Genomic DNA, 115,343 nt, shown 5'->3' with positions numbered 1-115,343 from the left:
GGCTTGTCCTTGAACGATAAGAGTGAAAGGCACGCAAAATGTTTGCATTCAACCTTTCCTCATGGAAAGGTTTTTTTGTCTATTTGGCAAACACACGTGCTGTTTGAATCGCTTTACTAATCTTCTAAAGAATTTCGGTTGGGTTTTTTCGGTAGTATTTCATAAAAACCTGATGTTTATTTCATACTATTAGGGATGAGTTCCGTATCAAAATGGAGGTTATTTGGAAAGGGTGTTAACCTTTGAAAAAAGCAGCCTCATTATTTCATTATTATAGGAGGAATTCAGATGTCACTAAAACGCCATTTGTTCACTTCTGAATCAGTAACTGAAGGTCATCCTGATAAGATTTGCGACCAGATTTCTGATTCTATTTTAGACGCTATTCTAGCAAAGGATGCAAATGCCCGCGTAGCTGCTGAAACATCAGTAACGACCGGCTTAGTTCTAGTTGCCGGCGAAATCACTACCTCTACATATGTAGATATCCCAAAAATTGTTCGTGAGACGATCAAAGAAATTGGCTACGTTCGTGCGAAATATGGCTTTGATTCGGAAACATGTGCGGTGTTAACCTCTATTGATGAACAGTCTCCTGACATTGCCATGGGTGTCAATCAAGCACTTGAAGCTCGTGAAGGTCAAATGTCTGATAAAGAAATTGAAGCAATTGGTGCAGGTGACCAAGGCTTAATGTTCGGCTTCGCCTGTAACGAAACGAAAGAGCTGATGCCTCTTCCAATATCTTTAGCCCATAAGCTTGCCCGCCGGTTAACAGAGGTTCGTAAAGAGGATATCCTTCCATACCTTCGTCCGGACGGAAAAACACAAGTAACGGTCGAATACGATGAGAACAACAAACCGGTTCGGATTGATACAATTGTTATTTCCACCCAGCACCATCCGGAAATTGGACTAGAGCAAATCCAGCGCAATGTTAAGGAACATGTCATTAATCCGGTTGTACCAAAAGAATTAATTGATGAAAATACAAAATATTTTATAAACCCAACCGGCCGCTTTGTAATCGGCGGACCGCAGGGGGATGCAGGACTGACTGGCCGCAAAATTATCGTGGATACTTACGGAGGCTATGCCCGTCACGGCGGCGGCGCTTTTTCCGGTAAGGACCCGACAAAGGTTGACCGTTCAGCCGCTTATGCTGCACGTTATGTTGCAAAAAATATTGTCGCAGCAGATTTAGCTGAAAAATGTGAAGTCCAGCTTGCCTATGCGATTGGTGTAGCAAGACCGGTATCGATTTCCATCGATACTTTTGGCACAGGCAAAGTCAGCGAAGCGGTATTGGTTGACTTAGTAAGTAAAAACTTCGACCTGCGCCCTGCAGGAATCATTAAAATGCTGGATTTACGCCGCCCCATCTATAAGCAAACAGCAGCTTACGGACATTTTGGCCGTACGGATGTTGATCTTCCTTGGGAACGCACTGATAAGGCAGATGCATTACGTGAGCAGGCGGAAGGAAAATAATATGGAGTGGGAGTTGCATTAAGGTGTAACTCCCATTTTTCATTAAACGTCTATTTTCTTGTTCAGTGTTTTAAAAATTGGAATAAAATGTTTAAGTAGGACTATTGAAGTAAAAAATGAGGATACATGATTTTCCTTTTGTTCACAGTGCCATTTTTGAAAAAAAAGTGGTAGTATTAGAGAGTATGTTTTTACAAAAGGATATTTTGAAATAGAGTAGGTGAGGTACATAATGTGCGGTTTTATCGGTTGTGTACATGACAAAACGCAAAATTATCGTGACGAAGAAAAGCAGCTTTTTAAAAATATGAACGATATTATAACCCATCGTGGACCAGATGATGATGGTTATTATTATGATGATCATATTCAATTTGGTTTCCGCCGGTTAAGTATCATTGATATTGAATCCGGGCACCAGCCGCTAACGTATGAAAACGAAAGATACTGGATTATTTTTAACGGTGAAATTTATAACTATGTCGAGCTTCGTGAAGAGTTGCTCAAAGAAGGACTAACTTTTTCCACAAGCTCTGATACAGAGGTTATCATTGCCCTCTACAGCCATCTAAAAGAAAAAGCAGTTGAACGCTTGCGCGGGATGTTTGCTTTTGTTATCTGGGATAAGCAGGAACAAACACTTTATGGGGCACGAGATCCGTTTGGAATTAAACCATTCTTTTATATGGAGGATGGTGACAGAACCTTCTTTGCTTCTGAGAAAAAGAGCATTTTGCTGGCTCTTAAAAATGATGTGCTGGATTATGATTCCTTGCAGCATTATTTAACCTATCAGTTTGTTCCAGAACCTGATACCCTATCTGAAGGAATTAAAAAGCTTGAACCAGGCCATTATTTTACAAAAAAAATCGGCTCGAAGATGGAAATGAACCGCTACTGGAAGGCACATTTTCACCCAGTACTAAAATCGGAAGATGATTTCGTAAAGGAAATCCGTGATATTCTGTTTGATTCGGTTGAAAAGCATATGCGCAGTGATGTTCCGGTTGGTTCCTTCTTATCAGGTGGGATTGACTCTTCCATCATTGCCTCGATTGCAAAGCAATTCCATCCGGCTATTAAAACGTTTTCCGTCGGATTTGAGCACAATGGCTTCAGTGAAATTGATGTCGCCAAGGAAACAGCTGAAAAGCTTGGCGTAGAAAACATCAGTTATATCATTACGCCTGAGGAATATATGAAAGAAGTTCCGAAAATTATTTGGCATATGGATGACCCGCTTGCCGACCCAGCCTGTGTTCCATTATATTTTGTCGCCCGTGAAGCGAGAAAGCATGTTACGGTTGTTCTTTCAGGCGAAGGCGCTGATGAATTGTTTGGCGGCTATAATATTTACCGCGAGCCTGGCGATTTGGAGATTTTTAATAAAATTCCTAGAGTCGGAAAGGTACTTCTAAAAGGAATTGCCGATATGCTTCCGGAAGGGATGAAAGGAAAGAGCTTTATTGAACGCGGGGTGACACCGATGGAGCAGCGCTACATTGGTAATGCCAAGATGTTCGACGAAGCGGAAAAACGTGAGCTTTTGAGTGTCTATCGTGAAGGCTTGAACTATACCGATATCACCAAGCCTCTTTATGAGGAATCAAGAGGTTATGATCCGGTTGACAGGATGCAATATATCGATATCCATACTTGGATGCGCGGCGATATTTTACTAAAGGCTGATAAAATGACGATGGCTCATTCATTGGAACTGCGCGTGCCGTTCTTAGATAAGGCAGTATTTGAAGTAGCCTCGAAAATCCCAACTAGCTTGAAAACAGCTAACGGCACTACTAAGTACGTTTTGCGGAAGGCCGCCGAAGGGGTCGTTCCTGATCATGTTCTAAACCGGAAGAAGCTTGGCTTCCCTGTTCCTATCCGCCACTGGCTAAAGGCTGAGATGAATGATTGGGCAAAAAATATCATTCGTGAAAGCCAGACAGACCATTTAATCAATAAGACGTACCTGTTAAAGCTTCTTGATGACCATTGTCAGGATAAAGCTGACAACAGTCGAAAGATTTGGACTGTTCTTATGTTTATGGTTTGGCATCAGGTGTATGTTGAAGGAGTATACTCCTTTCAAAGCGAGTATAAAAAAGATATAGTATTAGCGAGCAGATAAATGGAAAAGTAAAGGCACCCATCGTTAAGATTGGGTGCCTTTTTGGCTAATAGGAAAGTATAAATTTTTTCAAATTTATACTTTCCTAACGCATAAATTCAACTACGCCTCTGTCTTCGTCCTATCGGACTTGCCAATCGGCGAGTTATCATTTACAGGGATTTATAAAATTGCCCTTTTTCTGCATATTCTCTTGTGATTCTTTCCATTTCCTTAATATCTTCAGGAGTGATTTCTCTAATAACTTTAGCTGGTCTTCCAAATGCTAATGTATTAGGAGGGATTTTTTTGCCTTGCGGAACAAGACTGCCAGCACCAATAAAGGCACCTTCGCCAATTTCCGCCTGGTCCAAAATAATCGATCCCATTCCAATAAGTGCTCCTTTTCGGATGATGCAGCTATGTAATATGACTTGATGGCCAACGGTCACTTCATCCTCTAAAATAAGTGGGTTATTTGGGCTTTGATGCAGGACGGAATTGTCCTGGATGTTTACTTTGTTACCGATTCTTGTCGGCGCTACATCGCCTCTAATAACGGAATTAAACCAGACGCTGGATTCATCGCCGATTTCAACATCTCCTGTAATGGTTACATAATCTGCAATATAGGCAGTGTCGGAAATAACAGGGTATTTATCTTTAAAAGGGTAAATCATCATGCTCGCTCCTTTTTGAATGATAATTCTATTTTAACGAATCAAGCCAAGGAATGACAAAAAATATCGCAATTAAAAAATTCATTTAGATTCTTATTAGTCTTTCCTATATGGTAAAATACAAAAAATGATAACGTTTTAGGGGGATCAGTTATGTGGAAGTGGGAAGCAGAAGGGGAAGCGAAGGCTGTTATTGTCATGGTTCACGGCGCCATGGAGCACCATCGCCGATACGGATGGCTGATTGAGATGTGGCGCACGTCCGGCTTTCATGTCATTATGGCCGACCTTCCCGGGCAGGGAATGACAACGCGATCGCGCCGCGGACATATCGATTCCTTTGATGAATACATATTTGAAGTAAAAGATTGGGTTCAAGCAGCCTATCGATATGAATTGCCTGTTTTTTTGCTGGGCCATAGTATGGGCGGGTTGATTACTATTCGACTCCTTCAAGAAGAAAGAGTAAACATTGCTGGCGTGATTTTGTCCTCTCCATGTTTAGGCTTAATCAAGCCGCCATCCAAATTGTTAAACTTTCTTTCCTATGCCTTAAATGTGGTTTTTCCGTCCTTTAGAATGAATTCAGGGCTGACAGTACAAATGGCAACGAGGAATGAGGATGTCAGGGAAGCTGATTCGAATGATACTCTTTACGTGACAAAGGTTTCGGTAAGATGGTATCGTGAACTTGCGGATGCCATCAAACAAGCTTTCCTTAACCTCGGAAAAACACGTGATGTCCCTATGCTGGTAATGCAGGGCGGGGATGACAAAATCGTAAACAAGGCTCATGTTAAGGATTGGTTTAATCGTGTTCCACTGTCTGAAAAGAGATTTAAGGAATGGCCAAAATGCTACCACGAAATTTTTAATGAACCCGAACGGGAAGAAGTATTTGAATATGCTAAGGATTTTGTTTACAGCCAGTTAAAAGCCATCGGTTATATCGTTTAGAATGGGGGGACTTTTTCCATGAAGCCAATCACCCTTATGTCTAGGGTTTATCGCAAAATCATTCCGACTGTCCATCAAGAATTGGCGTATTGGAAAAATCGCGCCGAAAAAATTCCTAATCCGGAACTCAGGAAGCAGGCACTTGCCAGCATCGAGCATAAGACATTTCATTGTGAAGGCGGTGCCATAATGGCTTTGACCGCAAATGAGCACTATAAAAAGGCGGTCAAGTTTATCGTCGCCTACCAAACAATTAGCGATTACTTGGACAATCTTTGTGACCGGAGCACATCACTTGATCCAAATGATTTTGCGGCTCTTCATGAATCGATGTCGGATGCCCTTGTATTACATGCGGATCGGAAAAACTATTACCGTCTTCGCGAGGACCAGGATGACGGCGGTTATTTAAATGATTTGTCAGAGACATGCCGCAGTGTTTTAAGGGAATTGAAACATTATGAATTTATAAAAGAATATCTGCTTGAACTTTGCGAATACTATTGTGATTTGCAAATTCACAAGCATGTAAAAAAGGAAGAACGGGTGCCCAGGCTTGAAAATTGGTTTCAACGCCATCAAAACCACTTGCCGAAAATGGAATGGTACGAGTTCTCAGCCTGCTCGGGTTCGACATTAGGAATATTTTGTCTAGTGTCTTACGCGATGCGGGATGATTTTACAGCCAGCGATGCTGAAAATATCCGTAATGGCTATTTCCCTTACATACAAGGCCTGCATATTCTTTTGGATTATTTTATTGACCAAGAGGAGGATATGGCAGGAGGCGACCTAAATTTCTGCTTTTATTACGAAAACCAGGAAACCCTGTTTAATCGCTTAAAGCATTTTGTCGTGGAAGCGGACAGGCATACCGAGTTTCTTCCTCACAAAGGATTTCATCAGCTTATTAATCGCGGCTTGCTTGGCATCTATTTATCCGACTCGAAGGTCCGTAAGCAGAGGGATGTCAGGAAGCTTGCCAAAAAAGTCATCAAAGCAGGCGGCTGGATTAGCTATTTCTTTTATTTTAATGGACTAATGTACCGTTCTTTGCAAAAAGCGATGCCATCATTTGTGACTCGGCTGCTTTTGAAAATGTAATAATAAAAAACCAGGCACCCGCCTGGTTTTTGCTATTTTTTTTCAATCGCCACAATAAATGGCGGATTGTTTTTTTGATTGATGAATTGATATTGCAGGACATGTGCTAAATTTTGGTCCAGGCTGCGGCAGAATTCCAAAAGGGCATCGCGCTCAATCGCGCCTCCTTCATGACCATGGTATATAACAAGAACGATAATTCCTTCAGGAGCCATCAGTTCAAGCAATTGTTCAATCGCGGTGACGGTTGTCTCAGGCCGAGTGACAATCGTTTTGTCGCTGCCTGGCAAGTAGCCGAGGTTAAAAATAGCACCAGTAATCTTACTGTGATACGCTGCTGGTATAAGCTCGGCGGATTTTTCATGACCGGCGTGAAAAAGAGTGGCCCGTTCTAACAGCCCTTGCTGTTTTAATCGTTGTTGAGCAGCCTGCACTGCTTGTACCTGAACATCAAAACCAAAAACATGGCCGCTTTCTCCAACCAGGTCAGCGAGAAATACAGTATCATGCCCATTCCCTAATGTGGCATCCACAACTATATCACCTTGGCTAACTGCTTTTTGAAGTAGTTTTCTGGCATACGGAAGAATTCTTTCCATTTTCATCGGTCAACAAACCCCTCTTGAAAAAACTTACCTTGCCAGCTTTCCCTTCTTTTTAATTCTGCATCAATACTGTTTAAGACTTCCCACTTATTAACGCTCCACATCGGTCCAACCATTAAATCAATCGGTCCGTCACCGGTAATTCGGTGAACAATCATTTTCGACGGTAAAATTTCCAATTGGTCGCATACTAAGTTTACATAGTCTTCCTTTGATAAAAACTCGAGCATTCCTTTTTCGTATTGCTTTACCATTGGCGTTCCTTTTAACAGATGCAGAAGGTGGATTTTAATGCCCTCCACATCCAACTTTGCGACCTCTCGCGCAGTTTCCATCATCATGTCATAGGTTTCAAGCGGGAGTCCGTTAATAATATGGGTGCAAATTCTAATACCATGCTTTCTTAATTTGGCCACACCATTGACATAACACTGAAAATCATGGGCCCGATTGATGAGCCCACCGGTTCGTTCATGAACAGTCTGCAAGCCAAGCTCAACCCACAAATAAGTTCTTTCATTTAGTTCGGCCAAGTATTCCACAACATCATCTGGAAGACAGTCAGGCCGTGTTGCAATCGACAAACCTACTACTCCTTCCTGCTTAAGAACCGTTTCGTATTTTTCACGAAGAACCTCGACAGGAGCATGGGTGTTGGTGAATGCTTGGAAGTAGGCCATATATTTGCCGTCTTTCCATTTCGTGTGCATTTTTGTTTTTATATCGTTGAATTGTTTCTCCAAGCTTTCGATCCGGTTTCCGGCAAAATCGCCTGATCCTGCGGCGCTGCAAAACGTACAGCCGCCGTGAGCAACGGTACCGTCACGATTCGGGCAGTCAAAGCCACCGTCTAAGGCTACTTTAAACACCTTGTGACCAAATTGCTGGCGCAGGTGGTAATTCCATGTATGGTAACGCTTATCATCAGTTGCATATGGAAAAGGTTTCGTCTGAAACATTCAGGAAAAACTCCTTTATAATTAATTGCATAAATTCAATTTTATCATGAAGGAATTCCTTATCCAACAGTATTTATCACTGCCAGGATTTATCAATTCAATCGTGTAATAGGAAAAAGAATGAGGAACAAAATAAGAAATGAAGCTGTGCGCTTCAATTGAATGATTTTAGGTCGGGCCATATCAAGAAGGGGGTTCTTACATGGCTACTCGCGAATCAATGGAAAACTTAACGCAGCAGGTGGAGGATTGTCTTCGCTGCGCCGAGGAGCAGTATAAGCAAAGCAGTCTTCAGGAGCATTACAATGATAATGATTATACGACGGCGCTGCAAAATCTTGAGCAGACGTATCAGGATATCTGTACGATGGCTCATAGCGCTAATGGGCAACAGCGGGAACAGCTGCACAGAATGAGACTGCAGGTTCAGCAGCTGCAAAATAGTTTGATTTTACAAGGGACCCGAGGAGGAGAACAGTTTTGAAAAAACGTTCAAAACAGCAAAACCCTGAACAAAAAACGCGAAACGGAATTAACAATCAGGACATTGAGTTTGGACAAGATGCAGACATCATTAAACAAGCTAAAAAGAAGTATGAACAAACTGGCGGTCAGCCTGTAAAATCGAAATTCCACCAGGAAAATAATTAATCTTCATAAATTTGTCAAAATCTCTCAACGTATTGTTGAGAGGTTTTTTTCTGGAAAAATAAAAAAACATTATTGTAAAATCAATTTTACCCTAGAAACATCATGAGAATAGAGAGAATTTATGTTCACATTTTAGAAATAACTCTATATTTCAGTGTGATTTCCGTCACGGATGAAGCCAGCTCACAAATGGTTTAAATAGGGTAGGAAAACAAATCTTCCATGTAATACCTCCATTCCCAGTTAGGCAAATCTTTTAGTCTAGCCTCTTATTTCAGTTGTTTTGTGAATCAATTCACATTTTATCCATTATTAAGGAGTTCAAGTTAATGAAAAAAATTATGCTAATCATTGGGATACTTTTCATTATTGTAAGCCCCTCCACTTGCTATGCCGAAGAGGAGCAAAATATTTTTAGTTTAGAGGAATTAACCATTCAGGTCATGCCGGAGTTTGCGTTCCATCCAAATGACAAGGAGAAAGACCATCCACCGTTGTTAATTGGCTATCATGGAACAATGGTTAACGATTCTGACCAGGCTCAAATTGGACAAATTGAAATTCCTCTTCCTATGAATGAAAAAGGCTTCCGAATCGGATATGTTGCAGATTACTCAGCAGATTTAAAGCAGGTGTATGAAATGGAATACAGGATTAACCGTGAAAGAGGAACCATTTCCTGGACAACAAGCCAGGAAATTGGTCCGCATGAACGCTATAAGTTTGTGATTGAATTTTATACCAATAGTTTAAATGTAAATAATGATAAGAAATTTTTATCCTATCGCTTTAAAAGCTTTGTTGATATTGGGCTGGTGAATGTGAATTTTACAAAACCATCTAAAGCAAAAAAGATGAAACTGACCCCAGCGCCAAAGGAACAGAGTCATGCTGATGGAGAAGAAAAATTTGCTTATCACTTTCAGGATGTGAAGGCTGGAGATGAAAAAAGCTTTAACCTACAATATGAACGTAGCGAAACGAAATCGGTCATGGAATTATCGAAAACCGACGGAAGGATGGAAGAAAAGACTTCTAATAATCTTGCGCTAGGGGCATTCGGCGGTATCAGCCTGTTGTCGGCAGCAGCATTGACCGTTCTCATTCGAAAAAGAAATAAGGTTTCCTAATTAAGTGATTAAGGTACTACGTACTTTAATTTATAAAAAAAGAGAGAAAAAAGGGAGTATGGGAGGTGAAGAAAATGTTTAAAAAGCTTTTAAAAATCGACAAACGGTTTTTAATCGTATTGGCTCTCCTTGTGGGTGTTTTCTTGTCCTTTTCTACGGTGAAAACAATGGCCTACTTGGATTCCCCGGGTTTTTGCCAAAACTGTCATACCATGAAATCGCAGTATGCCTCATTCATGGACTCTACGCACGCTGAATTACAGTGTAACGATTGTCATTTGCCTCATGAAAGTGAAACTGGAAAGTTATTTTTTAAAGCGCGCGCGGGAATGACGCATATTTACTTCAACACGCTGGGAACAGAGGATATTCCGGATGTCATTCATGCGACAGATCGTACAAAAAATATCATGAATGAAAACTGCATCTCCTGCCATCAGAGTACACTGACCAATGTCTCGCATGATGCGAAAGACAGCTGTATTTCATGCCACAAAACCGTACCGCATGGCAAAGGCTTTAAAGATGACCATTTTAATAAGCCGCCAAAATCAGGAGAGCTATTAGAAAATAAGGGAGGATTCTAAGAAATGAACAGGTTGAGATATGGGGCATATCTTCTCGTCCTTGCGTTTGTACTGATTGTCACCGGATGCAGCAAAGATTCCGGCGAAAAAACGGCAAATGCCGCTGGACAGAAAACAACAGGCCTTTCAGAAAATGAAATAAGCAATGAAGCGTTCAAGGACTTATTTCCGCTACAATACAACAGCTATATGAAAAATAAGAAAATGGAAGATACCAAATACAATGGCTCTATCAAACGGAGCAAATATGATCCGGATAAAGAACCGTTACTTCCGATCCTTTTCAACGGTTACGGATTCGCGACCGAATACAACGAAGACCGCGGTCACGTCTATGCGTTAGAGGATATTCGCAATGTTAAACGTATTACCGATAAATCAGTAGGTTCTTGTTATACCTGTAAATCAACCGCCGTACCGGGGATGATTAAAGAAATGGGCGACAGCTATTGGGGCGCTAATTTTAACCAGGTTATCTGGCCTAAAGGGGAAGCGATGGGGCACTCGCCAATCGGCTGCTCCGACTGTCATGACCCAAAAACGATGGATTTACGCGTCACCCGTCCAAGCTTCTATAAAGCTTTAAATGCACAAGGAATTGATACGTCGAAGCCAACGAAAAATGAAATGCGCAGCTATGTGTGCGGCCAGTGTCACGTAGAGTACCATTTTGCAGCCAGCAACAGTGAAGTTATTTTCCCTTGGAACAACGGCTTTAAGCCGGAAGATATGTATGAATACTATAACACGATTGCTAAACAAAATGGCTTTGAAAAAGATTGGGTTAGCAGCATTTCCGGTACGCCGATGCTAAAAGCCCAGCACCCTGAATTTGAAACTAATGCATCGGGTCCACATGGCAAAGCCAGTGTATCCTGTGCCGACTGCCATATGCCATATGAACGTGTCGATGGAAAAAGAAAGATTTCGTCCCACTGGTGGACATCACCGCTTAAAACCATGCAGACTTCCTGCGGCCAATGCCATGGTGACCGTGATCTGGATAAGCTAAAAGACCGCGTCTATGAAATTCAGGAAGCTAACGTTAGTGCTCTACACGAAGCACAGGATATTTCTACAACTGCCCATTATTATATAAATAAGATGATTACATCAAATGTGGGCCAAGAAAAAATTAAGGAAGCGCAAGAATATGTTCGTAAAGGTCAATGGTACTGGGATATCATCGCCGCGGAAAACTCGTCAGGCTTCCACAATCCGCAAGGCTCAATGGATTCATTGCGCATTTCTGTTGAAGCGTCCAATAAAGCGATTCGCGTTGCCACCGAAGAGCTTATCAAAAAGGGTGTCAATTTGGATGAGGTAAATGCAGAAATTGAAAAAGTGAAAAAGGCTGTCGCTGATGAGAAGGTAAATGAGAAGAAGAAGGATCAAGCTGTAAACAGCTACTTCCCGGCGCAGGCACCTGTAGTACCGGCAACGCCAAAAAAATAGACCCTTTCCGTTATCAGGTTTTCTATTCGTCCGGCCAAGAAGGAATAGGAACCTATTGGAAAGAGCCTGAATGAGGAGATTAATCTATTGAAAACACTGTTTCTTTTATAGGGACAGTGTTTTCCTATATGTATATAGTGACAAACTTGTGACACTGTGTCAATTTTTTAATAATCGCTTTCCATGCGAAAAATGGTAATCAAAAAGGATTGCGCTTCTACTAAAAAAGGGCTAAAATACCAAGGATATCGAAATATTTTTTATCAAAGGAGCGTTTTTCATGCCACGTGCCTTATGGCTTTTAATCATTGGGATGGCAGTGAATGTAATAGGCTCTTCTTTTTTATGGCCTTTAAATACGATTTATATTCACGATTATCTAGGTAAGTCCCTTTCGGTTGCCGGAATCGTCCTAATGTTAAATGCAGGAGCCACCGTAATCGGAAATCTGTTTGGCGGAAATTTATATGATAAACTAGGCGGTTATAAATCGATTCTGCTGGGAATTGGAATTTCACTTCTAGCCTTGGTGGGATTAACCATCTGGCATAGCTGGCCGTCCTACGTTGTCTTTTTAACTATTGTTGGTTTTGGAACAGGTATTATTTTTCCTTCGATGTATGCCATGGCAGGATCGGTTTGGCGAGAAGGCGGCCGGAAATCCTTTAATGCCCTCTATGTTGCACAAAACCTCGGGGTCGCTGTTGGTACTGCTTTAGGCGGCATTGTTGCCGACTATTCCTTCCAGCTAATCTTCCTAGCTAATACCATCATGTATGTGATCTTTTTATTTATCGCTGTTTTCGGATATAAAGGAATTGCGATTGACTCAGCTAAGCGTGAAACAAACACCAAAACTGCTCCAACCATAAAAAGCAAAGCTAACCTGCAAGCTTTACTTATTATTAGTACGGGATATTTACTATGCTGGGTTGCGTATGTCCAGTGGACCACAACAATTGCTTCCTATACGCAGGAAATCAACATCTCCCTCACACAATATAGCTTGTTATGGACGATAAATGGGGCATTAATCGTATTAGGGCAGCCTGTTTTAAATGGTATTTTAAAACATCTTAGTGCTTCCCTTAAGGTGCAAATTCTAATCGGAATTGCCATCTTTATCATTTCATTTATCGTTGCTGGAAATGCGGGGGCTTTTACTGGCTTCCTAGCCGCAATGATTATTTTAACAATTGGGGAAATGTTCGTTTGGCCGGCGGTGCCAACCTTAGCCTTCGCCCTTGCTCCTAAGGGCCGCGAAGGATTTTATCAAGGAATTGTTAACAGTACAGCAACCGGCGGAAGAATGATTGGACCGCTCCTTGGCGGCGTCATTGTTGATTTGTACAGCATGTCTGCTTTATTCACAATCTTAATCGGATTATTTTTCATTGCAATTATCACAACCGTAGTATATGACCGTCATTTGAAATCACAAGAGCAGGTGACTGCAAAAGCGTTATAAATACTTTCTGCAACCAAAACCACAGCTGACTGACTGTGGTTTTGATGTTTAAAATCAAGTATCCCTGTCAACCATGAAAATAGGCTCAAGTTTACTTGCATACTGTTAGAAAATTTAATACAATTACGTTATATTTATATTTTAATAACAGTGAGTAGGAGTAGTAGTGATTTAAGTCCCGTATTTAGAGAGTTGACGGCTGGTGCAAGTCAACCGGGAGGGTCATGAACTCGCCTAGGAGTTGCAGGCATGAATGAAAAGTAATGTTTGCCGTTTTCCGCGTTAAGGATTAATGAAGCGAGTGCATTGCACTAATGTGGGTGGTACCGCGGGAAGATACATACAGTCCTCTCGTCCCTGTTGGGGATGAGAGGTTTTTTATTTTTTAAGGAGGATTACAGATATGAGTTTCGATCATCAACAAATCGAAAAGAAGTGGCAAAAGAAATGGGAAGAAGAAAAAACATTTAAAACAAGCGAAGATCCGGGCAAACGGAAATTCTACGCTTTAGATATGTTCCCATATCCGTCAGGGGCCGGACTGCATGTGGGGCATCCGGAAGGTTATACTGCAACGGATATCCTTTCACGGATGAAACGGATGCAGGGCTATAATGTCCTTCACCCAATGGGCTGGGATGCATTCGGGTTGCCTGCTGAACAATACGCTCTAGATACAGGCAATGACCCTGCTGAATTTACTGCGAAAAACATTGACACATTTCGCAGACAAATTAAATCTCTTGGTTTTTCTTATGACTGGGATCGCGAAGTCAATACGACTGACCCTGAGTACTACAAATGGACACAATGGATTTTCTTGAAGCTATGGGAAAAAGGTCTCGCCTATGTTGATGAAGTACCGGTCAACTGGTGTCCAGCGCTTGGAACTGTTTTAGCCAACGAAGAAGTCATTGATGGAAAAAGTGAACGCGGAGGCCATCCGGTTGAACGCCGTCCAATGAGACAGTGGATTTTAAAAATTACAGCTTATGCCGATCGTCTACTCGAAGATCTAGAAGAACTGGACTGGCCGGAAAGCTTGAAGGAAATGCAGCGGAACTGGATTGGCCGTTCCGAGGGTGCGGAAGTCACTTTCCAAATCGATGGACACAATGAAACCTTCACGGTATTTACGACCCGCCCTGATACACTATTTGGTGCCACTTATGCTGTGCTTGCTCCAGAGCATGCTTTGGTGGATAAAATTACAACTGCTGAGCAGCGGGAGGCCGTTGAGGCTTATTTAGATAAAGTAAAATCAAAGAGTGACCTCGAGCGTACTGACCTTGCAAAGGAAAAAACAGGGGTATTCACGGGCGCCTACGCCATCAATCCTACTAACGGCGAGAAAATGCCAATCTGGATTGCCGACTATGTATTAGTCAGTTATGGTACTGGAGCAATTATGGCCGTTCCTGCACACGATGAGCGCGACTATGAATTTGCGAGAAAATTTGAACTGCCGATTAAGGAAGTTGTTGCCGGCGGCGATGTAGAGAAAGAAGCCTATACCGGCGATGGCGAACACGTCAATTCCGATTTCTTAAATGGTCTAAACAAGGTAGATGCGATTAAAAAAATGATTTCCTGGCTTGAGGAAAAGGGTATTGGTACGAAGAAGGTAACCTTCCGTCTCCGCGACTGGCTGTTTAGCCGCCAGCGTTATTGGGGTGAACCGATTCCAATTATTCAATGGGAAGACGGCACCATGACAGCCGTACCTGAAGAAGAGCTTCCATTAATGCTGCCAAAAACAACCGAAATCAGACCGTCCGGGACAGGTGAATCACCGCTAGCCAATATTAAGGATTGGGTAAATGTGGTTGACCCTGTTACAGGCAAAAAGGGCCGCCGTGAAACCAACACGATGCCGCAGTGGGCTGGCAGCTGCTGGTACTTCTTGCGCTATATTGATCCGAACAATAAGGAAGCATTAGCTTCACCGGAAAAATTAAAGCAATGGCTTCCAGTTGATATTTATGTTGGCGGTGCCGAGCATGCCGTACTTCATTTGCTATATTCACGTTTCTGGCATAAATTCTTGTATGATATCGGCGTTGTGTCAACCAAGGAACCATTCCAAAAGCTGTTTAACCAAGGAATGATTCTTGGTGAAAACAATGAGAAAATGAGTAAATCAAAAGGCAACGTCGTCAATCCGGATGACATCGTCAATACCCACGGTGCAGATACGCTGCGCCTATACGAAATGTTTATGGGACCGCTTGATGCTTCAATCGCTTGGTCCACAAACGGCTTAGATGGATCCCGCCGCTTCCTCGACCGTATCTGGCGTTTGCTGGTGGAGGAAAACGGTGAATTGAATCCAAAAATTCAGCCGAACGAAGAAGCTTCCAATCTGGAAAAAGCCTACCATCAAACCGTAAAGAAAGTAACTGAGGATTACGAAGGAATGCGCTTCAACACTGCCATTTCTCAGATGATGGTATTCATTAATGAAGCTTATAAAGCAACTGTTCTTCCAAAGCATTTTATCGAAGGCTTTGTTAAGCTTCTTTCACCAGTGGCACCGCATATTGCTGAGGAACTTTGGGAAAAACTAGGGCATAATGATACAATTTCCTATGAAGCTTGGCCTGCATATGATGAAGCAAAGCTAGTGGATAACGAAGTTGAAATCGTGATTCAGGTCAACGGCAAAGTAAAAGCGAAGCTATTAGTTCCGACTGATGCAAGTAAAGAAGCACTTGAAGGAATTGCAATGGATGATGACCGGGTTAAGGAACAAATCGAAGGGAAAACTGTTCGCAAAGTGATTACTGTTCCAGGAAAACTTGTAAACATTGTCGCTAACTAATATTATAGGAGGCTGTCCTTGGGGCAGCCTCTTTTGAAGGGGATGGATAAAATGGAAGAAATCAAAACAATCACTACTGAGGAATTGAAAAAGAAGCTTGAAGCAGGAGAAAAGCCTGAAATGGTGGATGTCAGGGAAGACCACGAGGTTGCTATGGGCATGATTCCAGGTGCCAAGCATATCAAAATGGGCGATATCCCGATACATCTCGATTATTTTGATAAAGACAAAGAATATATATTTATCTGCCGTTCCAGCGGCCGCAGCGGTAATGTCTGCCATTATCTGCAGGAGCAAGGATATAAGGTTCGCAACATGGTCGGCGGCATGCTTGAGTGGACGGGTGAAACAGAATAACCGATTCCAATTTTGACAGGTTTACTTGTGAGGTGCAAAACGGTAAATCACAACCCTAACCACATAGCAAATCACATAATTTTTCACAACACAAATCACAGTATATTGCACAGTCCATAAGGCTTTGAGATGAAAATATCTCTAAGCCTTATTTTTATTTATCTGACAAAAGCAACCGTAAGTTGTACAAGTTCATTAGACAGAGTTTGATAAATAAGAGGAGAAATTTCCCTTAATTAGCAAATAAGATTAAGAATAACTTAAATAGGCGTAGAAATTTCCCCTATTGACTCAAAAAACCTCAGTATTGGGGATTTTGCTTTGTTTAAGCGGAAAAACTTCCCTTATTTACGCCGGAATGAGCCCTATTCTCCATTTAGCGGAAAAATCTTCGCTTATTATTATCACTAGTTACTCAATTAAGGATAAGACTTCTTATGTTTCAAAAAAATCACCTCTAAAGTAAACTCGTTATTCCAATTTGGAATCGGTTTTTTTATAAGTGTGAAGCATCAAGTTCCTTTTTCCCCTTTAATAGCAAAATCCCAAAAAACATAAATGGAAGAAGGTTTACTGCTGCTACAATAATTCCTTGAAAATCTGTACCCATCATGAGTCCATGCATGGTTGTAAAAATATATAAAATCGGGTTTAAAGCATGTACTTTTCGGAAAGCCTGATAGCCGATTGCTTTCCGGGCCTTTGATGTTACTATGGTTAAAATCAAGAAGTAGAGGGCAAGTATGCCTAGTGCCATTGGGATTGGCTGATAGTCTGTTTGAAATGGAATCAGCACTTCGAACCACTGAAATGACATATACTGATCAATAAGTGTAATGACGACATGTCCTAAAGTAAGGATAAAAGCCCAGTTGGACAACAACTCATGCCAGATTAAAGGTATAGCAATTTTTTGCTTCCGTTTTTTCTGTACTTGTGTGTAAAGACCAATCATGACAGATAAGTAAAGCAATACATAGGCAATAGTTCCTGTCGTACGTATTAGGTACCACTCAAACATTTCCAGACAAACTTCCTCCTTTCCAGATGCCGCAATTTTGATTGATTAAAACGGCTCCAAGTCCTTTTTCCAAAACCTTTCCCGGTCCGTCCTTTTCCCCAATTAAAAGGATGATTTTAGCCCAAACATCCGCTTCTATAGCAGTCGGGGCAGTGATAGTGGCGGAAATAATGGAACTTTCGGATGAATGACCTGTTCTTGTATCAATTAAATGGTGCTTTAATTCTCCATTTACAAACCACTTTCGCTTTGCGGAAGTAGAAGTGGCGATGGCCCCTTCTTGAACCTGAACAGATGAAATCATATTGGATAGATTCATTGGATGTTCAATCCCGATGTTCAGCGGGCGGGGCAGTGTTCCAAAAATTCGCATGTCGCCGCCAACATTGATGAATCCATAGCCATATTTTTCGAGTATTTCAGCGGCACGGTCAATCACCCACCCCTTCGCAATGCCGCCCAGGTCGATTCTCGTGTAAAGCGTAACCGCCTGCCGGCCCCGGTTTAACTTAAATGGCTGGGATGTTACCTTGATAGCATCTAGAGGCAGGTCCATATTTTGACCTCTGACAAATTCAATAGATTGATTATATCCATTTGTTTCAAGAGCAGATAAAATTCCGGGATTGAAGATTCCATTTGACTCCCAGAAAAATTTATCCGCTTTCGTTAAAATCGAAAACATTTCAGATGAGACAATGGCCTCCTTTTCAATTTGCCTGTTTAAAAGGGACAACTCACTGTCACTTCTAAAGCGGCTGCAGGTTTTTTCAATTAATTCAAATAGCTGATAGATTAAGCTCAAATCATGGTTAGAAAGCTCATAGCTAATGGCAATTTTAACGGTAGTACTCATCGAGTTAAATTGATAGTTAAACATCAGGTGCCACCTGTCGTCGTGTCAAAGCCGCCATGATGCCCAAATCCAGAGTCGCTATTTGATGAAAATTGATTTTGCCCGTTGTCATCTTGAGAGAACCCGCTGCTGGAGTCAAAGGAGCCATTATCTCCATTTGTTTGTCCGGAATAATCCCCGCCAAAACGGTCATGGCCATGCCGGAATCCAAAGCTTCCTTGCCTATCTTGGGATTGGGAGCCAAAGCTGTCCTCTCCCTGCCCAGATTGGGTTCCAAATTGCTGTGGCTGGTTTCCAGACCCATCCTGCTGCAGCAAGGCAGCCCCCTGATTCGCGGTAAATAGATTGCTGCCGTTTGAAAATCCTAGATATGACATCATTCCTGCTACTAATGCTAAACTCCCAAAGCTAACTCCCCAGGAGATCTTTTGTTTTTTATCCAAGTGAATCTCTCCTTTCTGAACTAACAACCTACAAAAAGAAGTGTATAGGCTTAACCTTAACTTCATCTTAATTTTTAGCGGAAGTTAATTTTTAAAATTTTGAAAAAATGGTCATAATGATAGAAAAAAAGAAAGGGAGAGCCCAATGATTCAGGTAAAGCTGTTTGACCGTGAGCATGAGAAGGATTTGGAGAAAGAAATGAATAGCTTTTTAAGAGGTTTGGATGATAAGAGTCTCTTGGATATTAAATATAATGTTGCGGCATTTCAGGAAGATGAGGAGGAAGATCAGATTTATTGTTTTTCGGCGATGATTATTTACCGGGCCTGATATAAAGAATCAGGCCCATTGTTTTTTGGCAGAGAGGGCAGCGTTGGTCCCTGCAAGTCTACCGGTCACAAGTGCAGAGGTAATATTATATCCACCTGTATATCCGTGGATATCAAGGATTTCTCCGCAAAAATATAAACCATCCATAAGTTTCGATCCCATTGTTTTTGGGTCTATTTCTTTGACAGAGACCCCCCCGCCGGTGACAAATGCCTTTTCGATTGAGAGCGTTCCATTCACTTTAAATTCGAACTGCTTGCAGTTCTTAGCGAAACTGCGGATTTTTTCGTGAGCAATCGTTCCGCCCTGTGCCGAAGTATCAATCTCGTTTTGTTCTAGCAGAAATAACAGGTACCGTTCAGGCAATAATCCTTTAAACGTATTTTTGATGCTTTTTTTCGGTTCGGCTTTTACAAGCTTCATCATCTCTTGAAAAATCTCTTCCTCGTTGCGGTCAGGGAGAGCATCAAGACTCATTGTTACCTGTGTTAAATTCCACTTTTTCATCGCCTTGACAATAAACTGGCTGCAGCGCAGAACGGCTGGCCCGCTGATTCCGAAATGGGTAAAAATCATGTCCATACGGTGGGAAATCAAGGGTTTCCCTTTTGGGTTCAATACACTTAATTCAATATCCCGGAGTGACAAACCTTGGAGGGTTTTATTTTTAATAAAAGACTCAGCGGAAGTTACTGGCACTTCGGTAGGGAATAAATCTGTAATATTATGGCCAGCTTTCTCGGCCCAGGCATAGCCATCCCCGGTTGACCCTGTATGCGGAACGGATTTGCCCCCGACTGCAATTACAACCGATTTCGCGGCAATCGTTTGTCCGTCCCTTAACAGGACTCCTGCGGTTTGTCCATTTTCATATAAGACCTCGGCGACAGCGCAATTTTTAAAAATTTTGACCTGTAATTTTTCTAATTGAGATAACAGTGCATCGACGACTGATTGGGCTTTGTCTGTTACCGGAAACATCCGCCCATGGTCTTCTTCCTTTAAGGTAATTCCCAACCCTTCAAAGAAACGAATGATATCTTCATTATTAAATATCGAAAAAGCACTATATAAAAACTTGCCGTTTCCGGGAATATGCTTAATAATTTCTTCAACAGGCAGGCGGTTTGTGACATTGCAGCGGCCGCCTCCGGAAATGGCCAGCTTTCGGCCAAGCTTGTCTCCTTTATCAATTAACAGCACCTTAGCGCCTTTTTCCCCTGCGGCGATGGCTGCCATTAGTCCGGATGGCCCGCCGCCTATGACTATACAATCAAATTCCATATATACACCAACTTAAAATATATTCACTTCATTATAAGCATAACATAAGGAAAATAAACGACTTTTCACAAATTTGCTTTGGTTGTGAGTAGCATCGAGGGAGAAGAAGTTGTAAACTATCAATAGTGTGCAAAAAAAGTCGAATTTTTTTCTAAACGAATGCGCACGTATTTCTGCAAGCAGGAAGGGATTCTATGCAATCTAAGCTATTAAGAGGAACCTTTATATTAACGGTTGGAACGATTCTTTCAAAAATTCTCGGACTTATTTATGTTATTCCATTCTTTCAAATAGTTGGCCGGGAAGGGACAGTTCTTTACCAATTTTCGTATGTCCCATATACCATTTTTATCAGTATTGCAACGGCCGGAGTTCCGCTGGCTGTTTCTAAATTTATTTCCAAATATAATGCACTCGAAGAGTATGCGGTTGGCAGGAAGCTGTTTAAATCCGGCTTAGTGATCATGCTGGCAACTGGTTTTGCCGCCTTCTTGGTAATGTATATTGCTGCACCCGTTTTAGCGGAAATGAGTATAGGTGATGAAAAAGCAAACATAGGAAATGTTACCACTGTCATGCGAGCAGTCAGCTTTGCCTTAATAGTGGTTCCATTTATGAGTCTCATTAGAGGCTATTTTCAGGGCCATCAATCAATGGGGCCTTCGGCTCTTTCTCAGGTAATCGAACAAATCGTCAGGATTACCTTTACGCTTTTGGGAGCCTATATCGTCCTTCAAGTTTTTCATGGAAAAATGGTTACCGCCGTCAGTGTTGCAACCTTTGCCGCCTTTACCGGGGCTATCGGGGGCTTGCTCGTTTTATTTTGGTATTGGTATAAACGAAAGCCACATTTGGACGAACTTCTAACCCATGACAAAGGCACAATAGAGATATCACTAAAGGAAATTTACAAGGAAATCTTTATTTCTGCTTTCCCGTTTGTGCTGGTTGGAATTGCTAATCCATTGTTTCAAGCAATTGATCAATTTACCTTTACGAAGGCCATGGCTGCCATCGGAAAGGCAAAAGTGGCGGAAGATTATTTTTCTATTTTAAATTTTGAATCGCATAAAATCGTCATTATCCCTGTTTCGTTGGCTATAGGCTTTTCTTTAGCGCTTGTCCCAAGCATCACAAAGGCGTTTGTGGAGGGGAATCGAAAAAGTTTAAATCATCAGTTGAACCAAACCTTTCAAGTGCTTTTGTTTTTGACGTTGCCGGCAGCAATCGGGCTTTCTTTGCTGGCTGAGCCTGTCTATACGGCGTTTTATGAACATAATTTATTGGGTGCGGGAGTTTTAAGCACATATGCTCCTGTTGCGATATTGTTTTCGCTTTACTCTGTAACAGCCGCAATCCTGCAGGGAATCAATGAACAGCGCTTTACGATATTGAGTTTGCTTGTCGGCTTATTAATCAAATTAACCTTAAATATACCCCTGATTGAGCTGATGGAAATAAAAGGGGCGGTGTTGGCAACGACACTTGGCTACACAGCCTCCATAATTATTAATATCATTATCATTAAGAAATTTGCCAAATATCCGTTCCGGCTGGTTTGGCGGAGAAGCTTATTGATTGCCATTTTTGCCGGACTGATGTGGGTTGGCACCGAGGTTGTTTATCGATTTTTATTGTTATTTTTATCACCGGAATCAAAGCTTCAATCTGTGGCCATCATTTTAATAAGTGCAGGGGTTGGCGCTGGTATTTATTTTTACCTTGGAGTAAAATCAGGTCTGGCCCGCCGCTTATTTGGAAATAGAGTAGACCGTTTACTATCCAAATTAAAATTATTTGGAAGGAGAAAAGCTGTTGAGAATTGATAAAATGCTTGCCAACCTTGGCTTTGGCAGCCGTAAGGAAGTCAAACAGCTTCTGAAAAATGGTGCTGTTAAAGTAGATGATGTTGTCATCAAGGATGCCAAGCAGCATGTGGATCCAAATACACAAACCGTGACATTAAACGGGGAAGTGATTGAATACAAAGAGTTTATCTATTTGATGATGAACAAGCCTCCAGGAGTAATTTCTGCAACAGAGGATAACGTAGATGAAACCGTCATTGATTTACTGGAGATGGAGGATCAGGTGTATGAACCATTTCCTGTTGGCCGCCTCGACAAGGATACAGAGGGCTTGCTGTTGATTACGAATGATGGTCAATTGGCGCATCGACTTCTATCACCGAAAAAGCATGTTCCGAAAACCTATTTTGCTGTTATTGATCGTGAAGTAACTGAGGACGATGTGAAAGCCTTCGCAAAAGGTGTTGTCCTAGATGATGGCTATTTGACCAAGCCTGGTGAGCTGAAAATCATAAAATCCGGTATCCGCTCAGATATCGAGCTGACAATTACCGAAGGGAAATTTCATCAAGTGAAAAGAATGTTCGAAGCTGTGGGCAAAAGAGTCGTCTATTTACAGCGGATATCGATGGGACCATTGCAGCTGGATGAAACGCTCGAACTCGGAGAATATCGGGAATTGTCAGATGAAGAACTAGAGTTATTAAAAAATTATCAAATAACATGAAAAAAGCAGCCTGAAATTCAGGCTGCTTTTTTGATGCAAGGGGACGGTTCTTATGCTTCAAAATATGTGATTATGCACCTAAAAAGGCTTTTAACATCCAGTTATGTTTCTCAAGTTTGCCTTTCAGTCCCAAGAACATGTCGCTGGTTACTTCGTCATTGTTTTGTTCAGCTGTTTCCATTCCAGCTTGTAATTCAGCGATGATTTGTGTGAAATCCTTTACAATGGACTGGACCATTTCCTCAGCCTTCAAAGTATCTGTAGCTTCCTTGATTGTTGCGATTTCCAAATATTCCTTCAAGGTTGAGACTGGGCTGCCGCCGATTGTAAGTAATTGCTCAGCAAATTCATCAATGGTTGCTGCGGCTTCGTCATATAATTCCTCAAATTTAGCATGTAATGTAAAGAAGTGAGGTCCCTTTACATACCAGTGAAAACGGTGAAGCTTTGTATATAATACATTCCAGTTTGCAATTTGTTGGTTAAGAACCTTTTCTAGTGTCATTTAGCATTCCTCCTATTTTTCTATCTGTTTAAATTATAACATATATAATATTATAATCAATACTAAATAATAATAATTATAAATAAAGGTTTTTACTCAAAAAAATCATAGCCCCCGACGTTTTTAATCCATACCTTTGCGTTTTTACCATCAGGGTCTGAAATCCATAAGTCTCTTGTTGTCATGGCTATATCCTGATATCGCAGCCAAGTTATTTTACCGGCTGCAGGAAGATATATTGGATCGTAATCTCCATAGTCCTTTGGCGGAAAGGTAATTTGTTTCTGTAATGAATCACCGATTTTTATAAAAAATAACGATGGGTCAGGCCGCTGTTTTGGGTTATTTGACCATTCACTTTCTTTTACCCTTGAGACATAAAGAGAATGGTCATCCTTCCAAGAGAAGCCTAATTCTGCAAAATGGGCTGGTGTCAGGCTGGTGGTTTGAAAGGCAGGCAGGTCCGTGACCTTCATATCTTTGTTCTTAAAGCCGGAGACAATTCTCCCGCCTCCCGCGATATATCCAATCCGATTTTGCTGAAACGCCCATTTGGGTGCCCCCACTTCCCAAATAATTTCGTCTAAAACTTCAAACGTTTGCCCATCAGACGAAATAACACAAACCAAATTGCTGTCCATTGACCAAGAGGCAGTAGGGCTGACCATAAAGGAAATCCATTTTCCATCAGGAGAAAATTTAAAATCGGTCGCATCAATTGCTAACAAGCCAACGTTCCCTTTTTTCAATTCACTGGGAATGGTATAAAACTTGTTCACATTCTTAGTGAGGCTAGTGATTTTGTCTAAATTCCTTTCAAGCCCAATCTTGTAGAGAATAGGATTGGTCCATCCATCAGGCCTTAGGGAAGCCCCCGAGCTTGTGATGAAAGACCGTCCATCCGGAAACCAATTGTAGTCTCCCACACCAAGGGCAATATTATAAAAAGATTCAAGATTTGAGACATTTAAGACACCGCCGCTTTTAAATGCAACAAGGTTTTCCACTGGGGACCATTTCGGATTAGTTCCATCTAGAGTTATTCTCTTATGTTTTTTCGTTTCTAGATTGTATACCCAAACCTCCGTCTGGAATTCTACATTGGGACTAAGCTTCTCTTTAGGTTCGACTTGATATACAATCCATTTGCCATCATGGGACCATTGAGGCGGATATGGATATTTTGCCGGCTCTTTTGTAATTCTTTCTTCCTTTCCATCTATCTTTGTCCAGAGGAACCCATCCCTTACAAAGGCAACCATCACCTTGTTGCTTCTTGGCTCTGCTCTCGTAAGGTTCGGCATTATTATTAGGAATATCAATACTATCAAAAACCTTTTTTTCATTTCTTCACCTCATTGTCAATCCTTCAATTATTTTCCTCCGAAATTTGAAAAAAATTAAGGTTTTCTTCAAAAAAATAAAACAGTGGCAACACTTTGCACCTGTTTCCAAATGATAATTCCCATAAAAATGACGATTAATGGGTAAATTAATATTATTTATAAGCGAAAAAGGTCTTTAGGGGGAAGTGAAATGAAACTAACACATCAACAACGCATCGAATTACACGGCTTTAATAATTTGACGAAATCACTAAGTTTTAATATGTATGATATTTGTTATACGAGAACAAGAGAAGAGAGGGAAGCATATTTAAAATATATCGATGAGCAATACAGTGCCGAGCGGTTAACTAGGATATTAAAGGATGTAGCAGACATTATAGGAGCACATGTATTAAACATAGCGAGTCAGGATTTCGAGCCTGCGGGAGCAAGTGTCACGATCTTAGTATCGGAAGGCCCGGTTGAAAATGCGCCGTCTGAAATCTTTGAGGAATCACCTGGTCCGTTGATGGAATCTGTAGTCTTCCAATTAGATAAAAGTCATATTACCGTTCATACATACCCTGAATATCATCCTGACGAGGGAATCAGCACATTTCGAGCCGACATAGATGTTTCTACATGCGGGGAGATTTCGCCTCTTAAGGCGCTCCATTATTTAATCCGTTCCTTTGAAACGGACGTGATGACAATTGATTACCGTGTTCGAGGCTTTACGCGTGATAAGGATGGATATAAGCTGTTCATTGATCATGAAATTAGCTCCATCCAAAACTATATTCCTGAGGACGTCGGCGAAATGTTTGATATGATTGATGTGAATGTCTATCAAGAGAACATTTTTCACACCAAATGTAAGCTGAGGGAATTTGACCTTAATCATTATTTATTTGGCTATACAAAAGATAGATTGTCACCTGATGAGGTTATAGAAATTACGGAGCGAATTAAGTTTGAAATGGACGAGATTTTTTATGGAAAAAATATTATCTAAAAAAGCTCAGGTTCTCCTGAGCTTTACTCATTTAATAAATGATGCAGCATCCTATTTTTATCTTCAAAAAACTGCTTCGTGATACGGAAATGGTTTGTATCCTCCAGCCGGCTTTCACTAATGCCATCTTCAGTGAACTCGAAAATTTTAGCATCAGGGTATGCCATGATAATTGGTGAATGGGTCGCAATAATAAACTGGGAGTGTTCATTCACCAAATCATGAATCCTTGTCAGCATTGACATTTGCCTCAGGGGTGATAGAGCTGCCTCCGGCTCGTCCAAAATATAGATTCCATTGCCGCGAAAACGATGAAGGAACGTGGCAAAAAAAGCCTCACCATGAGACTGTTCATGCAGAGAAATACCCCCGAAAGAGTCAATCACCCGTCCGCCAAGGATTTCACGATCCATCTCTTCAATATTAGAAGCCACATTATAAAAGCTTTCCGCTCTTAGGAAAAAACCATCACTGGGTTTTTCGGTGCCTTTAATAACTTTAAGATATTCTCCAAGTTCTGAATGGGAGTCATAGGTGGAAAAATTAAAATTGAAGGAACCGCCTTCCGGGTTAAAGCCAAGTGTGACCGCAACGGCCTCTAATAATGTGGATTTACCCATGCCGTTTTCCCCGACAAGAAAAGTAACCTTTGGATGAAAAAATAGTTCATGCCAATTTTTCATGCACGACAGATTAAAAGGGTACCGATTGGAAGAGGGTAATTCCTCTCTCATTAATCGAACGCTTCTGAGATATTGACTACCAATTAAACTCATATTTATAACCTCAAAATGACTTTTTCTCATTTTACCATTTTCGTACCAGGAATGTGCGAATAATTTAAAGGCCTATCCCATAGATTGTCAGGGGAGGGGATGTCAATGCAATTTTACTACGGACAGCAAATGCCGTTAAGAATTTTAGACGAGGCGGAATTTTGGAAGCATCAGGAGGAAGAACATACCGTTGTTATCCGCGAGTTGGTGAAGGGGCTCGAGCCGGAGTTTGTGGATGCGTTGAAAAAATGGGAGGCAGCATTAGCTGAAACTCATCAGCAGGTTGTCCGCTACATTGAAACAGTCATTCGTTCCGGTGCCAATGTGACCAATGAATTGCACCAGCATGTCATCCAGCTGATATCGTACTGCCTGCAGGAGAGCCTGTCCTTTATCAGGCTGTGTGAACAAATCAAAAACGAAAGTGCCGCCGTCAGCGGCAATCCTACCGCGAAGGTGGTCTTAGTTCATATTATCAGAGAATCGGAATACTTTACCGGAATTGCCCAGGCTTTGCTCTATAATACACAAACCACAACTTAATCATATAAAGAAAAAGGCAGCCCCCAAAAATGTCGTCATTCAACGACCTTTTGGGGCTGCCTTTTAAAAGGGACTTGATGGATTTATGCTAAGTTTTGTGCCTCTTTTTTGTGTAAAAAATGAAAGGATAACCAATACTCCAACAGTAATTACACAAACACTTGATCCAATTAAATTGTTAGGGTTAAGCAAAAACATAATAAAAATGGTACTTAGAGAAATAACAGCGAAAATGGTAGTGTACGGGAACCATTTTACAAGAAATCTCGGTTTTTCGTTATAATATGGGCGGAGTTTTAATTGCGCAAGGCAAATACTAATCCAAATTAACATGATTGTAAATCCGGGGATGGTCATTAGATAACTGATGACCTGGCTGGGTGTTAAATAGGCAAGATAAACCCCCGCTGCAATAAAAACACTTGTAATGGAGATCCCTGCAATAGGAATTCCGTTTGCAGATGTCTTGGCTAACCCTTTCGGTGCTACACCACTTTGAGCCATTGAAAACAGTGTCCTTGAAGTTGCATAAATGCCAGAATTGGCAGCAGACAAAACAGCTGTTAACAATACAAAATTCATGATGTGGGCCGCACCCGGCAGTCCGGCGCTGCTGAATACCTGAACGAAGGGGCTATCCTCGCCAGTTACCTTATTCCAAGGCATAATTCCACAAATAATAAGGATTGGAAAAATGTAAAAAATGATTACACGGAAAATGGCACCTTTAATAATTTGCGGCAGAACACGTTCACTGTCCTTCGTTTCTGTAACAGCAACTCCAATTAGCTCTGCGCCTCCATATGAAAACATAACAACCAAAAAGGCGCTCATGATCCCGCCAATACCATTAGGGAAAAATCCACCGTTTCCTGTATAATTTGATACCGGGTCATGTACGGTGCTTGGAATAAATCCAAATATAAGTAACGCTCCTAAGATAATAAAAGCCACTAAGGCAAGGATTTTGATTCCGGCAAACCAAAATTCAAGTTCACCATAATATTTTACTTGAAAAAGATTGATCCCAACTATTACCGCTGCGCATATAAAACTTAGTAGCCATAGCGGGGCAGTCGGAAACCAAAATTGCAAGAAGCTTCCTGCTGCCAGCAATTCAACGATGGTCACAAGAATCCAGTTAATCCAATAAAGCCAGCCGACAATAAATGAAAAGCGGAATCCAAAGGCTTTATGGACAAGATGCTGGACATTGTGATTGGGGTTTGCCAGCGCCATTTCCCCCAAAGCCGCCATAACGATAAATAATAGCATCCCGCCTATTAAATAGGTGATCACAACACTCGGACCGGCAATATGCAAAGTATCAGAGCTTCCTTTAAAAATACCCGTTCCAATCATTCCTGCTAATGCCATAAACTGTACATGCCTCGGCAGCAGCCCTTTTTTTAAATCCTGTTGACTTTTTTTTAACATAATCAGACCCACTTTTTCTTTTTTACTTAAACGCTTTTAAGTGCTAAAGTATTTTATACTAATATACCATTTTTTCTTCGTTTGTCAAAGAAAATATTATACTAGGAATATTAATGTGCAACGATTCTAAGCCGATTATGTTCATTTACTCTAATATCCCATGAGGAATGTGAAAGATGAAATTTTTTATTAATAGATTTCTGGTTTTTTCTCATCCACCTGACGGCAAATTGGTTTGCGTCTTTTTCAACCCATTGTTGGCTGTAGGGTCCTGAATTTAATGAATATGAGTGAAACTGCTGTTTGTTAAGGGAAAACTGCTGATGGTGACGGATTTCATGAAATAAACAATAGGCGCCATGGAGTTTGACTAAATGCTTATCTTTATAAGGTAAATTAAAAAGGTAAAGGAATATTATATTATGTTTAAAGTTAAAGGTTGAAAAAACACAGTTTTGAATAATAGATTTTAATAGACTGTAGCGTTCAAACAGGCTGGCGTGAGCACCTATTAATGAAACTACAGATTGGCAATCCTCGAAAAGATAAATATCAGGAAGAGGTTCTAAATTATTTGGCAATAGATTAAGAAGGAATTTCATATCTCCATCAGTCAGAATAGAAGAGTCGCTATAAATAGTCATGATAAATTCCGCCTTTTAGAGTGTTTACCTATTTATAATATTCTGCCAAAAAGGGTGATTACCTTGTTAAACAAAACAAAACAAAACAAAACAGCACAGGTAATTTTTCCCTGTACTGTTTTTATGTTCAAATGAAATTTTAGTTGATAATTTAAGATGACATCTTCACTTTCTTTTCTGTTGTTGTCCATTTTCCGCGGCTTGGGCTGATTACCAAGTCATTGTAGGCTAAGACATTTAAATCTCGTTGTATGGTGCGAGGAGTGATACCAAATTCCTCTACAAGTTCCTGCGTTGTTACAGTGCCGTTATTGCGGATAAACATGTAGATACATTTGATGCGGTTTAACATCCGGTTAGTTGAAGGTTTCAAAGAACCACTCCCTATCCTTTTTTCAAACCTATGGCTTAATCCCTCTACCGACAGCCTCTTTGAAGAAGATTCTTCAACATATGTAGTTTTCTTTTCCGCGCAGACATCTCCTTTTTTGGAATCATTGAAGTGGTACTTAGATGTCATACATCTAACCATATTGTACCCATAATTTCAGAAAATTTCTACCACAATAGTAAAGTTTACGTAAAAATGCTTACAAGGTTTCAAATTTTTGAGATTTTCTGCCTCCTTTTTTAGCTAATAGGAAAGCATAAATTTTTCAAATTAATACTTTCCTAACGCATAAATTCAACTACGCCTCTGACTTCGTCCTATTGGACTCGTCAATCGACGAGTTTTCATTTATTTTCATACTATAAGTTATGGGGCTACATGTTAGGATTATGATAATTTTTTGAATTTTTTGTAAAAACATCTCAATTATAACTCAAGGAAAAAAGACGAATAGGCTGTCCAGAACTTCGTTTTTCACGAAAATATTGGTAAGATATTTTCAGGAAGATTTTCTTAGGAGTGAAAACACTAGTAAAATAGTATAAAAAGGAGTATTGGACATGACTTATGCAATTTTAAATGGTACGCTGATAGACCGGTCAGAAGCTATGGTCGACATTGAAGACCGCGGCTATCAATTTGGTGATGGAGTATATGAGGTCATTCGCGTCTATAACGGAAAAATGTTTACCATTAAGGAGCATTTGGATCGCTTTGTAAAAAGTTCAGAAAGTATTGGCATAACGCTACCATACTCTATAGAACAATTATCAGAAATGCTGGAGGAATTGGTTGGAAAGAATAAGCTGCATACCGGCATAGTTTATATGCAGGTTACTAGGGGTGTTGCGCCTCGTAATCATTCTTTTCCGGCAAAAGAAGTGGTACCGGCCCTGACTGCCTATACGAAGGAGCTTCCAAGGCCGGCTGAGAATTTGAAAAATGGTGTGAAAACGATACTTACAGAGGATATCCGCTGGCTTCGCTGTGACATAAAAAGCTTAAATTTGCTCGGCAGTATCCTTGCCAAACAACAGGCCGCTGAGAAGGGCTGCTTTGAAGCAATCCTGCATCGCGGACAGGATGTGACTGAAGGAAGCTCTACTAATATTTTTATTGTGAAAAATGGCGTGGTCATCACGCATCAATCGGATAACTTGATTTTAAAAGGGATTACCAAGGACGTTGTTTTGCAGGTCTGTGCTGCCAACAATATCCCGGTTGAGGAACGGACATTTACGCTGGATGAATTGGCTGCTGCTGATGAAGTGTTCTTATCAAGTACAACAGGTGAGGTTATGCCAATCATTGAAGTTGGGGGCAAAAAGGTTGGAAACGGGGTTCCCGGCCCGTTAACAAGCAGATTACAGGATTTATTTACTCAAGAAATTGAAAAACAATGCGGATCGTTATAAGGGAAAAGACGTGGATTAGGGTCCACGTCTTTTTAAATCAGAGAAAAATGGGCTTTCGAGAGTAAATTTTATTTATCCGAGAGTAAACCGGGCGTATCCGAGAGTAAATCAGGATTATGCGAGAGTAAACCGGGCGTATCCGAGAGTAAACCAGGCTTATCCGAGAGTAATCCGAGCTTATCCGAGAGTAAATCAAACTTATCCGAGAGTAAACCAAACTTATCCGAGAGTAAACCAGGTAGTCCAATCATGAGGCCCTATGGATTAAAACTGAAACAAATCACTCGATAAATACCGTTCTCCTGTATCACAGGCGATGCAGATAACGATTTCATCAGGAGATAAACGCTTGGCAACCTGTAACGCGGCAAAGCAGGCTCCGCCTGATGACGGGCCGACGAGTATTCCTTCCTCCGTCGCTAATCTCCGCGCAATATCGTAGGCATCTTCATCGCTAATTTGATGAATTTCATCATAAACATCTTGGTTCAGAATTTCCGGAATAAATCCCGGGCTTGTTCCGACAAGCTTGTGCTTTCCGGGTTTGCCCCCTGATAAAACAGGCGATCCCTTTGGTTCGACGACGTGGACGGTTATATTCGCAAAATGCTCCTTTAACACTTCACCAGTCCCGGTAATCGTACCACCTGTTCCCGCTGTTGCAACAAACGCTCCAAGCGGCTTGCCAATTTCTTTAACAGCCTCGATAATCTCCAAAGCCGTGGAAGTCCGATGTGCATTGGGATTTGCTTCATTTTCAAACTGCATTGGAATAAAACTGTTTGGTATTTCAGCGGCAAGTTCCTGCGCCTTCCTAATGGCACCTGGCATTTTTTCATCTCCTGGGGTAAGCACAACCTCAGCCCCGTAAGCTTTTAAGATATTAATGCGTTCCTGGGTCATTGTATCAGGCATGATAATAATGGCTTTATATCCGCGTGCCGCTGCATTCATGGCCAGCCCGATTCCTGTGTTGCCGCTTGTCGGCTCAATGATTGTTGCGCCGGGAGTTAACTTTCCTGCCTTCTCTGCTTCTGCAATCATATTAAAAGCAGCTCGGTCCTTTACACTTTTACTTGGATTAAAATACTCCAGCTTCAAATAAACTGAGGCCCCGTCTCTAGGAACAATCCGATTGAGTTTGACTAAAGGTGTTTCTCCAATTAAATTTGCAATATTACTGACAACTTTCACTATAGGGACCATCCTTTCCTTTACTTCTATTTTCTATAATAAATAAAAATAATTTTAATGTAAAAAATATCGGATAATCTTTGTTGCAAAATAGATATAATGAGAAGAAAAAATACTAAAATGGGAATAAAGGAATGAAAAAAGCCGGTGGAACATCAAACTCATTTTTTCTATGCTATAAGAATTCCTGAAGGAACGAAAGGAATTCTGAAAAATCATATCGAACAATTAAGGACAGCGCTTCCTTTCCAGCGCTGGGTGCACCATCTGGACCTGCACATCACATTGGCGTTCCTTGGGTCTGCTCCAGCCGAAAAGCTTGAAGCTTCCGTAAACAATGTCAAATCAGCCATAAAATCTGAACAAGCATTTACACTTAAAATTAATGATCTGGGGATATTCGGTGCGAAGGATTCCCCGAGAGTGTTTTGGGCGGACACAGAAGAAAGCCCCGAGCTGCAAGCCCTTCGAAAAAAGATATTCCAAGCATGTGAGGAAGCAGGATTTGAGCTCGAAAAAAGGCCGTTTCGCCCACATATTACAATGGCCAGAAAATGGCGTGGAGACGCTCCCTTCCAAAAGGAGCAGCTTACAATTTGGAAAGAGCTTCAGCCCGAATCGCTCCCTTTTCTAGCTGGGGAAGTGGTGTTATATCAAACACATCTTAACCAAACACCGAAATATGAAGCCATTAAACTTTTTCCTTTACAAACATAAAAAAGGTTGGTTATATGAAAGAATTATACTTTGTGATAAATCCTAAAGCCGGCAATGGCCATTGTTATAAAATTTGGAGAAAAATTGAGCTGAAGTTGAAGTCAGAGGAAATTTCTTATTTGGCTTTTTTTACGGAGTATTCTGGACATGCTAGAAAACTGGCTGCGCAAATTGCGGCCCAGAATAACCATTCTAAAATCGTCGTTGCCGTCGGAGGTGACGGGACACTTCATGAAGTGGTGAATGGAATCATTAACCATCCAACTATTACGTTAGGATTTATACCGGGTGGATCGGGAAATGATTTTTCAAGAGGATTTCAAATTCCAGCGGACCCAGCTGCCGCCCTAAAAGTGATGCTTCGTCTGATGAAAAGTGATGCTCCATTGATGGATGCCGGGAAAATTACGATGCAGGACAAGTCCGATCAATATTTTATTAATAATATGGGAGCCGGATTTGATGCATTGATAGCATATCAGGTCAATCATTCGCGGGTAAAATCCCTGCTAAACAAATTCTCTTTGGGCCGTCTGGTTTATGTTTACTTTCTTCTGAAAGAACTATTTTGTTATAAAACTTCTACAATTGATTTATCAATTGACGGTAAAGAGCATAAATTTAAACAAACATGGTTTGTGACTGTCTCCAACCAACCTTACTATGGGGGCGGAATGAAAATTGCACCTGCAGCTGAAGCACAGGATGGTTTACTTGATATTACAGTGGTTCATGAGTTATCAAGATTGAAGCTTTTAATTGTTTTTATCAGTGTTTTTTGGGGGAAGCATATTTATTTCAAAGAGGTAAAATCATTTCAAGGAAGAGCAATAACAATCCGTTCAGATGTGAAACTCTATGTTCATGGAGACGGGGAGCATGTTGGACATATTCCATTAAAGGCAGAGATTATTCCAAAAGCGTTACAAGTGTTAACGCGAATGCGCTATAAGGACGAAGTTGATTTGAAAGAGAGGGACTCGAATGGAATCCACTAAAAGGATCTTTCAGGCCTATTTGGATGAAATGACCATTATTACGATACTTCTTCCCCTTTCCTACCACAATGGCCAGTCATCTTCATTTTCTTTAATCTGCGGTGCGGAAAAGAGTCCTTTGAACATCATCGATAAAATTCCTATAGAAAATTATCTGAAATACATTTGCCGGTTAGCTGATGAGATTTGTTTTGGCAAAGAATATGTGATTGCTGATGACCATGGCGGCAGGACGGATCTTCAAATAGGGGCAGTTATTAGGACAGAAGCTTTTGATAATAAGTTTTTTTATGAAGGAAATGACTTGGGAGTTACGTATCAACGTGATAGGGCCCAAATTAAATTATGGGCTCCGACTGCCACGCAAGTGAAATTAAAATTGCGCCACCCCGCCACCCAGTATGCGGAAATCATAAAAATGAAGCTTGGGGATCGAGGCGTATGGTGTTTAGATATTAATCGCGACTTGGAATTGTATCAATATAGCTTCCTGGTACAGGTTAACAAAACATGGCGGGAAGCAGTGGATCCGTATGCCAAGGCGGTATCAGCCAATGGGGAGCATGGAGTTATTGTTAGTTTAGAGAAAACAGCACGGCCAAAGGTAGTACAGCCGCCGATGACCAGTCCAGTAGAGGCAATCATTTATGAAGCCCATATCCGCGACTTTACGATTCATCCGGAAAGCGGTGTGAAAAATAAAGGACTATATCTTGGTGCTAGTGAACTAAATACCAAAGGGGTGGATGGAGAACCCACAGGCCTATCCTATGTAAAGGATTTGGGCATTACCCATCTTGAACTCCTTCCTTTCCACGATTTCGCAGGAGTCGATGAATGGAATTCAGACAAAGAGTATAACTGGGGTTATAACCCGCTCCATTTTAATGCTCCGGAAGGCAGCTATTCCACCAATCCCTCTGACCCGTATTCCCGGATATCCGAATTAAAAGATCTAATTGACCAAATTCACCGAGTCGGCCTCAGGGTCATTATGGATGTTGTTTATAATCATGTCTATATCCGTGAAGAATCCTCTTTTGAAAAAATTGTTCCCGGTTACTACTTCCGGCATAACGAAATAGGCCTTCCTGCCAATGGAACAGGCGTGGGAAATGACATTGCCTCAGAGAGGAAAATGGTCCGAAAATTTATTGTTGACTCCATCCGCTACTGGCTGGAGGAATATCATGTTGACGGTTTCCGCTTTGATTTAATGGGAATCCTGGATATTGAAACAATGAACGCGGTCAGAAAGGTATGTGATAGCCTAGAAAAGGGTATTATCATCCTCGGTGAGGGCTGGAACTTAAATACACCGCTTCCTTTTCAGAAAAAGGCAATTATCGCCAATCAGGCAAAGCTGCCCGATATTGCCCAGTTTAATGACCAGTTTCGCGATACCATCAAAGGGAGTACCTTTAATATATTGGATAAAGGATATGCTTTAGGGAATAAGCAATATCTCGAGGCGGCCTTTGAAATGATTACTGGAAGTATTGGGTTTAGGGCCAAAGGGGCAGGAATCTTTAATGAACCAGTCCAATCCATCAATTATGTGGAATGCCATGATAATCATACCCTATGGGATAAGCTGCAATCTTGTCTGCCGGATGTCGATGATGCCGTAAGAATGAGGTATCATCGTCTTGCTACAGGGATCGTTCTTCTCGCGCAGGGAATTCCTTTCCTTCACAGCGGGCAGGAATTTTTTCGAACAAAACAAGGTGAAGGTAACAGCTACCGATCTCCAGATCCCATAAACCAACTGGATTGGAATCGCAAAAGTCAATTTAAAGAAAATGGAGATTATATAAAAGGGCTTATTCAAATCAGAAAAGAATACCCTTGTTTCCGGTTAAGAACCGCAGCAGAAATTCGCAATCAAGTAAGCAGGTTGCCACTTCCATCGCCAATTTTGGGATGCTCTTTTCAACAGGGAGATTCTGTTGTTATTCTAATCACTAATCCTTCGTTAACTTCTCATAAGGTTAATATTCCAAACGGAGAATGGAGCGCTTTAGTCGACAGAGATTCTGCCTGTGTTAATGCAAAAAAAGTCTTTCGAGGTGCAGAAATTCAGGTAGAACCTATATCGTTAAATGTTTTAGTGAAAAAATAGTTTCCCAGGATTACTTGACGAAAAATAGCAATAGGAGATAAAATTTATTAAGATGGCTATTGTATGCTATTATTCAATAGCTTTTTTTTATTAATAAAACAATTCGTAAAACCTTCGCACGTCTTGGTTTTACTTCTGATTTAGATGAGGGCCCCATCCTCAAGAACGGCATAAGTTGAAGGTGAACAGTTTTGGAACATATATTAGGACAAGAGTGGGAAATTATTCCTGCCGGCGGGGCCACCGGAGAGGCCTTTTATGCGAGGCATGAAGACCAACGGCTTTTTTTGAAGCGAAATTCGTCTCCATTCCTTGCAGTACTTTCGGCAGAGGGAATTGTCCCAAAGCTTGTTTGGACAAAACGATTGGAAAATGGAGATGTCATTACAGCCCAGCAATGGCTTGAAGGCAGGGAACTGAAATCGACGGAAATGAATCAAGAGGTTGTGGCGAAACTTCTAAAGAAAATTCATCGTTCTGAGCCCATGCTTGGAATGCTGAGCAGACTGGAAAAATCACCATTGCAGCCTGAAACAATCTTTCAATCGGTGGTCTCGGGACTGGATGAAGAGCTATTTATCCTTCCGGAAGTTAAAGAAACACTAAGCTTTTTAAAAAAAGAAGCGAAGAACGTTTATTGTGAGGAAAAGGTCGTTTGCCACGGTGACGTCAATCATAATAACTGGCTTTGGACTGATGACAATCAGTTGTACCTCATTGATTGGGATGGGGCGATGATTGCGGACCCTGCCATTGACTTAGGAATGCTCCTTTATTGGTACATTCCTGAAGAAAATTGGCAGGATTGGCTGAAAATGTACGGGGAAAACTTAACCGACGATTTGAAACTTAGAATGCAATGGTATGTGGCATTGCAGACCCTATCTTCGATCCAATTTTATAAAAATAAACATCGTATGGATGAGATGAATAAGTGGATTCAATTCTTAAGGGATATACTTTAAGAAAATTGCCCAATATCATCTACCCATTGTGACAGGTTTTCTTGATGGGCTGTAATATGCCCGTCTAAATCTGCGGTTTGCGCTCCCGCCTGGCTGTAATGGTAAACTTCCTGTAAGATAGATTTGACATTTTGATCAACCTGATTGTTTACCATCAAGGATTTGATTAATCGTTCCAATTGTTCACATTCGGCAACGGACCCGCAGCAATCTGTCTGATGATTGCTTAATATATCTTTAAGCAAGGTTACTTGGTCATGATGACTTAATGGCATAAAAAGCACACCCTTTCAAGTGGGAATGAAAAAAGAATTCACAGTTAGGTTGTGAATTCTTTTTTTATTTATTCACACCAGCATCACGGTTTTACTTGCAAGACAAAAATGAGCATGCTATGTATTAAACGATAATATTTTTTAGGAGTGGCAAATAAATGAGACTCAGAAATAAACCTTGGGCAAAGGATAAAATAGAGGAGTATCCGCAATATGCAGTCCCAAATCCGGAATTAAACAAAGGAAAATGGGATGAAGTGTTTGGAAATAACAACCCGCTTCATATAGAAGTTGGCACTGGCAAAGGGCGGTTCATAACTGAAATGGCCAAAGCCCATCCGGACATTAATTATATGGGAATTGAGCTATATGACAGCGTCATTGTGGCGGCTTTGGATCGCTTGATTGAAGCGGAATTGCCTAATGTAAAGCTTCTTAATGTCAATGCCGCAGAATTAGAAAAATACTTCGCCAAGAATGATGTGGATCGGGTTTATTTGAATTTCTCCGACCCATGGCCAAAGACCCGTCATGAAAAAAGAAGATTAACCTACAAGGATTTTCTTAAATCCTATGAGAATATCCTCGTCGATGGTGGAGAGATTCATTTCAAAACGGATAATCAAGGTCTGTTTGAGTATTCCTTAATGAGTTTTTCTGAATATGGTTTGTTATTAAAGTTCCTTAGCCTTGACCTTCACAAAAGTGATTTTGAAGGAAATATCATGACCGAGTATGAACAGAAATTTTCCGAAAAGGGCAATCGGATTTACCGTTGTGAAGTGAAATATACTAACGATTCCAAGGGGCAGTCTTAAAAAGACTGTCCTCTTTTACGCTAATAGGAAAGAATAAATTTTTTCAAATTTATACTTTCCTAACGCATAAATTCAACTACGCCTCTGTCTTCGTCCTAACGGACTCGCCAATCGGCGAGTTTTCATTTATTTTCATACAATTCCGGTAATGGTAAACTATAGAAAAGGGAAGGAGAGGAAACATGCAATCATTAAAAATTGGTACTGTTACTTTGACTTGGGTTTCAGGCGGGGTTACGAATTTGGATGGGGGGGCCATGTTTGGTGTGGTCCCAAAACCGTTATGGTCAAGAAAATACCCGGCGAATGAGAATAACCAAATTGAATTGCCAACAGATCCAATCTTAATTCAATTTGATGGAAAAAATCTGCTGGTGGAGTCGGGGCTTGGCAGCGGCAAGTTGACTGAAAAGCAATTAAGGAACTTTGGCGTCACAAAGGAATCCGAACTTGATGCCTCTTTAGAAAAAATAGGCCTAACTCCGAAAGACATCGATTATGTGTTAATGACCCATCTTCACTTTGATCATGCTGGCGGATTGACTAAACTTGTGAACGGGGAGTACGTATCAACATTCCCGAATGCCCAGATTATTGCATCGAAGATAGAATGGGATGAAATGAGACAACCCAATATTCGTTCAAAAAATACATACTGGAAGGAAAATTGGGAGGCGGTGCAAACGCAGGTTGTTACCTTTGAGGAGACGTGGAGCTTTGGCCCGATTCAAATGTTTCACACCGGAGGGCACAGCAATGGGCATTCGATCCTTATAATTGAGGATGGAGGCGAAACAGCCATTCACATGGCTGACTTAATGGCTACCCACGCCCATCAAAATGCTCTATGGGTAATGGCCTATGATGACTATCCAATGGACTCCATCCGGGCGAAGGAAAAATGGCTTCCATATGCACTCGAGAAAAATGCCTGGTTTACCTTTTACCATGATGCCTTTTACCGGGCTGTTAAGTGGGGACCTGATCATAAAATAGCGGAAAGCATTAAAAGGGAAGTTTAAAGCCTAATGAAAAATAGCCGTATCATTATGATGCGGCTATTTTTCATTAAGACACCAAGTTCTCAGATAGCTTGCGGATATCCAAAATCGTTCCGGTTAAGGCATCGGCAATAAATTCATATTGTTCATTGTTTCCATCATTATTTTTTGAAATACCGCCCTTATAGACCTGATATTGCACCTGATGCTGTTCATAAGGCTCCACTTTCATATGTATCCACGACCCATTGATTGGTCCGTTTTGTTTAAATTGTGCTTTTACATGCTCTAATACCTTTTCCGGTGAAACTTTTGTTTTTTGTGAAATAATCTGTTTCGCCGCATATCCCCCAACGATACCTACCGATACTCCGATTAAAAAAGACTTCCAGTTCACTACAAAGCCCCCTTTTCTTCAAAAAAATGCCAGAATTTTTTCTCCTTTCAGTATATCGCATTTTAAAATAAGAAGATAATAATACCTATAGAAAATGAAATATTGGAAAGCTGTTTATAACTTCTGTAAAATAAAAATGATACATAGTATGAGATAAAAAGACTAAAGGAGTTTTCTACATATGAATGAACAAACCTTGAAGCTTTTTCAAACCTTAACCGAGCTGCCTGGAGCGCCAGGCAATGAACATTTAGTCCGCAAATTTATGAAAGAACAGCTTTCGCAATATGCCGATGAAATAGTTCAGGATAAGCTTGGCAGTGTTTTCGGCGTGAAAAGAGGGAATGAAGCCGGCCCGACAATAATGGTAGCAGGGCATATGGATGAAGTTGGTTTTATGGTTACGGCAATCACCGAGAATGGAATGATCCGTTTCCAGACGCTTGGCGGTTGGTGGAGCCAGGTACTTCTTGCCCAGCGCGTCCAAGTCATGACAAAAAACGGCCCGGTCATCGGTGTTGTAGGATCCATCCCGCCGCATCTGTTGGATGAATCAAAGAAAAACAAACCGATGGAAATTAAGAATATGCTGATTGATATTGGGGCGGATAACCGTGAAGACGCTGAAAGAATCGGCATTAAGCCAGGTCAGGCTATCCTGCCGATTTGCCCGTTCACTCCAATGGCAAATGAAAAGAAAATTTTAGCGAAGGCATGGGACAACCGCTATGGCTGCGGTTTGGCGATTGAACTGCTTCAGGAGCTAAAAGATGAAACATTGCCTAATATTCTTTATTCGGGGGCAACGGTTCAAGAGGAAGTAGGCCTGCGCGGTGCTCAGACTGCCTCTAACATGATTAAGCCGGATCTCTTCTTTGCGCTTGATGCCAGCCCGGCCAATGATATGACTGGCGATAAAAATGAATTTGGTCAATTGGGCAAGGGAACATTATTGCGTATCCTTGATAAGTCAATGGTAACACACCGCGGGATGAGGGAATTTGTTCTCGATATGGCCGAGACGCACAAGATTCCGTATCAATACTTTGTTTCACAAGGTGGAACAGATGCCGGCCGTGTTCACCTGTCAAATGAAGGGGTACCAAGCGCTGTTATCGGAATTTGCTCCCGTTACATCCATACCCACGCCTCCATCGTTCATGTCGATGATTACGCAGCGGCTAAGGAATTATTGGTTAAGCTAGTAAAGGCATGTGACAAAACAACTGTGGAAACAATTAAATCAAACAGCTAATTTAGCGGGGGCGTGATGTCACATCATGCCTCCTTTGCTGTATTTCTAAAAAGGAGAAACGAGCATGAAAATTATTATTGGATCAAAAAATCCTACCAAAATTACGGCGGTCAAAAATAGCTTCCAACACCTGGAGGCAGAATTTATATCCTTAGACGTACAATCAGGGGTTAGCGAGCAGCCCTTCTCAGACGAAGAAACAATAAAAGGGGCGATCAACAGGGCAAAAGGCGCGCTTGAACAAGGAAATGGAGATATCGGCATCGGACTTGAGGGAGGCGTCCATGAAACTAGTCACGGACTGTTGCTTTGCAATTGGGGAGCGCTTGCCACCCTCGATATGGAGCCGATTGTAGCTGGCGGCGCAAGATTTTTACTGCCTGAGGAAGTGGCGGTAAGATTAAGGGCTGGTGAAGAGCTTGGCCCGGTTATGGAGGATTACGCGAAAAAGAAAAACGTCAGCAAGCAGGAAGGTGCTGTCGGGGTCTTTACGAATGGAATGGTCAATCGGGCCGAGATGTTTACGCATGTTATGAAGCTTTTAGTAGGGCAATTTACCTATCAGCAAAAATTAAAAGTAAAATAAGGTATATTTTTCGACACTATTTTTCGACAAAGTCTTGTCATTTGAATATTCTGGCAGTTATTATGGAGATAGAATATTGTTTTTATAAGGGGGAGAGCAGTCTGAGACTCTTTAAAATCATAACGATCTTCATAATATCGCTGGGATTATTAACTGCATGTGGAAATGCATCATATAAAAAGGAAAGTAAAGCAACTATTAAAATTGTGAATACAACGTTTCATGAGAAGGCAAAAAAGCCTTCGAAAAAAAGTGAAAAAATTCATTTTTACCTTCCGTTCGGATATGAAATTGATGACAGCACACCGAATAATATCATTTTAAAAAATGGCTCGAAAACTTATATTTTGTTTGTGAATCCCCAAGAAGGCCCTTCAAGTGAAGTGGTGTATAAAACGACAGTTGAACAGTATAAAAAACTGGATACAAATGAGAAATTCACAGACGATAAAATGTTCGGTTATTTGACCATTAAAAAGTTAAAAGATGATATGAATGAAATGACCGTTGGTGTAGGCGGCGCGAAAATAACCACTCAGGTAAAGACTTCAAGCCTTGAAGAAGAAGCGAAAGCAATGACGCAAATAGTCCATTCGGTTACATACAAATAAAAAAACGAAGGTAATCCCTTCGTTTTTTGTTTGGCATGGTTGGTTAAGATAATAGGGGATGTCCGATTGCATATTATTGGACTGACAAGCGGATGGATTGTTATGATTGAAAAAACATTCTTTCAATACGGGGGTCGTTAATAATGAAACATTTAGAATCCATGGAGCAATTTGAGCAATTGCGTGACCAGGGAAAAACGATTTTTATGTTCTCAGCTAATTGGTGCGGGGACTGCCGGTTTATTGAACCAGTCTTGCCAGAGATTGAGTCCAAATTCACGGAATATACCTTTATCCATGTAGACCGTGATCAATATATAGATTTATGCCAGCAGCTCGATGTTTTCGGGATCCCAAGTTTTATTGCCTTTGAAAACGGTAAAGAACTGGGCCGCTTTGTTAGTAAAGACCGTAAAACACAAGAGGAAATCGAAAAATTTATTACTGGTCTAAAATAAATCAGCACAAGGCTCCATCTCCTTTTGGAGAAGGAGCCTTTTTATCTAAAAAAGAAAACTACTCCTTTTAATATCGGAGGGATATATATGAAAATGGACAGTAAAAAGATGAGGCGAGAACTAGAATCGCGTTTAGATAATGAAGATAGAGTAGTAACCTATGATCGTGATAAAGATCAGCTGCGTATTGAAAGTAAACGAACTGGAAAAGGGATTACGGTTGCTCTAGCCGGGATTGTGGCTAAATGGCACGATGAGAAGGATAAAGCGATTGACGAGGTTGTTTATTATGTGGAAGAAGGGCTTCGGGCCATGGAGGAAACCGTCCAGTTAACCGACCATGAGAAAAAAATCTTCCCGGTTATCCGCTCGACCTCTTTTCCGAAGGAAGCCGAAGAAGGGGTTCCTTTCCTGACTGACGACCATACTGCGGAAACAAAAATCTATTATGCCTATGATATGGGGAAAACCTACCGATTAATTGATTCCCGCATTATGCAAAAAGAAGGATGGGATCCATCACGGATTAAGGAAATTGCCTTATTTAACGCAAGATCGCTTTCCACATCTGTAAAGGAGGATCAGGTCGCTGGAAATATTTTTTATTTCCTTAACACCAATGATGGCTATGATGCAAGCCGGATTTTAAACAAGGGATTCCTGATTGATATGGAAAAACGGATTACCGGGACAATGGTAGTGGCCGTTCCCCATCAGGATGTCTTAATTATCGCGGATATCCGCAATGACAGAGGCTATGATGTGATGGCACAAATGGCGATGAGCTTTTTCGCAAGCGGCAGAGTTCCTATTACCGCCCTATCGTTCTTATACGAAAACGGAGAATTAGAGCCGATTTTTATTTTAGGAAAAAATAAATAAAAGGGTAGGATCACTTGATGAAGGTGATCCTGTTTTTCTGTGTCTCAAGAACGAAATTTCATATATTTTGGCTGTTTCTAAAGAATAGTGTCGAAAAAATAAAAAATGCTGATAAAATAGAGTGACAAGAAGTGAAATAGAAAGAGTGATAGTTTTGAGCTGGATCCAAAACTTTTTTCAAAAATTAAAAAAAGATGAGGAAGGGGAATTTGACAAGCACCCCTTACATAATGATAAATCGGAAGTTCCTACATTTGCTTTTCAAAGTGAAAGCACTAAGGATTTGGATGCAAGAGTTTCTTATCAATATCCAAAAAACAAATTAAAGGCACCCTTACCTTTGGAATCAATAAAACCCCTAGAAGGAAAGCGGCGGAAAAAGAAAATCGGAAGAGAGACAGAGAATCTCCCACAATCGGTTAAAGAACGGCAAAAAGTAATTCAAAAAGAACCAATTAAGGCGAAAATTGAACCGTTAAAAAAAGCCCGGGGGCCGTTTCAACCAACCGAAATTCCTTCCCCAGTATTTGGGTTCAATCGCCCGAGAAAAACAGACTCGGTAGTTGAACATGAATTAAGTCATATTTTCGAGGAAGAAAAATTAAGCCAGTCCGCTCCGCTACTGACGGAAGAAAATCCCACAATGACAATATCAAATTTTGTCCATAAGAGTTTGGAGACAGAAACTGAAATTAAAGAGAATGTGGCCCTTGATGAAATCACTCCAATGGACAATACATACTCCGAAGAGACAGATAACAGCTCTGTTCTGATTGAAGGTGTTCAAGAACCTGAAGGCAAGGTTGGTGAACTGCTACTTCGTATCGAGGAATCCACGATACCACTAGGTGTTGAAGATAACCAGAGCGATGAATCCAAACCACCACTTCGTATTGAAGATAACCAAAACGAGGAATCCGAATTACCACTTCGTATCGAAGAGGACCAATTCGAGGAATCTGAACCTCCTAAGCCTAAGCGTTCTCATCTTCCTTTCAACGTCATGATGTTAAAGCAGGATCGGGAAAAATGGGAAGTAAAGAAAAGAAGACTCGACGAAGAACGGCAAAAGCAGGCTTTAATTGCCGCTTCTCAACAAGAGCAAGTCGTGGAAAACAACAGCCTGCTTAAAGTGAAAGAGGAACCGCAAAAGCAGGAATCAATTAATACACAGCAAAAAGAAATAATCGTTGAAACCAATAGCCGTCATGAAGAGCAAAAAGACCACCATATCCAAGAGATTGCCGCAGCAGGCGAATATCAATTCCCAATGGCGGATTTGCTCCATCCCCCGGTTTCCGAAATCATCGATACAAAATGGATGCTTTATCAAGAGGAATTGCTAAACCAAACCTTGCAAAACTTTAATGTTGGCGCAAATGTGGTAAATGTAACGCAAGGTCCGTCTGTTACCCGTTTTGAAGTACAGCCTGAACCTGGTGTCAAAGTGAACAAGATTACCAATCTAAGTGATGATATCAAATTAAGCCTTGCTGCCAGGGATATCCGGATCGAAGCACCAATTCCGGGGAAACACACGATTGGAATTGAAGTGCCGAACCAACAATCAAGGCCGGTGAGAATCAGCGAAATTATCGGCAGCGGCGTTTTCAATGATACAGCATCCCCGTTAACGGTGGTGCTTGGCCTCGATATTGCCGGCAAGCCGATTGTGACAGATTTAAAGAAAATGCCCCACGGTCTGATTGCCGGGGCAACAGGATCCGGAAAAAGTGTCTGCATTAATTCGATTTTAGTTAGCTTATTATATAAAGCCAGACCTGAAGATGTTAAGCTCATGCTAATTGACCCGAAAATGGTGGAGCTTGCACCATATAACCGGATTCCTCACCTGGTCAGCCCGGTTATTACCGATGTTAAGGCAGCAACCGCTGCGTTAAAATGGGCAGTCGATGAAATGGAACGCCGCTATGAGCTATTTGCCCATACCGGCGTCCGCGATATCAGCCGCTTTAATGAACTGGCTATGGAGCATAAAAGATATTCCGACAAGCTCCCATATATCGTCATTATTATTGATGAGCTGGCTGATTTAATGATGATGTCACCGGCTGATGTAGAGGAAGCCATTTGCCGGATAGCCCAAAAGGCAAGAGCGTGCGGTATCCATTTAATTATCGCAACGCAACGGCCGTCTGTGGATGTCATCACTGGTTTAATAAAAGCAAACGTCCCGACAAGGATTGCCTTTTCGGTCTCATCCCAAGTCGATTCGCGTACCATCATTGATATCAGCGGTGCCGAAAAATTGCTTGGCCGCGGCGATATGCTCTTTTTGGAAAATGGCTCATCAAAGCCGGTCCGCTTGCAGGGCACATTTGTAACCGATGAAGAAATTGATGTGGTTGTCGCCCATGTTAGAGAACAGCGCGAGCCGGAATATTTATTTGTGCAGGAAGAACTTTTAAAAAAGGCCCAAATAACGGAGGAGGAGGACGAGTTGTTTTATGATGCCTGTGAATTTATCATCGAACAAGGAGCAGCCTCAACTTCCAGCCTGCAGCGCCGCTTTAAAATTGGCTATAACCGGGCTGCACGCTTAATGGATATGCTCGAGCAGCAGGGTTATATTTCAGGTGCAAACGGAAGCAAGCCGCGGGAAGTGTTAATCAACGAAGCGGATTTGGAATCTATCCAGGATGCAAGTCTAAATATGTAAATATAGACAAATAATAAATAAAACTCAGCGATTGGCGAGTCCGATAGGACGATTCATGTGTTGTAGTTGAACTTATGCGTTCAAATTTACAACAGTAAATTCTGATTAGCGAATAGTACCATTGGAGCAATTCGGGTTCGAAAATAGTTTTTACGGATAAACAGTGATATAATATTGAAATATGTTCAGGAAAAGCAGGTGTCCAATTCTCCCTGCTTTTTCAGATTAGCAAATACAGACAGATGTCATATACTGTTTTACAGATAGACGTTGGTTGGAGGTTCTTCTATGACAATTTACCATTTTGTCGGTATAAAGGGGTCTGGTATGAGCGCACTTGCACAAGTGCTCCATGATATGAAATTTCAGGTCCAAGGCTCCGATGTCGAAAAGCGCTTTTTTACTCAACTGGCCCTTGAACAATCGGGGATTAAAATACTCCCGTTCCAGAAAGAAAATATCGAGCCAGGGATGACAATCATTGCCGGGAACGCATTTCCTGATACGCATGAGGAAATTCAAGAGGCCATGAAACTAGGGCTTCCTATTATACGTTACCATCGTTTTTTAGGCGACTTTATGCAAAATTTCACCAGCATAGCCATCACAGGTGCCCATGGCAAAACATCCACCACGGGTCTGCTTTCGCATGTAATCGCAGGCGCGAAGCCTACTTCCTTTTTAATTGGTGACGGTACCGGTAAAGGAGAAGAAGGTGCGGAGTATTTTGTTTTTGAGGCATGTGAGTATAGACGACATTTTCTTTCCTACTTCCCTGATTATGCCATAATGACCAATATTGACTTTGATCATCCTGATTATTTTGCCAATATCGATGATGTTTTTTCGGCTTTTCAGGAGTTGGCCTTCCAAGTGAAAAAAGGGATATTTGCTTATGGTGATGATGAGCAGCTTCAAAAAATTCAGGCTAAGGTTCCTGTCTTGTTTTATGGATTTGCGGAGGAAAATGATTATCAGGCCGCAAATATTGTGAAAACGACAGAAGGAACAAGCTTTGATGTATTTATTCGCAATACGTATTATGACACCTTTTCCATTCCAACATTCGGTGACCATAGTGTTCTAAATGCTCTAGCTGTCATTGGCGTTTGCCATTATGAAGATATTAATGTGGAAGTAGTGAAAGAACTTTTAACGACCTTCCAAGGGGTTAAGCGAAGATTTACGGAAAAAAGGATGGGCAGCCAAATTTTAATTGACGATTATGCCCACCATCCGACTGAAATCAAAGCAACCATCGATGCAGCCATGCAAAAATATCCTGATCGTGAAATTGTTGCCGTGTTCCAGCCGCATACCTTTACAAGGACGCAGGCCTTTTTAGAAGATTTTGCTGAGAGCCTAAGGCTGGCGGATAAAACTTATTTGTGTGAAATTTTTGGGTCAGCTCGTGAAAAACAAGGAAAGCTTTCTATTCACGACCTTGAGGAAAAAATCCCTGGTGCTGAAATTCTCACTGAAGAGACCACATATTTATTAGGGAACCATGATAATAGTGTCATCCTCTTTATGGGGGCTGGAGACATTCAGAAATTCCAGGAATCTTATGAAAAACAAATTGCTAAATAAGAAAAGGATTCCGCCAAGTGCGGCATCCTTTTTTCATATCAATAATATAAGGAATTTTTTTTAACAAATTGCAGGAAAACAAGACAAATCACTGGAAGTAGTATAAGATATGAACGAGGTTTAAACCATAGTTTGAACGGTAATACATAATTAATAGGATATATCGGAGGTTTTATGATGATCTTGATTTTATACATAAGCGTAGCCTTGATTGCAGTAGCTTTTTTAGTGCTGGTTTTCTATTTATCAGCGACACTTAAATCCCTGAAAATTACCCTTACGAGTGTTTCGGACACTTTAAAGGGACTGGAAAAACAAGTTGAAGGTGTCACAAGTGAAACAACACAGCTCTTACAAAAAACAAATGCCCTTGCCGAAGATTTACAAGATAAATCAGTGCGCTTAAATAGTGTCGTTGATTCTGTTAAAGAGGTTGGAACCTCAGTCAGGAAATTTAATGGAACCTTAAAGAATATTACGAATACGATTGATGAGCAAGTCGAAGAGAGCAAGGAAAAAGTTTCGCAAATTATTCAGTGGAGCAATGTATTTTTTGAATTAAAAGACATGTGGCAGGCTCGTAAGGAAGCCAAAAATGAAGAAACCATTTATGAAAGGCAAAAGGAACGTTCACATTAAAAAAGAGGAGTGAAGGGATTATGACAAAAAGAGAGTATGAATCACGTGAAACCAATCAAGTTCGAAGCGACGAATCTGGCAGCAGCAGTTTTCTGCTGGGCGTTATCGTTGGCGGTCTGGCGGGTGCTGCAGCGGCGCTGCTCTTAGGTACAAAAAAAGGCCAGGAATTTCGCCATACACTTTCTGACCAAACGGGATCTCTTCTCGATAAATCTTCACCGCTAAGGGAAAATGTAAAGTCCAAAACTATCTCACTTACCCAGGGGCTTGCCCAGCAATCCTCTAATCTAATGAATAAAGTGAAAGGGAAAACAGATACCACTTTTGAGCAGCATGAGGATTCCGAAACCACCTATATTTCGATTCAAGGTTCAAACGAAAAAACGGCATCAACAAAAGCTTCAGCAAATAGCGATGAAATTCGAAAAAAATTAGAGGAAGCTCAAAAAGCACTAGAGGAAGAAGAAAGCAAGGTTAGGATTTAAAAGGAATATAAGTCATACAGTTTGTGAAACATTACGGTGAAGTGTTAAAATTACTTCACCGTTTATTATTATCTGGAGGTAAAATTATGCTGAAAAAAATTGATTCAATTGAAGAGTTTACGGAATTACTAAATAACGAAAATTCATTTTATCTATTAAAGCACAGCTTAACTTGCCCAATCAGCCAAGCAGCCTACAAAGAATACGAGAAATTTTCGAATGAACATGAAAATATCCCAACTTACTACTTGGCAGTTCAAGATTCCCGCCCATTATCAAACGAAATCGCTGAACAATTTCAAATTAAGCACGAATCTCCACAAGCCATTCTTTTTGCTGATGGGAAACCATCGTGGAATGCTTCACACTGGAAAATAACGAATCGTTCTTTGGCACAAGCTATTCCCGTTCAGGAATAAAAAATAGTTCCATATCGCCATATAACAGTCACCTTTTTTCAAAAAACACATATATTACTTTAATATATATCAAAAAATACTTTAATACTTAAAAGCTTAAAAGCGTTTAATCGTTAAAGAAAAAAGTGATGACAAAGAAATTTATTTCGGCTATAATAACCCTAATTATAAAAAAGTTTATAATTTTTAAAAATCTTTGATTGTGAGGCAGTAAACTTAATCCTATTTAAAAAAGATAACTTTACTTAGGAATAAATGCCGACAAAAGAAAGGACGGGGACGAAAAGATGGGCAATAATGAATTGGATCAGTTAAGAGACCGTGTAGATGAGTTAAACTTGGAATTGTTGAGGTTAATAAATGAAAGAGCTCGACTCGTCCAAGAGATCGGGCAGGTAAAAGGAAGTCAAGGCGTTTTCCGCTTCGATCCAGTCCGCGAAAGAATGATGCTCGATAAAATTAAAGAGAATAATGATGGTCCATTTGAAAATTCAACAATTGATCACCTGTTTAAGGAAATTTTCAAAGCGGGGCTTGACCTCCAAAAGGACGACCATAAGAAAGCTTTGTTAGTTTCTAGAAAGAAACAGCCAGAAAATACAATCGTAGACTTAAAAGGCGAAAAAATTGGCGATGGCAAGCAGCATTTTGTCTTCGGTCCATGTGCAGTTGAATCCTATGAGCAGGTGGCAACTGTGGCTAAATCTATGAAGGAAAAAGGCTTAAAGCTTTTGCGCGGTGGTGCTTACAAGCCAAGAACGTCTCCATATGATTTCCAAGGATTAGGTGTAGAAGGACTGAAAATATTAAAACGTGTTGCAAATGAATTTGATATGGCCGTCATTAGTGAAATTGTCAGTCCTGCCGATATTGAAATGGCTATTGATTACATCGATGTTATCCAAATTGGTGCACGTAATATGCAAAACTTCGAATTATTAAAGGCTGCTGGTGCAGTAAATAAACCTGTTCTATTAAAGAGAGGGTTAGCTGCAACCATCGAGGAATTCATCAATGCTGCCGAATATATCATGGCGCAAGGAAATGGACAAATTATCCTTTGCGAGCGTGGAATTCGGACCTACGAGAAGGCAACTAGAAATACCTTAGATATTTCCGCTGTTCCTATCTTAAAGCAAGAAACACATTTACCGGTTATGGTAGATGTTACTCACTCAACTGGAAGAAGAGATTTACTGCTTCCATGCGCGAAGGCTGCAATTGCAATTGGGGCAGACGGCGTTATGGCTGAAGTACACCCAGACCCTGCTGTAGCACTTTCTGATGCACAGCAGCAAATGAACCTTGAGCAATTTGATCACTTCTACAATGAACTCCTTGCATCCAACTTTGTAAGAGTATAATGAACAAGAACCTTCTGCTATGATAGCAGGAGGTTTTTTCCTGCTTTTAAAAAAATATTGACAATATAATTGCGGCTTTTTTCTTCTTGTCGTATCATAAGTACATACTTAAAGATTGTTTACTTTATCACATAAGCAATAATGACTAGATTTTAGCTAAATGCTATAAAATAAAGAAAACAATGAACGTTTTAGGAGAGTGTTACAAGTGAATAATATTACAATTTATGACGTAGCTCGTGAAGCGAATGTTTCCATGGCCACAGTATCCCGCGTTGTTAACGGGAATCCTAATGTAAAGCCGGTTACCCGGAAAAAGGTCCAAGAGGTAATCGAAAGATTAGGATACCGTCCAAATGCGGTTGCCAGAGGATTGGCAAGTAAAAAAACAACTACAGTAGGAGTTATCATCCCTGATATCTCCAATATCTTCTTTGCAGAGCTTGCACGCGGGATTGAAGATATTGCCACCATGTATAAGTACAATATTATCTTAAGTAATTCAGATCAAAACAAAGAAAAGGAACTACATTTATTTAACACAATGTTAGGTAAACAGGTAGACGGGATTGTTTTCATGGGAGGACATATTACTCCTGAGCATGTCGATGAGTTTGAAAGGTCTCCAGTTCCAGTTGTGCTAGCGGGATCTATCGAAGAATCTGAAAAGATTCCTTCTGTTAACATTGATTATGAACAGGCTGCCTACGATTCTGTAAAGGAGTTTATCGGTAGAGGGCATAAACATATTGCTTTTGTTATTGGACCGCTTTATGAACCGGATATCACCGTTAAAAAGCTAAATGGCTATAAGAGAGCCTTAGAAGATGCAAATATTCCTTTTAATGAAGAGCTAATTATTGAAGGAGATTATACGTACGATTCCGGAATTGAAGCATTTGAAAAAATGCTGGAACTATCTGAGAAACCAACGGCCATTTTGGTTGGTGCGGATGAAATGGCACTTGGTGTCGTCCATGGTGCTGAGGATAAGGGCTACAGTATTCCAGAGGATTTTGAGGTTATTACTTCTGACAATACGAGACTGTCGCTGATGGTCCGTCCGCAGCTTACGACGATTGTTCAACCTCTTTATGATATTGGGGCTGTTGCAATGCGCTTGTTAACCAAATTAATGAACAAAGAAAAAGTAAGTGAACAAAAAGTGGTTCTTCCACATCGAATTGAACATCGTCAATCAACAAGGGAATAATAAAAAAGGGCGGCTAATTAGTCGCCTTTTTTATTTTGTCTAAATCCTGCTAACGGGCCTGTTGATTTCCTCTCCGGGCACTCGCTTTCCGCGGGGAGGTCCTGGAGCCTCCTCGGCGCTGAAAGCGCCTGCGGGGTCTCCAGTGACCTCTATATCCCGCAGGACACTGAAAATCTTCTCCCTTGAATCGGCCCACGCACGAAGGAAATGCGATAGCATTTTCGAGGAGTCGAGTGCCCTCTGCTCCAATCAACTGGGAGTCAAATATCCTAAAGTATTGCAACACACATTTTCTCCACCTGGTAAGTGTGCTGCTTTATGAGGACATTTCCATCCAGGAAGTGTCCGAACCTGCGCAACCTTCGGACAAAATCGCTTGAAAAAGAGGCGGAAGTGTCCGAACCAGTGCAGCCTTCGGACAAAACCGCTTGAAAAAGGGGCGGAAGTGTCCGAACCTACGCAACCTTCGGACAAAATCGCCTGAAAAAGAGGAGGAAGTGTCTGAACCTCGCGGAAATCGAAGTGCCTAGGGCGCAAATCAACAAACATGTTAAAAAGGCTTTAAATTAATATTTTTATATAAAAATTAACGTGGTGAATCGACAAAGGTAATGAGGTAAAATAAAAGGCTATCGAAAGGTTTTCGATAGCCTGAGGTGCTAAATAGCCGCCTTTTCTTATTATCTTGATTCACTTTTTTGATGATTACGAATTGGATATAGTGCTTTTTCAAGTGTGATTAAGTTCTTTTCTGTTATTTCTGCTTTTCTTGGGATTGGAGGATAAATATCCTCTGGATCATCCCACTCCCTTGGCAGTGTCACCGGGGACTCCTTTTGCCACTGCTCTATCCAGTCTTCAGGCAAACTGCCAAAACAATTGGGATTTTCCGTCATCTCCATCCAAATAAATGCCCAAGCCCTTGGGACAACACGCCAAATGTCATATCCGCCGCCGCCTACGGCAATCCATTTGCCGCCGCAATATTGATGCGCAATTTCATGGGCAAGCTTTGGGATTTCCCGATATATTTTCATCGTTGCCGACAAATGGGTTAATGGGTCATAATAATGCGAGTCTGCTCCGTTTTGCGTCAAGATCACATCAGGCTTAAAAAACTCGGCCACATCTCTGATTGCATTTTTATAGGCATGCAGCCACGAATCATCTTCTGTAAAGGCATCAACAGGGATGTTGAATGAATAGCCGTATCCCGCTCCCTGGCCTCTTTCGTTAATATTGCCTGTACCCGGAAATAGATACCGGCCAGTCTCATGAATTGATAGTGTACAGACATTCGGGTCATCGTAAAAGGACCATTGAACTCCGTCACCATGATGGGCGTCTGTATCAACGTATAAAACGCGGGCATTATATTTTTGCTGGATATATTTAATCGCAACAGAACTATCATTGTAAATGCAAAATCCGGAGGCTTTCCCCCGAAATCCGTGATGCAGACCGCCGCCAAGGTGCAGGGCATGAAGTGTTTTTCCAGTCATTACCTCATCGACAGCCGTTAAGGTCCCCCCCACCATCAAAGAACTAGCCTCATGCATATTAGCGAAAATAGGGGTATCTTCAGTACCTAAACCATAGTTTTCAGCCATTTCTTTCGGAAGAAGCCCCTGGCCGGCCTTTTTTACTGCTTCTACGTAACTTGGGTCATGGATTAAGGTTAACTCCTCTTCAGTCGCCATTCGTGGCTTAACAATCTGATTGGGGTCTAAGGCATTTATTCTATTTAATAAATCTACTGTGAGTTTAAGCCGGAATTGATTGAAAGGATGATGGCTGTTGAATCGATAATTCAGAAGGTCTTCTGAGTAAATAAAGGAACAGCGATCATTCATATAGACATCCCCGGCAAATTTGGCCATAACACCTGGTGGCCAGCTTCTTTAAGGTCTTGAATCAATCCGGTAGGGTTCATTAATTGAACTCTGATTACAAGTATTTTATATTGCTCATCCTGTTTATCTGGGTAAACCAGTACACTTAAGATGTTTGCCTTCCGTTTTCGGATAATTTCTGCGATTTCACTGAGAATTCCGGAGATATTCGGCACTTTTATTTCTATTTGCGAGCCAGGCTGATGAACACCTGTTAATTCAATCATTGTTCTTAATAAATCGGTTTCTGTCACAATTCCCACTAATTTTCGATTATTGATGACCGGAAGGCAGCTTATTTTATGTTCATAGAAAAGAGCGGCGATCTCTTCAACAAAATCCAGGGGATGGCTTGTGATGACGTTTTTCTCCATTATCGTATCTAGGGGTTTTTTCAAAATTTCCGGGTGTTCATTTGCATGAAAAATGGACGGTGTAGCCTCTCTTATTTTAGCAACGGTAACAAGACCAACCAGGTGCCCGTCTTTATCAATGATTGGGATGTGGCGAATTTTCCTTAATTCCATTAATGCCATGGCGTCTGCAATGGTATCAGTGGGAGAGAGGGCAGCTACATCCGATTGCATAATTTCTTCCACGATCATAGGATTTCCCCCAATTCTCTATAGTTCAATCATGTTTAGTACATAAATCGATTCATAAAACGAAGACGATCGAAACGCTGAATGGATTCATTATCGATTCGTTTGCCCATTTTGGCCATCAAACAGTTGGCTGGGTGGGAGCAGATTTCCGGGTCATCAGTCGCATACCATTCCAAACCGCCGGCATTCATCATTTTCTCCATGATTTTTCGATATTCCCAAACATTGAGTTTGGTTCCTTTTAAATCCCAATGCCAATAATACTCGGTGGTGATAATAATATAGTCTTCCATGGCATCATCCATCATCGAAACAATCAGGAGGTTTTTACCGACAGCACAGCCTCTAAATTGAGGGATCACCTCGATAGCGCCCAATTCTATTAAATTATCCATCTTTCCTTCCGACCAGCGTTCGAGAGGGTCCGGGTATAAATAGGTAACATAACCGACGATTGTATTTTGATGCCGCGCAATAATAATTCTTCCTTCCGGTAAATCGGCGATCCCGATTAATGCCTCGTGCTGCTGGGCAGGGGGGCGAAACGCAACAAGGTCTTCATGAAAATCATAGCCTGCTAATTTTTCTGCAGTGACAGGGCCTTCAATAATTAATTTGCCTTGAGGAGTTTTTAATTCCTTAGCATTATAGGTTTTTTTGTGCTCCATTTGGTCACCCCTGGAAAAAATCTAGGTACTTCAATTCTATTATACATGAAATTTATATCTTTAAAGATTTTTCACTAAATTTTCGAAAAATTAAACACTAGGTTTATATTTTTTTAAAAAAATGTTTTTTTAAAATTGTGAATAGTTATTATTTGTACTATAATTATCTCAAATACTTCAGAGGGGGAGATAGGAATGAGAGTGGAAGCGCTGCCAGTAGTCCAAGGGGATTTCAATTTGCGAAACTATGAAGAAACATATAAGAATTTTGACTGGAAAGATACAGAAAAGGAATTCTCTTGGAGTGAGACAGGCCTTGTTAATATGGCTTACGAGGCGATTGACCGCCACGCGGGTACGTATAGAAAAAATAAGGTGGCATTATATTATCGTGATGCTTCGAGAAATGAAAAATATACTTTTAAGGAAATGAAGGAGCTTTCCAATAAAGCCGGGAATGTGCTGAAAAATTACGGCGATGTCGAAAAAGGCGACCGTGTCTTTATTTTCATGCCGCGTTCTCCAGAACTTTATTTTACTGTTTTAGGAGCAATTAAGCTTGGTGCGATCGTTGGCCCATTGTTTGAAGCCTTCATGGAAGGGGCTGTCAGGGATCGTCTACAAGACAGTGAAGCAAAAGTATTAGTAACTACACCAGAATTGTTAAGCCGTGTACCTGTCCAGGATTTACCGGCATTAAAGCATATTTTCCTCGTTGGAAAAAATGTGGAGGAACAAGGTAATTGCATTAACTTTTTAGAAAAATTTGAGACTGCCAGCAAAGAGCTGAAGATTGAATGGGTTGAGCGGACAGATGGATTAATCCTCCATTACACATCTGGATCCACTGGTAAGCCAAAGGGCGTACTGCATGTGCATAATGCGATGATTCAGCATTATCAAACAGCTAAATGGGTTCTTGATTTAAAAGAGGATGATGTTTACTGGTGTACAGCAGACCCAGGCTGGGTGACAGGAACTTCATACGGTATCTTTGGCCCATGGCTGACTGGTACTTCGAATGTTATTGTCGGCGGACGTTTCAGCCCAGAATCCTGGTATCAAATGATTGAAGACTTCGGTGTTACGGTTTGGTACAGTGCTCCAACAGCATTCCGGATGCTGATGGGAGCGGGGGACGAGCTGGTTAAGAAATTTAATTTAAGCAGTCTTCGCCATGTCTTGAGTGTTGGTGAGCCATTAAACCCAGAAGTGGTAAAATGGGGTGCCAAGGTATTCAATAAGAGAATTCATGATAACTGGTGGATGACAGAAACTGGTGCCCAGTTAATCAGTAACTATCCTTGCATGGAAATCAAGCCTGGTTCGATGGGGAAGCCAATCCCTGGCGTTGAGGCGGCGATTGTTGATAATCAAGGTAACGAGCTTCCGCCATACAGAATGGGGAACCTTGCAATTAAAAAAGGCTGGCCTTCGATGATGCATACGATCTGGAACAATCCTGAGAAATACGAGTCGTATTTCATGCCAGGTGACTGGTATGTCTCTGGAGACTCTGCGTACATGGATGAGGATGGCTACTTCTGGTTCCAAGGCCGCGTCGATGACGTCATCATGACATCTGGAGAGCGTGTAGGTCCATTTGAAGTGGAAAGCAAGCTTGTTGAACACCCAGCAGTTGCTGAAGCAGGGGTTATCGGAAAACCGGATCCTGTGCGCGGGGAAATTATTAAAGCCTTCATCGCGTTAAGGGATGGTTATGTGGCAACTGAAGAGCTTAAAGAGGAAATTAGACAGTTCGTCAAAAAAGGTCTGGCAGCACATGCCGCACCTCGTGAAATTGATTTCCGTGACAAGCTGCCAAAAACACGAAGCGGCAAGATCATGAGACGTGTTTTGAAAGCATGGGAGTTAAATTTGCCGACTGGTGATTTATCGACGATGGAAGACTAATTTTTAAAGATATAAAGATAGAGGCTGAATCCAATTGATGACTGGAGCAGCCTCTTTTTTTGTTGGTATTAAATCCTTCTTTTGGATTCGCTGATAAATGGTAAAAATTCGCTGATATATGCTAATTCCGTTTGCGTTCGGCCCAGCCAATTCCCTTTCGATAGCCGAATCCCAAGATTAGATAAATTACCAAAACAATTACTCCCGTGACCAATCTTTCCCGCATGCTTCCATCTGCCAAAAGAACAGGACCAAGGCCAAAAAACGTAACCAAGCCAATGAGAAGGATAAAAACAGCGTGTACTAAAATTCTCACTACTTTCACCTCCAAATTTCCTTTTTATATATTGACGTTGAAAAGAAAAAAGCTGTTACAAATAAAAAGGACTTTGGGTTGCAGTCCCAAAGCCCCTTTATACCAATTAATATTTAATTAACGTATATTTCTTTTTCCCTCTTCGGACAATCGTAAACTGGCCTTCAATTTTGTCAGTTTCCTGAAGAGTATAAGAGGTATCAGTTACCTTTTCTCCATTAATGGCAATGGCACCATTTGAAATATCTTCACGAGCCTGGCGCTTGGAAGGAGAGATCTTTGCCGCTACTAATAGCTCAACCAAATTATTTTCCTCTTCATTTTGAAGCGCGTAAGACGGTACATCTTTAAAGCCCTGCTTGATTTCGGCAGCCGATAAACTGCGAACGTCTCCACTAAATAGTGCTTCGGAAATCTTGATGGCCTGCTTTAGTGCATCCTCTCCGTGAATCAGACGTGTCATCTCTTCCGCCAGTGCCTTTTGGCCTTTACGGAGATGCGGCTCTTCTTGGACACAGACTTCCAATTGTTCAATTTCCTCACGAGAAAGGTAGGTAAACAGCTTCAAGTATTTCACCACATCGGCATCGGCTGTGTTAATCCAGAACTGGTAGAACTCGTAAGGAGTGGTTTTTTCCGGGTCGAGCCAGATAGCGCCGCCTTCTGATTTTCCAAACTTGGTACCGTCGGATTTGGTTACAAGCGGAATTGTCAGCCCAAAGGCTTTCGTCTCTTCGTTATGCATTTTCCGAATTAACTCAAGACCTGAGGTAATGTTCCCCCACTGGTCACTGCCGCCAACCTGTAATTTGCAGTTATAATGATCATATAAATGGTTGAAATCCATCGCCTGTAAAATCGTGTAGGTGAACTCGGTAAACGAGATCCCTGTTTCAAGCCTAGAGGCAATCGTATCCTTTGCCAGCAGGTAGTTGACACCGATATGCTTGCCGATATCACGCAGGAAGGCAATGACACTCATGGGCTCGGTCCAGTCGTAGTTGTTGACCATAACTGCGCCATTTTCTCCTTCAAACTCAAAAATGGCCGTTAATTGCTTTTTAATGCCTTCAACGTTTTTCTGAACCGCTTCGATTGTTTGCAGCTTTCGTTCTTCGCTTTTACCGCTCGGGTCGCCAATCAGCCCAGTTGCGCCTCCGACCAATACAAGCGGACGATGTCCATGCTGCTGGAATCTTCTTAGTGTTAAAAACGGCACCAAATGGCCGATATGAAGACTGTCAGCGGTTGGGTCTGTCCCGCAATAGAGGGAAATTTTTTCGTTATCTAAAAGATTTTGCAACCCTTCTTCATCTGTTTGCTGATAAATAATGCCCCGCCATTTCAAATCCTCTAATAAGTTCATTACTCAAAACCTCCAATAAAAAATAAAAACGCCCCTGCAATTATGCAGGGACGTAAAATATACGCGGTACCACCCAGCTTGAGGAAATTCCTCCAACTTGAAAAAGTAACGGTTTAAACCGTTCTCCGCTACTGTTTCTTCACAGAGAAAGCTCCAGGATGTAATTCACTCTTCTATATGTGGCAGCTTTCACCGGCCGCTGCCTCTCTATTTACAGGGATAGAAGAACTACAATTGATTCCCTTCAAAGCCTTAAATTATAAAAAAATGCTTATTGATTTTTTAACATATATTAAAGATAAAGTCAAACGGTAAAATGGAAATTTCAGAAAAATGTAGAAGCTTGTCAAATTTTATACCACCGATATGCTATAATGGATGTGATTTTATTAGAGGTGATGCTATGAAAGAAAAGTGGCAAATATGGAAGGAAAAAGCTGATTCCCTCCTTAATTTTATTACTCATAAAAAAACCGTCAAAGGTGCCAGGATTACGTATCAGGTTTTCTGGAACCTGTTTCTGCTTTTATTAACGGTTGTAATCCTTGGAGGGGCTTTTGCAACAGGTGTTGGCGCCGGTTATTTTGCCTCGCTCGTCAAGGATGAACCCGTGCGTTCATACGAAGGTATGAAAAAAGATATTTACAACTATACGGAAACATCGGACTTATATTTTGCTGATAATGTTTATCTTGGAAAACTACGGTCGGATCTGGTCCGTGATGAGGTCAAATTGAATCAGGTCTCCGATAACGTAATCAATGCTGTAATCGCTACGGAGGACGAATATTTTTACGAGCACAAAGGGGTCGTCCCAAAGGCCGTTTTTCGAGCCCTTTTTCAGGAAGTGACCAATTCTCCTATCCAATCGGGCGGAAGCACGCTAACACAGCAATTAATTAAAAACCAAATTCTAACCAATGAGGTTTCCTTCCAAAGAAAAGCAAATGAAATTTTGCTGGCCCTTCGTTTGGAGAAGTTTTTCGATAAAAAGGAAATTCTTGAAGCGTACTTAAATGTGGCGACTCTTGGCAGAAATTCATCAGGGCAGAACATTGCCGGTGTCCAGGCCGCAGCAAAAGGGATCTTTGGAAAAAATGCTAGTGAGCTTACACTGCCGGAGGCTGCTTTTATTGCCGGACTGCCGCAAAGTCCGTTTGGTTATACCCCATTTACCCGAGAAGGCACAGTGAAGAATAATCTGGAGCCGGGCATAACAAGAATGAAAACAGTTTTAAAAAGAATGTACGATGGCGGATACATTAATGAAAAGCAATACGCAGAAGCATCCGCCTATGACATCACAAAGGATTTTACTCCGTCAGTACCAAATCCGCTTGATAACTATCCTTGGTTGACATTTGAAATTGAGAAACGGGCCATTGATGTTCTGACAACGGGGTTGGCTAAGAAAGATGGCCATACCGAAAAAGATTTAAAACAAGATGAAAACCTTTATTACAAGTATAAGACGATGGCTAGCCATGACCTGCGGCAAAATGGCTATCAAATTCATACAACTATTAACAAAGATATATATGATGCCATGCAGGTGGTAAAAGATAACTACAAATATTACGGACCAGATAAACCGGAGGAAAAAGAAGACCCGGAAACCGGTGAAAAGAAAACCGTAATGGAACCTGTTGAGGTCGGTGCAGAACTGATTGAAAATAGTACCGGCAAAATAATCAGCTTTGTTGGCGGCAGAGATTATAATAAACAGCAGCTCAATCACGCTACCAGTGCAGTCCGCCAGAACGGTTCGACGATGAAGCCGCTGCTCGTTTACGGGCCGGCTATTGAACTCGGAAAAGCGGCGCCGGGAACCCCGCTTCCGGATGTCGAACTGAGACTAGATAAAAGCAAAAGTACACCATGGCCTCATAACTATGACAAAAGATATAGCGGGCTAGTATCAGCACGGTATGCTTTGGCCAAATCCTATAACGTGCCGGCAGTAAAGCTATACTCTGAAATCGTGGACCAGCGTCCAGCACAGTATCTGGAAAAGATGGGCTTTACCTCGCTAACAAAAGGGGACTACACGAACCTGGCTACCTCTATCGGGTCCTTGGATAACGGCGTGACTGTTGAAGAAAATACAAATGCCTTTAGTACCTTTGCCAATGGCGGGAAATTTATCGATGCTTACCTGATTGATAAAATTGTCGACAAGGACGGTAAAATTATCTATCAGCATGAAGTAAAACCTGTTGATGTCTTTAAACCTCAGACTGCATTCTTGACCATTGATATGATGCGGGATGTAATAAATATGGGTACAGCAGCAGGTGTAAAGAGCAAACTGAATTTCAGTGCTGATTGGGCAGGAAAAACCGGTACTGGTAACAATTATTTTGATTCGTGGTTTGTTGCCTTCAACCCGAATGTAACACTTGGAATTTGGACTGGATATGATACGCAGAAATCTTTAAAAACCAGCGGAATGTCTTACAGTCAGCGGACCAATAATCTTTGGGCTGAACTGATGAATGCGGCTTATAAAATTAAACCGGATTTAGTTGCTCCAAAAGAAAGCTTTCAAATGCCTGAAGGGATTGTTAAAACGTCGTATTGTGCCGTTTCCGGCCTGCTTCCGTCAGCGGCGTGTTCAAAGGCAGGTTTGGTTGAAAGTGATTATTTCAATGCCAAAGATGTTCCTACGAAAGTCGATGATAGTTTAATCGAAGGAAATTATGTAACGATCGGAGATAGTAAATATCTGGCTCTTGATTCCACACCAAAAGAGTTTACCCAGTATGGAACAATCTTAAACCCAGACTTTATCAACAGAATAGTAGGCAATGACTTTAAAAATATCAGCCAGCTTATTCCAAACAGGGGCAGATGGGACAATGTGCTTGTCTCAAGTGCTAAAATGGCCGATAACGGCAAGAAACCGGACGGTGTCACCTTGACCGCATCCGGCAATACCCTCACATGGAGCGCACCGGCAGACAATGATATCGTCGGCTATCGTGTCTATCAGGGTGGATTTTTTGGAGCGAAGATCGCAAGCATCAATAGCGGTTCCTCACTATCCTATAATGTTGGAAACGGAAGCTTCTATGTAACGGCAGTTGATATTGCAGGAAATGAATCCGCACCTTCAAATGTAGTGGAAGTAGGAGTTTTAACTCAACAATAACATTTAATGGGGGTCTCAAAATTAGATTTTGGGACTCCTGTTTTTTATTTCCAAATGCATTTTCAAAAAACATAAAAAAAGCCCCAGAATTGAAATTCTGGGGCTTTACAAATGCTAAATACAAATTAACGAGAGTAGAACTCGACGATAAGAGTTTCGTTAATTTCAGCAGGTAATTCAGAACGCTCTGGTAAGCGAGTGAAAGTACCTTCTAATTTGTCAGCATCGAAAGTTAAAAAATCAGGAACGAAGTTAGTTGCTTCGATTGCTTCTTTGATTACATCAAGGTTGCGAGATTTTTCGCGAACGCTGATTGTTTGACCAGCAGCTAAGCGGTATGATGGGATATCAACGCGTGCGCCATCAACTAAGATGTGGCCATGGTTAACTAATTGACGAGCCGCACGGCGAGTGCGTGCAAGACCTAAACGATAAACTACGTTATCAAGACGAGACTCAAGAAGAACCATGAAGTTTTCGCCATGAACGCCGCCTAATTTGCCAGCTCTGTCGAATAGGTTGCGGAATTGACGCTCATTAACACCGTACATATGACGAAGCTTTTGCTTCTCTTGTAACTGCAATCCATATTCAGAAAGCTTTTTGCGTTGGTTTGGACCATGTTGTCCAGGAGCGTAAGGACGCTTTTCTAATTCTTTACCTGTGCCGCTTAGAGAGATTCCAAGACGACGGGATAATTTCCAGCTTGGGCCGGTATATCGAGCCATGAATGACTCCTCCTTTAAGTTTTTATTTTGGTAAAATAAAAACCGTAACGAAACATCGATAACAGCCATTTTATTTTCATGCACCATCGCCCTAGCAGCTAAGGGTTACGCGATGCACCTTCGCAAGAAGCTCTCGCGAGGAACAAAATGGAACAGCTAAAATCGTTTCATAGGCTGCAATATTTTACACAAAGAGTATTATATAATTTTTATTCGTGGTAAGTCAAGCTAATTTTTATTATAACACTGAAGTCATTCAGATAAGGTGATTTTAACAGACCAATCTTATTATACATAAAGCTATTCAAATTTTTGAAAGGTCATCCAAAAGTAAAGGATATATATTATCCTGGTGACCCGGAACATCCTGATTATTCCATAATGAAAAAGCAGATGAAACAAGCTGGCGGGCTGCTTTCCTTTTCACTTCATGGGACAAAGGAAACAGCGCAGCATTTTATGAATCAATTGGAACTAATTAAAATTGCGGTAAGTTTGGGAGACACGGAAACATTGATCCAGCATCCGGCGACAATGACTCACGCGGTCGTACCAGAAGAAGAACGGCTAAAAATGGGGATTGACAATACATTACTTCGGCTTTCCGTCGGTCTTGAAGCTTGGGAGGACTTAAAAGAGGATTTGGAACAAGCGCTTGATAAAATATAAAACTCGCCGTATGGCGAGTTTTCTTTATACGTGTTCGATTAGGATGGAGACGAATTCCTCAAGCTTTTCTTGGTCCAACTCATCAAAACGGTTTTTTTCCGGCGAATCAATATCTAGGACACCTATAACCTGATCACCTTTTACAAGTGGAATGACAATCTCTGACTGAGATGCAGCATCACAGGCGATATGGCCCGGGAATTGATGCACGTCTGCGACCCGAAGCGTTTCTGCTTTCTGGACTGCTGTCCCGCATACACCTTTTCCAACCGGAATACGGACGCAGGCAGGCAGGCCTTGAAATGGTCCAAGCACTAGCTCCCCGTCCTCCATCAAATAAAAGCCGACCCAATTAATCCGGTCTAAAAATTGGTTCAACAAGGAGGAAGCATTGCTCAAATTGGCAATTTGATTTTTTTCATCGTGGATGAGGGCATGCAATTGCTTCTTTACTAATTCATAATTTTCTTCACGAGTCCCTTTGTACATTTCGACGTTAAACATCCTTTTTCCCCCTGCTTTTTAAAGTTTTATAGTCTATTTTAGCAGATTGAAAAGAAAAAGAGCAGACTTTGTCGATTTTTTCATAGAGGAATCCTTATCTAGAAAAAGAACAATTATATTAGGGGATTTTGTGTTCGAAAGGGGGAAAAGGGATGAAGAAAAGTTCAAAGGATTCGGTCGTTGCAGCTGCTATTTTGTTGTTCAATTCCAAAGGCTACTCAGGTACGTCGATAAGGGATATCGCTGATGCCGCGAAAGTAAATACGGCCACCATTGCTTACTACTTTGGCAACAAAGAGGGGCTATTGGAATATTGTTTTACCTATTTTTTTGAACAGTACATCAATAAAATGGAAGCGGCTTTTGCCACCATTGAAAAAGGGGCAGCAATTTGTCTGAAGCGCGTGGTAGCGGACTTGCTCCATTATCAATGGGAAAACATTCAGCTTGCTAGCTTTGTGTACAGGGAAATGTCAATTGATTCGCAAATGGTAAGAGAAATCATGGCCACCTATTCCTTGAAGGAAAAGTACTATTTTCAAAAGATATTTGAAAGAGGCTTTGAGTGGAATGAATTTCGGCCGCATTCGATTCCTTATTTAATTATCCAGTTAAAGGGTCTTTTAATGATGCCGTTTATGAATACTCATTACATGAGAGAAGTGCTGTATGTTTTCCCAAATGAAAAGTTTTTCGAGCAAAAATATTTAAAGGACCTCTATCAATGGATTGACAAAACTCTTTGTTCCGATGTTCAAATAAAAAAAGAAGCGATTATAAAGTAGAGTTCAGGATTTGAATCAAAGCCCTCAGCTGAAAAGCTCCCTCAAAATGATCTAAAAAAAGGTAAAGCACTGGCTGTCATGATGAATTTATACAGCTGAGTGCTTTTTTTGATTTTCTTTTACAAAAAAATTGAAATTACTAGTCAAAAATTGTCGTATACATGGTATCATTAAGGCATCGAATTTAATCATTAACGGATTTTTTAAATAGATGAGAATGACAGCTGTTCGGAACAGGAGGCTTGCAAGTGAAATATATAATAGGGTTATTCATCCTTATCCTTGCGATATTTGTATTAGGATATCTAATAAAGAAAAAGCATTTTAAAGAAATGGACCATCTCGAGGCCTGGAAAATTGATTTGTTTAATAGACCAATCCCTGATGAAATGGCTAAAGTAAAACAGCTTAATATGACCGGACAAACAGAGGAGCTTTTTGAGCGCTGGCGGAATGAATGGGACGATATTGTGACTGTCAAGCTGCCGGATTTGGAAGAAATGCTGTTTGATGCAGAAGAATACATAGACCGCTATAGATTCAAAAAAGCAAAAGAGGCCCAAAGCAAAATCACGGAAAAATTACAAGAAACTGAAAATCAAGTTAATAAAATTATCGAAGAGCTTCATGAACTGGTCGGCAGTGAGGAAAAGAACCGTGTAGAAATTGAGGAATTAAAGGAACTGTATCGAGAGACAAAGAAAACCTTGCTCGCGCATCGCCATAGCTTTGGCAATTCCGAGAAGCATCTGGAAGCGGCGCTTACTGAGGTCATGGGGAAATTTCATGAATTCGATGAAAAAACTGAGCAAGGAAATTACTTGGAGGCACGTGAAGTCGTACTATTCATTCACGATAAACTAACTGGTATAAAGAATAATATGGATTTAATTCCGCAACTTTTAATTGAATGTCAGTCGCTGATTCCAAACCAGTTGGCCGAGGTAAGGTCTGGTTTACGGGAAATGATGGAACAGGGGTACTATTTAGAACATGTCCATGTGGAAACAGAAATAGAGCGTCTCGAGGAAAAAATCAGAGAAAATTTAGCTTTAGTTGAAAAAAGCGAAGTTGATCAGGCTCAGGATGGAAATAAAGAAATAAAACAGCGGGTCGATATTCTTTTGGACCTTTTAGAAAAAGAGGTACATGCCAAGCATTTTGTAAAGAAAAATGAACAGACTGCCAGCAGTCTGCTTGCTGAGGCGGAAGAAGTGAATAAATATCTCGCATCGGAAGTCCTTCATGTACAGGCTACCTACCAATTGGCTGATCAGGATTTGGAAACACTGAACAATTTGGAAAGAGAGCTTGAGGCTGTTTATAAACGCTATGAAATATTATCAGAGAAAATAAAGCAAAACCAAACAGCTCAGTCCATCATGGGTGAAGAGTTAAATGAAATAAAGGAACACTTAGACCTCATACGTGAGGAGCAGCAAACCTTTGCCTTTAAACTTCAAGCCCTTAGGAAGGACGAACTGGAAGCAAGAGACAAAGTCCAAGAATTGGCGAAAAAGGTTGGAGAAACCTTCCGCCTTGTTCAAAAACAAAATGTTCCAGGACTGCCTGAAGAATATCGGTATTTATTGGAGGATACGAACGAGAGCATCCAAAATGTCAGATACCAGCTCGAGGAAAAGCCACTTAATATAGCGGCACTAAATCAGTATTTAGAGATTGCTGTTCTATCAGTTGATAAATTGGTAAATACTACTTTGGAATTGATAGAAAATGTTACGCTTGCTGAGAAGGCAATCCAATACGGGAATCGATACCGGAGTCAGTATCCTTCTGTTGCAAATGGATTAAGGAATGCAGAAGAGGCTTTTCGCCGTTATGATTATCAAGAGGCGTTAGAGCAGGCTGCTGCTACGATCGAGGGGATCGACCCGGACGCATTAAAAAAAATAAAGACACCTGTAACCATTGATTAGGAAAAACCGATTGTCATATCGGTTTTTTTTCTTTGGCTAATAAGAAAGTATAAATTCAACTACGCTTCTGTCTACATCCTATCGGACTCGCCAATCAGCAATTTTTTATTTGCTTTTTCAAGATAATAATTTATGGTAAGATTTATTTCGGCAGAGGTGTTAAAGGAAGGTTGTAAACCATGATTTATTTTGATAATAGTGCAACAACTAAACCATATAAGGAAGTATTGAACTCATTTCTAACTGTTTCGAGTGAATATTTTGGGAATCCCTCTTCATTGCACGGTTTCGGGGGACAGGCAGAAAAGCTTCTTTCCCAGGCAAGAGAACAAACAGCCAAGCTCATTGGGGTTAAAACGAATGAATTATATTTTACCTCGGGTGGTACAGAGAGCAATAACCTTGCCATTAAAGGGGCAGCTTTAGGTAACCGAAACAGGGGGCGCCACCTGATTACATCAAGTGTGGAGCATCCATCTGTTCTAACTGTAATGGAGCAGCTTGAGCAGGAAGGCTTTGAAATAACCCGCCTCCCTGTTGATAAAGATGGGCGTGTATCTGCCGACGATGTAAAAAGCTCGATAAGAAAAGATACTATTTTGGTGTCTATCATGAAGGTCAATAATGAGGTTGGTACAATTCAGCCCATTAAGGAAATAGGGGACATGTTAAAAAGCTATCCATCCGTTATATTCCACGTTGATGCGGTTCAGGGAATTGGCAAGGTTCCTATAAACATATATGAAAGCAGGATAGATTTATTATCCATATCGGCTCATAAAATCCATGGATTAAAGGGGACAGGTGCCCTTTTTATTCGGGAAGGAGTCAGGATAGCACCGCTTTTTTTAGGAGGAAATCAGGAACGGAAAATCCGTAGTGGTACGGAAAATGTCGCCGGTGCAGTTGCAATGGCCAAAGCACTCAGGATGACACTGGATAAAAGTGCTGAAGCAATGGAGAGCATGGTTAAGCTTAAAAACCTGTTAAGAGATAAGTTAAATGAAATGGAACAGATTCAAATCAATACTCCGATAGAAAACTCAGCACCGCATATTTTAAATTTTTCTTTAAAAGGGATCAAATCAGAAGTGTTCATTCATGCACTTGAGCAGAAAAACATTTTTGTATCGACCACGAGTGCATGCTCTTCAAAAAAGAAGGCCCCTAGCAATACTTTGCTTCAAATGGGAGTGCCTGAAGACCTTGCTGAAAGTGCAATAAGAATCAGCCTTTCCTTTGACAATACAGAAGAAGAAGCAAGGAAGGCGATCTTAGCGATAGAGGAAACAGTAAAACATTTAGGAAGGGTAATGAATAAATGAATTATGACCGTATATTAATCCGCTACGGGGAAATATCTACAAAGGGAAGAAATCGCAATAAGTTTGTTGATAAACTTAGAAAAAGTGTGAGAATTGCCCTTACCCCGTTTCCAAATATCAAAATTGAAGCTAGCCGCGATCGGATGTATGTCCTATTAAATGGAGAAAACGGGATAGAAATCATCAAAAAATTAAAGAATATATTTGGGATTCAGTCCTTCAGCCCGGCCATAAAGGTCGAGAGGGAAATGGAGTCCATTAAAGAAGTGTCTTTAACATTAGTAAAGTCTCTCTATAAAGAGGGGAAAACTTTTAAGGTAACAGCCAAAAGATCAGATAAAACCTTTGATCTGAATACAGATGAAATTAATAATGCTATAGGCGGCCATTTATTAACAAACATACCCGGGATTAAGGTGGATGTTCGAAATCCCGATATTAATTTACGGGTAGAGGTACGTAAAGAGGCCGTTTATTTGTCCTGCGAAACGATAAAAGGAGCGGGTGGACTTCCTTCAGAATCAAGCGGTAAAGCCATGTTGATGCTTTCCGGAGGAATTGACAGCCCGGTAGCGGGATATATGGCAATGAAGCGTGGCCTGGAAATTGAAGCAGTTCATTTTTTCAGTCCGCCGTTTACTAGTGAACGTGCGAAAGAAAAAGTTATTGACCTTTCAAAGAAACTGGCCGAGATGGCAGGCGGCTCATTAAAGCTTCATATTGTGCCATTTACCGATGTTCAGCAGGCCATCCGCGAACAGGTACCTGAAAATTATACGATGACTTCAACAAGAAGAATGATGCTCCGCATTACGGATGAAATCCGCATAAAACAAGAGGGGTTGGCCATTGTTACCGGCGAAAGCCTTGGCCAGGTTGCCAGCCAAACACTTGAGAGCATGTATGCGATTAATGAAGTGACAAATACACCGATTTTACGTCCCTTGATTTCAATGGACAAAACGGATATTATAAAAATCGCGAGTGAAATTGATACACTTGAAATTTCCAATCGGCCGTATGAAGATTGCTGCACTATTTTTGTGCCAGCATCACCGAAAACAAAGCCAAAAAGAGAAAAAGTGAATCAATACGAAAGTTATTTCGATTTTGACCCATTAATTCAAGAGGCTGTACAGGAAGTTGAAACGCTTTTAATAAAACCTGACAGTGAACCTCATTCGGAATTCAGTGAATTATTTTAAACGTATTTAAGTATATTTTGTGAACATTTACCAATTCTAATTTTGCATGAAGCGTTAGTGTTCTACACATTCTATACTCACAAGGAGGTGAGTATAGATGGCTAACAACAACTCTAACCAATTGGTAGTAAACGGTGCTCAACAAGCTCTTGATGCAATGAAATATGAAATTGCTCAAGAATTTGGCGTAAACCTTGGTGCAGACACTACTTCACGCGCTAACGGATCTGTTGGTGGTGAAATCACAAAACGTCTAGTTCAAATGGCTGAATCACAATTAGGCGGCGGATTTGCTCGTTAATTAAAAAAGAATATGATGGCTACAGAGAGCGGGATTTTTTCTCGCTCTCTCTTTTTATTTTTCAGAAAAGGGCGTATAATTAGGACTAGGTAATAACATCAAATATAATACATTGTTACCAAGTGGAGGGGATATTAATGAAGCGGGAAGATTTAATTGCACCTGAAAAATACAATCTTGTTGCCGAGGTTGAGCAGTTTGCGAAGGACCCACACAAATTAGCCCTTAAATGGGAAAATGAATCAGGTGAAACAAAAGAAATTACATATGAAAATTTAATGAAGCAAGTAAATCAAGCCTGCAATGTCTTTGCCCAGAATGGGTTACAAAAAGGCGATGTAGTTCTTGTCATAGTCCCGCGGCTGATTGAGGCATACGTTGTCTATCTGGCTGCATTAAAAGCAGGTATGGTTGTAATCCCAAGCTCGGAAATGCTAAGGGAGAAGGACCTTCAGTACCGTATTACCCATGGTGATGTAAAAGCACTCATTAGCTATTATCCATATGTCGACCAATTTAAAGACATTGCAGAAGTACAAAAACTAGTCAAGTTCACAATCGGGGCCGACGTGGAAGGGTGGAAACGATTGGATGCTGAAATGAAAGAAGCATCAGATGAATTTCTTCTTGCGGAAACCAACCGTGATGACATGGCTTTCTTATCCTATACCTCTGGTACTACAGGCAACCCTAAAGGGGTTGTTCACACGCATGGATGGGCTTTTGCACACTTACGGACAGCAGCAGCCAAGTGGCTTTGCATTGAAGAAAGCGATACGGTTTGGGCGACTGCCGGCCCTGGGTGGCAAAAGTGGATTTGGAGTCCCTTCCTGTCGGTATTAGGGTCAGGGGCAACAGGATTCGTTTACAACGGCAAATTTGAGCCGCAAAAATATTTAAGCCTTCTTCAGAAATATGACGTCAATGTATTATGCTGTACACCAACCGAATATCGTTTAATGGCGAAGGTCGATAATTTAGCTGACTATCAGCTTCCAAATCTTCATAGTGCTGTATCAGCTGGCGAACCGCTAAATCGTGAGGTTATTGATACATTCCGTAAATATTTCCATTTGGATGTTCGAGATGGCTATGGTCAAACAGAAAATACATTGCTTGTTGGAGTTACAAAAGGTATGGAGTTGAAACCAGGTTCCATGGGCAAACCAACGCCTGGCAATCGCGTTGAAATCATTAATGAAGAAGGTCAAGTTTGCGGCGTTGGTGAAGTAGGCGATATTGCTGTACACGTCGAAACCCCTGCCCTGTTTAAAAACTACTATAAAGATCCTGAAAGAACAGCCATGCAATTCCGTGGTGATTATTATGTCACCGGAGATAAAGCGAAAATGGATGAAGACGGCTATTTCTGGTTTGAAGGACGAGGCGATGATATCATTATCAGCTCCGGCTATACGATTGGACCATTCGAAGTGGAGGATGCCCTTGTTAAGCACCCGTTTGTCAAAGAATGTGCGGTCGTGGCAAGTCCAGATGAAGTCCGTGGAAATATCGTTAAAGCCTTTGTTGTTCTAACAGAGAATGTGAACCAAGCTGATCCTGAATTGACAAAAACCCTTCAGGAGCATGTCAAAACGCTGACAGCGCCATATAAGTATCCAAGAAAAATAGAGTATATCCCAGAACTACCAAAGACCACTTCTGGAAAAATACGAAGAATCGAGCTGCGTCAAAAGGAATTGGAATCAGCCAAAAATCTATAAAATGGTTTCTTAAAGGCACACGGTAAACCGCGTGCCTTTAAGAATAGAATGAAAAATTTGTCAGGCAGAAAAATCCCTAATCATTGCTGTTTCAAGTTATAATAAGGAGTATTTCGAGAATAGAAAGAATTGGGGATGCGGAATTAATGAATAAGAATGAAACGCAGCAAGGGGTTATTTATGCCGCTGTTTCCTATTTGCTTTGGGGATTGCTGCCAATATATTGGAAACTTTTAGGGGATGTGCAAGCGGAAGAAATCCTTGCCAGCCGTGTTGTTTGGTCGTTTGTTTTAATGCTTTTAATACTTATTTTCACGAGGAAAATGGGACTATTTACAGAGACTTTAAGAGGCTTCGCGAAAAATAAAAAACAAATGTACGCATTAATATTGGCGTCCTTGTTAATTAGTGTAAACTGGTTTACTTACATTTGGGCGGTCAATAATGGCCATATGATTGAAACAAGCCTTGGATATTATATAAATCCACTGGTCAGTATTTTATTGGGAATGATTGTCCTGAAAGAAAAGCTATCATTTTATCAATATATATCCTTTGGGCTGGCAGCCATTGGCGTATTAATCATCAGCATTTCCCATGGCACATTCCCGTGGGTTGCCATTGTTTTGGCGCTGACGTTTGGATTATACGGGCTTGTAAAAAAGCTTGTTAACGTTGAATCATCCGTCGGATTGACTTTAGAGACACTAGTGGTTACACCGCTTGCAGTTATTTATATAGGATATTTGTTTATCAACGGGTCCATGGCGTTTTTGCATAAAGGAATTGGCACGGATTTGCTCTTAATAGGGGCAGGTGTCGCAACAGCAGTACCTCTTTTATATTTTGCAAAGGGAGCGCAAAAAATTCCATTATCATTACTTGGCTTTTTGCAATATATTGCACCGACACTCACCTTACTTTTAGGGATTTTTGTATATAATGAACATTTTTCAAAAGTGCAATTGCTATCCTTCATCTTCATTTGGTCAGCATTAACCATCTACTCCCTATCCAAAACAAAGCTACTACCGGGAAAACAGTTCAAATGGAGAAAAGAAAAAAGAGCAATATAGAAAATGAGAGCGCCTGACTTTTTAGTCAGCCGCTCTTTTTTTTACAAGAAAGTTCTCTTTACCTTTTCAAAGAAGGAGTTGTCCTTTAATTTTAGCGTTTTTAATTTTTTATCACTTAACTGAATTTTGATTTTATCAACATGGCGAATGCTAAGTGCTTCATTATCCATTCCCATGGTCGGGTAATCATTTTCCTCTGAAACAACTTTAAGTGTAAGCGCCCTTTCTCCGCTCAAAATAAACGATGCGCCAAGTGTCCGGTAATTGTTGTTGTTAATTGAAGCAACCTCGCTTACCTGCATGCAGGAGAGAAGCGGATCAACGACCGCACCCCGCACTGACTTATTATAGGCAGTGCTTCCCGTTGGTGTCGCCACAATCAGTCCATCCCCACGGAAGGTTTCGAAATGCACATCATCCACAAAAACATCAATGACAAGAGTTTTAATAATGGACGAGCGGATGCTGAATTCGTTGAGACACGTAAAAGTTCCTTTCCCATCTACAGAAACGTCGATAAGCGGGTAGCGGCGGACCTCCAACTGTTCTTTCAGCATGGCATTAATCATATTTGAGGTTTCGCCAATACGAAAATCACAGTACATATTTAAATTGTTTTTTGTGGATATCCCCATATATAGGCAATCTTCCCGAAAACCGGTTTTTCTGACGGCCTGAAGAAAAGCCCCGTCATCCCCGATACTAGCAATGATATTTGCTTTACGATAATCATCGACAATCGTAAAACCATAGCGTTCAGTGGCTTCAAAAAGAGGGGCGGCTTTAATGAGGGTATCGTTATCGTGTTTATAATCATAATAAATCATTTGCCTTTCTGGCATATATTAGACCTCCTGGAAAAAATTAAACTATTATAGTCCTGTTAAAATCCAAATTTTGATAAAATAATAGTAATCTCAAATTAGTTTAGCATTTTTTTGAAACAATATGAGAACAGCTAGGGAAATTTAACAGAATCGTTAAAAAGGGGGATATTTATGAGTGGTAAACGCTGGGCCGCACTTGGAATTGCTGCGGCATTATTTATTTTTTCAATTCTAATTAACTTTTTATCAGCATTTGCTTTTAAAGGTATCAAAACAGATTTTAGTGAATTGATGGCCGCAGGGGAAGAACCCTTTACGGAAGAAGTTGTGGATGATGGAAGCGAATTAAAAAAGATAGTCATCCTCGATGTAGATGGGGTCATTCAGGACACAGGAGAAACGGGCTCGCTCTTGCAAAGCTCTGGCTATAATCATCAGGGCTTTATGAAAAAACTGAACCATATTAAAGAGGATGATTCCGTCAAGGGGGTCATTATCAGGGTTAACTCTCCAGGTGGCGGGGTCGTTGAAAGTGCGGAAATTCACGATAAGCTAAAGGAAATTCAGAAAGAAACGAAAAAGCCGGTATATATTTCAATGGGCTCCATGGCCGCTTCAGGAGGCTATTATATTTCAACCGCTGCTAAGAAGATCTATGCGAGTCCTGAGACTTTGACAGGGAGCCTTGGGGTAATCATGGAAGGAATCAATTATAAGGGGCTGGCAGATAAATACGGCGTTGATTTTGTCACGATAAAGAGCGGTAAGTATAAGGATATTATGAGTCCGACAAGAGAAATGACCGAGGAAGAGCGGCAAATCCTACAAAAGATGATTGATAACTCTTATGACGGATTTGTTAAAGTCATTTCAGATGGCAGGGGGATGACGATCGACCAGGTTAAACAGATTGCTGATGGCCGTGTTTACGACGGACATCAGGCGAAGGAATTGAAGCTGATTGATGGGTTTGGATACCTAGATGATGTTATTTCGGATATGAAGAAAAATGAAAAGCTAAAAGGTGCAAAAGTAGTCCGTTATACGGATGACCTTGGCTTTGCCTCCATGTTTCAATTTCAAGCTCAAAAATGGCTAGGCAACAGTGCGGAAATGGCCGGTTTGATGAAAATCCTTTCCAAACCAAATTCACCGCGTCTTATGTATCTATATGCGGAATAGGGGGAAAGCAGATGGACACGAATGAAGTAAGGCCTGTTCGATACGCAGGTTTTTGGATGCGCTTTTGGGCATTTCTGCTCGATTTGATCGTTGTAGGCAGTATAGAGCGAATATTAATTAATCCTCTTTTCCGCTTATTGGATATATCTTTATCTGAATTTAATATGTTTTCACCTGTTTCTATATCATCAGCCGTAATCTTTTACTTATATTTTGTATTGATGACCAAGTTTTTTAACCAAACGCTCGGAAAAATGGTATTTGGACTGAAAGTCATAAACCTTGATCAGGAAAGGCTTACATGGGGGACAGTTTTGTTTAGGGAATGGATTGGCCGCTTTATTTCTGCCACTATCGTTATCGGCTATATAATTGTCGCCTTTTTACCTAAAAAACAAGGTTTGCACGACCTTTTTACTGATACGACCGTTATTCATACTGAATCATAATGCAGCCTGCCGATTCATTTCGGCAGGTTTATTTTTTTTTCTATGGGAAATAATAGCAGGTTGAAAGGTTGTGAAAACGTTGATCTGGCTGTTGGCATCCCTGATAATTCTTTTGCTCTTATTTATTCTCATCCTTTTCACTAAACTGACGATTCTGCTGACTTATTTCCATCACAATGATAATGATGACTTAAAGGTAGAGTTTAGAATCTGGTTTGGGCTTATTAGGTATAAGAAAAGCATCCCATTAATCAAGGTAGATGAAGATTCCCCGAGCATTGTTGTTAAAAGCAGCGCAGAAACAGGAAAGGCCGAAAGTTCCAAACCGAATGTGACCCAGATTACAAATAAAGACGTGAAGTCCTACTGGAAACGTACCCAGGATCTCTTAAAAAAAGTAAAGGGACTCCAAATTATCATCAGGAAATTTTTACGAAAAATAAGTATTAAAGAATTTGAATGGCAGACTATGATTGGTATAGGTGATGCAGCACAAACAGCTATTTTGACAGGAGCTCTTTGGACTTTGAAAGGATCGGTTATCGGGGTTATCAGTCAATATTTAAAACTAAAAACAACGCCAAAATTAAGCATAACTCCCCAGTTTCAAGGAAGCGTAGTCCAAACTTATTTTCAATGTATTTTTCAGTTTCGAATCGGGTATGCTATTTTGGCAGGATTAAAACTGATTAAATTTTGGAAGGGGGGAAAACCGCCTTTCAAAAACAAATCTAATTTTTCAAATGATAGAACCAATTCAATTTGAAAGAGGAGGAGACTGCTATGTCTGATCATCCAATTCAAGGTTTAATGACGACAGCGATGGAAAGCTTAAAGGAAATGATTGATGTAAACACCATCATCGGAGATCCTGTTGAAACTCCGGATGGAAGTGTCATCCTGACTGTTTCCAGGGTAGGCTTTGGTTTTGCAGCGGGAGGCAGCGAGTTCAAAATGGATACATCACAAGGCCAAGGACAAGGCGGTCAAGGGGGCCAAAGCCAGGGCGGGATAAAGCTTCCATTTGGCGGCGGTAGTGGTGCCGGTGTATCGATTACCCCAATTGCCTTTTTAATTGTCAATTCACAAGGGGTTAAGATGCTTCATTTAGATGAAAGCACACACTTATATGAAAAAATCCTAGAGCTTGCCCCTCAGGCAGTTGACAAGATTCAGCAGATGTTCGCGAAAAAAGATGAAGCAAAACAGCAGAGCAGCCCGCAATATCAAAACAACCAGGCAAAACATGATTTTGATATATAAGTTGAAAGGTTAATCTTCCAAACCACTTTAGGAAGGTTAACTTTTTTCATGATGGAGGCTCCAAAAATGTGTTCTTTCTAAAAGTCTTAATAATTGCAAAAATAGTATTGAAAGGATATATTTACTCTGTACATATTCCAAGTGAGCAGGTTTTAGTGCCTGATTTACTTGAACTGACAAAGGAGGATGTAAAGATGGCAAATGTTACATTTAAGGGAAATCCGGTTACTCTATTAGGCAATGAGGTAAAAGTAGGAGACAAAGCTCCTAATTTCACAGTACTTGCCAATGACTTATCAGAAGTTACTTTAGACAACACCAAGGGGCAGGTTCGTTTAATTACTTCCGTTCCATCATTGGATACTGGGGTTTGTGATGCAGAAACACGCCGCTTTAACGAAGAAGCAAACAGTTTAGGTAATGTTAAAATTTTAACTGTAAGCGTGGACCTTCCATTTGCTCAAAAACGCTGGTGTGCAGCAGCTGGCATCGAAAATGTCCAAACCTTATCTGACCACCGTGACCTTTCTTTTGGAGAAGCTTACGGAGTAGCAATCGAAGGCTTAAGATTATTAACTCGTGCTGTATTTGTGGTAGATTCAAGCGATACAGTAACGTATGTTGAGTATGTAAGCGAAGCTACGAATCATCCAAATTACGAAGCGGCTCTTGAAGCAGCAAAAAGCGCTAAGTAATAATTAAATGAAGGCCTCCGCGGCAGCGGGGCCTTTTATCGTGAGGTGTAATATGAATATTTCTTCAACTGAAAAATTGTTTACAATGTTTAATGAAACAGCTTTAGTCTTACAGGAAGAATTGGATTGTTCTTTTTTGGAAGCTTTAGCGGAGACCGGCGAGAATCTTTTCCAAGCGTCTATCCTTCAGGAAGAACTAAGTGAATTAACGCTAAAAAGATTGAAAAAGCAATATGAAGAGATAGATTTGGAGAAATACTTAAATGAGGATATTCGTAAGGCATTTCAGCTGGTTATTTTAAAAGGCATGAAAGAAAATGTTCAGCCCAACCATCAAATGACTCCTGATTCCGTTGGGATGCTCATTGCGTATTTGGTTGAGCGTTTTATTAAAAAACCATCCTTCCGTTTGCTTGACCCTGCAGTTGGTACCGGGAATTTATTAATGACGATACTAAACCATGTTCATAAAGAAATTGCGGCTGTTGGGGTAGAGATTGATGATCTTTTAATAAAGCTTGCTTATGTAAATGCAAATTTACAAGAAAATCCGGTCCAGTTCTTTAATCAGGATAGCCTTGAACCATTATTTATTGAATCAGTTGATGCAGTAGTGGCGGATTTGCCGATTGGATTTTATCCAAATGATATTCGAGCAGCAGATTACCAGCTACAAGCGAAAGAGGGTCATTCCTATTCGCATCATTTGTTTATTGAGCAAAGCGTCCGCCATACGAAACCGGGGGGCTATTTATTCTTCCTGATCCCTAATGGTCTTTTTGAGAGCCCCCAAGCTGGACAACTCCATGAGTATTTAAAGGAAGAGGTAATCATTCAAGGGCTTATGCAGCTGCCGAACAGCATGTTCCGTGATAAAAATTCCGCGAAAAGCATTTTGATTGTGCAGAAAAAAGGCGAGGAGATAAAGCCGCCAAAACAGGCGTTGCTTGTCAACCTTCCAAGTCTATCCAATCGGCAGGAAATGGATAAAATTTTAGTGAACATCGAAAGATGGTTCCAGGAAAACAAAGGGTGACGTTAAAAGTCACCTTTTTTTATTTTAAGAAAAATGAGAATATAATTATTATTTTCCGAAAACGCTGCCACTTGAAATTGACCTTGAAATGTATGTTCTTCAGTGTTTAAATGTGAAATTGAGGGAGATAAACAAGAACGGTTTGCACAAAATAAAAGGGGTATATGTATATAGATCGGTTTAAAAAAGGAGCGTTTAGCAAATGGCAAAAATAATCGCAATAAATGCAGGTAGTTCCTCTTTAAAATTTCAATTATTTGAAATGCCGGAAGAGGAAGTCATTACAAAAGGGTTAATTGAAAGAATCGGATTGAATGATTCCATTTTCAATATCACTGCTAATGGTGAAAAAATTCAAGAGACACTTGATATCCCGAATCATGAAGTAGCAGTTAAAATGCTGTTAGATAAACTGACATCACTTGGTATTATCCAATCCTTAAACGAAATCGAGGGAATTGGCCACCGCGTCGTCCATGGTGGAGAAGAATTTAACGATTCTGTTATCATTACAGACGAGGTATTAAATAAAATAGAAGCATTATCGGAACTCGCTCCATTACACAATCCGGCGAATGTTACCGGAATTAAGGCATTCAAACAGGCGCTTCCAAATGTTCCCGCAGTGGCGGTGTTTGATACCGCATTTCACCAAACCATGCCTGCGAGCTCTTACCTTTATAGTCTGCCATATGAATATTACAAAAAATATGGCATCCGTAAGTATGGGTTCCATGGAACCAGCCATAAATATGTTTCACAACGGGCTGCTGAATTATTGGGCCGTCCGATTGAACAACTGCGGTTAATTTCCTGCCACTTGGGAAATGGGGCAAGTATTACAGCTATTCAAGGAGGTAAGTCGATTGATACCTCCATGGGCTTTACACCGCTTGCCGGTGTTACGATGGGGACCCGCTCAGGAAATATTGACCCTGCTCTTATTCCGTATATCATGGAGAAAACAGGGAAAACAGCTGAAGAAGTATTGGATGTATTAAATAAAAAGAGTGGAATGCTGGCCGTGTCCGGTTTTTCGAGTGACCTCCGCGATATAGAAATCGAGGCAAAGCAAGGAAATGAACGGGCGAAGCTTGCGTTGAACGTGTTTTCAAATCGAATTCATAAATACCTAGGCTCCTATGCAGCCCGTATGTACGGTGTCGATGCGATTATTTTTACAGCGGGTATCGGAGAAAATAGCGATGTAATTCGTGAAAATGTTTTAAAAGGTCTGGAGTTTATGGGAGTTTACTGGGACCCTGCACTTAACAAGGTTAGAGGCAAAGAGGCGTTTATCAACTATCCGCATTCACCGGTTAAAGTATTGGTCATCCCAACTAACGAAGAAGTTATGATAGCTAGGGACGTGCAGCGTTTAGCAGCATCTCATTAATTCATAAAAAGGCAAAGGCTAAAATAATGCGGCTTTTGCCTTTTTATCATTGAATTTTAATATGATATACTGAATAAAAAAGGCTTTCAAAGGGTGGGATGGAAGCATGCCATTAACAGACCAGGAAAGAAAAAAATTAGCCGAAATCCGGCAATGGGAAAAAAACTTATTAAGCTATGAAGCAAACGACTTTCAACTAACCTATGAAAAATATTTGGAACGGTCCTTCTCTATGATACCAGAGAATCTTCAAAGGCAGTTTTTTTCAGGTCTAGACAGCTGGCTGTTTCATTTGCACGGAATTATCCAAGGCTCACAGCTTCAAATGGATGCAAAGGATAGAATCATCACCTCCGCGAGAATTTTTAACAAGGACACCGAAAAAATAGAAGACCTAAGGCAATTGGATTTCAATCAATTGCAATACATAGCTGAACAGCAAATTGCCAAACACCGGCTATATTCGTTTATCCAGGGTGGTTTGGCAGGCACCGGCGGGAAACTTTTGCTCGGGACGGATATTCCAGCCATTGCAGTAATTAATTTAAGAGTTGTTCAATTAATTGCCATGTCCTATGGTTTTGAAGTCAACACTCCCTATGAATTGATGACTTCTTTAAAGGTATTTCATACAGCGACGCTGCCACCAAGAATGAAAAAAGATGGCTGGGCCACTTTAATGGCTGAATTGGAGCAGAATGAAAATCCTTATTTTTATGAGGGAACAGAAGAGATAACAGATATCACTTGGCTTGAGCAGCCACTTCAGCAGCTGTTTAAAGCCGTGATCATTACATTATTCAGAAAAAAACTTGTTCAAGGGGTTCCGCTAATCAGTATGGCAATTGGAGCAGGCGCCAATTATCAACTGACGAGGAAGGTGACGGAACTGGCACAGAAATATTATCAGCTTCGTTATTTAAAAGAAAAAGAGGAGTTTGGCGAATGAGTATTCAAGAACATAGAAAATCGGCCCAGATTCAAGTGAATTGTAAAGTGATTACAGTTAGTGATACACGTGACAAAGAGACGGATAAAAGCGGCAGATTGATGATTGATTTGCTTGAAGAAGCAGGCCACAAGGTTGTTGACTACTGTATTGTAAAGGATGAGGCTCTGCCCATTCAGGAGGAAATACTGAAAGGCTGTGAGCGTGAGGATATTGATGTGATCCTGACAAATGGCGGAACAGGTATTGCCAAACGGGATGTAACAATTGAAACGGTTCAAAGTCTGCTTGAAAAGGAAATGACTGGATTCGGTGAAATCTTTCGCATCCTGAGCTATCAAGAGGATATTGGTTCTGCGGCCATACTTTCAAGGGCAGTTGCAGGCGTTATTAAAAATAAAGCTGTTTTCTCAACACCAGGCTCCACTGGCGCTGTAAAACTTGCTATGAACAAACTAATCTTGCCCGAAATCGGCCATGTCGTAAAAGAAATAAAAAAAGATTTATAGGATGATAAGGGGCCATTACCCAGCACTGCTTTAATACTACGTAGCAGTGAGGTTATGGCCCTTATCTTTTTATTGGTGAACTTTTCCTGAAACTCTTTGGTCTGCCCGGTACCAGAGCCATAAATCATTGATGATGGAAGCCAATTCGGAAATTTCTGTGTTTAATTGACAAGAGCGGGGGAAGTCATTTTCATCTGAAAGCTGTGCTTGTTTATGATTGATTTCATGTTCCAGGTCCGCAATTCGGTCGGGAATCGAGCCTCGTATCCGTTCCCAATGATAGAGAATAGCTTCTTGATTTGCTTTGCTGTACTGATTCCAATCCGCTCGTAAATCAGGTATATAAATGCCAAGACGTGAGTCGAATGTAAAGTCCTCTTTCATAGAAGCCTCCAAAAATCAATTATAGGTTGATTTCATTTTACTACACATCTATGGTGCATTCACGCAAAAAAGTTCAAAATAAAGCACGAAGCCTATCTAGCTTCGTGCAGTATGTCTTTATTCTATATCTTTTGAGGTACGGACGATGAGAACATCACATGGCGCGTAGCGGGTAATATGTTCTGAAACGCTGCCAATAAAGAATCTTTCCACCATATTCATTCCGGTTGCACCGCAAATAATTAAATCTACATTATGCTTCTTAGCCAAATCCCTCGGAATTCTTACTTTAGGAGAACCGAAATCAATTTCATACTGAACATTAGAGAGACCGGCATCCTCTGCCTGCTTTTGGTAGTTTTCAAGCATATCCTTGGCTAGTTTCTCTGCTCTTTCTCCAACAACCGTGTCATAGGCTTCAATTAAGGCAAATGATCTAGTATCAATGACATGAACTAATAGAAGGCTGGAATTGTTCCTTTTTGCGACTTCAATCCCCTTTTTAAAAGCCCAATCTGCTTCCTTCGATCCATCTATCGCGACTAAAATATGTTGATATTTAAGTCCCATGATTATCATCTCCTCACCTTGATTATACAATATTTAACAACGAATAACTGTTGCAATTTTTCGAACAATAATGAAGTAACTAACATAAAAAGGGGTGGGGTAAATGACTAAATTTGATCCGAATAAGCAATATTCATTTGAGTTTGATGAAAATGGGGCAATTGAGGTAAGTGAACAAATTATGAATTCTTATAACAGCGGTTTTATTGGCGAAGGAACGGCAATAGCGACAAATGGAGATTTTTCAGCAGTTGAGGAATAGGAAAATGGGGGAGGGGGCTGTTCAATGAACAGCCCTTATTATTTGTGCATTAGTCTATGAAATTCTTCCGTAAAGGGCATTTACCCAAGAATTTCCCTCCGCGTACGCATATTCTTTAGTGAATCATGAGAAACAAATTTAAAAATGGGGAGAGAAGCAACTTGTATCACGTCATGAATATTATGCCCAGTCATACCATAGTAGATATAAACCATCATATAACAGACCCAAGTGACCCGAGAATTCACCATGGGTTTGGGCACGGAGGATTTCATCATGGTGGCTATGGCCATTACGGCGTTTTGGCGGCCCGTTCTTAACAGGGTTAGCCGCAGGAGCCTTGTTATCCCCGTATGGATACGGTTATGGATACCCATACTATGGATATCCGTCTGGCTATTACTATTAAAATATGAATGCCTTGCCGAATAGGGCAGGGAATCTTAACAAATAGATTTGGAGGTATGGAAAATGCGAATTGGAGTACCTAAAGAAGTGAAAAACAATGAAAATCGTGTGGCCATGACTCCAGCAGGAGTAAGCAATTTGGTAAACTACGGCCATGAGGTTTACATTGAAAAAGGAGCCGGAATGGGGTCTGGATTCATCGATGATGATTATTTGGCGGCTGGGGCTAAATTAACTGAATCTGCAGACAAAGCTTGGTCAATGGACATGGTTATGAAGGTGAAAGAACCAATTCCAAGTGAATATAAATATTTTCGGGAAGGTCTGATCCTATTTACATATTTGCATCTAGCGCCTGAACCCGAATTAACAAAGGCTTTAATCGAAAACAAAGTGGTTGGTATCGCGTATGAAACGGTCCAGCTTCCAAACGGAAGCCTTCCATTGTTAACACCAATGAGTGAGGTTGCAGGAAGAATGGCGGCCCAAGTTGGTGCGCAATTTTTGGAAAAGGTATATGGAGGCAAGGGAATCCTCCTCTCAGGTGTGCCTGGTGTGCAAAGAGGAACGGTGACAATTATTGGCGGAGGTGTCGCGGGGACAAATGCGGCCAAAATGGCAATTGGTTTGGGAGCAAAAGTGACAATCATTGATTTGAATCCAGACCGCCTTCGCCAATTAGATGATATTTTTGGCTCAGAAGTCACAACGTTAATGTCAAACCCTTATAATATTGCTGAAGCAGTAAAGGAATCGGATTTAGTAATTGGGGCGGTATTAATACCCGGTGCGAGAGCCCCGAGGCTGGTAACGGAAGAAATGATTAAGACAATGAAACCTGGGAGTGTTGTGGTGGACATCGCGATCGATCAAGGCGGGATTTTTGAAACAACCGACAAAATCACCACCCACGATAACCCGACCTATATTAAACATGGTGTTGTCCATTATGCTGTTGCCAACATGCCGGGAGCTGTTCCAAGAACTTCGACCATTGCTTTAACAAATGTAACCGTTCCTTATGCCGTTCAGATTGCCAATAAAGGCTACCGGCAGGCCTGTTTAGAAAATGAAGCATTATTAAAAGGTATCAATACACTAGACGGCTATGTAACCTATAAGGCGGTTGCGGAGGCTCAAGGACTGGAATACAGAGAAGCAAAAGGCTTACTTGGTCAGTAAGGAACAGGAAAAAAGGGAGGCCGCCAAAGCGGTTCTCCCTTTTGTATTAAAAAAATAAAACCAGCTTCATATGAAAGCTGGTGAGAAAGACCCAAATTAAGAAGCCGCATTTGCCGTACCTCATATAAGAAAGTTTTAAACCACCACTCCTCAAAGTGGGTGTTTTCAGAAGCTTTTCTGCGTGTCCTCCACGTCATATAGACAGAGGCTTGTCATTCCAGCTTCGATGTTTAAACTCCCTATAACAGCTTAAAGGTTAAAACTTTATTATTGTTACGTACAACGCAGCCTGTATTTGTATGTTACATCAAATCAATCTATAGTTCAATGTTAAAAAAATCCAAACAGGTTACTTTATTATTTGTAACTCTTTCGGGAATTTTGTTAATGCTCTCGCTCCATCGGCTGTAATATACACATCATCTTCAATGCGTACGCCTGCAACACCAGGAACGTAGATGCCCGGTTCAATAGTGTATACCATCCCTTCTTGAAGAACAAGCTGGTTTGTTTCCTTTATGGAAGGATATTCATGGATGCTAATTCCCAGTCCATGGCCAAGCCGATGTGGAAAATATTCTCCATAGCCTGCATCCCCGATGATTCTTCTGGCAGTCAAATCAACTTCCGCTGCTGTTACACCTGGCTTGCTTGCCTCTAATGCGGCTAACTGGGCTTTTAATACCGTATCATAGATTTCCTTTTGCTTATCGTTAATATCCCCGTAAGCAACTGTTCTTGTAATATCAGAACAATAGCGGTCGACGATTACACCCAAATCAAATAAGATGAAATCGCCTTTTTTAATTCTGGTCATGCCTGGATTGCCGTGTGGAGAGGCGGCGTTTGCACCAGTTAACACCATAGTTGAAAACGACATTTCTGTTACGCCTTTTTGCTTTAGTGCGTATTCAAGGGCGTTAAGAACATCAAGCTCGGTTTTCCCTTCTTTAATTTCACTGGCGCCAAACTGAACAGCGTAATCTGCAAGGGCGCACGCCTCTTCAATTGATTTTAATTCTTCTGCATCCTTAATCATGCGGAGAAGTCTTAATTTTTCTTCAGCAGAAATGAACGCTGCATTTGGGAATAATTCCGTAAGCTGTTCATAGCGTTCCACATTCATGTGTTCTTTTTCGATTGCAGCTTTTCCAACAGTAATTCCGCGCTTCTTAATCGCATTTACAATCATATCCCATGGATTGACAATGTCGTTAAAGCCAATGATTTCATGTTGCCAGCCAGCATTTTTTGCATTGTAAATCTCCATTTCCGGACAAACCAAAAACGGCTCTTCTTCTTGAAAGACAGCAAGAGCAAGCAATCGTTCATGCGGGTCTGTATAGTAGCCGCTTAAGTAAAATACATTTTCAGATGAAGTAACAAAGCTTACATGAATATCATTTTCCTTCATCCAGCTTTGCAGCTTTTCAATTCGTTGATTCATTATCAGGGTCCTCCCTTTTTAAAAGCATTTTCTATTTGAGAGTATCAATAGAAAAATAAAATGTAAACTATCTGATTTTATGATGTGCTAAAACAGGATTGATATGGGTATATTGTGGAAGGATTTCCGAAACTTTTATGGAAGTAGTTAATATAGTTTTTGAAAGGGGTAATGTAAATGAAAATTTCTTATCACGGTCATTCTGTCGTCCAAATTAACACTAATGGAAAAACGATTTTAATTGATCCGTTTATTACAGGAAATAGCTTAACAGATTTAAAGGCCGAGGAAGTACATGCAGATGTGATTGTTTTAACGCATGGGCATAATGACCATGTCGGTGATACTGTGGCAATCGCGAAAAGATGCGGATCGCTTGTTGTTGCTAATGCCGATCTGACTACATATCTTAGCTGGCAGGGCGTTGAAACACATGGAATGAATATCGGCGGCGCGTGTCATTTTGATTTTGGAACAGTTAAACTGACCCAGGCCTTTCATGGTTCAGGCTACGCAACACACAACAATGAAATCATTTATTGCGGCATGCCGACAGGGGTTTTATTTAGCAGTGAAGGCAAAACCATTTACCATGCAGGCGATACTGGATTGTTTTCCGACATGAAGTTGATTGGCGAACGTCATCCAATTGATGTGGCCTTCCTTCCAATTGGCGATAATTTTACAATGGGGCCAGAGGATGCTGCCTATGCGGCTAAGCTATTGCAGGCAAAAACAGTGGTGCCAATTCACTACAATACATTCCCGCCAATCAAGCAGGATCCTAATCGATTCATTGAATTACTTGAAGAGAAAAACGGAAAAGTGTTAAACCCGGGTGAAGCAATCGAAATTTAACTACTTTTTTTCCTCCTTATAGCATAAAAATAAAACAAGCAGTCTGTTAAGGAGGAAGGAAGATGAAAAAGAATAGATATTTACTATGTATTTTACTTGCAGCACTTATGCTGTATTTTGCGGTTCCTAGACTTTCGGTAACGGCTGAGGGGACGCAAGGAATTTTTTCAATCGCTTGGCTAGGATTTGCTCTAATGGTCATTGCCGGAAATCTTACCGCTCTTCTTTATACACCAAAAAAGCAAATCTCAAAGCAGCAATTGGGGCAATTAAAGAAGAAATCCCGCTCTTTTCATTAAGGAGCGGGATTTCTATTTAGAGAATCCGCATTGAATCAAGGCTTTTTTAACTCTATAATGAAATTGGAGACATTTTCGGATACGGATAGATTGGAATTTGATTATAAAGGGTGAAGGTCTTGGCGACAAAGCATGAACAAATTTTAGAATATATTGATGGACTGCCGATCGGGGAGAAAATCTCTGTCAGGCAAATTGCCAAAGCAATGAGTGTCAGCGAAGGAACTGCCTATCGTGCCATTAAAGAAGCCGAGAATAAAGGCTACGTCAGTACGATAGAACGGGTTGGCACGATTCGGATTGAACGGAAGAAAAAGGAAAATATTGAGAAGCTTACCTTTGCGGAAGTGGTTAACATTGTCGACGGTCAAGTATTGGGCGGAAGAACGGGACTGCATAAAACGCTCAATAAATTTGTGATCGGTGCTATGAAATTGGAAGCCATGATGCGCTACACTGAGGCAGGAAATCTGTTAATCGTCGGAAATCGGACACAGGCCCATGAGCTTGCGTTGAAAGCTGGAGCAGCCGTACTCGTTACCGGAGGCTTTGACACGGAGGAGCAAGTTAAACGACTAGCAGACGAACTTGAGCTTCCGGTTATCTCTTCAAGCTACGACACTTTTACTGTCGCTACGATGATAAATCGGGCGATTTACGACCAATTAATTAAAAAAGAAATTATTTTAGTAGAAGATATCTTAACACCCTTATCGGAGACTTATTATTTAAAAACAACCGATAAGGTTTCAAGATGGCATGAATTAAACCAGCAAACAACACATAGCCGCTATCCTGTTGTTGACCATAACATGAGAATCCAGGGGATGGTAACAAGCAAAGATGTTTTGGGTCAGGATATGGATATAACGATTGAAAAAATAATGACAAGGCAGCCTATGACTGTAAACGGTAAAACAAGTATTGCTTCAACAGCGCATATGATGGTCTGGGAAGGTATTGAAGTACTTCCTGTAGCGGACGACTCCAATCACTTAGACGGGCTGATCAGCAGGCAGGATGTCCTGAAGGCACTGCAAATGAACCAGCGGCAGCCGCAGGTGGGGGTAACTCTTGATGATATTGTCACCAATCAGATAGGAATTTTACAGGGGAAAGATAAAGGAGAAGATGCTTTTACCTGTGAAGTGACCCCGCAAATGACAAATCACCTTGGGACCATTTCCTATGGTGTATTTACGACAATCGTCTCCGATGCCGCCAACCGAGTGCTGAAAAGCTATAAAAAAGGCGATCTTGTCGTCGAAAATATGACAATTTACTTTATTAAACCGGTTCAAATGGAAAGCACATTGGAAATCTATCCTAGAGTGCTGGAAGTAGGGCGAAAGTTTGGAAAGGTAGACGTGGAAGTATTTAATGAAGGCGTTCTTGTCGGAAAAGCAATGATGATGTGCCAATTGATTGACAGATAACATGGCAAATAGCCGCTTCCTTCGTATTCAGGGAGCGGCTATAATTATGTTACTTTTCTGCCTCAAGCATTTCAGCTTCTTCAATGGCAAACCGATGGTAATGCTTATATTTTTTGAATCCTACCCCACTAAATAAGACTCCATATATAATGAATATGGCTGCAACGATATAAGCCGCAGTTGAGGTGGAAAGAAAGATGGTATTAATCCCAAACATAAGGACAAAAAGCCCGAGGGCAATATTGGACTTAGCAGAAAGCCATTTCTTTTCGACAGGACGGTTGCTCCGGATGTATTTTGTTTTATAAAATAAATAAAAAGCAAATAAAATAACGATAAGAAAAACCAAACCTAGCATCTAATGTTCCTCCAATTTTAAAAATCACCTAATATTTTACCTGTATTTGAAGGAAAATGCTACAATGTTCATAAAAGGATGGTTGAAAAGGAGAATATATGAAAGAGAAAATACTGGAAACAATCAAACAATATGACACGATTATTATCCATCGCCACGTTCGTCCTGATCCTGATGCCTATGGTTCACAGGGCGGATTGGCAGCTATCTTAAAGGCGTCGTTTCCGGAAAAGAATATTTATGCGGTAGGGCAGGAGGAGCCGACCCTCCACTTTATGAGAAGGCTGGATGAAGTCGCAGACGAAGTTTATGAGGGCGCACTGGTGATAGTCTGCGATACGGCCAATCAAGAAAGGATTGACGATAAACGCTATACTAAGGGGGATATGCTGATTAAAATCGATCATCACCCAAATGAAGATCCGTATGGCGATTTATTGTGGGTCGATACCGCTGCAAGCTCCTGCAGCGAAATGATTTATGAATTTTATTTAGATGGAAAAGAAAAAGGGCTAAAAATAAATGATGAAGCAGCAAGACTGTTATTCGGCGGCATTGTCGGGGATACCGGAAGATTTCTGTTTCCGAGTACAACGGACAAGACATTTGCCTATGCGGGAGAGTTGATCCACTTTAATTTCTCGCGTACGGAGTTGTTTGACAGAATGTATGAACTAGAACCAAATATAATTAAGTTAAATGGCTACATATTGCAGAACTTTGATATGCAAGAAAACGGCGTTGCAGCGGTTAGACTGACAAAGGAACTGCTTGAGGAATACCAAGCAAGACCTGCAGAAGCGTCATTGTTAGTCAGTACCTTAGGGGATGTAAAAGGGATTAAAGCATGGGTTTTCTTCATTGAGGAAAGTGACCAAATAAGGGTGCGGCTTCGTTCAAAGGGACCGGTCATCAATGTGGTCGCCAGGAAGTTTAACGGAGGAGGTCACCCGTTAGCAGCAGGTGCCTCCATCTATTCTTGGGATGAAGTAGATAATGTACTTAGAGAACTACATGCAGTTTGTAAATAATACGCAAAGAAACGGCCAGATGCGGCCGTTTCTTTATTCAGCTAATAGGAAAGTATAAATTTTCACAAATTTATACTTTCCTAACGCATGAATTCAACTACGTCTCATGAACCGTCCTATCGGACTCGCCAATCGACGAGTTTTCATTCAGCAAATTCCATTTCCAATTGAATGGTCAGGGTGGTATAAATAACCATTTCCTTTACCTTAAGGCGATAGCGCTTTTCGTTTAATTCATATGGTTTGTTTTCAATGATTTTTTTCAGCATGTCTTTGCTTTTAGCGACTGTTTCCAAATCTTTTGCCAGTACGATTTTGATATCATCTCTGACGGCTTCTTCTGTTTGAAAAACACTGAACTGATCTAATTTATATTTCTCCCAGTTGGTTATTCGGATATTTATTTTTTCAATCGTAATTTTTCCTAAATTTTTATTATTCAATTCAGCGTAATCTTGTTGCCAAATTTTAACGTCGTCTTTTAACTCTGCTATATCCTTCTGCTGCTTTCTGATTAATTTTGCATTGTCCTCTTGAAAAACTCCATAAATATATAAAAATATGCACCAGCTGATGGCACCGCCGACGGCCATTCCGGAAATAAAACGCTGCCACGAAGGTCTGCGGTAATAAGGCGGAATTCTCATGACGAAATATGCTCCTGGGTCAGCCAGTTAATAATCAGTGCACCTGTCTGGGCACCGCCCAAGGCCGAAAGAATTAATAGAAATTGTTTAAATAGGTCTTTCGTATCCGCGTTTAAAAAACCGCGTTCAAATGTATAAACCGTATCAAAAGTTCCTCCTATCGCCGCAACAATCGCCCAAATTCTAAGGGCGGATGATAATCGGTAAACCGTTGTTAATGGAGGCTGTCCAGTTATAAAGGAGGCAATCCCCCCAATAAGCGAACCTCCCAGCACAACTCCTAACGCAATAAAATAGCTTTCGATAAAAGCTGGAAAAAAACCAAGTTCTTTCATTCCTTCAACCGCCTTTGTCTAGCCAAATGATCTTTATACATTTATATGGACAAGTGCAATTTAATATGAGTTGGCAGTGAAAAATAGAACATATTTTCTTTTTTTCATATCAAGTTTTATAATGGAAGTAAGATAAAAGTAGAATGAGAGGTGCGACCGGATGTCTTTTATTCACCTTCATGTATATAGTGCCTATAGTTTATTGACCAGCACGGCGTCTGTATCCGATTTAGTGGAGAATGCCCGAAGCAAAGGATTTCGGACGCTGGCATTAACCGACCGGAATGTTATGTACGGAACGATTGAATTTTATAAGCTTTGCAAAAAACAACAAATAAAACCGATTATCGGACTGACGGTGGATATCGAAAGTGAACGGATGGAAGAAGGAACATATCCGCTTGTGTTGTTAGCGGAAAATGACGAAGGCTATAAGAATCTATTAAAAATATCCAGTGCCGTGCAAACAAAGGCTGAAAATGGACTTCCTCACAAATGGCTCAAGGCTTATTCTAAGGGGCTCATTGCCATTACACCGGGAATAGAAGGGGAAATTGAGCAGGCTTTATTAACAAACGAAGTAGCTTTGGCCAAAGATCTTGCTCTTGAACTTTCTGGTATTTTTGGCCGCGGCAATTTTTATCTTGCCCTTCAAGACCATCAGCTTGAACAGGAAAAAACACTTAGAGAACCGCTCCTCAGGCTTTCAAAAGAATGGAATATCCCGCTCGCGGCCACCAATCAAGTTTATTATTTGGAAAAAGAAGATATGTTTGCTCATGAATGCCTGTTAGCCATTAAAAATGGTGACAAATTGCAGGACGATCATCGTCAGCAGCTGGGCAGTGACCAATTCTATTTAAAAAGTTCCGCTGAAATGGCTGAGTGCTTTGCGGATGTCCCGGAGGCGCTGGAAAATACGCTTAGGATTGCTGAACGTTGTAATATAAACATAAATTTAGACAAAACGTACCTGCCATCCTTTCCAACGGAAAACGGCATGCCGGCGGAAGAATATCTGGAAAAACTTTGTCAAAAAGGTTTAAAGGAAAGAATTTCGGAGGAACCATCAACGGAGTACTTGGACCGCTTGGCTTATGAATTGAATGTAATTAAGCGGATGCAGTTCAGCAATTATTTTTTAATTGTTTGGGATTTTATGAGATACGCACGGGAAAAGGGGATTTTAACCGGACCGGGCAGGGGGTCTGCTGCTGGGTCCCTAGTCGCCTATGTGTTATACATAACCGATGTTGACCCGCTTGAGCATCATCTGTTGTTTGAGAGATTTTTAAACCCTGAACGGATTTCCATGCCTGATATTGATATCGATTTCCCCGACCATCGCCGGGATGAGGTCATTGAATATGTGGCACAAAAATATGGTGAGCTGCATGTTGCGCAAATTGCTACATTTGGTACACTTGCTGCGAAAGCGGCCTTAAGGGATGTCGGAAGGGTGTTCGGTCTTAATACGAAAGAGTTGGATTATATGTCAAGGCTTATTCCTTCTCGCCCGGGTCTAACCTTAAAGGATGCCTATAAGGAATCGGAAGGTTTACGGAAGTTCATCCAGGAGACTCCTTTAAATAGCCGATTGTTTAATACAGCGCTGAAACTGGAAGGGCTGCCCCGTCACACCTCAACGCACGCTGCAGGTGTTGTCATCAGTGAGAAGCCGTTAATCGACTTAATTCCGATTCAGCAAGGATCAGGTGGGATTTTTTTAACCCAGTTTTCTATGGAATACTTAGAGGAACTGGGACTGCTCAAAATGGACTTCTTGGGGCTTAGAAATTTATCGTTAATTGAAACGATTCTGTCTTCCATCTATCGCCACACAGGAAGGAGATTGGATATTGGCTCTATACCGCTTGATGATGCAAAAACCTTCAATCTATTAGCTCAAGGCGAAACAACAGGTATTTTTCAGCTTGAATCAGAGGGAATGAGGAAGGTGTTAACACGCCTGAAGCCGACTCGTTTTGAGGATATTGTCGCTGTCAACGCTTTGTACAGGCCGGGTCCGATGGAAAATATCCCGCTTTTTATTGACAGGAAGCATGGCCTGCAGAAAATTGATTATCCGCATCCTGACCTTCAGGCAATCCTTGAGAATACGTACGGCGTCATTGTCTATCAAGAACAAATTATGCAGATTGCTTCCATCATGGCAGGATTTTCCCTTGGTGAAGCAGATCTGTTAAGAAGAGCGGTTGGGAAGAAACAAAAAGAAGTGTTGGATAAAGAGCGTCAGCATTTTGTCCAAGGCGCGCTGAAGAAGGGATACAGCGAAACCTTGGCGAATGAAATATATGATTTGATTGTCCGATTCGCCAATTATGGGTTTAATCGCAGTCATGCCGTGGCTTATAGCTTAATTGCCTATCAGCTCGCCTTTTTAAAAGCCAATTATCCGGTTCACTTTATGGCTGGCCTGCTTACCTCCGCCATTGGAAACGAGGCGAAAATCGGCCAGTATATTTTAGAAGCAAAACAAAAGGAAATTGATATCCTGTCTCCTTCCATTAATTTGAGCAGTTATTTATTTCAAGTGGAGAAAGGAAAAATCCGCTATAGTCTGGGTGCCATCCGCGGGGTTGGAGCGGCTGCTTTGAAGGAAATTTTTCAAGCGAGAAAACGAAAGAAGTTTAGCGATTTATTTGAGTTTTGTATCAGGGTATCGGGAAAGGCAATCAATCGTAAAACACTTGAATATCTAGTCCATTCCGGCAGTTTTGATGAATTCGGGGAGGACCGAGCCGTCCTCTTGGCCAGTCTGGATGTTGCGATCGAGCATGCGCAAATATTTAAAACGGATGACACAAATCAAATTGATATGTTCGAGGATGAACTGATTCCGAAACCGAAATATGTGCAGGTTGATGAAATGACCCAACAAATAAAGCTTTCCTATGAAAAAGAGGCGCTTGGTTTATATCTTTCCAATCACCCAATCTCCATTTTTGAAAAAAAGCTTAGACGGGCAGGTGCTCAAGCCTTATTTCAATTAAATAGCCAGATCAGGAAGGCGCAAGCAGGAGTCTACATTACATCCAAAAAATCAATCCGGACGAAAAAAGGGGAATCAATGGCCTTTTTAACTATAAGCGATCCAACCGGTGAAATGGAGGCAGTCGTTTTTCCTGATGCATACCGAAAATATTCCCAATACTTAGGGGAAGGATGCTTTGCTCTGCTTGAAGGGAAAGTCGAAGAACGTGATGGAAAGCGGCAATTGATTATTCAACAAGTTACAGAAATCGAGAAATGGCTGGATGCGCATGCAGTCAGACAGACTGTGCTGTATTTAAAAATCACCCATGACAAGGAAGATGAAAGGACTCTCCAAGAATTAAACATGCTTCTAAGTAGCAATAAGGGGAATGCAACGGTAGTCCTGCATTATGACACCACAAAGAAAACAGTAAGGTTAGGCGCGGAAAAAAATATTAACCCCCATCCGGAAATCATCCAATCCTTAAAGGATTTATTGGGTGGTCATAACGTAGTCTTGAAAGATTAAATCTTTACAACTTTGGAAGATATGTTATAGTGGTAAGGAGACATGTGTGGTCTGACCACCAATGTTAAAACGGGGAATTTATTTTATTTTTTTATTCATTTGCGGGGTGACAGTCTTGACTTTAAGAGAAGAAGCATTACATATGCATCGAATTAATAAAGGGAAATTAGAGTCGAAATCGAAGGTGCCAGTAAGAAATGCACAGGATTTAAGCTTAGCCTATTCTCCAGGGGTAGCAGAACCTTGTAAGGATATTTATGAAAAACCGGAAACTGTCTACGACTATACAATGAAAGGGAATATGGTTGCAGTTGTTTCTGACGGAACAGCCGTACTTGGACTTGGCAATATTGGCCCTGAAGCAGCGCTGCCAGTTATGGAGGGTAAAGCGGTCTTGTTTAAGAGCTTTGCCGGCGTCGATGCCTTTCCAATTTGTTTAAATACTACCGATGTAGACAAAATTGTTGAGACTGTTAAGCTTTTAGAACCTACCTTTGGCGGGGTAAATCTTGAAGATATTGCCGCCCCAAACTGCTTTGTCATTGAGGAAAGATTAAAGAAGGAAGCGAATATTCCAGTGTTCCATGATGACCAGCATGGAACAGCTATAGTAACCGTAGCAGGCCTTGTCAATGCTTTAAAGCTGACAGGCAAGAAAATGACGGAAATTAAAGTCGTGGCTAACGGTGCAGGAGCAGCAGGGATTGCCATTATAAAATTATTATTTAGCTATGGTGTAAGAGATATCATCATGTGTGACACTAAAGGTGCGATATATGAAGGTCGTCCGGAAGGCATGAACAATGTGAAGGCTGAAGTGGCGAAGTATACGAACCGTGACAGCTTGGCAGGAAGCCTGAAGGATGTAATTAAGGGTGCCGATGTATTCATTGGTGTTTCCGCTGCGGGTTCGTTAACGAAAGAAATGGTTGCATCCATGAATACTGACCCGATTATTTTTGCGATGGCAAATCCAGTACCGGAAATTATGCCTGATGAAGCGAAAGAAGCAGGGGCAAAAGTTGTGGGAACAGGACGATCTGATTTTCCAAATCAGGTAAACAATGTTCTTGCATTCCCTGGGATTTTCCGCGGAGCACTTGATGTTCGGGCTACCCATATTAATGAAAAAATGAAAATTGCTGCAGTTGAAGCCATTGCCGGTTTGATTAAGGAAGAGGAAATCAATGCAGATTATGTCATTCCGGGGCCATTTGACCCGCGGGTTGCTCCAAATGTTGCTGCTGCGGTAGCAAAAGCTGCCATGGAAACAGGTGTAGCACGGATAAAAGTAGATCCTGAAGATATAAAGGAAAAAACAAAAAGGCTCGCTCTAATTGGCAAAAGTGAGTGATTCTTTCGTGAGCAATTCTAAAGTGTACCTAGAGATTTTAAAACAGCTAAGAGAAATGATAACGGATGATGGACTAAAGCAGGGAGATAAAATTCCTTCGGAACGTGAATTGTCTGAGCGCCTGAATGTCGGGCGCTCTTCCGTTAGGGAAGCACTAAGAGCTTTGGAACTGTTAGGCTTAATTGAAACACGCCGGGGTGAGGGTACTTATCTTCGTGACTTCCGGGGAAATCAATTGGTCCAGCTTCTCAGCACGTTTATTTTGCAGGATGAAAAAGCAAAACTGGATGTCTTCGAAACAAAAAACTTTATTGAAATGGATGGTCTGCGCCTCGCACTGAAAAGAATGGACCGTTCGAATATCGCTGCCGTGAAAGAATGGGTGACGGAGTCAGAAGGATTCCAGGATGATGAATTTTTTTATCAGATTTTTGAAGCAGCAGACAACCATCTTTTTTTTAAGATATGGGAAATCTTGAAGGATTACTATCATTCGTTATCTTCTTCTCCTGTAGAGTACAAGCGTGAAGACTATCTATATTTATTGGATGCAATGGCTGATAAAGACGAAATGAAGGTCCTTTTGGCGTACGGCCAATTACGAAAATTGTCATCTGTCTAACGACAGAAAGCAACAGATTTTGAACTTTTTTTATTTTATAGTAAATTATACAAGCCCCTTCATAGGGCATTTTTAAATCCTTCAGTGGTCTGGCCACCTATCGGTATATGTATGAGAAAGCCAATTGTTAGAAAGACTGCTGATAGATTATCGTCATCAGCCAAAATTCCATACAAGGAGGTTTAATTTTTGGCGCTTAAAGATTTATTTTCCAAAAACCAGACAAAAAAGAAGAAATACGCAACCATTCCTACAGAAGCGGCGAAAAGCGACGTTCCTGAAGGAATAATGACAAAATGTCCTTCATGCAAAAAAATTATGTATACAAAAGAACTTTCAAAAAACTTAAAGGTTTGTCTGCATTGCGGACATCATTTTCCTATGAATTCAAAGGAGCGTATTGAAAGTTTTCTTGATGAAGGAAGCTTCGAGGAATTCAACGAAAATATGATTTCAAAGAATCCACTGAATTTTCCCGACTATCTAGAAAAAGTTGAAAAGGACCGAAAAAAAACCAATATAAATGAAGCGGTTGTCACTGGGGTTGGTACAGTTAACGGCCATAAAGTCGTTGTGTCCGTTATGGATTCAACCTTCCGAATGGGCAGTATGGGATCGGTTGTCGGCGAAAAAATTACCTTAGCGATTGAAAAAGCGGATGAATTGTCCGTTCCATTCGTTATTTTTACAGCATCGGGCGGAGCCAGAATGCAGGAAGGTGCACTAAGTTTGATGCAAATGGCGAAAACAAGTGTTGCCTTAAAGAAATTCAGCGACAATGGTGGTTTAATCATTTCAATTATGACCCATCCGACAACTGGCGGGGTGTCTGCTAGCTTTGCATCATTGGGGGATTATAACCTTGCCGAACCTGGAGCATTAATCGGTTTTGCGGGACGCAGGGTGATTGAGCAGTCAATCCGTGAAAAATTGCCGGAAGACTTTCAAACAGCAGAGTTTTTGTTAAAACATGGGCAGCTAGATGCCATCATTTCCCGATTAGAATTGGCAGAGAAAATTGCAACGATACTTAATATCCATCAGCCAGGGGGTGTGTTTGAATGGCAGGCGAATTAGAATTTGAACGCCCGATCAATGAACTGAGAAAAAAAATAGCTGAGCTTAAGGAATTTACAGATACCACTGATGTGGATTTGAGTTCGGAAATCAATAAATTAGAGGCCCGGTTGGAGAAGCTGGAACGGGAAATATATGAAAATATTAAACCGTGGGACCGGGTGCAAATAGCCCGCCATCCTAGCAGGCCAACAACCTTGGATTACATTTCCTATCTATTTGACGATTTCTTTGAATGCCATGGGGACAGGACTTTTGGCGATGATGAAGCGATTGTTGGCGGGATTGCCAAATTTAAAGGGTTGCCTGTCACAGTAATAGGCCATCAGCGGGGAAAGGATACGAAGGAAAATATCCGCAGAAACTTTGGAATGCCACATCCTGAGGGCTACAGAAAGGCTTTGCGGTTGATGAAGCAGGCTGATAAATTCAACCGGCCGATTATTTGTTTTATTGATACGAAAGGCGCATACCCTGGTAAAGCAGCAGAAGAGCGGGGACAGAGTGAAGCAATTGCCCGTAACCTGTTTGAAATGGCAGGGTTGAAAGTACCAGTTATCTGTATTGTCATTGGTGAAGGCGGAAGCGGCGGCGCGCTTGGGCTAGGTGTTGGCAACCGGATTTACATGCTAGAAAACTCCACCTATTCAGTCATTTCTCCTGAGGGAGCGGCGGCAATTTTATGGAAGGACGCTGCCTACGCTAAAAATGCGGCAGAATCTATGAAAATCACGGCGCCTGACCTGAAGGAACTAGGAGTTATCGATGATATCGTTCCAGAAATTAAGGGCGGTGCTCACAAGAATGTGCAAGGACAAGCTGCGGAAATTGAACCTGTCCTAATCAAATCTTTGGAGGAGCTTTTGAAGCTTTCTGCTGACCAATTAATTGCTGATCGATACAAGCGTTTTAGAACAATTGGAGAGTTTGGATTGATAAATGAATACATTGGAGTAAATTAAGGAAAATGCGTGCTCATTTGGGCACGTTTTTTCGTTGAGCATTCACAAAAAGTTCATATAAAAATGGCTGTAAAATCCATGACAACGTTCTCATTATGATATGAAACGCTTTCAGTTAACGAACTATTCCGTCTATTCTAAAATGGCTATTGACATAGTTGTTATGGCTATTGCTTCGTGATATTTTATTAATATTCAAGGGTTTTATGTTAATAATAGAAGAAGGAAAACAAATGTAATTTTAAACCATCCTTCTTAAAGAGGCTTACATAGTACCTTTATCCTATTAATGAGGTGATTACCATGAAAAAAATTGGGGTGCTGACAAGCGGCGGGGATTCACCGGGAATGAACCCAGCAATCCGCGCTGTTGTCCGAAAAGCCATTTATCACAATGTTGAAGTTTATGGCATCTACGGTGGTTACTCAGGGTTAATTTGCGGCAATATAAAAAAGCTTGAGCTCGGTTCAGTTGGAGATATCATTCATCGCGGAGGAACAATGCTTCAATCGGCCCGCTGCCCGGAATTTAAAACAACAGGGGGCCAGCAAAAAGGAATGGAGCAGTTAAAGGCTCATGGTATTGAAGGACTTGTCGTCATTGGCGGTGACGGGTCATATCGTGGTGCGAAGGCATTGACAGAGCTTGGCTATCCTTGTGTTGGTGTACCGGGGACGATTGATAATGACATTCCAGGAACTGATATGACAATCGGTTTTGACACGGCATTAAATACAGTCATTGATGCAATAGATAAAATTCGCGACACGGCTACCTCGCACGAAAGAACTTTTATTATTGAGGTAATGGGGCGAGATGCCGGTGATATTGCCTTGTGGGCTGGGCTTGCCGGAGGAGCGGAAACGATTCTAATTCCAGAAGAGAATTACAACATGGACGAGATTGCTGATCGTTTGAGAAAAGGTCAAGAACGTGGGAAAAAGCATAGTATTATTGTGGTCGCCGAGGGTGTATGCAGCGGGGGTGAGTTTGCTAAGCAGCTAAAGGATGCCACCAACCTCGATACAAGGGTATCAGTATTGGGACATATTCAACGTGGGGGTTCGCCAACTGCCGCAGATCGGGTGCTTGCCAGCAGATTGGGTGCCAGAGCAGTGGAACTTCTAATTGAGGGCAAAGGCGGCCGTGCTGTCGGTGTGGAGAATAACAAGCTTGTCGACTACGACATTATTGACGCTCTTGCCAAAAAACATACATTGGATTTTGAACTATATAATCTTTCTAAAGAACTTTCGATTTAAAAAAGGGAGGGCAAGAAATGTTGCGCAAAACAAAAATTGTTTGTACGATTGGCCCTGCAAGTGAAAGTGTTGACAATTTAACACAATTAATGAATGCAGGAATGAATGTAGCACGATTAAATTTTTCTCATGGGAATTTTGAAGAACACGGCGACAGAATCAAGAATATCCGTGAAGCAGCCGGTTTAACAGGTAAAACAGTTGCCATTTTGCTTGATACAAAGGGTCCAGAAATTCGTACCCACAATATGCAAAATGGAGCTATTGAACTGAAGTCCGGAGAAGAAATTATTGTATCAATGACCGAAGTGGAGGGAACCACAGAGAAATTTTCCGTTACATACGAAGGTTTAATTGATGATGTACAAGCAGGTTCCAAAATTCTGTTGGATGACGGTTTAATTGGGCTGGAAGTTATCAACATTGATCATTCTAAGGGCGAAATTAAGACGAAAATTTTAAACAGTGGTACATTGAAAAATAAAAAAGGTGTTAATGTGCCGGGAGTTTCAGTTAACCTGCCCGGTATTACAGAGAAGGATAAACAGGATATTTTATTTGGAATTGAGCAGGGCGTTGATTTTATCGCGGCCTCATTTGTTCGCCGTTCCAAGGATGTCTTGGAAATTCGCCAGCTTTTAGAAGAAAACCATGCAACGCATATCCAAATTATCCCTAAAATTGAAAACCAAGAAGGCGTCGATAATATTGATGAAATTCTTGAGGTTTCAGACGGACTGATGGTAGCACGCGGTGACCTTGGTGTAGAAATTCCTGCAGAAGAGGTTCCATTGGTGCAAAAATCATTGATTAAGAAATGTAATGCGCTAGGTAAACCGGTTATTACTGCAACACAAATGCTTGATTCAATGCAAAGAAATCCAAGGCCAACTCGTGCGGAAGCAAGTGACGTGGCCAATGCCATTTTTGATGGAACAGATGCTATTATGCTTTCTGGAGAAACTGCTGCAGGGCTATATCCGGTTGAAGCGGTGCAAACGATGCATAATATCGCTTCACGGGCTGAGCAAGCACTGAACCATAAAGAAATTCTTTCACACCGCAGCAAGAATACAGAACACAATCTAACTGATGCGATTGGTCAATCGGTTGCTCATACAGCATTAAATTTAGAGGTAAAGTCAATTATCACCCCAACTGAAAGCGGACATACAGCTAGGATGATTTCAAAATATCGTCCGAAGGCAGCAATCGTGGCAATCACTGCGGATGAATCAACCTGCAGGCGTCTAGCACTTGTCTGGGGAGTTTATCCACGGATGGGAAGAATGTGTACCACGACGGATGAAATGCTTGAAAGCGCCGTAGAGGAAAGCTTAAACAGCGGCATTGTTAAACATGGTGAGCTGGTGGTCATTACAGCCGGTGTTCCTGTGGGAGAAGCGGGAACAACGAATTTAATGAAAATCCATGTAGTGGGCGATATTATTACGAAGGGACAAGGGATTGGACGCAAATCCGCTTTTGGAAAAGTCGTTATTGCTCATGATGCTAATGAAGCTACTGAAAAGGTAAAAACGGGTTCCATTCTTGTAACCATCGGCTCCGACCGGGAAATGGTTCCGGCCCTTGAGAAATGTGCCGCCCTTATTACAGAGGAAGGCGGCCTAACAAGCCATGCTGCTGTTGTTGGTTTAAACTTAGGTATTCCTGTTATTGTGGGAGTTGAAAATGCACTCAAACTGTTTAAGGAAGGCCAAGAAATCACGGTGGACGCATCAAGAGGCATTATTTATAACGGACATGCTAGTGTACTATAATAAAAAAACTCGCCAGCCGGCGAGTTTTTTAGTTTTAAGCTTCTTTTCCCACGATAAACTTCCATAAATCATGAAAAACATTGGCCCTGTATAGCGTGCTTATGATGACAAGAGTTACGGGACCGACAATTAATCCAAGAAAGCCGATTAGTTTAAAACCTACGAAAAGTGCAATTAGTGTTGCCAAAGGGTCCAGTCCAATGTTTGAAGAAAGGATTTTTGGCTCCATGATCTGTCTTTGGACCAACACGATTATGTAAAGGACACCAAGCCCAATGGCAAGCCCAACGTCGCCGCTTATAACTTCATAGACAATCCAAGGGACGAATACTGCTCCTGTACCAAGGTAGGGAATAATGTCGACTAGACCAGTCAAAAGGGCAATGGTAATGGCATAGTCCACACGAAGAATAAGCAATCCAACAAGAATGATAACCGTTGTTATGGAAATCAGCGTCAACTGCGCTCTAATAAAGCCGAAAAGCGCCTTTTTCAAATCAACAAATACTGTTTTTCCACTTGTTCTGGCTTTTTGTGGCAATAGCCTTCCACCCATCGCCTTTAAACGGTACCAATCCTTGCTGATGAAAAAGGTTGCCAACAAGGAGAAAATCAATACGGTTGCCGCATTTGGAATCCATGAAATAACATTAGGAATGCTGCCAAAAAAGCCTTGAATAAAGTTTCCGACAGTTGACCCTACCCTTTTGCCGATATTTTGAATATTGGTAATGATCGTGTCTTTCTGCCCGGGATTCAACTTATTAAAAACGCTAGTTAATTGATTGTACAAATCTGTAAAATAGTCTTCTAGGAATTTAATTAAAGTGTTTAAATGCTCTGGAATAACTTTAGCTAAGTAAGTTGCTCCGGTAACGATCTCGACTACCAGCAAAGTAATCAAACCGGCAAAGATGGCAAATATAATAATAAGAGCAACAAAAACAGCAAGTACTCTTGGCATTTTTGTTTTATTTTCAAAAAGATTGACTAGCGGGTTTATGGCAAGTGCTATAATAAGGCCGATTAAAAATGGATAGGTTATTTTTGATAAATAGTAAAAGGAAAGCAGCCCTAAAACAACAACGCCGATAACAATTAAAAACCTAATGCTCCGGTTTATGTATTTGGGATTCAAAAGTAATAGACCTCCATTTTTTTAAAATCGCTTACTCTATTTTACCATTTTATTAATTTTTCTGCATATTTTTCCATCGCCTAAAATTTCTTCTTAAATTTATACGTTTAGTTATTAAAATTAGTTTCGGAGGAATGTAGAAAAAAACTACTGGAGTTATTGTATTCCACATCATTGATAATGTTATGGTAAAATAACTTTTAGGGGGATTCGGTGAAAACACAGGCTGAAACTAAGTGAAATGGCTCGTGTTTTTAGCGCCGTTTTTTTTGAAATAATATTTTTTTGCTATTTTCAATTCCTTTTCATTCACAAAAATCTGATTATTGTTTATAATAGGCTTGTAAGCAATATCTTTTTTTACATAAACCGTATAGGAATACTGGAATACTTGAAAAATTATTTATTCCTGTGAATGAAAGGGCATACAGACTTTTTGGTTTTAATCCGAGCAATCGCTCAGTCACCTAGGGTAATGATCAGTTTATCGGCGATGATTTTGCAGTGGAAATCTTCAAATTACTTTATGCCGTTTCTTTTTATCCTAGACTGGGGATTTTCCGGTTTAAAAGAATTAATGAAGCAGTGGGTAATGGGGAATTTTACAATGTAAAGGAGAGATTTTTGATGACAGTAACACGTGGTCTCGAAGGGATTGTGGCAACTACTTCTTCCATTAGTTCAATTATTGATGATACGCTGACATACGTTGGCTATAACATCGATGATTTAGCTGAGAATGCAAGCTTTGAAGAGGTTATTTATCTATTATGGCATCGCAAGCTGCCTAATTCAGAACAATTGGCTGAATTAAAGCAACAGCTTGCTGAAAGTGCTGCACTTCCACAGGAAGTAATTGAGCATTTTAAATTGTTCCCGGTTCAGACAGTACACCCAATGGCAGCACTTCGTTCAGCTGTTTCTTTATTAGGACTTTACGATACGGAAGCAGATGTAATGGAGAAGGAAGCTAATTATCGTAAAGCGATTCGTCTTCAAGCTAAAATGCCTTCTATCGTAGCAGCTTTTGCACGTATCAGAAAAGGACTTGAGCCAGTTGCACCTAGACAGGATTTGAGCTTTGCAGCGAATTTCTTATATATGCTTTCCGGTAAAGAACCAGAACAAATTGCAGTAGAGGCAATTAATAAAGCCCTGGTTCTGCATGCCGACCACGAATTAAACGCTTCTACATTCACAGCCCGTGTCTGTGTTGCGACATTATCCGATGTATATTCTGGTATCACAGCAGCAATCGGAGCGTTAAAAGGACCTCTTCACGGAGGAGCAAATGAAGCGGTTATGAAAATGCTTACCGATATTGGTTCACTTGAAAACGTCGAGCCTTATATCCGCGGCAAGCTTGAGAATAAAGAAAAAATTATGGGCTTTGGCCACAGGGTTTACCGCCAAGGAGATCCTCGGGCCAAGCATTTAAAAGCAATGTCCAAAAAATTAACAGAACTAACTGGCGAACCACAATGGTACGATATGTCAGTGAAAATTGAGAGCATCGTAACCGGTGAAAAGAACCTGCCGCCAAACGTTGATTTCTATTCCGCATCTGTATATCACAGTTTAGGTGTTGACCATGACCTAATGACGCCAATTTTCGCTGTCAGCCGTGTATCTGGATGGCTTGCTCATATTTTAGAGCAATACGACAACAACCGTCTAATCCGCCCGCGTGCTGAATACACAGGTCCTGGAATGCAGAAATATATTCCAATCGAACAAAGAGGATAACATTTTACTTTTTTTCGAAAAATTGGTTAAATAAGATTTGGTAGAGGTTAGGGGTGAATACCTGCTAACCTTTACTTAAGTCTTTACCATATCATCAGGTTTTCACGTTTTTACATACTAGGAGGGAGAACTACCATGCAAGGTGAAAAAATCACGGTAACAAATGGAGTCTTAAACGTACCAAACAATCCAATTATCCCATTCATCGAGGGAGACGGCATCGGTCCAGATATTTGGGCTGCATCTGAGAGAGTTTTAAATGCAGCTGTTGAAAAAGCCTATAAAGGCGAGCGTAAATTAGTTTGGAAGGAAGTCCTTGCAGGAGAAAAAGCATTCAATCAAACTGGCGAATGGCTTCCAAAAGAAACTTTAGATGTAATTAATGAGTACCTAATTGCCATCAAAGGTCCACTTACTACTCCTGTTGGCGGAGGAATTCGTTCGTTAAACGTAGCTTTACGCCAAGAGCTAGATTTGTTTGTGTGCTTACGTCCTGTAAGATGGTTTGAAGGTGTTCCTTCACCAGTTAAGCGTCCGCAAGATACAGATATGGTTATCTTCCGTGAAAACACTGAAGATATTTATGCAGGTATTGAGTATGAAAAAGGAACTGAAGCAGCTAAAAAGGTAATTGACTTCCTTCAAAACGAAATGGGCGTAAATAAAATCAGATTCCCTGAAACTTCAGGTATCGGTATTAAGCCTGTTTCTCAAGAAGGTACAACACGTCTTGTCCGTGCTGCTATTAATTACGCAATTAAAGAAGGCCGTAAATCCGTTACACTCGTGCATAAAGGCAATATCATGAAATTTACAGAAGGCGCGTTTAAAAACTGGGGTTATGAGCTTGCAGAAAAGGAATTTGGCGATAAAGTCTTTACTTGGGCTCAATATGATCGCATTAAAGCTGAGCAAGGTGCAGATGCTGCTAACAAGGCGCAGGCTGATGCTGAAGCTGCTGGCAAGATTATCGTGAAAGATGCGATTGCTGATATCTTCTTACAACAAATCCTAACTCGTCCACGTGAGTTCGATGTTGTGGCTACAATGAACTTAAACGGCGACTTCATTTCAGATGCACTTGCAGCACAAGTTGGCGGTATCGGGATTGCTCCAGGAGCTAACATCAACTATGAAACTGGACACGCAATCTTCGAAGCAACACACGGTACTGCACCGAAGTACGCAGGTCTTGATAAGGTAAATCCTTCATCTGTCATTTTATCAGGTGTATTACTGCTTGAGCACTTGGGCTGGAATGAAGCAGCTTCAATGGTCATTAAATCAGTGGAAAAAACGATTGCTTCAAAAGTTGTTACTTATGACTTCGCTCGTTTAATGGAAGGCGCAACTGAAGTTAAAACTTCTGAATTTGGTGACGAACTAATTAAGAACATGGAATAAGAAAAGCTAATGTGATAACAACAAAGTGTATTTAGGGCTGTTTTTATAACAGCCCTTTATTTAAAAAGTTCATTCAAAAAGGGGAGAAAAAGTATGTCATTAAAACGTAAAAAGGTTTCTGTAATTGGCGGAGGTTTTACTGGAGCAACTACTGCATTTTTGCTTGCCCAAAAAGAGCTTGGTGATGTTGTATTAGTTGATATTCCGCAAATTGAAAATCCCACTAAAGGGAAAGCGTTAGATATGCTTGAAGCAAGCCCTGTTCAAGGATTTGATGCCAATATTACTGGAACATCAAATTATGAAGATACGAAAGACTCAGACATCGTTGTTATCACTGCAGGTATCGCACGCAAACCGGGCATGAGCCGTGATGATTTAGTGCAAACAAACCAAAAAGTAATGAAAGCTGTTACCTCTGAAATCGCAAAATATTCTCCAAACTGTACAATCCTTGTATTAACGAACCCGGTTGATGCGATGACCTATACTGTATTTAAGGAATCTGGTTTCCCTAAAAATCGTGTAATCGGCCAATCTGGTGTACTTGATACAGCTCGTTTCCGCACCTTTGTTGCACAAGAATTAAACATCTCTGTTAAAGATATTACGGGCTTCGTACTAGGAGGCCATGGGGATGACATGGTACCACTCGTACGTTATTCTTATGCCGGTGGTATTCCTTTAGAAACGCTGATTCCAAAAGATCGGTTAGAAGCAATTGTTGAACGCACAAGAAAAGGCGGCGGTGAAATCGTTAACCTTCTTGGTAACGGAAGTGCCTACTATGCCCCTGCAGCCTCATTGGTTGAAATGTGTGAAGCTATTTTAAAAGACCAACGCCGGGTATTACCTTCTATCGCTTACCTTGAAGGTGAATTTGGTTATGAAGGCATTTATTTGGGTGTGCCGACTATCCTAGGTGCAAATGGTATTGAGAAAGTAATCGAGCTTGACCTGACTGCAGAAGAAAAAGCTGCGTTAGATAAATCGGTTGAATCTGTACGTAATGTCATGAATGTTTTAGTTTAATAATGGTGCTTTGGTATTCGGGAAGGGCAAAAAACCCTTCCCGAATTTTCCTGAGGTAATGAAATCGTTTTCAAATGGAGGTTCGTGATGCTTTTAGGAAAAAAACGTAAGCTAGGAAGAAGAATTGAGGAAATAACCGTTGGGGAAAAACTTTCCTTCTCAGAGAAGGTGGAGGATAAAGACCTTCTTTTATATTTGGGAATAACCGACGATGCTAATCCGCTCTACATACAGCACGACTATGCTTCACAGACCCCTTTTGAAAAGCCAATTGTTCCAAGCGTGATGCTGACAGGGATGATGACTTCAGCCATCTCAAAATATCTCCCTGGCCCGGGAAGTCATGTAATGAGCCAAACAATCGAATTTACAAAGCCTGTTTACCATTATTCAACAGTTGAATTTCTATTTGAAGTAATCGAGGTAAATCGTGAGGGGCATTTTGTTGCTATTCGTGTTTCGGCATTCAATGAAAAAAACGAAACGGTTATCACCGGTGTGCTTAAAGTCTGTCCACCATATCGCCTGGAAGAAATCCATGCTAGAGCATTAGATAATTTTTAAAAGGAACGGTTTAAAGGAATGTGAAAATACACATTCCTTTTTGTATTTTCAGTGCGAGTTATCCGATAAAGGTTTTCTTTTCGGATTTATAATATAATAATGTTAATTGAAGGAAAGAGAGAAGCGAAATCGGAGGGCCTTACGATGAAAACAAAGGTATTGGTAGTTGACGACGAACACTCTATTGTGACACTTCTAAAATACAATTTGGAACAGGCGGGATATGAGGTAATTACCGCAATGGATGGCGAAGAAGGGCGGCAGCTAGCTGTACAGGAATCACCAGACATCATCCTGCTGGATTTAATGCTTCCCAAAATGGATGGTATGGAAGTGTGCAAGCAGCTTCGGCAAGAGCGTATAATGACACCTATATTGATGTTAACGGCAAAAGATGAAGAGCTTGATAAAATCTTGGGCTTGGAGCTTGGCGCGGATGACTATATGGTGAAGCCGTTCAGTCCAAGGGAAGTGATTGCACGTGTTAAGGCGATTCTCAGAAGAACTTATTTGCAGACGGATGCGGGAGACCCAAGCCCAAAAGAAGATTCATTGATTACGATTGGGAAAATAACCATTTTTCCGGGAAAATATGAAGCATTTATTGAGGGGAATTTGCTTGAGTTAACTCTTAAAGAATTTGAATTGCTGCACTACCTTGCCCAAAACAAAGGAAATGTCTTAACCCGGGATCAATTATTAAGTGCTGTTTGGAATTATGACTTTGCTGGCGATACTAGGATAGTCGATGTACATATTTCTCATTTAAGAGAAAAAATTGAAAAGGATACCAGAAAACCGGCTTATATAAAAACTATTCGCGGACTTGGTTACAAATTGGAGGAGCCAAAAGAAGAATGACAAAGTTTCGAACTAAACTTTTGTTTTCTTTAATTATATTAATTTTTTCAGAGTTAATCGGATTGGGAATTCTGTTCGGTCAGTTGTTCCATAGCTATTTTGTACATTCATTTAATGAAAGGCAAATATGGTGGATCCTATCCGTCAGTCTTTTAATGGACCTTATCATCATTGTTTATCTCGGAATCCGAATTTCCACCAGATATATAAAGCCGATAAAGTCTGTGACAAATGTAGCGATCGAACTCTCAAAGGGAAATTACCGTGCCCGGACAACTGTTAACAGAAATGATGAAGCAGGAATGCTTGCTGTCACCATTAATAGGCTGGCAGAAAATCTTCAGGAACTCAAAAAAATGCAGGAAATGCAGCAGGACCGTTTGAAGGCATTGATTGAGAACATGGGAGCAGGTTTAATTCTTATTGACAGCCGAGGGTATATTAATTTAATTAATAAAGGCTATATCGAACTATTCCAGGTAGAACCATCTGATTATTTAAATAAGCTTTATTATGAAGTTCTTCAGGAAAAAGAACTATGCCAGATCATAGCAGAGGTTTTCCGGACAGAACAAAAAGCTAGAAAGCAGCTGCTTATCCCATTGCAAATTGAAAGAAGATATTTTGATGTATACGGTGTTCCAATCATTGGGAAAAACAATGTCTGGAAAGGAATTTTACTCGTTTTTCATGACATTACGGAAATGAAAAAGCTCGAACAAATGCGAAAAGACTTTGTCGCCAACGTTTCGCACGAACTAAAAACACCAGTCACATCAATTAAAGGTTTTTCAGAAACTCTTTTGGATGGAGCAATGAATGACAAAGAGACATTGGAATCATTTCTTTCTATTATTTTAAAAGAAAGCGATCGGCTACAATCCCTAATCCATGACCTGCTAGAACTTTCAAAGATTGAGCAGCATAACTTCCTGTTAAACATTAATGAATTGGATTTATTTGAGCTGCTAGAGGACGTCATTACTCTATTATCCGGTAAAGCACAAGCGAAAAACATTCAGCTTGAGCTTGTCAGCGAGCAAAAAGGTGCCAGCCTTAAAGGTGATATTGACCGATTAAAGCAAGTTTTTATTAATCTTATAGGGAACGCCATTACCTACACTCCTTCAGAAGGAGTGGTAAAGGTATTACTCGTAGAAGAGGACGAAGTTGTCCGTGTTCATGTTAAGGACTCCGGTGTAGGGATAAAGAAGGATGAAATTCCCCGGATTTTTGAACGTTTTTACCGGGTCGACCGGGCCAGAGATCGAAATTCAGGCGGGACAGGCCTTGGTTTGGCCATCGTGAAACATTTGATTGAGGCACACCATGGAAATATTAAAGTGAAAAGTGATTTAGGAAGCGGCAGTGAGTTTATAATCGAACTGCCGAAGAACGAGAACTATTTTTTAGGAAGGTGATTGAATGGAAAACAGAAAGCTTGTGCTGATTGATGGCAATAGTATTGCATACCGGGCCTTTTTTGCATTGCCGCTTTTGAACAATGATAAAGGTATTCATACTAATGCGGTCTACGGCTTTACAATGATGCTGATGAAGATTTTGGAGGAAGAGAAGCCAACCCATATTTTGGTTGCTTTTGATGCCGGCAAAACAACCTTCCGCCACAAAACCTTTGAAGAATACAAAGGCGGCAGACAGAAGACACCGCCGGAATTATCAGAGCAATTTCCGTTTATTAGGGAGCTATTAGATGCTTACGGAATATCAAGATATGAATTGGAGAATTACGAAGCGGACGATATTATTGGGACCCTTTCGTTAACAGCTGAAAAAGACGGATTTGAAGTAAAGGTTATTTCCGGCGACAAGGATTTAACACAGCTTGCTTCACAGCATACTACCGTGGGGATTACCCGTAAAGGGATTACAGATATAGAGGTGTACACGCCGGTGCATGTTCAGGAAAAGTATGGCTTAATCCCTGACCAAATTATTGATATGAAAGGTCTGATGGGGGACTCATCCGATAATATCCCTGGCGTACCAGGGGTAGGCGAAAAAACTGCCATCAAGCTGCTGAAGGAATTTTCCACTCTTGAACAATTATTAGAATCAATTGACAAGGTTAGCGGGAACAAGCTGAAGGAAAAGCTTACAGAGTTTAAAGAGCAGGCGGCAATGAGTAAGCAGCTTGCAACGATTGAAAGACATGCTCCCGTGGAGGTAGACTTAGAGGATATCTCATATGATGGGTTTACGAGAGAAAAATTAATAGGCTTGTTTAAGGAATTAGGATTTTCATCGTTATTGGATAAACTTGGTGAAGATTCGGCAGTAGATGTGATACAAGAGCTTGAAGAGGTTGAATACAGAATTCCATCCAAAATTAGCGGCGAATTATTTGCAAATACCAATTATTTTTATGTGGAAATGCTGGAAGATAACTATCATCAAGCGGAAATCATCGGATTTTCAATCGTTAACGACAATGGACATTTCTTTCTTCCGACGGAACAAGCGCTAAATTCGGAATCGTTTAAGAACTGGGCTGAGGATGAAGGGAAGAAGAAAACGGTATATGACGCAAAACGCACCGAAGTTTCCTTAAGAAGACAGGGAATTCATTTAAAAGGGGCGAATTTTGATATTTTAATGGCTTCTTATATTTTGAATCCATCAGAAACGGGTGAGGATTTAGCGGCAATTGCGGGTAAGTATGGCATTCGTAATATTCAATCTGATGAATCGTTTTATGGAAAAGGGGCTAAACAAAGGATTCCTGAAACAGACCGGCTTGCCGAGCACCTTGTCCGCAAGGGGATGGCTATGGCCGAATTAAAAGACAAATTAGAAGATGACCTAAAGAAAAATGAACAATATAGTTTATTTACGGAACTTGAAATGCCGTTATCACTCATCTTAGCTGATATGGAATCATGCGGCATTAAGGTGGAGCGGGAGCGCCTGGAATCAATGGGTCGTGAGCTTAACGAACGGCTTATTGAAATCGAGGAGAAAATCTGTGAATTAGCCGGTGAAAAATTTAATATTAATTCTCCGAAACAATTAGGCGTCATACTATTTGAAAAATTGCAGCTCCCTTCTTTTAAGAAAACGAAAACCGGGTATTCGACCTCGGCCGATGTTTTAGAAAAGCTGGCTGGTGAACATGAAATTATTGAACATATTCTTCTTTACCGTCAATTAGGAAAGCTGCAATCCACTTATATTGAAGGATTGCTAAAGGTAATCGAACCTGAGACAGAGAAGGTTCATACAAGATTTCAGCAAACCTTAACGGCTACAGGGAGGTTAAGCTCCATTGATCCCAACCTGCAAAATATCCCGATCCGACTCGAGGAAGGAAGAAGAATCCGACAGGCCTTCGTTCCGTCCGAAAAAGACTGGTTGATTTTTGCAGCTGACTATTCTCAAATTGAGCTGCGGGTTCTTGCACATATTTCTGGCGATGAAAAGCTAATCCAAGCTTTTAAAGAGGATATGGATATTCATACACGCACAGCCATGGAGGTATTCCATGTTGATGCAGACCAAGTTACCTCCAATATGAGACGGCAGGCAAAGGCTGTAAACTTCGGGATCGTTTATGGAATCAGCGATTATGGACTCTCCCAGTCCCTCGGGATTACGAGGAAGGAAGCAGGGCAGTTCATCGAGCGTTATTTGAACAGTTATCCGCGTGTAAAGGAATATATGGAGACAATCGTCCATTCAGCGAAGCAGAAAGGATATGTCTCTACATTGCTCCATAGGAGAAGATACCTTCCGGAAATAACGGCCCGAAATTTTAACTTGAGAAGCTTTGCCGAAAGAACGGCAATGAATACGCCCATTCAGGGAAGTGCCGCTGATATCATAAAAAAAGCGATGATTGATATGGATGAGGCATTAAAAGATAAAGGGTTGAAATCACGATTACTCTTGCAGGTACATGACGAACTGATTTTTGAAGCTCCTGAGGAGGAATTGGAAATTCTTAAACAATTAGTGCCGTTAGTGATGGAAAATGCGATTGAGCTATCCGTCCCGTTAAAAGTAGATTATGCTTACGGACCAACATGGTTTGATGCAAAGTAAATACACCAGCAAAAGGGGCTGCATTATATGCCAGAGCTTCCAGAAGTAGAAACAGTCAGGAGAACACTGGAAAAGCTTGTTCTTCATAAAACCATCGAAGATGTAACCGTGTATTGGCCGAAAATCATTAAAAATCCTGCTGAAGCGGAACAATTCATCGATGCTTTAAAAGGTGAGACTTTTGCTGCAATCGGAAGAAGAGGGAAATTTCTAATTCTTTATACAGAGAATTTCTCCTTAGTTTCCCATTTGCGTATGGAGGGCAGATACGGATTATACCCCAAGGAAGAGCCTTTCGATAAGCACACCCATGTGATTTTTCACTTTACAGATGGGACTGAACTGCGCTACCGGGATGTCCGAAAATTTGGAACCATGCATCTATACAAAAAGGGTGAGGAATTTACTAAGCCTCCCCTTATCCAGCTTGGTCCTGAACCTTTTTCAGAAGACTTTACCAAAGAGTACTTAGGGAAAATGCTTAAAAAAACGAATCGAAAAATTAAAACGGCTTTATTGGACCAAAACCTATTTGTCGGTCTTGGAAATATATATGTTGATGAAGCGTTATTTCGTTCAGGTATCCACCCCGAAAGGCTGGCGGGATCACTGAAGAAAAAAGAAATTGAGTTGCTGCATAAGGAAATTGTTGAAACTTTAAGTGAAGCAGTCGAAAAAGGCGGCAGCACGATTCGCTCCTATGTGAATTCTCAAGGGGAAATAGGCATGTTTCAACTAGAGTTATATGCCTATGGCCGCAAAGGGGAACCTTGTAAGAAATGCGGAACGCCCCTTGAAAAAACGACCGTAGGGGGAAGGGGCACCCATTATTGCCCAAAATGTCAAAGGCTTAAAGTTAAAAGAGCAAAGAATGAATCTGTCTAGATTCCAGTTTTAACACTGGATAGGCTCCTGCCATATACTATCGTAGTATTTTGCAGGAAGGAGTCCTAGACACATCATGGTTCAGTTGTTCTCACTTCTCATACTCGCTCTTGCTCTCAGTCTTGACAGCTTTAGCGTAGGGTTTACGTATGGATTAAGAAAAATGGTTATGCCGTTTAAGTCCATTCTCATCATTGCATGCTGCTCAGCCATCTCATTGATGATTGCGGTATCAATTGGACATGGACTTGAAAAAGTATTATCACCGAGTATTACAGCAAGACTTGGAGGATTTATTTTAATCGGGCTTGGAGCATGGGTGTTATACCAGTTTTTCCGCCCTGAGAAAGAAAAAGAACCGATTGAACATGAAAAAACAATTGTAAACTTTGAAATTCGGTCATTGGGGCTGGCAATCAATATTTTAAGAAAACCAATGTCGGCGGATTTTGACAAATCCGGGACGATTACCGGGATAGAGGCATTAATGTTAGGCTTCGCTCTCTCACTGGATGCCTTTGGTGCAGGAATTGGAGCAGCGATGCTTGGATTCCCTCCCATTTATTTAGCCTTGACCGTTGCGATTATGAGTTCATTATTTGTGTTATTGGGAATTAAATTCGGGTCCTTTTTTTACCGTTTTGACTGGGTTCAAAAGTTTACGTTTATACCAGGAATCTTATTAATCATCATTGGAATATGGAAGATATAACAATAGGGAAGGGAAAGGGCAGGGGTATGTCACTTGTTATTGGTTTAACAGGCGGAATCGCCAGTGGAAAAAGCACAGTATCTAATATGTTAAAAGAAATGAATATAACAGTCGTTGATGCAGATGTCGAAGCGCGTCTGGCGGTAGATAAAGGAGAACCTGCCTACCTGAAAATCATTGCTGAATTTGGTCAGGACATCTTATTAGAAAATGGGGAAATAGACAGACAAAAACTCGGCGCGATTATTTTTTACCAAGAAGAAAAAAGGCAGCTTTTGAATCAAATTGTTCATCCCGAGGTTAGAAAAAGAATGATGGAGAAGATTCAAAAGGCTTCGGAGAATCAAGAAGAAGTAATTATTCTTGATATTCCTTTGTTATTTGAAAGCAAGCTGACCTTCATGGTTGAAAAAACTATCCTTGTTTATGTAGACAGAGAAACGCAGTTGAAACGGCTGATGCAGAGAAACCAACTATCAGAAGCGGATGCACAGGCCAGGGTCAACTCGCAAATGCCGCTTGCTGAAAAAGTAAAACTGGCCAATGCCGTGATTGATAATAATGGATCAATAGAAGAAACAAAAAAGCAGCTCATTGAAATATTAGCCGGATGGGGAATTCAAAAAACATATCAATAACCTATGGAAGGGGGGCATTCACCCCTTCTTTTTTTATGTGGAGTTATCTGAATTATAAAACTTTTAAAAAATACGCTTTTTATTCATCACAAATAAAACTAAATGTGTTATACTAATACCATCAGATGGAGATAAAAGTATAACATTAATGCGGAAGGGGCCGTAAAATGAGAGCAAGAATTGCCATTAACGGGTTTGGAAGAATTGGAAGGATGGTTTTTAGACAAGCAATCCTTGAGAAAAAGCTGGATGTTGTCGCAATCAACGCAAGCTATCCTGCTGAAACGTTAGCACATTTAATTAAATATGATACCAATCACGGAACATTCCAGGGAGAAGTTATCCCTTTAGATAATGAACTGCTTGTAAATGGAAAAAGAGTCAAGCTTTTAAGTAATCGTAATCCAGAAGAACTTCCATGGAGAGAATTGGGAATTGATATTGTCATTGAAGCAACTGGTAAGTTTAACTCTAGGGAAAAGGCTGCGCTCCATTTAGAAGCGGGAGCAAAGAAGGTAATCCTTACTGCACCGGGTAAGAATGAAGACGTTACGATTGTTATGGGTGTAAATGAAGAAATGCTCGATATTGAACACCATGAAGTGATTTCTAATGCATCTTGTACAACAAACTGCCTTGCACCAGTTGCAAAGGTTTTAGATGATAAATTTGGAATTGAATGCGGATTAATGACCACTGTTCATGCTTACACAAATGATCAAAAAAATATCGATAATCCACACAAGGATTTACGACGGGCTCGTGCGTGCGGACAATCTATCATTCCGACTACGACAGGAGCAGCGAAAGCACTATCCCTTGTTCTGCCGCAATTGAAGGGCAAACTACATGGTATGTCACTGCGCGTTCCAACGCCAAATGTTTCCCTTGTTGATTTAGTTGTAGACCTTAAGCAAGATGTAACGGTGGATGATGTTAACAAGGCGTTTAGAGAAGCTGCCGGAGGTCCGTTAAAAGGAATTTTAGACTTTACGATGGAACCATTAGTTTCAGTCGATTTTAATACGAATGAACATTCCGCCATTATCGATGGACTTTCCACGATGGTAATGGGGACAAGAAAAGTAAAAGTATTGGCTTGGTATGATAATGAGTGGGGCTATTCTACACGTGTAGTCGACTTAAGTTTACTTGTCGCCGAAGAAATGGCTAAAATGTCGCAGGTAAAGGTTAGCTAAATAAGATAAGATTAAAAAGAGGTTGCTTTACAGGCACCTCTTTTTATATTTTCCGGATATTGATATACACTAGAAACAAAGGTTTACAAGGAGGAACGCTAATGACGATTTTATTGGGGCTCTTTACCCGTTTTAAAAGACAAATTGAAACAACAGATAAACAAACTGATGATTCTTTAAAAACTCATTATTATAAAGGGACATTCAATCAGGTTTTCGATTCAGTAGAACAAATTTTTAAAGAAGATGCTGATTGCCATGTTACAACGGTTTCTAAGGAGCACGGCGAGATTGCTGTTGATATCCAGAAGCCCTTTCCATGTTTTCTTATTGCAACAATTGTCTCTGTTAAACCGATGGAAACAGCTGTGGATTTCACTATTTCATCCGAAAAGTTCGCAATGCTTGGGACCTATCCGGAATTAAAAAAACGTATTGTCGCCTACTATAAGCGAATTAGCCAAATACATACCAATATTGGAACAGGAAAAAACTATTAATACTTTTACTTGTGAAAAGGTGTTCTTTTTTATAAGATAATAGTAAGAATTGCTGCGGAAAATGTTCGGATTTACCTATTAGATTTGGAGTTGGTTTAGGAGATGAAATGCCCTTCATGTCAGAATTATGGCACACGCGTACTTGATTCCCGGCCCGTGGATGAGGGACGTGCAACACGAAGAAGACGAGAATGCGAAGAATGCGGGTACCGTTTTACTACATTTGAGAAAATCGAAGAGATTCCTTTAATTGTCGTCAAAAAGGAAGGAACGAGGGAAGAATTCAGCCGCGATAAAATCCTGCGCGGGCTTATTAAGGCATGTGAAAAGCGCCCTGTTGCTTTAAAGGAATTAGAGGACATTACACATGGTGTAGAGAAAGCTCTTCGAAGTCAGGGTGTTTCCGAAATTAAAAGTGATGAGATTGGCGAAATGGTGATGGACAGGCTCTCAAAAGTAGATGAGGTTGCATATGTCCGCTTTGCATCAGTTTACCGCCAATTTAAAGATATCAATGTTTTTATCGAAGAATTAAAAGAATTAATGAACAAAGAGAAATTATAAAGAGCTGTTTCGGCTCTTTTTTAGCTAATAGGAAAGGTTTGAATGAAAATGGCGCAGCATTGGCAGGAAATACTTCCAATCGATCGTTATATTGTTACCGCTAATGGACTGCTGCATGAGTATGACCGAAAAGTGCTGACATTTTTATACCAGCCTTTAATTGGGTCAACTTGCTTTAGCTTGTATATGACACTCT

113 protein-coding genes, 1 other RNA gene, 1 pseudogene, 1 riboswitch and 2 other annotated features (2 of these 118 running past the window's edge) are annotated in these 115,343 nt (G+C 40.9%); of the genes and pseudogenes, 83 read left to right on the top strand and 32 right to left on the bottom strand.

The genetic code is table 11. The features are described from left to right. A riboswitch (SAM riboswitch) is annotated at nucleotides 1-23 on the top strand; it begins 111 nt to the left of the window's first position. Between the two features lie 265 nt (nucleotides 24-288). Then, nucleotides 289-1,491, top strand: a complete 1,203-nt coding sequence (metK, locus tag ACFPA1_RS17540) for a methionine adenosyltransferase (RefSeq protein ID WP_378584364.1) — start codon at nucleotides 289-291, stop codon at nucleotides 1,489-1,491. Between the two features lie 232 nt (nucleotides 1,492-1,723). Further along, nucleotides 1,724-3,622, top strand: a complete 1,899-nt coding sequence (gene asnB, locus ACFPA1_RS17535; RefSeq protein WP_378584363.1) for an asparagine synthase (glutamine-hydrolyzing) — start codon at nucleotides 1,724-1,726, stop codon at nucleotides 3,620-3,622. 152 nt (nucleotides 3,623-3,774) lie between these two features. On the opposite strand, the gene ACFPA1_RS17530 is transcribed toward asnB, so the two are convergent. Continuing rightward, nucleotides 3,775-4,281 carry a gamma carbonic anhydrase family protein gene (locus ACFPA1_RS17530; protein WP_213145268.1) on the bottom strand — a complete coding sequence of 169 codons (507 nt, stop codon included), beginning with the start codon at nucleotides 4,279-4,281 and terminating at the stop codon, nucleotides 3,775-3,777. Nucleotides 4,282-4,434: 153 nt separating this feature from the next. On the opposite strand from ACFPA1_RS17530, the gene ACFPA1_RS17525 reads away from it, so the two are divergent. Then, nucleotides 4,435-5,238, top strand: a complete 804-nt coding sequence (locus tag ACFPA1_RS17525) for an alpha/beta hydrolase (RefSeq protein WP_213144543.1) — start codon at nucleotides 4,435-4,437, stop codon at nucleotides 5,236-5,238. A gap of 18 nt (nucleotides 5,239-5,256) precedes the next feature. Next, on the top strand, nucleotides 5,257-6,342 hold the full coding sequence (locus ACFPA1_RS17520; RefSeq protein WP_213144544.1) for a tetraprenyl-beta-curcumene synthase family protein: 1,086 nt from the start codon (nucleotides 5,257-5,259) through the stop codon (nucleotides 6,340-6,342). Nucleotides 6,343-6,374: 32 nt separating this feature from the next. Here the strand turns inward: ACFPA1_RS17520 and ACFPA1_RS17515 are convergent, their stop codons facing one another. Both ACFPA1_RS17515 and ACFPA1_RS17510 read right to left on the bottom strand, forming a co-directional pair. Next, nucleotides 6,375-6,947 carry a tRNA (mnm(5)s(2)U34)-methyltransferase gene (locus ACFPA1_RS17515; protein WP_378584361.1) on the bottom strand — a complete coding sequence of 191 codons (573 nt, stop codon included), beginning with the start codon at nucleotides 6,945-6,947 and terminating at the stop codon, nucleotides 6,375-6,377. Beyond that, the gene (locus ACFPA1_RS17510) at nucleotides 6,944-7,906 is read right to left on the bottom strand and encodes a TIGR01212 family radical SAM protein (RefSeq protein WP_378584359.1); all 963 of its coding nucleotides are present in this window, start codon (nucleotides 7,904-7,906) and stop codon (nucleotides 6,944-6,946) included. The genes ACFPA1_RS17515 and ACFPA1_RS17510 overlap by 4 nt, the downstream gene beginning before the upstream one ends. A gap of 202 nt (nucleotides 7,907-8,108) precedes the next feature. Between ACFPA1_RS17510 and ACFPA1_RS17505 the strand changes: the two genes are divergently transcribed. The 8 genes from ACFPA1_RS17505 to ACFPA1_RS17470 all read left to right on the top strand — a co-directional run bounded on the left by ACFPA1_RS17505 (nucleotide 8,109) and on the right by ACFPA1_RS17470 (nucleotide 16,375). Further along, nucleotides 8,109-8,390 carry a YtzC family protein gene (locus tag ACFPA1_RS17505; RefSeq protein WP_213144547.1) on the top strand — a complete coding sequence of 94 codons (282 nt, stop codon included), beginning with the start codon at nucleotides 8,109-8,111 and terminating at the stop codon, nucleotides 8,388-8,390. Further along, the gene (locus ACFPA1_RS17500) at nucleotides 8,387-8,557 is read left to right on the top strand and encodes a glycogen biosynthesis protein GlgD (protein WP_213144548.1); all 171 of its coding nucleotides are present in this window, start codon (nucleotides 8,387-8,389) and stop codon (nucleotides 8,555-8,557) included. The genes ACFPA1_RS17505 and ACFPA1_RS17500 overlap by 4 nt, the downstream gene beginning before the upstream one ends. A 329-nt stretch (nucleotides 8,558-8,886) precedes the next feature. Beyond that, entirely contained in the window at nucleotides 8,887-9,687 is an 801-nt protein-coding gene (locus tag ACFPA1_RS17495) for a hypothetical protein (protein WP_378584357.1), read from the top strand. 74 nt (nucleotides 9,688-9,761) lie between these two features. Further along, on the top strand, nucleotides 9,762-10,274 hold the full coding sequence (locus tag ACFPA1_RS17490) for a cytochrome c3 family protein (RefSeq protein WP_213144550.1): 513 nt from the start codon (nucleotides 9,762-9,764) through the stop codon (nucleotides 10,272-10,274). A 3-nt stretch (nucleotides 10,275-10,277) separates the two neighbouring features. Continuing rightward, a complete protein-coding gene (locus tag ACFPA1_RS17485; protein ID WP_378584356.1) occupies nucleotides 10,278-11,729 on the top strand; it encodes an ammonia-forming cytochrome c nitrite reductase subunit c552 in 1,452 nt (483 codons plus the stop codon). A 280-nt stretch (nucleotides 11,730-12,009) separates the two neighbouring features. Continuing rightward, entirely contained in the window at nucleotides 12,010-13,197 is a 1,188-nt protein-coding gene (locus tag ACFPA1_RS17480) for an MDR family MFS transporter (RefSeq protein ID WP_378584355.1), read from the top strand. Between the two features lie 141 nt (nucleotides 13,198-13,338). Further along, nucleotides 13,339-13,559, top strand: a binding site (T-box leader). Nucleotides 13,560-13,600: 41 nt separating this feature from the next. Continuing rightward, entirely contained in the window at nucleotides 13,601-16,018 is a 2,418-nt protein-coding gene (gene leuS, locus ACFPA1_RS17475) for a leucine--tRNA ligase (protein WP_378584354.1), read from the top strand. A gap of 51 nt (nucleotides 16,019-16,069) precedes the next feature. Further along, a complete protein-coding gene (locus tag ACFPA1_RS17470) occupies nucleotides 16,070-16,375 on the top strand; it encodes a rhodanese-like domain-containing protein (protein ID WP_378584352.1) in 306 nt (101 codons plus the stop codon). Between the two features lie 496 nt (nucleotides 16,376-16,871). Here ACFPA1_RS17470 and ACFPA1_RS17465 read toward each other — a convergent pair whose 3' ends face one another. From ACFPA1_RS17465 to ACFPA1_RS17455, 3 genes are read right to left on the bottom strand one after another with little or no spacing between them, the layout of a single operon-like run. Next, entirely contained in the window at nucleotides 16,872-17,396 is a 525-nt protein-coding gene (locus ACFPA1_RS17465) for a ferric reductase-like transmembrane domain-containing protein (protein ID WP_378584350.1), read from the bottom strand. Continuing rightward, nucleotides 17,389-18,276: an FAD:protein FMN transferase gene (locus ACFPA1_RS17460; protein ID WP_378584348.1), complete on the bottom strand. Its 888-nt coding sequence runs from the start codon at nucleotides 18,274-18,276 to the stop codon at nucleotides 17,389-17,391. The genes ACFPA1_RS17465 and ACFPA1_RS17460 overlap by 8 nt, the downstream gene beginning before the upstream one ends. Beyond that, nucleotides 18,276-18,695: a hypothetical protein gene (locus ACFPA1_RS17455; RefSeq protein ID WP_378584346.1), complete on the bottom strand. Its 420-nt coding sequence runs from the start codon at nucleotides 18,693-18,695 to the stop codon at nucleotides 18,276-18,278. The genes ACFPA1_RS17460 and ACFPA1_RS17455 overlap by 1 nt, the downstream gene beginning before the upstream one ends. A 145-nt stretch (nucleotides 18,696-18,840) precedes the next feature. Here ACFPA1_RS17455 and ACFPA1_RS17450 point away from each other — a divergent pair, with 145 nt between their 5' ends. Continuing rightward, nucleotides 18,841-19,026 (top strand): sporulation protein Cse60, encoded by a 186-nt coding sequence (locus tag ACFPA1_RS17450; protein WP_213144558.1) that lies wholly within the window; start codon nucleotides 18,841-18,843, stop codon nucleotides 19,024-19,026. Nucleotides 19,027-19,035: 9 nt separating this feature from the next. Here the strand turns inward: ACFPA1_RS17450 and ACFPA1_RS17445 are convergent, their stop codons facing one another. Further along, nucleotides 19,036-20,310, bottom strand: coding sequence for an NAD(P)/FAD-dependent oxidoreductase (locus ACFPA1_RS17445; RefSeq protein ID WP_213144559.1), 1,275 nt, complete (start codon nucleotides 20,308-20,310; stop codon nucleotides 19,036-19,038). A gap of 194 nt (nucleotides 20,311-20,504) precedes the next feature. Here ACFPA1_RS17445 and ACFPA1_RS17440 point away from each other — a divergent pair, with 194 nt between their 5' ends. After that, entirely contained in the window at nucleotides 20,505-22,136 is a 1,632-nt protein-coding gene (locus tag ACFPA1_RS17440; protein WP_378584344.1) for a putative polysaccharide biosynthesis protein, read from the top strand. Then, entirely contained in the window at nucleotides 22,126-22,845 is a 720-nt protein-coding gene (locus ACFPA1_RS17435) for a pseudouridine synthase (RefSeq protein ID WP_378584342.1), read from the top strand. The genes ACFPA1_RS17440 and ACFPA1_RS17435 overlap by 11 nt, the downstream gene beginning before the upstream one ends. 70 nt (nucleotides 22,846-22,915) lie before the next feature. On the opposite strand, the gene ACFPA1_RS17430 is transcribed toward ACFPA1_RS17435, so the two are convergent. Then, a complete protein-coding gene (locus tag ACFPA1_RS17430; RefSeq protein WP_378584341.1) occupies nucleotides 22,916-23,350 on the bottom strand; it encodes a Dps family protein in 435 nt (144 codons plus the stop codon). A gap of 92 nt (nucleotides 23,351-23,442) precedes the next feature. Continuing rightward, entirely contained in the window at nucleotides 23,443-24,696 is a 1,254-nt protein-coding gene (locus tag ACFPA1_RS17425) for a TolB family protein (RefSeq protein WP_378584339.1), read from the bottom strand. Between the two features lie 190 nt (nucleotides 24,697-24,886). On the opposite strand from ACFPA1_RS17425, the gene speD reads away from it, so the two are divergent. Continuing rightward, on the top strand, nucleotides 24,887-25,693 hold the full coding sequence (gene speD / locus ACFPA1_RS17420) for an adenosylmethionine decarboxylase (RefSeq protein ID WP_213144564.1): 807 nt from the start codon (nucleotides 24,887-24,889) through the stop codon (nucleotides 25,691-25,693). Nucleotides 25,694-25,716: 23 nt separating this feature from the next. Here the strand turns inward: speD and ACFPA1_RS17415 are convergent, their stop codons facing one another. Continuing rightward, nucleotides 25,717-26,469 (bottom strand): AAA family ATPase, encoded by a 753-nt coding sequence (locus tag ACFPA1_RS17415; RefSeq protein WP_378584337.1) that lies wholly within the window; start codon nucleotides 26,467-26,469, stop codon nucleotides 25,717-25,719. A gap of 105 nt (nucleotides 26,470-26,574) precedes the next feature. Here ACFPA1_RS17415 and ACFPA1_RS17410 point away from each other — a divergent pair, with 105 nt between their 5' ends. Continuing rightward, complete coding sequence (locus tag ACFPA1_RS17410; protein WP_213144566.1) at nucleotides 26,575-27,012, top strand: DUF2935 domain-containing protein; 438 nt, start codon at nucleotides 26,575-26,577, stop codon at nucleotides 27,010-27,012. Nucleotides 27,013-27,075: 63 nt separating this feature from the next. Here ACFPA1_RS17410 and ACFPA1_RS17405 read toward each other — a convergent pair whose 3' ends face one another. From ACFPA1_RS17405 to ACFPA1_RS17395, 3 genes are all read right to left on the bottom strand, one after another. After that, nucleotides 27,076-28,449, bottom strand: a complete 1,374-nt coding sequence (locus ACFPA1_RS17405) for an amino acid permease (protein WP_213144567.1) — start codon at nucleotides 28,447-28,449, stop codon at nucleotides 27,076-27,078. Nucleotides 28,450-28,559: 110 nt separating this feature from the next. Continuing rightward, entirely contained in the window at nucleotides 28,560-29,093 is a 534-nt protein-coding gene (locus tag ACFPA1_RS17400; RefSeq protein WP_378584335.1) for a hypothetical protein, read from the bottom strand. 151 nt (nucleotides 29,094-29,244) lie between these two features. After that, a complete protein-coding gene (locus ACFPA1_RS17395) occupies nucleotides 29,245-29,466 on the bottom strand; it encodes a DeoR family transcriptional regulator (protein WP_173058944.1) in 222 nt (73 codons plus the stop codon). Nucleotides 29,467-30,044: 578 nt separating this feature from the next. Between ACFPA1_RS17395 and dat the strand changes: the two genes are divergently transcribed. Then, a complete protein-coding gene (gene dat / locus ACFPA1_RS17390) occupies nucleotides 30,045-30,899 on the top strand; it encodes a D-amino-acid transaminase (protein ID WP_378584333.1) in 855 nt (284 codons plus the stop codon). 264 nt (nucleotides 30,900-31,163) lie between these two features. Here the strand turns inward: dat and cysK are convergent, their stop codons facing one another. Further along, nucleotides 31,164-32,093, bottom strand: a complete 930-nt coding sequence (cysK, locus tag ACFPA1_RS17385; RefSeq protein WP_338088276.1) for a cysteine synthase A — start codon at nucleotides 32,091-32,093, stop codon at nucleotides 31,164-31,166. 147 nt (nucleotides 32,094-32,240) lie between these two features. Here cysK and thpR point away from each other — a divergent pair, with 147 nt between their 5' ends. The 4 genes from thpR to ACFPA1_RS17365 all read left to right on the top strand — a co-directional run bounded on the left by thpR (nucleotide 32,241) and on the right by ACFPA1_RS17365 (nucleotide 36,895). Then, the gene (gene thpR, locus ACFPA1_RS17380; protein WP_378584330.1) at nucleotides 32,241-32,810 is read left to right on the top strand and encodes an RNA 2',3'-cyclic phosphodiesterase; all 570 of its coding nucleotides are present in this window, start codon (nucleotides 32,241-32,243) and stop codon (nucleotides 32,808-32,810) included. A gap of 14 nt (nucleotides 32,811-32,824) precedes the next feature. After that, nucleotides 32,825-33,808 (top strand): diacylglycerol/lipid kinase family protein, encoded by a 984-nt coding sequence (locus tag ACFPA1_RS17375; RefSeq protein ID WP_378584329.1) that lies wholly within the window; start codon nucleotides 32,825-32,827, stop codon nucleotides 33,806-33,808. After that, nucleotides 33,795-35,930 (top strand): type I pullulanase, encoded by a 2,136-nt coding sequence (gene pulA, locus ACFPA1_RS17370; protein ID WP_378584328.1) that lies wholly within the window; start codon nucleotides 33,795-33,797, stop codon nucleotides 35,928-35,930. The genes ACFPA1_RS17375 and pulA overlap by 14 nt, the downstream gene beginning before the upstream one ends. A 191-nt stretch (nucleotides 35,931-36,121) precedes the next feature. Further along, nucleotides 36,122-36,895: a phosphotransferase family protein gene (locus ACFPA1_RS17365; protein ID WP_213144572.1), complete on the top strand. Its 774-nt coding sequence runs from the start codon at nucleotides 36,122-36,124 to the stop codon at nucleotides 36,893-36,895. On the opposite strand, the gene ACFPA1_RS17360 is transcribed toward ACFPA1_RS17365, so the two are convergent. After that, the gene (locus ACFPA1_RS17360; RefSeq protein WP_213144573.1) at nucleotides 36,892-37,170 is read right to left on the bottom strand and encodes a YtzH-like family protein; all 279 of its coding nucleotides are present in this window, start codon (nucleotides 37,168-37,170) and stop codon (nucleotides 36,892-36,894) included. The two genes, ACFPA1_RS17365 and ACFPA1_RS17360, sit on opposite strands and share 4 nt — an antisense overlap. Before the next feature lie 158 nt (nucleotides 37,171-37,328). On the opposite strand from ACFPA1_RS17360, the gene trmB reads away from it, so the two are divergent. Together trmB and ACFPA1_RS17350 are read left to right on the top strand one after the other, a co-directional pair. After that, nucleotides 37,329-37,988, top strand: a complete 660-nt coding sequence (gene trmB / locus ACFPA1_RS17355) for a tRNA (guanosine(46)-N7)-methyltransferase TrmB (RefSeq protein WP_213144574.1) — start codon at nucleotides 37,329-37,331, stop codon at nucleotides 37,986-37,988. Between the two features lie 182 nt (nucleotides 37,989-38,170). Further along, nucleotides 38,171-39,010, top strand: a complete 840-nt coding sequence (locus ACFPA1_RS17350; protein ID WP_213144575.1) for a YtnP family quorum-quenching lactonase — start codon at nucleotides 38,171-38,173, stop codon at nucleotides 39,008-39,010. Nucleotides 39,011-39,056: 46 nt separating this feature from the next. Here the strand turns inward: ACFPA1_RS17350 and ACFPA1_RS17345 are convergent, their stop codons facing one another. Then, nucleotides 39,057-39,386 (bottom strand): PepSY domain-containing protein, encoded by a 330-nt coding sequence (locus ACFPA1_RS17345; protein WP_213144576.1) that lies wholly within the window; start codon nucleotides 39,384-39,386, stop codon nucleotides 39,057-39,059. A gap of 181 nt (nucleotides 39,387-39,567) precedes the next feature. Between ACFPA1_RS17345 and ACFPA1_RS17340 the strand changes: the two genes are divergently transcribed. From ACFPA1_RS17340 to ccpA, 12 genes are all read left to right on the top strand, one after another. Next, the gene (locus ACFPA1_RS17340; protein WP_213144577.1) at nucleotides 39,568-40,641 is read left to right on the top strand and encodes a M42 family metallopeptidase; all 1,074 of its coding nucleotides are present in this window, start codon (nucleotides 39,568-39,570) and stop codon (nucleotides 40,639-40,641) included. A gap of 64 nt (nucleotides 40,642-40,705) precedes the next feature. Next, on the top strand, nucleotides 40,706-41,227 hold the full coding sequence (locus ACFPA1_RS17335; RefSeq protein ID WP_378584326.1) for a DUF84 family protein: 522 nt from the start codon (nucleotides 40,706-40,708) through the stop codon (nucleotides 41,225-41,227). Nucleotides 41,228-41,289: 62 nt separating this feature from the next. Beyond that, nucleotides 41,290-41,838 carry a hypothetical protein gene (locus tag ACFPA1_RS17330; protein WP_213144579.1) on the top strand — a complete coding sequence of 183 codons (549 nt, stop codon included), beginning with the start codon at nucleotides 41,290-41,292 and terminating at the stop codon, nucleotides 41,836-41,838. Between the two features lie 143 nt (nucleotides 41,839-41,981). Further along, complete coding sequence (locus ACFPA1_RS17325; protein ID WP_213119873.1) at nucleotides 41,982-42,296, top strand: thioredoxin family protein; 315 nt, start codon at nucleotides 41,982-41,984, stop codon at nucleotides 42,294-42,296. Between the two features lie 87 nt (nucleotides 42,297-42,383). Continuing rightward, nucleotides 42,384-43,178 carry a DUF1444 domain-containing protein gene (locus ACFPA1_RS17320; protein WP_378584324.1) on the top strand — a complete coding sequence of 265 codons (795 nt, stop codon included), beginning with the start codon at nucleotides 42,384-42,386 and terminating at the stop codon, nucleotides 43,176-43,178. A gap of 145 nt (nucleotides 43,179-43,323) precedes the next feature. Beyond that, nucleotides 43,324-45,858, top strand: coding sequence for a DNA translocase FtsK (locus ACFPA1_RS17315; protein ID WP_378584322.1), 2,535 nt, complete (start codon nucleotides 43,324-43,326; stop codon nucleotides 45,856-45,858). A 288-nt stretch (nucleotides 45,859-46,146) separates the two neighbouring features. Further along, nucleotides 46,147-47,448, top strand: coding sequence for a UDP-N-acetylmuramate--L-alanine ligase (gene murC, locus ACFPA1_RS17310; protein WP_213144581.1), 1,302 nt, complete (start codon nucleotides 46,147-46,149; stop codon nucleotides 47,446-47,448). 174 nt (nucleotides 47,449-47,622) lie between these two features. After that, nucleotides 47,623-48,087 (top strand): DUF948 domain-containing protein, encoded by a 465-nt coding sequence (locus ACFPA1_RS17305; RefSeq protein ID WP_378584319.1) that lies wholly within the window; start codon nucleotides 47,623-47,625, stop codon nucleotides 48,085-48,087. A 20-nt stretch (nucleotides 48,088-48,107) separates the two neighbouring features. After that, on the top strand, nucleotides 48,108-48,572 hold the full coding sequence (locus ACFPA1_RS17300; protein ID WP_213144582.1) for a YtxH domain-containing protein: 465 nt from the start codon (nucleotides 48,108-48,110) through the stop codon (nucleotides 48,570-48,572). 86 nt (nucleotides 48,573-48,658) lie between these two features. Further along, complete coding sequence (gene ytxJ, locus ACFPA1_RS17295) at nucleotides 48,659-48,991, top strand: bacillithiol system redox-active protein YtxJ (RefSeq protein ID WP_213144583.1); 333 nt, start codon at nucleotides 48,659-48,661, stop codon at nucleotides 48,989-48,991. A gap of 287 nt (nucleotides 48,992-49,278) precedes the next feature. Then, a complete protein-coding gene (locus ACFPA1_RS17290; protein WP_378584317.1) occupies nucleotides 49,279-50,355 on the top strand; it encodes a bifunctional 3-deoxy-7-phosphoheptulonate synthase/chorismate mutase in 1,077 nt (358 codons plus the stop codon). Between the two features lie 208 nt (nucleotides 50,356-50,563). Further along, complete coding sequence (ccpA, locus tag ACFPA1_RS17285) at nucleotides 50,564-51,568, top strand: catabolite control protein A (protein ID WP_213144585.1); 1,005 nt, start codon at nucleotides 50,564-50,566, stop codon at nucleotides 51,566-51,568. A 680-nt stretch (nucleotides 51,569-52,248) separates the two neighbouring features. Here the strand turns inward: ccpA and ACFPA1_RS17280 are convergent. Genes ACFPA1_RS17280 through ACFPA1_RS17270 form a run of 3 tightly spaced genes read right to left on the bottom strand, consistent with a single transcriptional unit; the run spans nucleotide 52,249 to nucleotide 54,733 of the window. Further along, the gene (locus ACFPA1_RS17280) at nucleotides 52,249-53,421 is read right to left on the bottom strand and encodes an acetoin utilization protein AcuC (RefSeq protein ID WP_378584314.1); all 1,173 of its coding nucleotides are present in this window, start codon (nucleotides 53,419-53,421) and stop codon (nucleotides 52,249-52,251) included. After that, nucleotides 53,418-54,065 carry an acetoin utilization AcuB family protein gene (locus ACFPA1_RS17275; protein WP_213144586.1) on the bottom strand — a complete coding sequence of 216 codons (648 nt, stop codon included), beginning with the start codon at nucleotides 54,063-54,065 and terminating at the stop codon, nucleotides 53,418-53,420. The genes ACFPA1_RS17280 and ACFPA1_RS17275 overlap by 4 nt, the downstream gene beginning before the upstream one ends. A gap of 35 nt (nucleotides 54,066-54,100) precedes the next feature. After that, nucleotides 54,101-54,733 carry a GNAT family N-acetyltransferase gene (locus ACFPA1_RS17270; protein ID WP_213144587.1) on the bottom strand — a complete coding sequence of 211 codons (633 nt, stop codon included), beginning with the start codon at nucleotides 54,731-54,733 and terminating at the stop codon, nucleotides 54,101-54,103. Nucleotides 54,734-54,928: 195 nt separating this feature from the next. Here ACFPA1_RS17270 and acsA point away from each other — a divergent pair, with 195 nt between their 5' ends. Beyond that, a complete protein-coding gene (gene acsA / locus ACFPA1_RS17265; RefSeq protein ID WP_213144588.1) occupies nucleotides 54,929-56,647 on the top strand; it encodes an acetate--CoA ligase in 1,719 nt (572 codons plus the stop codon). Nucleotides 56,648-56,768: 121 nt separating this feature from the next. Here acsA and ACFPA1_RS17260 read toward each other — a convergent pair whose 3' ends face one another. Beyond that, nucleotides 56,769-56,963 (bottom strand): DUF6954 family protein, encoded by a 195-nt coding sequence (locus ACFPA1_RS17260; RefSeq protein ID WP_213144589.1) that lies wholly within the window; start codon nucleotides 56,961-56,963, stop codon nucleotides 56,769-56,771. Nucleotides 56,964-57,069: 106 nt separating this feature from the next. Beyond that, complete coding sequence (gene tyrS, locus ACFPA1_RS17255) at nucleotides 57,070-58,329, bottom strand: tyrosine--tRNA ligase (protein WP_213144590.1); 1,260 nt, start codon at nucleotides 58,327-58,329, stop codon at nucleotides 57,070-57,072. A gap of 43 nt (nucleotides 58,330-58,372) precedes the next feature. Further along, nucleotides 58,373-58,586, bottom strand: a binding site (T-box leader). A 146-nt stretch (nucleotides 58,587-58,732) separates the two neighbouring features. On the opposite strand from tyrS, the gene ACFPA1_RS17250 reads away from it, so the two are divergent. Next, nucleotides 58,733-61,480, top strand: coding sequence for a transglycosylase domain-containing protein (locus ACFPA1_RS17250; RefSeq protein ID WP_213144591.1), 2,748 nt, complete (start codon nucleotides 58,733-58,735; stop codon nucleotides 61,478-61,480). Between the two features lie 125 nt (nucleotides 61,481-61,605). Here ACFPA1_RS17250 and rpsD read toward each other — a convergent pair whose 3' ends face one another. Beyond that, on the bottom strand, nucleotides 61,606-62,208 hold the full coding sequence (gene rpsD / locus ACFPA1_RS17245; protein WP_213144592.1) for a 30S ribosomal protein S4: 603 nt from the start codon (nucleotides 62,206-62,208) through the stop codon (nucleotides 61,606-61,608). Between the two features lie 297 nt (nucleotides 62,209-62,505). Between rpsD and ACFPA1_RS17240 the strand changes: the two are divergent. Continuing rightward, nucleotides 62,506-62,877: pseudogene (locus tag ACFPA1_RS17240) on the top strand (PLP-dependent transferase); the annotation flags it as partial. Nucleotides 62,878-62,901: 24 nt separating this feature from the next. Here the strand turns inward: ACFPA1_RS17240 and ACFPA1_RS17235 are convergent. Next, nucleotides 62,902-63,381, bottom strand: coding sequence for a GAF domain-containing protein (locus ACFPA1_RS17235; RefSeq protein ID WP_213144593.1), 480 nt, complete (start codon nucleotides 63,379-63,381; stop codon nucleotides 62,902-62,904). A gap of 152 nt (nucleotides 63,382-63,533) precedes the next feature. Here ACFPA1_RS17235 and refZ point away from each other — a divergent pair, with 152 nt between their 5' ends. The 7 genes from refZ to rarD all read left to right on the top strand — a co-directional run bounded on the left by refZ (nucleotide 63,534) and on the right by rarD (nucleotide 71,734). Then, nucleotides 63,534-64,166, top strand: a complete 633-nt coding sequence (refZ, locus tag ACFPA1_RS17230; protein ID WP_213144594.1) for a forespore capture DNA-binding protein RefZ — start codon at nucleotides 63,534-63,536, stop codon at nucleotides 64,164-64,166. Between the two features lie 248 nt (nucleotides 64,167-64,414). Further along, on the top strand, nucleotides 64,415-66,103 hold the full coding sequence (gene ezrA / locus ACFPA1_RS17225) for a septation ring formation regulator EzrA (RefSeq protein WP_213144595.1): 1,689 nt from the start codon (nucleotides 64,415-64,417) through the stop codon (nucleotides 66,101-66,103). A gap of 179 nt (nucleotides 66,104-66,282) precedes the next feature. Further along, a complete protein-coding gene (locus ACFPA1_RS17220; protein ID WP_213144596.1) occupies nucleotides 66,283-67,428 on the top strand; it encodes a cysteine desulfurase family protein in 1,146 nt (381 codons plus the stop codon). Beyond that, a complete protein-coding gene (thiI, locus tag ACFPA1_RS17215; protein ID WP_213144597.1) occupies nucleotides 67,425-68,633 on the top strand; it encodes a tRNA uracil 4-sulfurtransferase ThiI in 1,209 nt (402 codons plus the stop codon). Before ACFPA1_RS17220 ends, thiI begins: the two co-directional genes overlap by 4 nt. Nucleotides 68,634-68,730: 97 nt before the next feature. Then, entirely contained in the window at nucleotides 68,731-68,934 is a 204-nt protein-coding gene (locus ACFPA1_RS17210; protein WP_378584308.1) for a small, acid-soluble spore protein, alpha/beta type, read from the top strand. A 137-nt stretch (nucleotides 68,935-69,071) separates the two neighbouring features. Then, nucleotides 69,072-70,658, top strand: coding sequence for an acyl-CoA synthetase MbcS (mbcS, locus tag ACFPA1_RS17205; protein WP_213144599.1), 1,587 nt, complete (start codon nucleotides 69,072-69,074; stop codon nucleotides 70,656-70,658). A 146-nt stretch (nucleotides 70,659-70,804) separates the two neighbouring features. Further along, on the top strand, nucleotides 70,805-71,734 hold the full coding sequence (rarD, locus tag ACFPA1_RS17200) for an EamA family transporter RarD (RefSeq protein WP_213144600.1): 930 nt from the start codon (nucleotides 70,805-70,807) through the stop codon (nucleotides 71,732-71,734). Between the two features lie 41 nt (nucleotides 71,735-71,775). Here rarD and ACFPA1_RS17195 read toward each other — a convergent pair whose 3' ends face one another. Next, nucleotides 71,776-72,576 carry an NAD kinase gene (locus ACFPA1_RS17195; RefSeq protein ID WP_213144601.1) on the bottom strand — a complete coding sequence of 267 codons (801 nt, stop codon included), beginning with the start codon at nucleotides 72,574-72,576 and terminating at the stop codon, nucleotides 71,776-71,778. Between the two features lie 156 nt (nucleotides 72,577-72,732). On the opposite strand from ACFPA1_RS17195, the gene sppA reads away from it, so the two are divergent. From sppA to ACFPA1_RS17150, 9 genes are all read left to right on the top strand, one after another. After that, nucleotides 72,733-73,743 (top strand): signal peptide peptidase SppA, encoded by a 1,011-nt coding sequence (sppA, locus tag ACFPA1_RS17190; protein ID WP_213144602.1) that lies wholly within the window; start codon nucleotides 72,733-72,735, stop codon nucleotides 73,741-73,743. Between the two features lie 11 nt (nucleotides 73,744-73,754). Continuing rightward, on the top strand, nucleotides 73,755-74,192 hold the full coding sequence (locus ACFPA1_RS17185) for an RDD family protein (protein ID WP_378584307.1): 438 nt from the start codon (nucleotides 73,755-73,757) through the stop codon (nucleotides 74,190-74,192). Between the two features lie 70 nt (nucleotides 74,193-74,262). Then, on the top strand, nucleotides 74,263-74,958 hold the full coding sequence (locus tag ACFPA1_RS17180) for a DUF2953 domain-containing protein (protein WP_378584306.1): 696 nt from the start codon (nucleotides 74,263-74,265) through the stop codon (nucleotides 74,956-74,958). A gap of 17 nt (nucleotides 74,959-74,975) precedes the next feature. Then, entirely contained in the window at nucleotides 74,976-75,455 is a 480-nt protein-coding gene (gene ytfJ, locus ACFPA1_RS17175) for a GerW family sporulation protein (protein ID WP_213144604.1), read from the top strand. 194 nt (nucleotides 75,456-75,649) lie between these two features. After that, a complete protein-coding gene (gene tpx, locus ACFPA1_RS17170; protein WP_213119901.1) occupies nucleotides 75,650-76,150 on the top strand; it encodes a thiol peroxidase in 501 nt (166 codons plus the stop codon). Between the two features lie 52 nt (nucleotides 76,151-76,202). Beyond that, the gene (locus ACFPA1_RS17165; RefSeq protein WP_213144605.1) at nucleotides 76,203-77,186 is read left to right on the top strand and encodes a class I SAM-dependent methyltransferase; all 984 of its coding nucleotides are present in this window, start codon (nucleotides 76,203-76,205) and stop codon (nucleotides 77,184-77,186) included. A gap of 202 nt (nucleotides 77,187-77,388) precedes the next feature. Continuing rightward, the gene (locus ACFPA1_RS17160; RefSeq protein ID WP_213144606.1) at nucleotides 77,389-78,582 is read left to right on the top strand and encodes an acetate kinase; all 1,194 of its coding nucleotides are present in this window, start codon (nucleotides 77,389-77,391) and stop codon (nucleotides 78,580-78,582) included. A 106-nt stretch (nucleotides 78,583-78,688) separates the two neighbouring features. Next, nucleotides 78,689-79,531: an EcsC family protein gene (locus ACFPA1_RS17155; RefSeq protein WP_213144607.1), complete on the top strand. Its 843-nt coding sequence runs from the start codon at nucleotides 78,689-78,691 to the stop codon at nucleotides 79,529-79,531. Beyond that, complete coding sequence (locus ACFPA1_RS17150) at nucleotides 79,528-80,040, top strand: MogA/MoaB family molybdenum cofactor biosynthesis protein (RefSeq protein ID WP_378584304.1); 513 nt, start codon at nucleotides 79,528-79,530, stop codon at nucleotides 80,038-80,040. The genes ACFPA1_RS17155 and ACFPA1_RS17150 overlap by 4 nt, the downstream gene beginning before the upstream one ends. Before the next feature lie 69 nt (nucleotides 80,041-80,109). Here ACFPA1_RS17150 and ACFPA1_RS17145 read toward each other — a convergent pair whose 3' ends face one another. Next, nucleotides 80,110-80,424 carry a hypothetical protein gene (locus tag ACFPA1_RS17145; RefSeq protein WP_213144609.1) on the bottom strand — a complete coding sequence of 105 codons (315 nt, stop codon included), beginning with the start codon at nucleotides 80,422-80,424 and terminating at the stop codon, nucleotides 80,110-80,112. 117 nt (nucleotides 80,425-80,541) lie between these two features. Next, nucleotides 80,542-80,994 carry a universal stress protein gene (locus ACFPA1_RS17140; protein WP_213144610.1) on the bottom strand — a complete coding sequence of 151 codons (453 nt, stop codon included), beginning with the start codon at nucleotides 80,992-80,994 and terminating at the stop codon, nucleotides 80,542-80,544. A gap of 103 nt (nucleotides 80,995-81,097) precedes the next feature. Here ACFPA1_RS17140 and ACFPA1_RS17135 point away from each other — a divergent pair, with 103 nt between their 5' ends. The 3 genes from ACFPA1_RS17135 to ald all read left to right on the top strand — a co-directional run bounded on the left by ACFPA1_RS17135 (nucleotide 81,098) and on the right by ald (nucleotide 82,846). Beyond that, complete coding sequence (locus tag ACFPA1_RS17135; RefSeq protein ID WP_378584303.1) at nucleotides 81,098-81,256, top strand: hypothetical protein; 159 nt, start codon at nucleotides 81,098-81,100, stop codon at nucleotides 81,254-81,256. 161 nt (nucleotides 81,257-81,417) lie between these two features. Next, complete coding sequence (locus tag ACFPA1_RS17130) at nucleotides 81,418-81,576, top strand: hypothetical protein (RefSeq protein ID WP_378584301.1); 159 nt, start codon at nucleotides 81,418-81,420, stop codon at nucleotides 81,574-81,576. Between the two features lie 151 nt (nucleotides 81,577-81,727). Beyond that, complete coding sequence (gene ald, locus ACFPA1_RS17125) at nucleotides 81,728-82,846, top strand: alanine dehydrogenase (protein WP_378584299.1); 1,119 nt, start codon at nucleotides 81,728-81,730, stop codon at nucleotides 82,844-82,846. Nucleotides 82,847-82,943: 97 nt separating this feature from the next. Here ald and ssrS read toward each other — a convergent pair. Both ssrS and ACFPA1_RS17115 read right to left on the bottom strand, forming a co-directional pair. Then, a non-coding RNA gene (ssrS, locus tag ACFPA1_RS17120) (6S RNA) lies at nucleotides 82,944-83,140 on the bottom strand. A gap of 55 nt (nucleotides 83,141-83,195) precedes the next feature. Then, nucleotides 83,196-84,293, bottom strand: a complete 1,098-nt coding sequence (locus ACFPA1_RS17115; RefSeq protein WP_378584297.1) for a M24 family metallopeptidase — start codon at nucleotides 84,291-84,293, stop codon at nucleotides 83,196-83,198. 177 nt (nucleotides 84,294-84,470) lie between these two features. Between ACFPA1_RS17115 and ACFPA1_RS17110 the strand changes: the two genes are divergently transcribed. From ACFPA1_RS17110 to ACFPA1_RS17100, 3 genes are all read left to right on the top strand, one after another. Next, entirely contained in the window at nucleotides 84,471-85,151 is a 681-nt protein-coding gene (locus ACFPA1_RS17110) for a metal-dependent hydrolase (RefSeq protein ID WP_378584295.1), read from the top strand. A gap of 62 nt (nucleotides 85,152-85,213) precedes the next feature. Further along, on the top strand, nucleotides 85,214-85,450 hold the full coding sequence (locus ACFPA1_RS17105; RefSeq protein ID WP_213144616.1) for a hypothetical protein: 237 nt from the start codon (nucleotides 85,214-85,216) through the stop codon (nucleotides 85,448-85,450). 119 nt (nucleotides 85,451-85,569) lie between these two features. Continuing rightward, nucleotides 85,570-86,886, top strand: a complete 1,317-nt coding sequence (locus ACFPA1_RS17100; RefSeq protein ID WP_213144617.1) for a CBS domain-containing protein — start codon at nucleotides 85,570-85,572, stop codon at nucleotides 86,884-86,886. A gap of 49 nt (nucleotides 86,887-86,935) precedes the next feature. On the opposite strand, the gene ACFPA1_RS17095 is transcribed toward ACFPA1_RS17100, so the two are convergent. After that, nucleotides 86,936-87,244: a YtpI family protein gene (locus ACFPA1_RS17095; RefSeq protein ID WP_378584292.1), complete on the bottom strand. Its 309-nt coding sequence runs from the start codon at nucleotides 87,242-87,244 to the stop codon at nucleotides 86,936-86,938. 98 nt (nucleotides 87,245-87,342) lie between these two features. On the opposite strand from ACFPA1_RS17095, the gene ACFPA1_RS17090 reads away from it, so the two are divergent. Next, complete coding sequence (locus tag ACFPA1_RS17090) at nucleotides 87,343-88,275, top strand: DHH family phosphoesterase (RefSeq protein WP_378584290.1); 933 nt, start codon at nucleotides 87,343-87,345, stop codon at nucleotides 88,273-88,275. A 143-nt stretch (nucleotides 88,276-88,418) separates the two neighbouring features. On the opposite strand, the gene ytrI is transcribed toward ACFPA1_RS17090, so the two are convergent. Both ytrI and ACFPA1_RS17080 read right to left on the bottom strand, forming a co-directional pair. Continuing rightward, nucleotides 88,419-88,922 (bottom strand): sporulation membrane protein YtrI, encoded by a 504-nt coding sequence (gene ytrI / locus ACFPA1_RS17085; protein WP_213119916.1) that lies wholly within the window; start codon nucleotides 88,920-88,922, stop codon nucleotides 88,419-88,421. Continuing rightward, a complete protein-coding gene (locus ACFPA1_RS17080) occupies nucleotides 88,919-89,257 on the bottom strand; it encodes a YtrH family sporulation protein (protein ID WP_213144620.1) in 339 nt (112 codons plus the stop codon). The genes ytrI and ACFPA1_RS17080 overlap by 4 nt, the downstream gene beginning before the upstream one ends. A gap of 160 nt (nucleotides 89,258-89,417) precedes the next feature. Between ACFPA1_RS17080 and dnaE the strand changes: the two genes are divergently transcribed. From dnaE to pyk, 7 genes are all read left to right on the top strand, one after another. After that, nucleotides 89,418-92,783 (top strand): DNA polymerase III subunit alpha, encoded by a 3,366-nt coding sequence (dnaE, locus tag ACFPA1_RS17075; RefSeq protein ID WP_378584288.1) that lies wholly within the window; start codon nucleotides 89,418-89,420, stop codon nucleotides 92,781-92,783. A gap of 115 nt (nucleotides 92,784-92,898) precedes the next feature. Then, the gene (locus ACFPA1_RS17070; RefSeq protein WP_213144622.1) at nucleotides 92,899-94,137 is read left to right on the top strand and encodes an NAD(P)-dependent malic enzyme; all 1,239 of its coding nucleotides are present in this window, start codon (nucleotides 92,899-92,901) and stop codon (nucleotides 94,135-94,137) included. 55 nt (nucleotides 94,138-94,192) lie between these two features. Continuing rightward, entirely contained in the window at nucleotides 94,193-94,759 is a 567-nt protein-coding gene (locus ACFPA1_RS17065; RefSeq protein WP_241114089.1) for a FadR/GntR family transcriptional regulator, read from the top strand. 189 nt (nucleotides 94,760-94,948) lie between these two features. After that, the gene (accD, locus tag ACFPA1_RS17060) at nucleotides 94,949-95,836 is read left to right on the top strand and encodes an acetyl-CoA carboxylase, carboxyltransferase subunit beta (protein ID WP_378584285.1); all 888 of its coding nucleotides are present in this window, start codon (nucleotides 94,949-94,951) and stop codon (nucleotides 95,834-95,836) included. Further along, nucleotides 95,821-96,798: an acetyl-CoA carboxylase carboxyl transferase subunit alpha gene (accA, locus tag ACFPA1_RS17055; RefSeq protein WP_378584284.1), complete on the top strand. Its 978-nt coding sequence runs from the start codon at nucleotides 95,821-95,823 to the stop codon at nucleotides 96,796-96,798. The genes accD and accA overlap by 16 nt, the downstream gene beginning before the upstream one ends. A gap of 303 nt (nucleotides 96,799-97,101) precedes the next feature. Continuing rightward, complete coding sequence (gene pfkA, locus ACFPA1_RS17050; protein ID WP_213144625.1) at nucleotides 97,102-98,061, top strand: 6-phosphofructokinase; 960 nt, start codon at nucleotides 97,102-97,104, stop codon at nucleotides 98,059-98,061. A 20-nt stretch (nucleotides 98,062-98,081) separates the two neighbouring features. Continuing rightward, nucleotides 98,082-99,842 carry a pyruvate kinase gene (pyk, locus tag ACFPA1_RS17045; protein ID WP_213145276.1) on the top strand — a complete coding sequence of 587 codons (1,761 nt, stop codon included), beginning with the start codon at nucleotides 98,082-98,084 and terminating at the stop codon, nucleotides 99,840-99,842. Nucleotides 99,843-99,876: 34 nt separating this feature from the next. Here the strand turns inward: pyk and ytvI are convergent, their stop codons facing one another. After that, on the bottom strand, nucleotides 99,877-100,980 hold the full coding sequence (gene ytvI, locus ACFPA1_RS17040) for a sporulation integral membrane protein YtvI (protein WP_213144626.1): 1,104 nt from the start codon (nucleotides 100,978-100,980) through the stop codon (nucleotides 99,877-99,879). Nucleotides 100,981-101,607: 627 nt separating this feature from the next. On the opposite strand from ytvI, the gene citZ reads away from it, so the two are divergent. From citZ to ACFPA1_RS16970, 14 genes are all read left to right on the top strand, one after another. Then, nucleotides 101,608-102,726: a citrate synthase gene (gene citZ, locus ACFPA1_RS17035; protein WP_378584282.1), complete on the top strand. Its 1,119-nt coding sequence runs from the start codon at nucleotides 101,608-101,610 to the stop codon at nucleotides 102,724-102,726. A gap of 135 nt (nucleotides 102,727-102,861) precedes the next feature. Further along, the gene (gene icd, locus ACFPA1_RS17030) at nucleotides 102,862-104,130 is read left to right on the top strand and encodes an NADP-dependent isocitrate dehydrogenase (RefSeq protein ID WP_378584280.1); all 1,269 of its coding nucleotides are present in this window, start codon (nucleotides 102,862-102,864) and stop codon (nucleotides 104,128-104,130) included. Between the two features lie 93 nt (nucleotides 104,131-104,223). Next, nucleotides 104,224-105,162 (top strand): malate dehydrogenase, encoded by a 939-nt coding sequence (gene mdh / locus ACFPA1_RS17025; RefSeq protein ID WP_378584278.1) that lies wholly within the window; start codon nucleotides 104,224-104,226, stop codon nucleotides 105,160-105,162. Nucleotides 105,163-105,249: 87 nt separating this feature from the next. Continuing rightward, nucleotides 105,250-105,726 (top strand): MaoC/PaaZ C-terminal domain-containing protein, encoded by a 477-nt coding sequence (locus tag ACFPA1_RS17020; RefSeq protein WP_213144629.1) that lies wholly within the window; start codon nucleotides 105,250-105,252, stop codon nucleotides 105,724-105,726. Nucleotides 105,727-105,870: 144 nt separating this feature from the next. Further along, nucleotides 105,871-106,587, top strand: a complete 717-nt coding sequence (locus tag ACFPA1_RS17015; RefSeq protein ID WP_213144630.1) for a response regulator transcription factor — start codon at nucleotides 105,871-105,873, stop codon at nucleotides 106,585-106,587. After that, a complete protein-coding gene (pnpS, locus tag ACFPA1_RS17010; RefSeq protein WP_378584276.1) occupies nucleotides 106,584-108,008 on the top strand; it encodes a two-component system histidine kinase PnpS in 1,425 nt (474 codons plus the stop codon). The genes ACFPA1_RS17015 and pnpS overlap by 4 nt, the downstream gene beginning before the upstream one ends. A gap of 4 nt (nucleotides 108,009-108,012) precedes the next feature. After that, nucleotides 108,013-110,649: a DNA polymerase I gene (gene polA / locus ACFPA1_RS17005; RefSeq protein WP_378584274.1), complete on the top strand. Its 2,637-nt coding sequence runs from the start codon at nucleotides 108,013-108,015 to the stop codon at nucleotides 110,647-110,649. A gap of 27 nt (nucleotides 110,650-110,676) precedes the next feature. Next, nucleotides 110,677-111,534 (top strand): DNA-formamidopyrimidine glycosylase, encoded by an 858-nt coding sequence (gene mutM, locus ACFPA1_RS17000; RefSeq protein ID WP_213144633.1) that lies wholly within the window; start codon nucleotides 110,677-110,679, stop codon nucleotides 111,532-111,534. Between the two features lie 76 nt (nucleotides 111,535-111,610). Further along, nucleotides 111,611-112,246, top strand: a complete 636-nt coding sequence (gene ytaF / locus ACFPA1_RS16995) for a sporulation membrane protein YtaF (RefSeq protein WP_213144634.1) — start codon at nucleotides 111,611-111,613, stop codon at nucleotides 112,244-112,246. A 26-nt stretch (nucleotides 112,247-112,272) separates the two neighbouring features. Next, nucleotides 112,273-112,884, top strand: coding sequence for a dephospho-CoA kinase (gene coaE, locus ACFPA1_RS16990; RefSeq protein WP_378584272.1), 612 nt, complete (start codon nucleotides 112,273-112,275; stop codon nucleotides 112,882-112,884). A gap of 167 nt (nucleotides 112,885-113,051) precedes the next feature. Further along, nucleotides 113,052-114,083 (top strand): glyceraldehyde-3-phosphate dehydrogenase, encoded by a 1,032-nt coding sequence (locus ACFPA1_RS16985; RefSeq protein ID WP_213144636.1) that lies wholly within the window; start codon nucleotides 113,052-113,054, stop codon nucleotides 114,081-114,083. A 101-nt stretch (nucleotides 114,084-114,184) separates the two neighbouring features. Further along, nucleotides 114,185-114,583, top strand: coding sequence for a hypothetical protein (locus ACFPA1_RS16980; protein WP_378584270.1), 399 nt, complete (start codon nucleotides 114,185-114,187; stop codon nucleotides 114,581-114,583). 102 nt (nucleotides 114,584-114,685) lie between these two features. After that, nucleotides 114,686-115,147, top strand: a complete 462-nt coding sequence (gene nrdR, locus ACFPA1_RS16975) for a transcriptional regulator NrdR (RefSeq protein ID WP_213144638.1) — start codon at nucleotides 114,686-114,688, stop codon at nucleotides 115,145-115,147. A 48-nt stretch (nucleotides 115,148-115,195) separates the two neighbouring features. After that, a protein-coding gene (locus ACFPA1_RS16970) for a replication initiation and membrane attachment family protein (RefSeq protein WP_378584422.1) crosses the window boundary here: on the top strand, nucleotides 115,196-115,343 show its 5' portion. Its footprint extends 1,241 nt past the window's final position; only the first 148 of its 1,389 coding nucleotides appear in the window; the start codon lies at nucleotides 115,196-115,198; its stop codon lies beyond the right edge, outside the window.

It is taken from the genome of Neobacillus sp. GCM10023253, from assembly GCF_042653105.1.
Lineage (GTDB): Bacteria > Bacillota > Bacilli > Bacillales > Cytobacillaceae > Neobacillus > Neobacillus citreus.
The sequence above is the reverse complement of the archived record's forward strand: the minus strand, read 5'-3'. Positions and strand labels throughout refer to the sequence as shown.

Excerpts from the sequence above, each read along its gene's own strand:
- metK (WP_378584364.1), top strand. The coding sequence starts at position 289 with ATGTCACTAAAACGCCATTTGTTCACTTCTGAATCAGTAACTGAAGGT.
- asnB (WP_378584363.1), top strand. The coding sequence starts at position 1,724 with ATGTGCGGTTTTATCGGTTGTGTACATGACAAAACGCAAAATTATCGT.
- ACFPA1_RS17530 (WP_213145268.1), bottom strand. The coding sequence starts at position 4,281 with ATGATTTACCCTTTTAAAGATAAATACCCTGTTATTTCCGACACTGCC.
- ACFPA1_RS17525 (WP_213144543.1), top strand. The coding sequence starts at position 4,435 with ATGTGGAAGTGGGAAGCAGAAGGGGAAGCGAAGGCTGTTATTGTCATG.
- ACFPA1_RS17520 (WP_213144544.1), top strand. The coding sequence starts at position 5,257 with ATGAAGCCAATCACCCTTATGTCTAGGGTTTATCGCAAAATCATTCCG.
- ACFPA1_RS17515 (WP_378584361.1), bottom strand. The coding sequence starts at position 6,947 with ATGAAAATGGAAAGAATTCTTCCGTATGCCAGAAAACTACTTCAAAAA.
- ACFPA1_RS17510 (WP_378584359.1), bottom strand. The coding sequence starts at position 7,906 with ATGTTTCAGACGAAACCTTTTCCATATGCAACTGATGATAAGCGTTAC.
- ACFPA1_RS17505 (WP_213144547.1), top strand. The coding sequence starts at position 8,109 with ATGGCTACTCGCGAATCAATGGAAAACTTAACGCAGCAGGTGGAGGAT.
- ACFPA1_RS17495 (WP_378584357.1), top strand. The coding sequence starts at position 8,887 with ATGAAAAAAATTATGCTAATCATTGGGATACTTTTCATTATTGTAAGC.
- ACFPA1_RS17490 (WP_213144550.1), top strand. The coding sequence starts at position 9,762 with ATGTTTAAAAAGCTTTTAAAAATCGACAAACGGTTTTTAATCGTATTG.
- ACFPA1_RS17485 (WP_378584356.1), top strand. The coding sequence starts at position 10,278 with ATGAACAGGTTGAGATATGGGGCATATCTTCTCGTCCTTGCGTTTGTA.
- ACFPA1_RS17480 (WP_378584355.1), top strand. The coding sequence starts at position 12,010 with ATGCCACGTGCCTTATGGCTTTTAATCATTGGGATGGCAGTGAATGTA.
- leuS (WP_378584354.1), top strand. The coding sequence starts at position 13,601 with ATGAGTTTCGATCATCAACAAATCGAAAAGAAGTGGCAAAAGAAATGG.
- ACFPA1_RS17470 (WP_378584352.1), top strand. The coding sequence starts at position 16,070 with ATGGAAGAAATCAAAACAATCACTACTGAGGAATTGAAAAAGAAGCTT.
- ACFPA1_RS17465 (WP_378584350.1), bottom strand. The coding sequence starts at position 17,396 with ATGTTTGAGTGGTACCTAATACGTACGACAGGAACTATTGCCTATGTA.
- ACFPA1_RS17460 (WP_378584348.1), bottom strand. The coding sequence starts at position 18,276 with ATGTTTAACTATCAATTTAACTCGATGAGTACTACCGTTAAAATTGCC.
- ACFPA1_RS17450 (WP_213144558.1), top strand. The coding sequence starts at position 18,841 with ATGATTCAGGTAAAGCTGTTTGACCGTGAGCATGAGAAGGATTTGGAG.
- ACFPA1_RS17445 (WP_213144559.1), bottom strand. The coding sequence starts at position 20,310 with ATGGAATTTGATTGTATAGTCATAGGCGGCGGGCCATCCGGACTAATG.
- ACFPA1_RS17440 (WP_378584344.1), top strand. The coding sequence starts at position 20,505 with ATGCAATCTAAGCTATTAAGAGGAACCTTTATATTAACGGTTGGAACG.
- ACFPA1_RS17430 (WP_378584341.1), bottom strand. The coding sequence starts at position 23,350 with ATGACACTAGAAAAGGTTCTTAACCAACAAATTGCAAACTGGAATGTA.
- ACFPA1_RS17425 (WP_378584339.1), bottom strand. The coding sequence starts at position 24,696 with ATGAAAAAAAGGTTTTTGATAGTATTGATATTCCTAATAATAATGCCG.
- speD (WP_213144564.1), top strand. The coding sequence starts at position 24,887 with ATGAAACTAACACATCAACAACGCATCGAATTACACGGCTTTAATAAT.
- ACFPA1_RS17415 (WP_378584337.1), bottom strand. The coding sequence starts at position 26,469 with ATGAGTTTAATTGGTAGTCAATATCTCAGAAGCGTTCGATTAATGAGA.
- ACFPA1_RS17410 (WP_213144566.1), top strand. The coding sequence starts at position 26,575 with ATGCAATTTTACTACGGACAGCAAATGCCGTTAAGAATTTTAGACGAG.
- ACFPA1_RS17405 (WP_213144567.1), bottom strand. The coding sequence starts at position 28,449 with ATGTTAAAAAAAAGTCAACAGGATTTAAAAAAAGGGCTGCTGCCGAGG.
- ACFPA1_RS17400 (WP_378584335.1), bottom strand. The coding sequence starts at position 29,093 with ATGACTATTTATAGCGACTCTTCTATTCTGACTGATGGAGATATGAAA.
- dat (WP_378584333.1), top strand. The coding sequence starts at position 30,045 with ATGACTTATGCAATTTTAAATGGTACGCTGATAGACCGGTCAGAAGCT.
- ACFPA1_RS17375 (WP_378584329.1), top strand. The coding sequence starts at position 32,825 with ATGAAAGAATTATACTTTGTGATAAATCCTAAAGCCGGCAATGGCCAT.
- pulA (WP_378584328.1), top strand. The coding sequence starts at position 33,795 with ATGGAATCCACTAAAAGGATCTTTCAGGCCTATTTGGATGAAATGACC.
- ACFPA1_RS17360 (WP_213144573.1), bottom strand. The coding sequence starts at position 37,170 with ATGCCATTAAGTCATCATGACCAAGTAACCTTGCTTAAAGATATATTA.
- trmB (WP_213144574.1), top strand. The coding sequence starts at position 37,329 with ATGAGACTCAGAAATAAACCTTGGGCAAAGGATAAAATAGAGGAGTAT.
- ACFPA1_RS17350 (WP_213144575.1), top strand. The coding sequence starts at position 38,171 with ATGCAATCATTAAAAATTGGTACTGTTACTTTGACTTGGGTTTCAGGC.
- ACFPA1_RS17340 (WP_213144577.1), top strand. The coding sequence starts at position 39,568 with ATGAATGAACAAACCTTGAAGCTTTTTCAAACCTTAACCGAGCTGCCT.
- ACFPA1_RS17335 (WP_378584326.1), top strand. The coding sequence starts at position 40,706 with ATGAAAATTATTATTGGATCAAAAAATCCTACCAAAATTACGGCGGTC.
- ACFPA1_RS17330 (WP_213144579.1), top strand. The coding sequence starts at position 41,290 with ATGGAGATAGAATATTGTTTTTATAAGGGGGAGAGCAGTCTGAGACTC.
- ACFPA1_RS17325 (WP_213119873.1), top strand. The coding sequence starts at position 41,982 with ATGAAACATTTAGAATCCATGGAGCAATTTGAGCAATTGCGTGACCAG.
- ACFPA1_RS17320 (WP_378584324.1), top strand. The coding sequence starts at position 42,384 with ATGAAAATGGACAGTAAAAAGATGAGGCGAGAACTAGAATCGCGTTTA.
- murC (WP_213144581.1), top strand. The coding sequence starts at position 46,147 with ATGACAATTTACCATTTTGTCGGTATAAAGGGGTCTGGTATGAGCGCA.
- ACFPA1_RS17305 (WP_378584319.1), top strand. The coding sequence starts at position 47,623 with ATGATGATCTTGATTTTATACATAAGCGTAGCCTTGATTGCAGTAGCT.
- ACFPA1_RS17300 (WP_213144582.1), top strand. The coding sequence starts at position 48,108 with ATGACAAAAAGAGAGTATGAATCACGTGAAACCAATCAAGTTCGAAGC.
- ytxJ (WP_213144583.1), top strand. The coding sequence starts at position 48,659 with ATGCTGAAAAAAATTGATTCAATTGAAGAGTTTACGGAATTACTAAAT.
- ACFPA1_RS17290 (WP_378584317.1), top strand. The coding sequence starts at position 49,279 with ATGGGCAATAATGAATTGGATCAGTTAAGAGACCGTGTAGATGAGTTA.
- ACFPA1_RS17280 (WP_378584314.1), bottom strand. The coding sequence starts at position 53,421 with ATGAATGATCGCTGTTCCTTTATTTACTCAGAAGACCTTCTGAATTAT.
- ACFPA1_RS17275 (WP_213144586.1), bottom strand. The coding sequence starts at position 54,065 with ATGATCGTGGAAGAAATTATGCAATCGGATGTAGCTGCCCTCTCTCCC.
- ACFPA1_RS17270 (WP_213144587.1), bottom strand. The coding sequence starts at position 54,733 with ATGGAGCACAAAAAAACCTATAATGCTAAGGAATTAAAAACTCCTCAA.
- acsA (WP_213144588.1), top strand. The coding sequence starts at position 54,929 with ATGAGAGTGGAAGCGCTGCCAGTAGTCCAAGGGGATTTCAATTTGCGA.
- tyrS (WP_213144590.1), bottom strand. The coding sequence starts at position 58,329 with ATGAACTTATTAGAGGATTTGAAATGGCGGGGCATTATTTATCAGCAA.
- ACFPA1_RS17250 (WP_213144591.1), top strand. The coding sequence starts at position 58,733 with ATGAAAGAAAAGTGGCAAATATGGAAGGAAAAAGCTGATTCCCTCCTT.
- rpsD (WP_213144592.1), bottom strand. The coding sequence starts at position 62,208 with ATGGCTCGATATACCGGCCCAAGCTGGAAATTATCCCGTCGTCTTGGA.
- ACFPA1_RS17235 (WP_213144593.1), bottom strand. The coding sequence starts at position 63,381 with ATGTTTAACGTCGAAATGTACAAAGGGACTCGTGAAGAAAATTATGAA.
- refZ (WP_213144594.1), top strand. The coding sequence starts at position 63,534 with ATGAAGAAAAGTTCAAAGGATTCGGTCGTTGCAGCTGCTATTTTGTTG.
- ACFPA1_RS17220 (WP_213144596.1), top strand. The coding sequence starts at position 66,283 with ATGATTTATTTTGATAATAGTGCAACAACTAAACCATATAAGGAAGTA.
- thiI (WP_213144597.1), top strand. The coding sequence starts at position 67,425 with ATGAATTATGACCGTATATTAATCCGCTACGGGGAAATATCTACAAAG.
- ACFPA1_RS17210 (WP_378584308.1), top strand. The coding sequence starts at position 68,731 with ATGGCTAACAACAACTCTAACCAATTGGTAGTAAACGGTGCTCAACAA.
- mbcS (WP_213144599.1), top strand. The coding sequence starts at position 69,072 with ATGAAGCGGGAAGATTTAATTGCACCTGAAAAATACAATCTTGTTGCC.
- rarD (WP_213144600.1), top strand. The coding sequence starts at position 70,805 with ATGAATAAGAATGAAACGCAGCAAGGGGTTATTTATGCCGCTGTTTCC.
- ACFPA1_RS17195 (WP_213144601.1), bottom strand. The coding sequence starts at position 72,576 with ATGCCAGAAAGGCAAATGATTTATTATGATTATAAACACGATAACGAT.
- sppA (WP_213144602.1), top strand. The coding sequence starts at position 72,733 with ATGAGTGGTAAACGCTGGGCCGCACTTGGAATTGCTGCGGCATTATTT.
- ACFPA1_RS17185 (WP_378584307.1), top strand. The coding sequence starts at position 73,755 with ATGGACACGAATGAAGTAAGGCCTGTTCGATACGCAGGTTTTTGGATG.
- ytfJ (WP_213144604.1), top strand. The coding sequence starts at position 74,976 with ATGTCTGATCATCCAATTCAAGGTTTAATGACGACAGCGATGGAAAGC.
- tpx (WP_213119901.1), top strand. The coding sequence starts at position 75,650 with ATGGCAAATGTTACATTTAAGGGAAATCCGGTTACTCTATTAGGCAAT.
- ACFPA1_RS17165 (WP_213144605.1), top strand. The coding sequence starts at position 76,203 with ATGAATATTTCTTCAACTGAAAAATTGTTTACAATGTTTAATGAAACA.
- ACFPA1_RS17160 (WP_213144606.1), top strand. The coding sequence starts at position 77,389 with ATGGCAAAAATAATCGCAATAAATGCAGGTAGTTCCTCTTTAAAATTT.
- ACFPA1_RS17155 (WP_213144607.1), top strand. The coding sequence starts at position 78,689 with ATGCCATTAACAGACCAGGAAAGAAAAAAATTAGCCGAAATCCGGCAA.
- ACFPA1_RS17150 (WP_378584304.1), top strand. The coding sequence starts at position 79,528 with ATGAGTATTCAAGAACATAGAAAATCGGCCCAGATTCAAGTGAATTGT.
- ACFPA1_RS17145 (WP_213144609.1), bottom strand. The coding sequence starts at position 80,424 with ATGAAAGAGGACTTTACATTCGACTCACGTCTTGGCATTTATATACCT.
- ACFPA1_RS17140 (WP_213144610.1), bottom strand. The coding sequence starts at position 80,994 with ATGGGACTTAAATATCAACATATTTTAGTCGCGATAGATGGATCGAAG.
- ACFPA1_RS17135 (WP_378584303.1), top strand. The coding sequence starts at position 81,098 with ATGACTAAATTTGATCCGAATAAGCAATATTCATTTGAGTTTGATGAA.
- ald (WP_378584299.1), top strand. The coding sequence starts at position 81,728 with ATGCGAATTGGAGTACCTAAAGAAGTGAAAAACAATGAAAATCGTGTG.
- ACFPA1_RS17115 (WP_378584297.1), bottom strand. The coding sequence starts at position 84,293 with ATGAATCAACGAATTGAAAAGCTGCAAAGCTGGATGAAGGAAAATGAT.
- ACFPA1_RS17110 (WP_378584295.1), top strand. The coding sequence starts at position 84,471 with ATGAAAATTTCTTATCACGGTCATTCTGTCGTCCAAATTAACACTAAT.
- ACFPA1_RS17105 (WP_213144616.1), top strand. The coding sequence starts at position 85,214 with ATGAAAAAGAATAGATATTTACTATGTATTTTACTTGCAGCACTTATG.
- ACFPA1_RS17095 (WP_378584292.1), bottom strand. The coding sequence starts at position 87,244 with ATGCTAGGTTTGGTTTTTCTTATCGTTATTTTATTTGCTTTTTATTTA.
- ACFPA1_RS17090 (WP_378584290.1), top strand. The coding sequence starts at position 87,343 with ATGAAAGAGAAAATACTGGAAACAATCAAACAATATGACACGATTATT.
- ytrI (WP_213119916.1), bottom strand. The coding sequence starts at position 88,922 with ATGAGAATTCCGCCTTATTACCGCAGACCTTCGTGGCAGCGTTTTATT.
- ACFPA1_RS17080 (WP_213144620.1), bottom strand. The coding sequence starts at position 89,257 with ATGAAAGAACTTGGTTTTTTTCCAGCTTTTATCGAAAGCTATTTTATT.
- dnaE (WP_378584288.1), top strand. The coding sequence starts at position 89,418 with ATGTCTTTTATTCACCTTCATGTATATAGTGCCTATAGTTTATTGACC.
- ACFPA1_RS17065 (WP_241114089.1), top strand. The coding sequence starts at position 94,193 with ATGATAACGGATGATGGACTAAAGCAGGGAGATAAAATTCCTTCGGAA.
- accA (WP_378584284.1), top strand. The coding sequence starts at position 95,821 with ATGGCAGGCGAATTAGAATTTGAACGCCCGATCAATGAACTGAGAAAA.
- pfkA (WP_213144625.1), top strand. The coding sequence starts at position 97,102 with ATGAAAAAAATTGGGGTGCTGACAAGCGGCGGGGATTCACCGGGAATG.
- citZ (WP_378584282.1), top strand. The coding sequence starts at position 101,608 with ATGACAGTAACACGTGGTCTCGAAGGGATTGTGGCAACTACTTCTTCC.
- icd (WP_378584280.1), top strand. The coding sequence starts at position 102,862 with ATGCAAGGTGAAAAAATCACGGTAACAAATGGAGTCTTAAACGTACCA.
- mdh (WP_378584278.1), top strand. The coding sequence starts at position 104,224 with ATGTCATTAAAACGTAAAAAGGTTTCTGTAATTGGCGGAGGTTTTACT.
- ACFPA1_RS17020 (WP_213144629.1), top strand. The coding sequence starts at position 105,250 with ATGCTTTTAGGAAAAAAACGTAAGCTAGGAAGAAGAATTGAGGAAATA.
- ACFPA1_RS17015 (WP_213144630.1), top strand. The coding sequence starts at position 105,871 with ATGAAAACAAAGGTATTGGTAGTTGACGACGAACACTCTATTGTGACA.
- pnpS (WP_378584276.1), top strand. The coding sequence starts at position 106,584 with ATGACAAAGTTTCGAACTAAACTTTTGTTTTCTTTAATTATATTAATT.
- polA (WP_378584274.1), top strand. The coding sequence starts at position 108,013 with ATGGAAAACAGAAAGCTTGTGCTGATTGATGGCAATAGTATTGCATAC.
- mutM (WP_213144633.1), top strand. The coding sequence starts at position 110,677 with ATGCCAGAGCTTCCAGAAGTAGAAACAGTCAGGAGAACACTGGAAAAG.
- ytaF (WP_213144634.1), top strand. The coding sequence starts at position 111,611 with ATGGTTCAGTTGTTCTCACTTCTCATACTCGCTCTTGCTCTCAGTCTT.
- coaE (WP_378584272.1), top strand. The coding sequence starts at position 112,273 with ATGTCACTTGTTATTGGTTTAACAGGCGGAATCGCCAGTGGAAAAAGC.
- ACFPA1_RS16985 (WP_213144636.1), top strand. The coding sequence starts at position 113,052 with ATGAGAGCAAGAATTGCCATTAACGGGTTTGGAAGAATTGGAAGGATG.
- ACFPA1_RS16980 (WP_378584270.1), top strand. The coding sequence starts at position 114,185 with ATGACGATTTTATTGGGGCTCTTTACCCGTTTTAAAAGACAAATTGAA.
- nrdR (WP_213144638.1), top strand. The coding sequence starts at position 114,686 with ATGAAATGCCCTTCATGTCAGAATTATGGCACACGCGTACTTGATTCC.